The 88,562-nt window shown below is 31.8% G+C and carries 80 protein-coding genes and 2 pseudogenes; 63 read left to right on the plus strand and 19 right to left on the minus strand.

The annotated features are described in order from the left end of the window. Window positions 1–225 precede the first annotated feature (225 nt). Both Ctaglu_RS17110 and Ctaglu_RS17115 read right to left on the minus strand, forming a co-directional pair. Window positions 226–585, minus strand: a complete 360-nt coding sequence (locus Ctaglu_RS17110) for a hypothetical protein (RefSeq protein ID WP_125003920.1) — start codon at window positions 583–585, stop codon at window positions 226–228. A gap of 46 nt (window positions 586–631) precedes the next feature. Continuing rightward, window positions 632–2,110, minus strand: coding sequence for a nicotinate phosphoribosyltransferase (locus Ctaglu_RS17115; protein WP_125003922.1), 1,479 nt, complete (start codon window positions 2,108–2,110; stop codon window positions 632–634). Window positions 2,111–2,257: 147 nt separating this feature from the next. On the opposite strand from Ctaglu_RS17115, the gene Ctaglu_RS17120 reads away from it, so the two are divergent. From Ctaglu_RS17120 to Ctaglu_RS17145, 6 genes are all read left to right on the plus strand, one after another. Next, entirely contained in the window at window positions 2,258–4,288 is a 2,031-nt protein-coding gene (locus Ctaglu_RS17120; RefSeq protein ID WP_125003924.1) for an ATP-dependent helicase, read from the plus strand. 153 nt (window positions 4,289–4,441) lie between these two features. Then, window positions 4,442–4,741, plus strand: coding sequence for a hypothetical protein (locus Ctaglu_RS17125; RefSeq protein ID WP_125003926.1), 300 nt, complete (start codon window positions 4,442–4,444; stop codon window positions 4,739–4,741). 106 nt (window positions 4,742–4,847) lie between these two features. Next, the gene (locus Ctaglu_RS17130; protein WP_125003928.1) at window positions 4,848–6,953 is read left to right on the plus strand and encodes a cell division protein FtsA; all 2,106 of its coding nucleotides are present in this window, start codon (window positions 4,848–4,850) and stop codon (window positions 6,951–6,953) included. 63 nt (window positions 6,954–7,016) lie between these two features. After that, on the plus strand, window positions 7,017–8,189 hold the full coding sequence (locus Ctaglu_RS17135; RefSeq protein WP_125003930.1) for a M20 metallopeptidase family protein: 1,173 nt from the start codon (window positions 7,017–7,019) through the stop codon (window positions 8,187–8,189). Between the two features lie 135 nt (window positions 8,190–8,324). Further along, complete coding sequence (locus tag Ctaglu_RS17140; RefSeq protein ID WP_125003932.1) at window positions 8,325–9,278, plus strand: RluA family pseudouridine synthase; 954 nt, start codon at window positions 8,325–8,327, stop codon at window positions 9,276–9,278. A 41-nt stretch (window positions 9,279–9,319) separates the two neighbouring features. Then, window positions 9,320–10,948, plus strand: coding sequence for a putative polysaccharide biosynthesis protein (locus Ctaglu_RS17145; RefSeq protein ID WP_125003934.1), 1,629 nt, complete (start codon window positions 9,320–9,322; stop codon window positions 10,946–10,948). A 31-nt stretch (window positions 10,949–10,979) separates the two neighbouring features. Here the strand turns inward: Ctaglu_RS17145 and spoVB are convergent, their stop codons facing one another. After that, a complete protein-coding gene (gene spoVB, locus Ctaglu_RS17150) occupies window positions 10,980–12,485 on the minus strand; it encodes a stage V sporulation protein B (RefSeq protein WP_125003936.1) in 1,506 nt (501 codons plus the stop codon). A gap of 232 nt (window positions 12,486–12,717) precedes the next feature. Here spoVB and Ctaglu_RS17155 point away from each other — a divergent pair, with 232 nt between their 5' ends. The 20 genes from Ctaglu_RS17155 to Ctaglu_RS17245 all read left to right on the plus strand — a co-directional run bounded on the left by Ctaglu_RS17155 (window position 12,718) and on the right by Ctaglu_RS17245 (window position 31,184). Beyond that, entirely contained in the window at window positions 12,718–13,290 is a 573-nt protein-coding gene (locus Ctaglu_RS17155; protein ID WP_125003938.1) for a ferritin family protein, read from the plus strand. 63 nt (window positions 13,291–13,353) lie between these two features. Continuing rightward, window positions 13,354–14,652, plus strand: coding sequence for a PQQ-dependent sugar dehydrogenase family protein (locus Ctaglu_RS17160; protein WP_125003940.1), 1,299 nt, complete (start codon window positions 13,354–13,356; stop codon window positions 14,650–14,652). Window positions 14,653–14,735: 83 nt separating this feature from the next. Next, the gene (locus Ctaglu_RS17165; RefSeq protein WP_125003942.1) at window positions 14,736–15,437 is read left to right on the plus strand and encodes a zinc dependent phospholipase C family protein; all 702 of its coding nucleotides are present in this window, start codon (window positions 14,736–14,738) and stop codon (window positions 15,435–15,437) included. Window positions 15,438–15,528: 91 nt separating this feature from the next. Further along, window positions 15,529–16,068, plus strand: a complete 540-nt coding sequence (locus Ctaglu_RS17170; protein WP_125003944.1) for a methyltransferase domain-containing protein — start codon at window positions 15,529–15,531, stop codon at window positions 16,066–16,068. Then, window positions 16,043–17,728 carry a B12-binding domain-containing radical SAM protein gene (locus Ctaglu_RS17175; protein ID WP_125003945.1) on the plus strand — a complete coding sequence of 562 codons (1,686 nt, stop codon included), beginning with the start codon at window positions 16,043–16,045 and terminating at the stop codon, window positions 17,726–17,728. Before Ctaglu_RS17170 ends, Ctaglu_RS17175 begins: the two co-directional genes overlap by 26 nt. 335 nt (window positions 17,729–18,063) lie before the next feature. Next, the gene (locus Ctaglu_RS17180; RefSeq protein WP_125003946.1) at window positions 18,064–18,390 is read left to right on the plus strand and encodes an ATPase; all 327 of its coding nucleotides are present in this window, start codon (window positions 18,064–18,066) and stop codon (window positions 18,388–18,390) included. Continuing rightward, window positions 18,377–20,335, plus strand: a complete 1,959-nt coding sequence (locus Ctaglu_RS17185; RefSeq protein WP_125003947.1) for a V-type ATP synthase subunit I — start codon at window positions 18,377–18,379, stop codon at window positions 20,333–20,335. The genes Ctaglu_RS17180 and Ctaglu_RS17185 overlap by 14 nt, the downstream gene beginning before the upstream one ends. A gap of 13 nt (window positions 20,336–20,348) precedes the next feature. Continuing rightward, window positions 20,349–20,825 (plus strand): V-type ATP synthase subunit K, encoded by a 477-nt coding sequence (locus tag Ctaglu_RS17190; protein ID WP_125003948.1) that lies wholly within the window; start codon window positions 20,349–20,351, stop codon window positions 20,823–20,825. Window positions 20,826–20,858: 33 nt separating this feature from the next. Continuing rightward, the gene (locus Ctaglu_RS17195; protein WP_125003949.1) at window positions 20,859–21,458 is read left to right on the plus strand and encodes a V-type ATP synthase subunit E; all 600 of its coding nucleotides are present in this window, start codon (window positions 20,859–20,861) and stop codon (window positions 21,456–21,458) included. 66 nt (window positions 21,459–21,524) lie between these two features. Beyond that, window positions 21,525–22,526 carry a V-type ATP synthase subunit C gene (locus Ctaglu_RS17200; RefSeq protein WP_125003950.1) on the plus strand — a complete coding sequence of 334 codons (1,002 nt, stop codon included), beginning with the start codon at window positions 21,525–21,527 and terminating at the stop codon, window positions 22,524–22,526. Next, the gene (locus tag Ctaglu_RS17205) at window positions 22,519–22,827 is read left to right on the plus strand and encodes a V-type ATP synthase subunit F (RefSeq protein WP_125003951.1); all 309 of its coding nucleotides are present in this window, start codon (window positions 22,519–22,521) and stop codon (window positions 22,825–22,827) included. Before Ctaglu_RS17200 ends, Ctaglu_RS17205 begins: the two co-directional genes overlap by 8 nt. 17 nt (window positions 22,828–22,844) lie before the next feature. Then, window positions 22,845–24,617 (plus strand): V-type ATP synthase subunit A, encoded by a 1,773-nt coding sequence (locus Ctaglu_RS17210; RefSeq protein WP_125003952.1) that lies wholly within the window; start codon window positions 22,845–22,847, stop codon window positions 24,615–24,617. Then, window positions 24,610–25,992, plus strand: a complete 1,383-nt coding sequence (locus tag Ctaglu_RS17215) for a V-type ATP synthase subunit B (RefSeq protein WP_125003954.1) — start codon at window positions 24,610–24,612, stop codon at window positions 25,990–25,992. Before Ctaglu_RS17210 ends, Ctaglu_RS17215 begins: the two co-directional genes overlap by 8 nt. A 2-nt stretch (window positions 25,993–25,994) precedes the next feature. Then, window positions 25,995–26,666: a V-type ATP synthase subunit D gene (locus Ctaglu_RS17220; protein WP_125003956.1), complete on the plus strand. Its 672-nt coding sequence runs from the start codon at window positions 25,995–25,997 to the stop codon at window positions 26,664–26,666. A 154-nt stretch (window positions 26,667–26,820) separates the two neighbouring features. Further along, window positions 26,821–27,300 carry a peptide deformylase gene (gene def, locus Ctaglu_RS17225; protein WP_125003958.1) on the plus strand — a complete coding sequence of 160 codons (480 nt, stop codon included), beginning with the start codon at window positions 26,821–26,823 and terminating at the stop codon, window positions 27,298–27,300. Window positions 27,301–27,732: 432 nt separating this feature from the next. Next, on the plus strand, window positions 27,733–28,641 hold the full coding sequence (gene nadA, locus Ctaglu_RS17230) for a quinolinate synthase NadA (protein WP_125003960.1): 909 nt from the start codon (window positions 27,733–27,735) through the stop codon (window positions 28,639–28,641). 4 nt (window positions 28,642–28,645) lie between these two features. Continuing rightward, on the plus strand, window positions 28,646–29,947 hold the full coding sequence (locus tag Ctaglu_RS17235) for an L-aspartate oxidase (protein ID WP_125004059.1): 1,302 nt from the start codon (window positions 28,646–28,648) through the stop codon (window positions 29,945–29,947). Continuing rightward, window positions 29,928–30,764 (plus strand): carboxylating nicotinate-nucleotide diphosphorylase, encoded by an 837-nt coding sequence (nadC, locus tag Ctaglu_RS17240; RefSeq protein WP_125003962.1) that lies wholly within the window; start codon window positions 29,928–29,930, stop codon window positions 30,762–30,764. The genes Ctaglu_RS17235 and nadC overlap by 20 nt, the downstream gene beginning before the upstream one ends. Window positions 30,765–30,769: 5 nt before the next feature. Continuing rightward, a complete protein-coding gene (locus Ctaglu_RS25315) occupies window positions 30,770–30,916 on the plus strand; it encodes a hypothetical protein (RefSeq protein ID WP_185732778.1) in 147 nt (48 codons plus the stop codon). A 52-nt stretch (window positions 30,917–30,968) separates the two neighbouring features. Beyond that, complete coding sequence (locus Ctaglu_RS17245; protein WP_185732780.1) at window positions 30,969–31,184, plus strand: FtsX-like permease family protein; 216 nt, start codon at window positions 30,969–30,971, stop codon at window positions 31,182–31,184. A 110-nt stretch (window positions 31,185–31,294) separates the two neighbouring features. On the opposite strand, the gene Ctaglu_RS17250 is transcribed toward Ctaglu_RS17245, so the two are convergent. After that, entirely contained in the window at window positions 31,295–31,834 is a 540-nt protein-coding gene (locus Ctaglu_RS17250) for a nitroreductase family protein (RefSeq protein WP_125003967.1), read from the minus strand. Window positions 31,835–32,582: 748 nt separating this feature from the next. After that, window positions 32,583–33,413 (minus strand): SDR family oxidoreductase, encoded by an 831-nt coding sequence (locus Ctaglu_RS17255; protein ID WP_185732782.1) that lies wholly within the window; start codon window positions 33,411–33,413, stop codon window positions 32,583–32,585. A gap of 243 nt (window positions 33,414–33,656) precedes the next feature. On the opposite strand from Ctaglu_RS17255, the gene helD reads away from it, so the two are divergent. The 3 genes from helD to Ctaglu_RS17270 all read left to right on the plus strand — a co-directional run bounded on the left by helD (window position 33,657) and on the right by Ctaglu_RS17270 (window position 38,163). Continuing rightward, the gene (gene helD, locus Ctaglu_RS17260; RefSeq protein ID WP_125003971.1) at window positions 33,657–35,951 is read left to right on the plus strand and encodes an RNA polymerase recycling motor HelD; all 2,295 of its coding nucleotides are present in this window, start codon (window positions 33,657–33,659) and stop codon (window positions 35,949–35,951) included. Between the two features lie 271 nt (window positions 35,952–36,222). Beyond that, window positions 36,223–37,398, plus strand: a complete 1,176-nt coding sequence (locus Ctaglu_RS17265; RefSeq protein WP_125003973.1) for an FprA family A-type flavoprotein — start codon at window positions 36,223–36,225, stop codon at window positions 37,396–37,398. A gap of 366 nt (window positions 37,399–37,764) precedes the next feature. After that, window positions 37,765–38,163 carry a hypothetical protein gene (locus tag Ctaglu_RS17270; protein ID WP_125003975.1) on the plus strand — a complete coding sequence of 133 codons (399 nt, stop codon included), beginning with the start codon at window positions 37,765–37,767 and terminating at the stop codon, window positions 38,161–38,163. Window positions 38,164–38,190: 27 nt separating this feature from the next. Here Ctaglu_RS17270 and Ctaglu_RS17275 read toward each other — a convergent pair whose 3' ends face one another. Beyond that, the gene (locus tag Ctaglu_RS17275) at window positions 38,191–38,388 is read right to left on the minus strand and encodes an aspartyl-phosphate phosphatase Spo0E family protein (RefSeq protein WP_125003977.1); all 198 of its coding nucleotides are present in this window, start codon (window positions 38,386–38,388) and stop codon (window positions 38,191–38,193) included. 320 nt (window positions 38,389–38,708) lie between these two features. On the opposite strand from Ctaglu_RS17275, the gene Ctaglu_RS17280 reads away from it, so the two are divergent. The 3 genes from Ctaglu_RS17280 (at window position 38,709) to Ctaglu_RS17290 (ending at window position 41,495) form a co-directional block, all read left to right on the plus strand. Continuing rightward, entirely contained in the window at window positions 38,709–38,876 is a 168-nt protein-coding gene (locus tag Ctaglu_RS17280; RefSeq protein ID WP_125003979.1) for a DUF896 domain-containing protein, read from the plus strand. Window positions 38,877–38,928: 52 nt separating this feature from the next. Continuing rightward, the gene (hprK, locus tag Ctaglu_RS17285; protein WP_125003981.1) at window positions 38,929–39,849 is read left to right on the plus strand and encodes an HPr(Ser) kinase/phosphatase; all 921 of its coding nucleotides are present in this window, start codon (window positions 38,929–38,931) and stop codon (window positions 39,847–39,849) included. A gap of 239 nt (window positions 39,850–40,088) precedes the next feature. Beyond that, complete coding sequence (locus Ctaglu_RS17290; RefSeq protein ID WP_125003983.1) at window positions 40,089–41,495, plus strand: aminopeptidase; 1,407 nt, start codon at window positions 40,089–40,091, stop codon at window positions 41,493–41,495. Between the two features lie 236 nt (window positions 41,496–41,731). On the opposite strand, the gene Ctaglu_RS17295 is transcribed toward Ctaglu_RS17290, so the two are convergent. Next, complete coding sequence (locus Ctaglu_RS17295; protein ID WP_125003985.1) at window positions 41,732–42,565, minus strand: PHP domain-containing protein; 834 nt, start codon at window positions 42,563–42,565, stop codon at window positions 41,732–41,734. 298 nt (window positions 42,566–42,863) lie between these two features. Between Ctaglu_RS17295 and Ctaglu_RS17300 the strand changes: the two genes are divergently transcribed. From Ctaglu_RS17300 to folK, 6 genes are all read left to right on the plus strand, one after another. Beyond that, on the plus strand, window positions 42,864–43,457 hold the full coding sequence (locus Ctaglu_RS17300) for an anthranilate synthase component II (protein ID WP_125003987.1): 594 nt from the start codon (window positions 42,864–42,866) through the stop codon (window positions 43,455–43,457). Window positions 43,458–43,466: 9 nt separating this feature from the next. Further along, complete coding sequence (gene pabB, locus Ctaglu_RS17305) at window positions 43,467–44,816, plus strand: aminodeoxychorismate synthase component I (RefSeq protein ID WP_125003989.1); 1,350 nt, start codon at window positions 43,467–43,469, stop codon at window positions 44,814–44,816. Between the two features lie 35 nt (window positions 44,817–44,851). Next, window positions 44,852–45,625, plus strand: a complete 774-nt coding sequence (locus tag Ctaglu_RS17310; protein WP_125003991.1) for an aminotransferase class IV — start codon at window positions 44,852–44,854, stop codon at window positions 45,623–45,625. A gap of 70 nt (window positions 45,626–45,695) precedes the next feature. Further along, window positions 45,696–46,202, plus strand: coding sequence for an HD domain-containing protein (locus Ctaglu_RS17315; protein WP_233439844.1), 507 nt, complete (start codon window positions 45,696–45,698; stop codon window positions 46,200–46,202). A 24-nt stretch (window positions 46,203–46,226) separates the two neighbouring features. After that, on the plus strand, window positions 46,227–47,033 hold the full coding sequence (gene folP, locus Ctaglu_RS17320) for a dihydropteroate synthase (protein WP_125003993.1): 807 nt from the start codon (window positions 46,227–46,229) through the stop codon (window positions 47,031–47,033). 66 nt (window positions 47,034–47,099) lie between these two features. Beyond that, entirely contained in the window at window positions 47,100–47,918 is an 819-nt protein-coding gene (gene folK, locus Ctaglu_RS17325; protein WP_125003995.1) for a 2-amino-4-hydroxy-6-hydroxymethyldihydropteridine diphosphokinase, read from the plus strand. Window positions 47,919–47,972: 54 nt separating this feature from the next. Here folK and Ctaglu_RS17330 read toward each other — a convergent pair whose 3' ends face one another. From Ctaglu_RS17330 to Ctaglu_RS17345, 4 genes are all read right to left on the minus strand, one after another. Next, window positions 47,973–49,025 carry a flavodoxin family protein gene (locus Ctaglu_RS17330; protein WP_125003997.1) on the minus strand — a complete coding sequence of 351 codons (1,053 nt, stop codon included), beginning with the start codon at window positions 49,023–49,025 and terminating at the stop codon, window positions 47,973–47,975. A gap of 33 nt (window positions 49,026–49,058) precedes the next feature. Continuing rightward, window positions 49,059–50,303 carry a lactate/malate family dehydrogenase gene (locus Ctaglu_RS17335; RefSeq protein ID WP_125003999.1) on the minus strand — a complete coding sequence of 415 codons (1,245 nt, stop codon included), beginning with the start codon at window positions 50,301–50,303 and terminating at the stop codon, window positions 49,059–49,061. 19 nt (window positions 50,304–50,322) lie between these two features. Then, window positions 50,323–55,185, minus strand: a complete 4,863-nt coding sequence (locus Ctaglu_RS17340) for a nucleotidyl transferase family protein (protein ID WP_125004001.1) — start codon at window positions 55,183–55,185, stop codon at window positions 50,323–50,325. 137 nt (window positions 55,186–55,322) lie between these two features. Continuing rightward, window positions 55,323–55,808 carry a DUF4883 family protein gene (locus Ctaglu_RS17345; protein ID WP_125004003.1) on the minus strand — a complete coding sequence of 162 codons (486 nt, stop codon included), beginning with the start codon at window positions 55,806–55,808 and terminating at the stop codon, window positions 55,323–55,325. A gap of 141 nt (window positions 55,809–55,949) precedes the next feature. Between Ctaglu_RS17345 and Ctaglu_RS17350 the strand changes: the two genes are divergently transcribed. From Ctaglu_RS17350 to Ctaglu_RS17365, 4 genes are all read left to right on the plus strand, one after another. After that, window positions 55,950–56,888 (plus strand): N-acetylmuramoyl-L-alanine amidase, encoded by a 939-nt coding sequence (locus tag Ctaglu_RS17350; RefSeq protein WP_125004005.1) that lies wholly within the window; start codon window positions 55,950–55,952, stop codon window positions 56,886–56,888. 105 nt (window positions 56,889–56,993) lie between these two features. Beyond that, window positions 56,994–57,932 (plus strand): acyl-CoA dehydratase activase-related protein, encoded by a 939-nt coding sequence (locus Ctaglu_RS17355; RefSeq protein ID WP_125004007.1) that lies wholly within the window; start codon window positions 56,994–56,996, stop codon window positions 57,930–57,932. Further along, on the plus strand, window positions 57,886–58,983 hold the full coding sequence (locus Ctaglu_RS17360; protein ID WP_125004009.1) for an acyl-CoA dehydratase activase-related protein: 1,098 nt from the start codon (window positions 57,886–57,888) through the stop codon (window positions 58,981–58,983). Before Ctaglu_RS17355 ends, Ctaglu_RS17360 begins: the two co-directional genes overlap by 47 nt. Then, on the plus strand, window positions 58,964–59,920 hold the full coding sequence (locus tag Ctaglu_RS17365; RefSeq protein WP_125004011.1) for an acyl-CoA dehydratase activase: 957 nt from the start codon (window positions 58,964–58,966) through the stop codon (window positions 59,918–59,920). Before Ctaglu_RS17360 ends, Ctaglu_RS17365 begins: the two co-directional genes overlap by 20 nt. 94 nt (window positions 59,921–60,014) lie before the next feature. On the opposite strand, the gene Ctaglu_RS17370 is transcribed toward Ctaglu_RS17365, so the two are convergent. Beyond that, window positions 60,015–61,853 carry an APC family permease gene (locus Ctaglu_RS17370; protein ID WP_125004013.1) on the minus strand — a complete coding sequence of 613 codons (1,839 nt, stop codon included), beginning with the start codon at window positions 61,851–61,853 and terminating at the stop codon, window positions 60,015–60,017. 581 nt (window positions 61,854–62,434) lie between these two features. Between Ctaglu_RS17370 and Ctaglu_RS17375 the strand changes: the two genes are divergently transcribed. Continuing rightward, window positions 62,435–66,466, plus strand: coding sequence for a beta strand repeat-containing protein (locus tag Ctaglu_RS17375; RefSeq protein ID WP_125004015.1), 4,032 nt, complete (start codon window positions 62,435–62,437; stop codon window positions 66,464–66,466). Window positions 66,467–66,486: 20 nt separating this feature from the next. Here Ctaglu_RS17375 and Ctaglu_RS17380 read toward each other — a convergent pair whose 3' ends face one another. Further along, the gene (locus Ctaglu_RS17380; RefSeq protein ID WP_125004017.1) at window positions 66,487–66,960 is read right to left on the minus strand and encodes a cell wall-binding repeat-containing protein; all 474 of its coding nucleotides are present in this window, start codon (window positions 66,958–66,960) and stop codon (window positions 66,487–66,489) included. Window positions 66,961–67,327: 367 nt separating this feature from the next. Here Ctaglu_RS17380 and Ctaglu_RS25320 point away from each other — a divergent pair, with 367 nt between their 5' ends. The 13 genes and pseudogenes from Ctaglu_RS25320 (at window position 67,328) to Ctaglu_RS17440 (ending at window position 79,850) form a co-directional block, all read left to right on the plus strand. Continuing rightward, window positions 67,328–67,504: a hypothetical protein gene (locus Ctaglu_RS25320; protein ID WP_185732785.1), complete on the plus strand. Its 177-nt coding sequence runs from the start codon at window positions 67,328–67,330 to the stop codon at window positions 67,502–67,504. Between the two features lie 203 nt (window positions 67,505–67,707). Next, entirely contained in the window at window positions 67,708–67,971 is a 264-nt protein-coding gene (locus Ctaglu_RS17385) for a heavy metal transport/detoxification protein (protein WP_185732786.1), read from the plus strand. 268 nt (window positions 67,972–68,239) lie between these two features. Continuing rightward, window positions 68,240–69,376 carry a C40 family peptidase gene (locus tag Ctaglu_RS17390; protein ID WP_125004019.1) on the plus strand — a complete coding sequence of 379 codons (1,137 nt, stop codon included), beginning with the start codon at window positions 68,240–68,242 and terminating at the stop codon, window positions 69,374–69,376. Between the two features lie 407 nt (window positions 69,377–69,783). Then, window positions 69,784–70,464, plus strand: coding sequence for a response regulator transcription factor (locus Ctaglu_RS17395; protein WP_125004021.1), 681 nt, complete (start codon window positions 69,784–69,786; stop codon window positions 70,462–70,464). 3 nt (window positions 70,465–70,467) lie between these two features. Then, window positions 70,468–71,850 (plus strand): sensor histidine kinase, encoded by a 1,383-nt coding sequence (locus Ctaglu_RS17400; protein WP_125004023.1) that lies wholly within the window; start codon window positions 70,468–70,470, stop codon window positions 71,848–71,850. A 171-nt stretch (window positions 71,851–72,021) separates the two neighbouring features. Beyond that, window positions 72,022–72,309: a hypothetical protein gene (locus tag Ctaglu_RS17405; RefSeq protein WP_125004025.1), complete on the plus strand. Its 288-nt coding sequence runs from the start codon at window positions 72,022–72,024 to the stop codon at window positions 72,307–72,309. A 175-nt stretch (window positions 72,310–72,484) separates the two neighbouring features. Continuing rightward, a pseudogene (locus Ctaglu_RS17410) lies at window positions 72,485–73,879 on the plus strand (urease accessory protein UreH domain-containing protein); the annotation flags it as partial. A gap of 183 nt (window positions 73,880–74,062) precedes the next feature. Then, window positions 74,063–74,773: a hypothetical protein gene (locus Ctaglu_RS17415; protein ID WP_125004029.1), complete on the plus strand. Its 711-nt coding sequence runs from the start codon at window positions 74,063–74,065 to the stop codon at window positions 74,771–74,773. An 84-nt stretch (window positions 74,774–74,857) separates the two neighbouring features. Beyond that, complete coding sequence (locus Ctaglu_RS17420) at window positions 74,858–75,124, plus strand: metal-sensing transcriptional repressor (protein ID WP_125004031.1); 267 nt, start codon at window positions 74,858–74,860, stop codon at window positions 75,122–75,124. Between the two features lie 25 nt (window positions 75,125–75,149). Next, the gene (locus tag Ctaglu_RS17425) at window positions 75,150–77,603 is read left to right on the plus strand and encodes a heavy metal translocating P-type ATPase (RefSeq protein WP_125004033.1); all 2,454 of its coding nucleotides are present in this window, start codon (window positions 75,150–75,152) and stop codon (window positions 77,601–77,603) included. A 241-nt stretch (window positions 77,604–77,844) separates the two neighbouring features. Beyond that, window positions 77,845–78,171, plus strand: coding sequence for a hypothetical protein (locus Ctaglu_RS17430; protein ID WP_125004035.1), 327 nt, complete (start codon window positions 77,845–77,847; stop codon window positions 78,169–78,171). 225 nt (window positions 78,172–78,396) lie between these two features. Beyond that, window positions 78,397–78,888 carry a helix-turn-helix domain-containing protein gene (locus tag Ctaglu_RS17435; RefSeq protein WP_125004037.1) on the plus strand — a complete coding sequence of 164 codons (492 nt, stop codon included), beginning with the start codon at window positions 78,397–78,399 and terminating at the stop codon, window positions 78,886–78,888. 41 nt (window positions 78,889–78,929) lie between these two features. After that, window positions 78,930–79,850 carry an alpha/beta fold hydrolase gene (locus Ctaglu_RS17440; RefSeq protein ID WP_125004039.1) on the plus strand — a complete coding sequence of 307 codons (921 nt, stop codon included), beginning with the start codon at window positions 78,930–78,932 and terminating at the stop codon, window positions 79,848–79,850. 240 nt (window positions 79,851–80,090) lie between these two features. Here the strand turns inward: Ctaglu_RS17440 and rsmH are convergent, their stop codons facing one another. Further along, window positions 80,091–81,140, minus strand: coding sequence for a 16S rRNA (cytosine(1402)-N(4))-methyltransferase RsmH (rsmH, locus tag Ctaglu_RS17445; RefSeq protein ID WP_125004041.1), 1,050 nt, complete (start codon window positions 81,138–81,140; stop codon window positions 80,091–80,093). A 246-nt stretch (window positions 81,141–81,386) separates the two neighbouring features. On the opposite strand from rsmH, the gene Ctaglu_RS17450 reads away from it, so the two are divergent. Beyond that, window positions 81,387–82,274 (plus strand): fructose bisphosphate aldolase, encoded by an 888-nt coding sequence (locus Ctaglu_RS17450; RefSeq protein ID WP_125004063.1) that lies wholly within the window; start codon window positions 81,387–81,389, stop codon window positions 82,272–82,274. Window positions 82,275–82,362: 88 nt separating this feature from the next. On the opposite strand, the gene Ctaglu_RS17455 is transcribed toward Ctaglu_RS17450, so the two are convergent. Together Ctaglu_RS17455 and Ctaglu_RS17460 are read right to left on the minus strand one after the other, a co-directional pair. Next, a complete protein-coding gene (locus Ctaglu_RS17455) occupies window positions 82,363–82,563 on the minus strand; it encodes a hypothetical protein (protein ID WP_125004043.1) in 201 nt (66 codons plus the stop codon). A gap of 251 nt (window positions 82,564–82,814) precedes the next feature. Continuing rightward, on the minus strand, window positions 82,815–83,177 hold the full coding sequence (locus Ctaglu_RS17460; RefSeq protein WP_185732790.1) for a helix-turn-helix domain-containing protein: 363 nt from the start codon (window positions 83,175–83,177) through the stop codon (window positions 82,815–82,817). Between the two features lie 163 nt (window positions 83,178–83,340). Here Ctaglu_RS17460 and Ctaglu_RS17465 point away from each other — a divergent pair, with 163 nt between their 5' ends. From Ctaglu_RS17465 to Ctaglu_RS25990, 6 genes and pseudogenes are all read left to right on the plus strand, one after another. Beyond that, window positions 83,341–83,466: a helix-turn-helix domain-containing protein gene (locus Ctaglu_RS17465; RefSeq protein ID WP_233439846.1), complete on the plus strand. Its 126-nt coding sequence runs from the start codon at window positions 83,341–83,343 to the stop codon at window positions 83,464–83,466. A 172-nt stretch (window positions 83,467–83,638) separates the two neighbouring features. Next, the gene (locus Ctaglu_RS17470) at window positions 83,639–84,283 is read left to right on the plus strand and encodes an ORF6N domain-containing protein (protein WP_125004047.1); all 645 of its coding nucleotides are present in this window, start codon (window positions 83,639–83,641) and stop codon (window positions 84,281–84,283) included. 55 nt (window positions 84,284–84,338) lie between these two features. Next, window positions 84,339–85,385, plus strand: coding sequence for a DnaD domain-containing protein (locus Ctaglu_RS17475; protein WP_125004049.1), 1,047 nt, complete (start codon window positions 84,339–84,341; stop codon window positions 85,383–85,385). A 58-nt stretch (window positions 85,386–85,443) separates the two neighbouring features. Then, the gene (locus Ctaglu_RS17480; protein ID WP_185732792.1) at window positions 85,444–85,977 is read left to right on the plus strand and encodes a sigma-70 family RNA polymerase sigma factor; all 534 of its coding nucleotides are present in this window, start codon (window positions 85,444–85,446) and stop codon (window positions 85,975–85,977) included. A 64-nt stretch (window positions 85,978–86,041) separates the two neighbouring features. Beyond that, window positions 86,042–86,203, plus strand: a complete 162-nt coding sequence (locus Ctaglu_RS17485; RefSeq protein WP_125004051.1) for a YvrJ family protein — start codon at window positions 86,042–86,044, stop codon at window positions 86,201–86,203. Window positions 86,204–86,354: 151 nt separating this feature from the next. Continuing rightward, window positions 86,355–86,471 (plus strand): annotated as a pseudogene (locus Ctaglu_RS25990) (DUF2922 domain-containing protein); the annotation flags it as partial. A gap of 76 nt (window positions 86,472–86,547) precedes the next feature. Here Ctaglu_RS25990 and Ctaglu_RS17495 read toward each other — a convergent pair. The 3 genes from Ctaglu_RS17495 to Ctaglu_RS17505 all read right to left on the minus strand — a co-directional run bounded on the left by Ctaglu_RS17495 (window position 86,548) and on the right by Ctaglu_RS17505 (window position 87,936). Further along, window positions 86,548–87,096, minus strand: a complete 549-nt coding sequence (locus Ctaglu_RS17495; RefSeq protein ID WP_125004053.1) for a peptidoglycan-binding domain-containing protein — start codon at window positions 87,094–87,096, stop codon at window positions 86,548–86,550. Next, entirely contained in the window at window positions 87,086–87,412 is a 327-nt protein-coding gene (locus tag Ctaglu_RS17500; protein WP_125004055.1) for a glycoside hydrolase family 73 protein, read from the minus strand. The genes Ctaglu_RS17495 and Ctaglu_RS17500 overlap by 11 nt, the downstream gene beginning before the upstream one ends. A gap of 116 nt (window positions 87,413–87,528) precedes the next feature. Further along, window positions 87,529–87,936 (minus strand): helix-turn-helix domain-containing protein, encoded by a 408-nt coding sequence (locus tag Ctaglu_RS17505; protein ID WP_185732794.1) that lies wholly within the window; start codon window positions 87,934–87,936, stop codon window positions 87,529–87,531. Window positions 87,937–88,562: the final 626 nt, after the last annotated feature.

Genomic DNA, 88,562 nt, shown 5'->3' on the forward strand with positions numbered 1-88,562 from the left:
CATTGGAATTCGCAAACACAAGAAAAGGCTATTGGAGAATTTCCAACAGCCCAATTATGACTCGCTCATTAACAAATGATACTTTAAAGAGACGTAACTACATATTCTTTTCGGATTATTATAGCCACGTTAAACCGTAAACTAATGAAACGCCGTATACCGAACGGTACGTACGGTGTTGTGAAAGGGGCGAAACATTTTAATTGTTAGCCTCTATTCGATTCTCTAATGTGAACCACAATTTCCAGAGCAACCACTACAGGATGCACTATTAGACTTAGGACAATTTCTCTTGCTATCTTTTGTAGAAACTGTTTTAACCCAAAATCTAGAATCACTATAGGCTATTGTGAGTTCCATAATGCTATCCAAGAGAGTTTCATCATATAATATGGGCAAATCATCAATATTATTCTTTATGTCTCCTGTTTTAAAATTGTCTAAGTAAATGTCAACTTTTGCTGATTTACAGCAACCACTTACGTACATAAATCTTACGCTGGTATATTCATCCGTTTGCTTAAGCATTTCTATAAGCTTGCCGTGAGCATCTTTGGAAAGTTTGATTTTTAAAGTTTGATCCATAATACCTCCTTGTATTCCTTTAGGCTAGATAATAAATTTATTCATATTACTGCTCAAAGGTTTCGGAATAATAATTTAATAAGCCTTGCTTAAGGTTCCATAAATCCGAAGAAAGATCCACATAATAGGCATGAGGATTTTCAAATCTTAAAACTTCGCTCCATAATTTAGAAACTTCTTTAGCAGAAAATGCTTTTATATCCATAACAGACGGTGATTCATAAATCGGCTGTCCATTTTCGAAAATCTTAACCATAAGATCTTTTATATAGAAATTTTTAATTTTTTTCTTTTTCCAAGTATATATAGAATTAAATATTTCAAGGGGTTTAGTTTCATCGATTTCCTCATTGTGTAAGGTAATTAAATCTGCAATAGCCTTGTGGGATGTTTTATCGAAAATTCTATATAATTTTTTGAAAGCGGGATTGGTGATTTTTTCTTCATTTTCACTAATCTTAATTTTTGGTATTATTTCTCCGTCGTTTTCCACAGCAACAAGTTTATAAACACCGCCAAATACTGGTTCTGATCTTGCAGTAATAAGTCTTTCACCTACACCAAAGCTATCAATTTGTGCCCCACTTTCCAAAACCCCTCTTATAATATATTCATCAAGAGAATTGGAAATGGTGATTTTTACATCCTCATATCCAGCTTCATCTAACATTATTCTAACTTTTTTAGTTAGATAGGTAATATCACCGCTATCAATTCGAACTGCTTTAGGTCTTTTTCCCATAGGTTTAAGTACTTCATTAAATACCTTTATGGCATTAGGAACACCAGAGAGTAGTACATTATAAGTATCTATAAGTAGTACACAGTTATCAGGGTAAGTTTCAGACCATGCTTTAAAGGAATCGTATTCATTATCAAAAAGTTGTACCCAACTATGGGCCATAGTACCAAGGGCTGGAATACCAAACATTTCTTCAGCTATAGTGCAGGCAGTACCAACACAACCACCAATAACAGCAGCACGAGCTCCATATATAGCACCATCATAACCTTGGGCACGTCTAGAACCAAATTCCATAACAGGTCTGCCTTTTGCGGCTCTACATATTCTACTTGCTTTAGTAGCTATTAAGGTTTGATGATTAATTGTGAGGAGTATCATTGTCTCAACGAATTGAGCCTGCATAACAGGTCCTTTAACTATAACTAAGGGTTCACCAGGAAAAACAGGATAACCTTCTGGCACTGCCCATACATCACAGGAAAATTTGAAATCCTTTAGATAATCCATAAAATCATCTGAAAAAATATTTTTGCTTTTTAAATAGGATATATCATCATCTGAAAATTTTAAATTTGAAAGATATTCAATTAATTGTTGTACCCCTGCCATTATACAATAGCCACCACCGTCAGGTACTCGTCTAAAAAACATATCAAAGTAAGCAATCTTATCTTGAACATTATTATGAAGATAACCATTTCCCATAGTTAATTCATAAAAGTCTACGAGCATTGTTAAATTTCTTTCATTCTGCACATTAAAATCTTTTGAGTGTTTCATAATTTTTTCCCCTTTGAAATTTAATAAAAGTATATAATGGAATTATAACATATTTATATTTTAATGTTTAAATAGGATTAATACAATAGTATTTTGGGTATAAACATAATATATGACAATTGAATGAAGGTGGAGAACAAGCGTAATATGAATAATAAGGTGATTAAGAGTAAAATAAATTCAAATCTAAGTGAGCAACAAAGAGCAGCAGTTTTTTCAGATAATAGAAATTTACTAGTTACTGCAGGACCAGGATCCGGAAAAACCGTAGTTATAGTTAATAGAATTGTTCATTTAATAAATGAGCAAAATATTAAACCGAGTAATATTATCGTCATTACGTTTACAAGAGCTGCAGCTATTAATATGAAAAATAGATATATTGCTATCAATGGAAAAGAGAGAGTTCCGTTTTTTGGAACCTTTCATGGCTTGTTTTATAAGATCCTTAAAAATTATTATGGACAGATAAACATAATTAATACACTAGAGGTGTATAAGCTAATAAAAAATGTACTGATGTCCTATTTGGATGAGGTAAGCGATGAAAAAGTAAAGGAAGTCATAAATAATATTTCCGTATTTAAAACAAGTGGAAAAATAATTGATGATTTTAATTCAAGCATTGATAAAGGAATATTTGTAGCAGCTTATAATATTTATGAACAGTATAGGAAAGAAAGAAATTTATTTGATTTTGATGATCTCCAAATAGGATGTAGGGATTTATTTATAAAAAACTATACAATACTTAAGGGGTATAGAACTTTATTTAAGCATATTTTAGTTGATGAATTTCAAGATTGTGATTCTATGCAAGTAGATATACTAAAACTATTAAATGAAGACAGTTCTATTTTTGCAGTAGGAGATGAGGATCAATGTATTTATGGGTTCAGAGGCTCGAATCCTGAATGCATGGTGAAGTTTTCACAGCATTTTGAAGGGGGAGGCAAAGTTCCTCTTTCTACTAATTATAGATGTCCAAAGAACATAGTAGAAATATCTATGAATATTATAAAAAATAATAGCATGAGAAATGAAAAAACCATAGTAGCGTTTAAAGAGCAAGATGGTGGTATTGCAGTACTTAATAATATAAATGAAAACTCTCAGGCAGAGGAAATCAGCAGCATTATTCAAAGTCGCCATGAAACACTGGATAAAAATTATAAAAATAATGCCATATTGTACAGAACAAATGTGGAGTGTAGAAGTTTAATAGATGTTTTTATAAAGAAGAGAATACCTTTTATGCTTTTAGATAAGGAATATGATTTCTTTCAACATTTCATTTGTAAGGATATAATTGCATACTTAAAATTAAGTATTGATAAATCCGATAAAGAGAGCTTCCTTAGAATAATAAATAAACCTTTTAGATATGTAAGTAAATTAAATTTAGACAATTTAAGAAGAAATACTGTTAAAGAAGACTGTTTTGAAACTGTAAAGGATATTTCCGGCGTGCCAATCTTTCAAATGAAGATGCTAGATAAATTAAAAAAAAGTATTCACATTTTAAATAAAATTTCTCTAAGAAGCGCTATAGACAATATAGTTTTAAGTATCGGCTATCATGACTATATTAGAGAGTATTGTACTAAGTTTAAGATAGATTTAGGTGAGATGGAGGATGTCATTGAAGAGTTTAGGCAATCCATAGATGGGTATAACTCTATAATAGCTTTTCTAGCTCATGTAGACCAGGTTAAAGAAGAAATTAGTAAGGGCAAGAAAAATACAAATGAGGATGCGGTAATACTTAGTACAATTCATGGCGTGAAGGGTATGGAGTTTAAAAATGTATACCTTATTAATTGTAATGAGGAGAATATACCACATGTAAATAGTATGGACAATAACATAGAAGAAGAAAGAAGATTGTTTTATGTAGGAATCACAAGAGCCATAGATAATGTTTGGTTATGCATTTGTAAAAGTGTGAAAGGAAAAGCCAAGGAAACCTCACGATTTGTTGTGGAATGCAATATTATAGGGGGATTACCTACAGGGCTTCCTTTTAAGGAAGGGGACATTATACTACATAAAAATTTTGGCAAGGGAAAGGTAATTTCAATTACAAGTAAAGATTTAGATTTGAAATTTGAGGGTGGAATTACAAGAAAATTTGATGCGTCGGTATTGTATAATAACTCACTAATATCAAAAGTCTAGAAAAGAATTTGGGGTTAAATTATATGATTTATGTATTATATTATCTAGTTGCAAAGCAATTGAATAACACATATAATGTAATAGAGCGTAATATTTAACATGGAACATCAATATGTTATACTATAAAAGGTAGTCCTATTAAGGAGGAATATAATGGTTGCATTTAAGAAAATGTGGGAAGATGTACGATTAATTTTGTCAAATAAAGAATACTCAGAAGTAGAAATTTTGGAGAGATTTAACTGTGGGTTTACAGTTAAAGAGCGAGATAATATTATTTTTATTACAAGAGATGACTTTGTGGATTTTTGGTGCAAGCTATTGTATTATAATGAGTTATCATTGGAGCAGGTTTTAAAAGAGGATAAATCAAAACCAAAATATATTTACACTATTATAAAACAATTACCTTATATATCAGAAAACTCTGGAGTAATTAAGTTAATACAGTAGTTTTGTTGAAAGTTGCTATATAATGTTATATAATTTTAATAAGCTCATATTCTATGAATATGAGCTTATGTACATTAAAATAATTTTGTGAGGAAGAGGTATACAAATGGAAATCACAAATGTTAACGCAGAGGATATTATATTTGCTTTAGATATAGGAACAAGATCTATCATAGGGACAGTGGGGGTAATAGCTGAGAAAAAATTTCAAGTTATTGCTGAAAGTTACATAGAACATGAAGAAAGGGCTATGATTGATGGTCAAATTCATGATATTCAATTGGTAGCTAGTGGAGTAAAAAAAATAAAAAAAGAATTAGAGGGCAGTTTAAAGATTTCATTAACTAAGGTTGCTATTGCGGCTGCGGGAAGATTTTTAAGGACAACTGAAATAAAGTCTGAAATAGAAATTGAGGGCGATAATGAAATTGATAGAGAAGTCATTAGAAGTTTAGAGCTTACTGCAGTTAAAATGGCTGAGGATGAAGTTAATAAGTCCACACAAGGTAAACTTTATTGTGTAGGATATAGTGTGAAAAATTACTATTTAAATGGATACATAATCTCCAATCTAAACGCCCACAAAGGAGAGAAGATTGCAGTAGAAATAATTGCGACCTTCCTTCCACGCTCAGTGGTTGATAGTCTTTATGCTGTTATGAATAAAGCTGGACTTGAAGTTGTAAGTTTAACCTTAGAGCCAATAGCTGCTATGGAAGCTGCAGTGCCACAGAATTTAAGATTATTAAATTTAGCCTTAGTGGATATTGGAGCAGGTACCTCGGATATTGCGATTAGTAGCAAGGACAGCATAAGTGCTTATGGTATGGTGCCTATTGCAGGAGATGAGATAACTGAAATAATAGCGCAGGCTTATTTAGTTGATTTTAATACCGCTGAAATAATTAAAAAGCAGTGCAGTGGAAAAGACAAAATTCAATTTATAGATGTTTTAGGCTTTGAAAATGAAATAGAGCCAGAGGATGTATTGAAAATAATTAATCCTACAGTTACGAAGATTTCAGAAGAAATTGGGAATAAGATAATTGAATTAAATGGAGGAAAGGCTCCTAATGCAGTATTTCTAGTAGGTGGGGGAGCACATACACCTTTTATTAAAGAAAATATTGCTAAAATTTTAAATCTACCAATTCAAAGGGTTGCAATTAAAGGTCGGGATGCAGTAGTTGACTGTATATGTGATGGTAAGCTTGGAAGCATAGGAGTTACAGTTTTAGGCATTGCACTTATATCAATAAAGAAACTAGGTCATGATTTTGTTGACGTCACCATAAATGATAAGATTATAAGTCTATTTAATGCACATAAACATACGGTTATGGATGTAATGGTACAATCAGGCATAAACCCGAAAATATTGATTGGAAAAAATGGACGTAATATAAGATTTGTAGTTAATGAGATAAAACGAGTGGCCTTTGGAACTCTTGGCACGGGAGCAGAAATAAGGATAAACAGTATACCTAGTAATATTGATTCTGAGGTAAAAGAAGGCGATGTTATTGAAATTGATTTCTGTATTGATGGAAAAAATGCTGAGCCTAAAATTATAGATTTTGTGAAGAATATTCAAGCTGTGAGTTTTTATTTTGATGATATAATACAAAATATTGAGCCAGCAACATTTATTAATGGCGAAAGGTCGCGAATAAACGCTGTAATAAAAGAAGATGACGATGCTCGCATAGTGTTCCCTACTACAATACAGGAATACGCAAATTATTTCCCTGATATTGCATGTGGTTCAACTTTTATAATGAATAATAAAGAGCTACAAAAGGATTATATTATAAAAGAAGGGGACAGAATATATAGTGTAATTGAAAAGGATGAAAGTATTGTGGAAGATGTGGAAGAACAAGAGGTGAAACAAGCTGATATACCCTTCGAAATTCACAAGGAAATAGAAAATAAGGAGTCCATAGCTAATGAGAAGCAGGCTAACATAGAAATTGTACATACTAAATTAGAAAGCGGAGTGCCAAGTGTTATTGTTGAAGTTAATAAAAAAAACATTACCCTTAAAAATAAAGAAAAATACATATTTCTTGATATATTTGATTATGTAGAATTCGATTTATCTATTTCAAAGGGAAACTTAATACTGACACTCAATGGAAGCAAAGCTAGTTATTACGAGACGCTAAATAATGGAGATGTAATTCAAATGTATTGGGAAAAACAGCATTAGTACATCCTAAATAAAATAAATTACTTGTTTTGAAAGTGACTAACAATTAAAGAGGTGTAATTATTGAATTTTTTAGATAGGGCAAAAAGTATTGAAAGTGAGTTAATAGAAATAAGGCGTGATCTTCATGAAAACCCAGAACTAGGCTTTAATTTATTTAGAACATCTCAAAAGGTAAAAGACTTTTTATCAGTAGAGGGAATTGAATTTTATGAAGTAGCTGGAACAGGAATTTGTGCTATTATTCGCGGCAAGGGTGGAAAAACCATTGCGCTAAGGGCGGATATGGATGCACTTCCTCTAGAGGATAAGAAAATATGCAGTTACGCATCAAAAACTTTAGGTAAAATGCATGCTTGTGGGCATGATGCTCATACCACCATACTTTTAGGAACAGCAAAAATATTAAATAGCATGAAAGATGAAATCCGAGGCAATGTTAAATTGTTTTTTGAACCAGCAGAAGAAACTACTGGTGGTGCGCCTTTAATGATTAAAGAGGGAGTGCTAGAGCATCCTAGCGTAGATGCTGTTATTGGGCTTCATGTAGAAGAGTGGCTAGAAGCTGGGACTGTTGGTATAAAAAGAGGTGATGCCTATGCAGCATCAAATCCATTTACTATAAAAATAATAGGTAAAGGAGGACATGGTGCAAGTCCACATATGACTATTGATCCTATTGTAATAGCTAGCAATGTTATTATTTCTCTTCAAAATATTGTAAGTCGAGAAATTCCACCCACAGATGCAGCCGTTATAACTATAGGATCCATTCATGGAGGCACAGCTCAAAATATTATACCAGAAGAAGTGACAATATCAGGGATTATTAGAACTATGAAAAGTGAACATAGAGAATATATAAAAAAAAGATTAGTCCAGGTAGTAGAGGGCATTGTGCACTCTATGAGAGGCAAATGTGAAATTGATATAGAGGAAAGCTACCCTTGTCTTTATAATAACGATAAACTAGCGGAGATGTTTGAAAAAAAAGCAAGTGAATTAATTGGTGAGGACAATGTTTATAAATTAGATAAGCCTACTATGGGAGTGGAAAGTTTTGCTTATTTCTCAATGGAAAGACCATCACTATTTTATTTTCTAGGAAGTGGAAACGCAGAAAAAGGTATAGTAAATCCGGCTCATGGAAGTTTATTTGACATAGATGAGAGTTGTATAAAAGTAGGTGTAGCTATGCAATGTAAACTCGCTTACGAATTTTTATTGAATTCATAACCCATATTAGTATATAATTGATGCTTGATGTGTTTTTTAAAAAGTGTAAGTTGATTTATTACAAAATAAATTAGATTATCTGAGGATTCGTCATTATATAAAAGAACAAGAGATAGAAGAATTAGGAGGATATGGATGAGGATAGAAATTGGAGCAAATGAAGCAGGACAAAGAACAGATAAATTTATGAGAAAAGTACTTGGTGATGTACCACTTAGCAAAATATATAAAGCATTTAGAAAAGGTGATATTAGGGTCAATGGTAGCAAAATAAAGGAAAAACATTCACTAGTAGAAGGTGATATTGTTGAAACAAAATATATTACCAGTGAGTTTAAAAAGGAAGAGTTTAAAAGAATTGATAATAATTTGAAAATAACTTTTGAGGATTCAAATATATTAATGGTGGAAAAATGGCCAGGTGTTTTAGTTCATTCTGATAAAGTGGGCGGCGAAGCTACTTTAATAGATTATGTGCTTTCTTATTTATTTGATAAGGGAGATTACAGACCAGAAAATGAAATAACCTTTACCCCAGCACCATGTAATAGACTAGATAGAAATACTTCAGGTATAGTTATCTTTGGTAAGAATTTCAAATCTCTTAAACTTTTGAATGAAATGATAAGAGAGCGAAACGTTGAGAAATTTTATATGGCACTAGTAAGTAATAGGATTAAAGATGGAGTTTACGAAGGATATATACGTAAAGATGAAGATGCAAATATATCACAGGTATTTGACACTCAAATGCCAAATACAAAAAAAATAGCAATGGAAGTTAAAACTTTGCAAAGTTGTGGTACATTCTCTTTAATAGATATTAATCTTTTAACAGGAAGAAGCCATCAGCTTCGCGCACATTTAAGCCATTTAGGAAATGCAATTGTTGGTGATTCAAAATACGGAGATAAAAAAATGAATAGTTTTTTCAATAATAAATATGGTTTAGATTATCAATTTCTATATGCATATAAGGCAACATTTAAGAATTGCCCAGAAGAACTATCTTATATGGAGAACAAAACTATTGCAGAAAGTTTACCACCAGTATTAAAAAAGATTAAAAAAGACGTATTTAAATTTTAGAGGGTGTTTAGACACATTACAGCACCGAAGGTGATGATTTAATGAGTGAAAAAGCGAATTTAGAAAAACAATCTACCACAAAAGGCTTTGCCATATTATCTGCAGCAGGTTTTATGGTTAAGCTTTTATCCCTACTCTACGTACCTTTTTTAAACAATATATTAGGTAAGCAAGGCTATGGTGTATATTCTTCTGCTTACAGTATATTTGTATATATGTATATTTTAACAAATGCAGGTATTCCTGTGGCTATTTCCAAGATGGTTTCAGAGCTTATAGCTATTGAAAATTATAAAGATGCAGTAAAGACTTTTAAAATAGCTAGATTTTTACTTTTGATATTAGGCATGATTATGTCTATTTTAATGATTATTTTCGCAGCACCTCTAGCCAATAAAACAGCTAGTTCTTCTGCAAGACTGGCAATTATGTCATTGGCACCAACTATTTTAATATCATCTGTATTATCAGCTTATAGAGGGTATTTTCAAGGCCGAGGAAATATGACCCCTACTGCTGTATCTCAGGTATTAGAACAAATTGCTAATACTATATTTAGTTTAGCTTTTGCAGCTTATTTTATAAGATATGGTATAGCGGCAGGTGCGGCAGGTGGAACTATTGGAACATCTGTAGGCGCGCTAGTGGCAGTCTTATATATGATTTATTTTTATGAAAAAAATAAAGTTTTTAGAGTTCCAAAAGGATATAATAAATTAGCAATAAAAAGATTGACTACTAAAAAACTAATAAAAAAATTATTAAGCTATTCTGTACCAATGACAGTATGTTTAGGAATACAACAATCAGGGTTAATTATAGATTTATGGTTAGTTAAATCAAGAATGATAGCTGTTGGAATTGACAAAATACAGGTTGATGTTTTATGGGGTGTACTAAATAAATACACATCTTTAATAAGTGTGCCGATAGCTATTATATCATCACTTGCTATAACTATTTTACCATCTATATCTAGCTTAATGGTACTTAGGGATAAAAAAGCTGTAAGAGACAAAGTTAATTATGCCTTTAGGCTATGTTTTTTAGTGGCAGTCCCTTCGGCAGTTGGACTTGCGGTTTTAGCTAAACCTATAATAGGTTTACTTAAGTATGATTCTGATGTTTCAAGATTACTAATATATGGATCAGTGATAATAATACTTATGGCTGTGGTTGCTATTCAAACTTCAATTCTTCAAGGTCTTGGAAAACTTTACTTAGTTACCATTTATGCAGTGGTGGGATTAATAGGGAAAACAGTTACTAATTATATTTTTGTAGCAATACCAAGCATTAATATATTGGGTGCTGTTATGGCCAATGGAGTAAGTTTTGCCATACTTTTAATATTGAACTATAGTGCTATGAACAAAGTGCTAAGGGTTAAAATTAATCTATTTAGTCATGCAATTAAACCAATAATAGCCGCAGGTTTTATGGCCATTGTCGCAAAACTAATGTATGTTAATTTTAATTTTGTACTTAGTTTTGTTCGTGAAGGCTATTTTGCTAATGCTATTGCTATATTAATAGCTATGGTTTTTGCTATATTAACTTATTTCTTTACTTTAGTGATGATAGGTGGAATAACTAAAGAAGATTTAGGGGTATTACCTCACAAGATTACGAAACTTATACCTAAGTATATTTTAAATAAAATCAGGTAGAAATTTAAACAAATCTAATGCTTTTAAAGCGCTAGACTTGTTTACTTTTTTTTGTAAGGAAAAAAGAAAAGAATATTAGAGAGAAGCCAGTGGCAATAATTACTACGTTTTTAGTAATAAACATAGAATTTGGCAATGCATTATCTAGAATTTTCAATATAAAGTATAAGAATATGCTAAGACAAATATTGATTAATAATTCTGCCCCTGAAAACTCTAGATAGCAGCTCTTTTTGATGGCATTAATATTCAATATAAAACTTATTACAGAGGTTATAATGAGAGTTATGCCGTAGCCTAAAATGTTTATACTTGGGATACCTAATAATATATACAGCAATATAAGCTGGAGAATAGAGGTTATTACTGAATTTACTAAAAGAGATTTTTGTTTGCCAAGTCCATTCAAAATTCCAAAGGTGGAACCAGACATGTACATAAATGGTGCGCTTAATGCAGCAAGGCGTATGTAGGTGCCTAAGTCATATCTGTCAAAAAATAGTTTTCCTAAAGAGTCCCCAATGCATAAACATATTATCATAGTTGAAATACCTAGTAAAAATGAAATCTTTATAACTTCCATTATTCTATGCTCTAGTGCATTATAATCATTTTTACTAATGCTTTTAGAAATATCTGGAGTTAATATGGTTGCCATGGACATTACAATGATAAACGGAAAGAAGACGATGCTCATAGCCATACCTGAAAACTTACCTATTAGGGCGAGGCTGGCGGTATATTCAAGGCCTGCGCAAACTAGCCGCCTTGGTACAATCAAAGTGGATAGGGCGGAAATTATAGTGTTTAAAAAACCATTTAAGCTTAAGGGGAGTGAAACAACCAGAATGTTAAATAAAAGTTGAGCTCTTCCTTCGGCTTTTTTTCTGTAACCTCTAAATTTATTTTTGCTTTTTTCATAGAAGATAAATAATAGAATAAAACTTATTAATTCTCCAATGCTTAAGGAAATATAAGTAGCAGTCACAGTAGAAGTTACATTTTTTAATGCAAAATAATTTATTAGACCAAGTATTATAGCCATTCTTACGAATTTTTCAACTACGTCTATGATTGCAGGAACTTTAACATTTGAAATACCGTAGAAATAACCCTTGTATATAGATGAAAGAGCAACAAAGATTAGTGCGGGGCAAATAACCCAAAGGGAATATAGTGTCCTTGTGTCTTTTATTATATATGTACTAATGTAGGGTGAAAAAAGAAATACTAAAATCGTTATTAATATAGCCCATATAAAATCAAAAACTAAGGCAGTATGTATAGATTTGTTAAGATTACCATAATCATTTATTCCATAATAAGCTGAAGCTTCCTTTGAAATAGCGGTTACCATTCCACCACAAATAAGACAAGTGAATAAATCGTAAATAGGCATTACTAGGCTATATAGACCCATACCTTCTGCCCCTAATTTTTTTGAAAGTAGAATTGAAAACATAAATCTGAGTATTCCAGCAGTTAAATTTGATACCGTGAGAATTATTGAGTCTCTATAGAAATTATCTTTAATCATAAAAGCCCCCTCCCTTTTTTTTAGCATTGGTAGTTAACGGTTATTAATAATTATTATGTGAAGCTTTATGATTATATTCTAAAAGAACATGAAAATTATATAATGCAAATTGTAAGAATGGAGAGCTTTTTATGTTAAAATAATTGTATTAGTAATAAAAAAAGTAACAAGTCAAAATAGACTAGCACAGGACTTGATAATTAACTAAGTGTGAATTAAGGAGAGTAATAATATGAAATGTTTGATATGCGGGATGAATATAAATATAAACAATTTCAATGTGAATAACCAAGGATTATTAGAAACAAATGAAAGCGATCATATTAAATATTGTCCCTTTTGTGGTGTTAGTGCTACATATTTAAAACCTGAAGACGAAACAAATTTTAAAGAAGAAATCTATAAAGTCCCCACTGAAAGTTTAGATGAGAATACTTTAATAATACTAGAGCATGCAATGAAGCTTGAAATATTTAATTCGGATTTTTATAAGGCGGCAGCAAAACTTGCTCATAGCTTGGCTGTTAAAGAAACTTTTGTAGCACTCTCAAAGATTGAATATGTACATGCTATAGTGCATCAAAAGCTAGGAGGCTTCAAACAAATACCTACACTAGTTGATATAGACTATAGTAAACATAAAAGCGACAAAAGCTTAATGGAACTTGCAGAAAATAGAGAGATTCATGCTGCCAGATTTTATGAAAAACAGGGAAACAAAATAAACAATACAATTATTAAAGAAGTATTTCATGCTTTATGGTCAGTTGAGCGAGAGCATATACAAATTGCTAGAAATTATTAATACATATACTCTAATCTATGTAAATATATATAGATTAGAGTATTTTTAATTTGGGGGGAAAGTATGAAGAAGACCATTGGTTTTATAGTGATTTTAGCTATAATGGCTTTTGCACTGTTTTCATTAAAGAGTTCTTTAAGCGAATATAGGATCACCATGAAAGATGAAGCTATAAAACCACAGATACTGTTTAAGGGATTAAGTGGAGCAGTAGATTTTACGAGAGACAGTGATGGAAACTATTACGTAGCTTTCAAAGACCACGTGCAGTACATTGATAAAGCTGGTAGTGCATATAATTTGTTTACTAATAAGAAGCTAAGTATAACTAGTTTAGATTATAATAATAGTGTGCTGTATTACGCATCAGGTGCATTTATTTATTCTTATAATTTAAAATCAAAGAAAAATAGTGAAATAATTAAGAATATACCTAATTATGGGGATTATAATAATAGTTTGATTAGAGTTAATGGAGATTATCTATTTGTTACAATAGGGTCAGCTAGCAATTCTGGGGTAGTGGGTCTTGATAATTCGTGGATAGGTGATTATCCTCAAAATCATGATATTTCACCAAAAGATATAACTATAAAAGGGATTAATTTCGGAGAGGAAGAAACTGGATCATTTGTTTCATATAAAACTAAAAATATAAAGGGACAAATCATAACAGGACATATGATTGGAAATTCATCCATAATAATTTACAATTTAAAAACTGGAGCTCAGGGAAAGTTTGCTTGGGGTATTAGAAATATCAAAGGCATAGATTTTAACAGTGAGGGCAAAATAATAGCTTCTGTTGGAGGAATGGAGGATAGAGGGTTAAGACCTGTGATTGGAGATAGTGATTATATATACCAAATTAAAAAGAATGTATGGTATGGTTTTCCAGATTATGCTGGTGGAGATCCAATAAGCTCCCCTAAATTTAAAGGTACAAATAACAATACTATACCTTTTATTTTAGATCAGCACCCTACAACAAACCCACCTGCACCAATATATAAGCATAGTGCAGTAGATAGTTTGGTAGGTTTATCATTTGATAAAGAAGGAATCTTAGGTGATAAAGAATGTATATATTTTTATGAAAAGAAAGATAATAGTATATATAGTTTAAATAAGAATAATGTACTTAAAGAAAAGATTAACTTTGGAGGCGACACCTATATATCTAGTATTAAGTTTTTTAATAAATTAATTCTATTAGATTCTAAAAGTGGATATCTAATATCAATAGAAAAAAAACAAAGTGATGTTATAGGGAAGGGAACAGAAAGATTTTTTTACTATTTATTAGCAATTGTAGTAACTTTAATAGTTAGCATACTTGTAGGACTCGGCAAAAAGAACTAGAATAGAGTAAATACATATTGTTGCAAATTAATAATATGTTTTCAAAGTCAATTTAGTGTATACTAAATTAAGAGGTGAACAGTTTGAAGAAAAAAATTGAAGCTACTTATGGAAAAACTTTAAAAGCCTTAATGATAACAGTAAATCCAATCAAAAAAAAGATCATGAAAACTCACTGTATTGTTCATAAATTTATAAATATTCAAGCTATCGAAATATTAAAAAATCAGGGATATAGTGATGTTCATAGTTTTTACAAATCACATATAAAAGAATTAAACAATGGAGTTACGTGGGCAGATCAAGACTTTAAGAGCTCAAATCATTTTTATCATCACTTTAAGGGTACTGGCCTTTATGGATTTTCAAATGCATTAACTGAATTCCAGAAATATTATAAAAGCGCTTTGAAATTCGTGGAGGCAGGGGATATTAGGCAAGCAATGTTTTATTTTGGAGCAGCATGCCATTTAGTTCAAGATGCTACAGTTCCGCAGCATGTGAACAATAAACTCCTGAAAAATCACAGAAATTTTGAACTTTGGATTATAAGTAAATTAATGAGTGATTATTCTTTTCCTATTTTCAATGAAATAATAAAGCAAGATAAGGTAGAAGACTATATAAAAAACAATGCAGTATTTGCTAATAAGACTTATATTTCCTACGCAAATGTAAAAAGCAAAGAAGAAAAATACAATAAAATATCTGTACTTATAGTGCAGAGGGCACAAAAGACTACCGCAGGGTTAATGCTAAATTTTTATAATGAAATTAAGAAATAATTCCTTTGTTTTAGAGGAATTATTTTGTTTTTGAAGAATAATTTAAAAACAAGTAAACATATAAAATTATATTTGATGAGGGGGTCAATAATTGAAAAGGGAGGTTTTTATAAACTTAGAAAAAGAAATTTTCAAGGGAAATATATTAGACATAGGTTTTTCTAATTATGGGATTATATATAACATATGCAAACAATATATTGATGATAGCAATAGTGTAGAGTATATAGAAGGCAAAGGGGATAAGACAAAAATAGAGGAAGGTTCATATGACACCTGTGCACTGTTTTTTACACTAAGTGATATGAAATTCACAAAGAGCAAAGAAAAATTGATAGAAGATGTATATAAATTTTTGAAAAGGGATGGGTTATTATATATATGGGACATAGATAAGGGCTTTGGTAAAATTTTTAATTCAAGAATAAATATTGTGTTACCTGATAAAAATACAAAAAAAATAAATTTAAGAGACTTAAATTTATTTAAAAATAGTTCTAAAGAAAATACAATTCAAATTTTAAAGCCTTATTTTGAAATAACAACTTTGAAAAGTTCTGACAATATTTATTACATGATATGCAAAAGGAGAGGAAAATCAAAAGATGAAAGTATTATTAGTGGGAATTAATTCTAGATTTACACACAGTAACCTTGCAATTAGGTATTTAAAAGCATTTACTGAGGATTTAAATTATCAGTGCCTTATAAGAGAGTTTTCTATAAATGATAGAGTGGAGCGAATTGTTCAAGAAATTATAAGAGAAAAAGCCGATATAGTGGTTTTTTCTTGTTACATATGGAATAGAGATTATGTTAAACAGATATCTGATTTGCTAAAACTTATAGATAATAATATAAAATTGTTATATGGAGGTCCAGAAGTGTCTTTTGATAGTGAAAATTATTTAAAAGATAGCTTTGCTGATTACTTAATTGAGGGAGAAGGGGAAGAAACCTACAGAGAATTTATAGAATACATGATAGCAGGTAATGACCTTAAAGATATTAAAGGCTTGTACTATAAAGAAAATGATAAAATATTTTATGGCGGGAAAAGAAAACTTATGGATTTAAATAAGATTGTTTTCCCCTATAACATTGATGATGATTTAAATAACAAAATAGTATATTTCGAAGCTTCACGTGGATGTCCTTTTAACTGCAAATATTGTCTTTCTTCAACTATACGTGGAGTTAGGTTTATGGATTTAGAAAGGGTTAAAGTTGACTTAAAGTTTTTAATAGATAAAAATGTAAAACTTATAAAATTTGTTGATAGAACTTTTAATTGTAGTGATGAATTTGCTATGGGAATTTGGGAATATTTAATGAGTTTAGAGACAGAGACCACTTTTCATTTTGAAATCTCAGCAGATATATTAAATGATAAACAGCTTAAACTTTTAGAAAAGGCACCAAAGGGGAGATTTCAGTTTGAAGTAGGCGTTCAGACAACAAATAATGAAGTATTAAAAAATATAAATAGATTTGTAGTTTTCGAAGATATAAAAAAACAGGTTATGGAGCTAAAAAAATATGGCAATATAAAGCAACATCTAGATTTAATTGCAGGACTTCCAGGGGAAAACTTTGAATCCTTTAAAAAGTCTTTTAATGATTTATACGCCATAGAACCGGACGAAATACAACTTGGATTCCTTAAAATATTAAAAGGCGCACCTATGAAAGATGAAGCAGAACAGTGGGGGATTGTTCACTCAAACTATACTCCCTATGAGGTGCTGAAAACCAAGGACATAAGTTATGATGAAATCATTCTTCTAAAAAGAGTTGAAGAGATGGTGGATAAATACTATAATTCTCAAAAATTTAAAACTATATTAAAATATTTTACTCCTAAATTTGAATCTGCCTTTGATTTTTATTTGTGCTTAGGCACATTTTTTTATAATAAAGGGTATCTTAGTAGAAGTATATCTTCTGTAGATTACTATAAAATATTTATTGAATTTAATGAAGAAAAACTTAAAGGTGAAAATTTTGCTTTAAAAGAGATTGTTAAATATGATTATCTTAAATATAACAAAAAGAAATGGCTTCCCAATTTTCTACTTAGAGATGTAAACAAGGAAACAGAAAAAAAGATTAAAGAAAAGTTGCTGCAAAACGATAGTATAAACAATACTAACAATATTCATATTGAAAAATTTATGATTAATATTTTAGAATATATAGAGAATAATAATATTTGTGAGGAAGCTCATTATTTAATTTATGATATTAATGATGAGGAGAATATAAAAGATGTAACTTATATACTAGTTTAAAATATGAAAGAAGAACTTCGCGAAATTTCAAAAAAAACCCAAAAGCTACCTTAAAAATCGTAATAATCGCAGAAAAATGATTTAATATTACGAATATTTGTTAATTTTCAAAAAAATCAGTTGAAATTTATACTAATACTAAGTATAATTAAGTTGTATTCAATACTACATAAAGTATAATATCAAACACCATACTTGGTGTTTAATATTATACAAAAGTATTTAATAATTGAGCTATACTCATTATACCTATTTAGGTACAGAAAAATAAATAAATTAGAAACTTCATTTTTATTTATTTTAAGGTGCCTTCTTAGAAAAAAGGTGGTGATATTTTGGCACTAGAGGCAATAAAAAGTATAAAAAATGCAGAGGAGCAAGCAGCAGATAATATTAATAAGGCAATTGACCGTAGTAAGGATATATTAAAAAAATCGGAGATTGAAGCTGAAGGTCAGCACAAAAAGGTTTTGGATGCTGCTAGAGAAGAAACTAAAAAGATCATCGAAAATGCTAAAGAACAAGGTAGGATAAGTTCTGAACCTATTTTAGAAAAAGGTAAAATAGAGGTAGAGAGTATACTTAGTTTAGAAAGTGAAAAATTTAATAGAGCAGTAAGCATAGTGGTTGAGAGGATAGTGAAAAATAATGGCAATAGTTAAAATGAGTAAATTCACATTATTTGCCTTTGAATCACAAAAAGAAACTTTACTAGATAGCCTTCATAGATTTGAAAATGTTCAATTTATAAATCTACAAAAGCTTGAAGAAGAACATTTACAATCTCTCAAAAAAGACTCTGAAAATGAAAAAGTTTCTTATTTAGAAGGTGAACAGGCAAAAGTAAAATTTGCTATTGACCTATTACTAAAGCACATAGAAAAAGAAGGCGCTATAAAATCTTTAGTCAAGGGTAAAAGGTCTTTGAATTATGAAGAACTAGAAACATTAGCTAAAAAATCAAATTATAGTGAAAACTATAAAAAATTAAAAGAAAAAGACAATATACTTACAGAAATGAAGAATGAAAAAGCTAAAATCAATTCTGAAATAGAAGTATTGACACCTTGGATACCACTGGATTCAAATTTTAAGGATTTAAAAGCATTAAATTCCACCCTATTTATAATGGGGTCAATCCCAAAGGTTTCTAAAGATACTTTTAGAGAAAAATTTGACAATGAAATTCCATATTCTTATTTAGAAGTTATAAGTGAAGGGAAAAATGGAGTAAATGTAATTGCTTTAGTATATAAAGAGTATGAAGAGAAAGCTAAAGAAATTCTTAAGAACTACAGCTTTAATGCTATTAATTTAAAATATGATGGAATTCCAGCACAACTACTAAAGGAGTTTAAGGCAAGATTAGATGCTATAGCTAAAGAAGAAGAAATAATAAATAGTGAAATAAAAGAAGATTGTAAGTATTTAGAAGATTTTAAAGTTGTTTATGAATATTTATTAAATAAACATATAAAAGCATCAGCTTGTGAAAATTTCTTGAAAACAGAAAGCGTAGTTGCTATAGAGGGTTGGGTACCAACAGGATTAGCAAAGGATTTAGAAGAGGTAATAAAGGCTATAACTAAAGAAAATTTCTATTTAGAGGTAGAAGATGCCATTAAAGAAGATGATGAAGTTCCTATACTTTTGAAGAATAACTCATTAGTAGAACCTTTTGAGTTAATAACATCAATGTATAGTCTGCCTAAATATTCAGAGATAGATCCAACACCACTACATACACCTTTTTACATGGTGTTTTTTGGAATGATGCTAGCTGATTTAGGATATGGGATAGTAATGTTTATAGCTTGCGCACTTGCATTAAAGATGTTTAATTTAGATGAAGGTCAGAAAAAGTTTGCTAAGTTCTTCTTATTTCTAAGTATACCAACAGCAATAACAGGTGCCCTTTATGGAAGTTTCTTTGGAGATTTAATTGAATTTAAGGGTTTAATAAATCCTGGAGAAGATTTAATGAAGCTATTAGTTATATCTATAGTAATAGGTGCATTCCAAATTTATTTTGGTCTTGGAATTCGTGGCTACATGCTAATTCGAGATGGTAAGCCAATGGATGCTATTTATGATGTTTTAACATGGTATGCTGCATTAACTGGAGCATTTTTATTCCTAGGTGGAGCAACTGTAGGGCTCGCTCCAAATGTAATCAATATAGGTAAATGGGTTATGATAGTAGGAATGGTTGCATTAGTATTAACCCAAGGAAGACAAAATAAAGGTATAGGTGCAAAGCTTGGTGGAGGACTATATGGTTTATATGGTATATCAAGCTATATAGGAGATTTGGTTTCATACTCAAGACTTATGGCACTAGGACTTTCTGGCGGATTTATAGCAGTGTCCTTTAATATGCTTATTGGAATGATACCAGCTCCATTCAACATTATTTTTGGAGTATTTATATTTGTGGGTGCACAAACCTTTAATATGTTACTAAGTGCGTTAGGAGCATTTGTTCATAGTGCAAGACTTCAATATGTAGAGTATTTTAGTAAGTTTTATGAAGGTGGAGGAAAAGCGTTTATAGTATTTAAACCAAAAAATCAATATATTACTGTAATAAAAGGAAAGCAAATTTAAGGAGGAATTAATTATGACGTTCATGGAATTTATAACTAAAAATGGTGGATATGTTTTTGCAGCATTAGGAATGGCACTAGCGGTAATTTTACCGGGAATAGGATCAGCAAGAGGCGTAGGTATAGTTGGGGAAGCTGCTGCGGGACTCACAACTGAAGAACCAGAAAAATTTGGTAAAGCTCTTATTCTTCAATTATTGCCAGGTACACAAGGACTTTATGGTTTTGTTATAGGACTTATGGTGTTACCCAAATTAGCAACGGCTATGACTTTAGATAAGGGAATGTACTTATTTATGGCTTGCTTACCAATAGCATTTGTAGGCTTATACTCAGCAATATCTCAGGCTAAAACAGCTGCAGCTGGTATTGCAATAGTAGCTAAAAAACCAGAGCATAGCACAAAAGCTATTATACTTGCAGCAATGGTTGAAACTTATGCGATTTTAGCATTCGTTGTTTCAATAATACTCGTAAGTAAGACATTCTAATTTTAAAACTAAGAGTTTAGAGGATGTGGAGATATGTCAAATTTAGAAAATTTATCTTCTAAAATAGTAGAGGATGCGAGTATTAAAGCAGAGACTATATTGAAGGAAGCTAAAGATAACGGAGCTTTAATTATAGAAAACAAAGTAAAAGGTGCCAAGGAACTAGAGCGGCAGATGTTAGAAAAAGCTAAAATTGAAGCTATTACAGTTAAACAAAGAATTATATCAAATGCTAAGCTAACAGTTAGAAATGAAAAATTAGTAGCTATGCAAAAGATGATTGATAAGGTATTTGCGAAATCCCTAGAAAATCTTTTAGTAATGGGCGAGAATGAATATTTTGAACTTGTAAAAAAATATCTTTTATCAATGCCAATAACAGGGGATGAAGAAATAATACTTCCTGGGAAATATAAGAGCATTATAAGTGAAGATTATTTATCCCAAATAAATACAGGACTAAAAGCCGCTGGAAAAATAGGCGAGATAAAGTTAAGTGAACAGCCTAGGGACATAAATAGTGGATTTATAGTACTTAAAAATGGTATAGAAATTAATAATACTTTTGAAAGTCTAGTTAACTCTTTAAGAGCTGAGCTAGAACCGGAAATTGTTGAAGAATTATTCAAATAAATTTAAGTAAGATAACAATTAATAATTGTTATCTTATCTTAAGCAAAACAAGGAGGATAGCCATATATGGATAAAATGAATTTCACACAAGCTGTGGCTAGGCTAAGAGTATTAGAAACAAGACTCCTGAGTAATGTAAAGGTTGAGAGAATGATTGATAGTACCTCCGCGGAAGACGTGATTAAAATCTTGCAAGAAACTGAATATGCAAGTTTAATGGTAAATGTAAAAAGGCCAGAGGACTACAATATACTACTTAAGGAGGAATTAAATCGAGTATATTCCCTTATGTATAGTGTTTCTCCAGACCCTCTTATAGTAGATATTATGAGCTTAAAATATGATTACCACAATATCAAGGTAATGTTAAAAGGTAAAGCTTTAAATAAGGACTTTTCTCATATGCTAATTCCTGTAGGTACAGTGGATATAGAAAAACTTAAATTATATATGACAGCTGAAGATTATAGGGAATTAAATCCTAAGATGAGAGAAGCTATAATCCAGACAGAAAAAGTCTACAATGAACTTAAGGATCCTCAAAAGATAGATATTATAATAGATAAATATATGTATATAGATATGTTAGACCGGGCAAAAGAAACAAAAATTGATTTTATAATCCATTATGTTGTTACAAGTATAAATTTTTGTAATATAAAATCAATTATTAGATTAAAAAGGCAAGAGAAGAGTGTAGAATTTTTAAAAGAAGTTATGCTGACCGGTGGAGATATAGCTAATGATATTTTATTAAGAGCATTTGATGATACTATTGAAAATATGGCAGCTAAATTTTCTTCATTAAAATATGGTGACGTTATAAAATTGGGACTCGAAGAGTATATAAAAACTGGGAAACTCTCCACTCTTGAAAAGCTTTCAGAAAACTATATTATGAAAACTTTAAAAGTTGCTAAGTATATTACTTTTGGACCTGAACCAGTATTTGCTTATATCCTAGCCAAGGAAACAGAAATAAAAATAATAAGAATAATTATGGTTGGAAAATTAAATAATGTTGATACGACCGTTATAAGAGAAAGGGTGCGTGAGGTTTATGCATAAAGTAGGAGTAGTTGGAGATAAAGATTCAATACTTGCTTTTAAAGCTCTCGGAATTGACGTATACCCTGTTATTGAAATTGAAGAAGCTAGAAAAGCTATAGATAAAATGGCATTAGATAATTATGCGGTTATATTTGTTACAGAACAAATAGCTCAGCATTTAGATGAAACTATTAAAAGGTATAACAGACAGATGCTTCCGGCCGTTATATTAATACCAAGTAATCAGGGCTCGCTAAACATAGGAATGCAAAGAATTCGCGATAACGTGGAAAAAGCGGTGGGCGTAAATATTTTATAGAAGGGTAGGGAGATAACTTGAAAATCGGTAAAATTGTAAAAGTTTCTGGCCCATTAGTTGTTGCAAAAGACATGGACGAAGCTAATATATATGACGTAGTTAAGGTTGGAGAAAAAGGTCTTATTGGCGAAATTATCGAAATGAGAGGAGATAGAGCCTCCATTCAAGTATATGAGGAAACATCAGGCCTAGGACCAGGAGATCCAGTAGTGTCTACTGGAGAACCATTAAGTGTGGAACTTGGACCAGGACTTATGGAATCAATGTTTGACGGTATTCAAAGACCACTTGATGCAATAAGAGCTATAGCTGGTAATTATTTAACAAAAGGTGTAAATGTTTCGCCTTTAGATAGAAGTAGGAAATGGGAGTTTGTTCCTACGGCTGTGGTTGGTGATGAAGTTTCTTATGGTTACGTTATAGGTACAGTTAAGGAAACTACTGTTATAACTCAAAAAATAATGATACCCAAGGGGATTTCTGGAACTATAACTTCTATAACTCAAGGTGAGTATACTGTAGAAGATACAGTTGCGCAGGTGCAAACTTCAGAGGGTATTGTGCAAATTACCTTGATGCAAAAATGGCCAGTAAGACGTGGAAGACCTTATGCTACAAAATTAAATCCAGTAGAGCCACTAGTTACAGGTCAAAGAGTAATAGATACTTTCTTCCCAGTAACAAAAGGTGGTACTGCATGTGTTCCCGGTCCTTTCGGAAGTGGAAAAACTGTAGTTCAGCATCAATTTGCGAAATGGGCAGACGCTGAAATAGTAGTTTATATAGGTTGTGGTGAACGTGGAAATGAAATGACAGACGTTTTGAATGAGTTTCCAGAACTTAAAGATCCAAAAACAGGCGAATCATTAATGAAAAGAACAGTGTTAATTGCAAATACCTCTAACATGCCAGTTGCAGCTAGAGAAGCTTCTGTATATACAGGTATAACTATTGCAGAGTATTTTAGAGACATGGGTTTTTCTGTAGCATTAATGGCGGATTCTACGTCTAGATGGGCAGAGGCACTACGTGAAATGTCTGGAAGACTTGAAGAAATGCCAGGTGATGAGGGATATCCAGCATATCTTGGTTCACGTGTAGCTGATTTTTATGAAAGATCAGGAAAGATAGTTTGCGTTGGAGATGGTAAACGCGAAGGAGCAATTACAGTTATTGGTGCAGTATCACCTCCAGGTGGAGATTTATCTGAGCCAGTTACTCAAGCAACTCTTAGAATAGTTAAAGTGTTTTGGGGACTAGATGCCCAACTTGCTTATAGAAGACACTTTCCAGCAATAAATTGGTTGGATTCTTATTCATTATATTTAGATCAAACAGCTAAGTGGATGAATGATACCGTAGCAGAGGATTGGACTGAACTTAGAATTAAAGCCATGCTTCTTCTACAAGAAGAATCAAAGCTTGATGAAATAGTAAGACTTGTAGGTGTAGACGCTCTTTCTGAAAAAGATAGATTGAAATTAGAAGTTGCAAAGTCAATTAGAGAAGATTATCTACAACAAAATGCCTTCCATGAGGTTGATACATATTCATCTTTAGATAAACAATATAAAATGCTAAAGCTCGTTATAGCATTCCATGTTGAATCTGAAAAAGCTTTGACTGCAGGAGTTTATTTAGATAAGATATTAAAAATGGAAGCAAGAGATAAAATAGCAAGAGTAAAATATATTGCAGAAACTGAAATGTCAAAAATTGATGATGTATTTATAGCCTTGTCCGACGAAATAGAAAAATTAATAACGGAAGGAGGAGTTGCTCGTGATTAAAGAATACAGAACCATATCAGAAGTTGTAGGACCACTAATGGTTGTAGAGAAAGTTGAAGGCGTTAGATATGATGAACTAGTAGAAATAGAGCTACAAAATGGTGAAATTCGTAGCGGAAAAGTACTTGAAATAAATGAAGATAAAGCAATGGTTCAGTTATTTGAAAGTTCTGCAGGAATTAACTTAAAGGGTAGTAAAGCTAAATTTTTAGGAAGACCACTGGAACTTGGTGTTTCAGAAGATATGCTTGGAAGAGTCTTTGACGGTCTTGGAAGGCCTAAAGACGGCGGACCTAAAATTATTCCTGATAAGAGACTGGATATTAATGGAGAAGCACTAAACCCGGTGGCAAGAGATTATCCTTCAGAGTTTATTCAAACAGGTATTTCTGCTATTGATGGACTTAATACACTAGTTAGGGGACAGAAATTACCAGTATTTTCTGGATCAGGTCTTCCACACGCGCAACTTGCGGCTCAAATAGCAAGGCAAGCTAAGGTAGTAAATTCAGATTCGAAATTTGTTGTTGTATTTGCAGCCATAGGAATAACTTTTCAGGAAGCACAATTTTTCGTAGACGATTTTACAAATACTGGTGCTATTGATAGAACTGTATTGTTTATGAATCTTGCAAATGACCCGGCAATTGAGAGAATAGCTACACCTAGAATGGCGCTTACTACAGCTGAATATCTTGCTTATGAAAAAGGATATCATGTTCTTGTAATTATGACGGATATTACAAATTACTGTGAGGCTCTACGTGAAGTTTCAGCTGCAAGAAAAGAAGTTCCAGGTAGACGTGGATATCCAGGATATCTTTATACTGACCTTTCTACATTATATGAAAGAGCAGGAAGAATTAAAGGACTCGAAGGTTCAATAACTCAAATTCCTATACTTACAATGCCAGAAGATGATATAACTCATCCGATTCCAGATCTTACAGGATATATAACTGAAGGACAGATTATTTTAAGCAGAGAGCTTTATAAAAAAGGAATTATGCCTCCAATAGATGTTCTACCTTCACTATCAAGACTTAAAGATAAGGGTATAGGTAAAGGTAAAACACGCGAAGATCATGCTGATACAATGAATCAATTATTTGCTGCATATGCTCAAGGTAAGCAAGCAAAAGAGCTAGCAGTTATATTAGGAGAATCAGCTTTATCTGAGGCAGACAAAAAATATGCAATATTTGCAGATGCTTTTGAAAAGCAGTACGTAGCGCAAGGATTTGAAACTAATAGAACTATTGATGAAACAATAAATTTAGGATGGGAGCTTCTATCTATTCTACCAAGAAATGAACTTAAGAGAATTAGAGATGAATATGTAGAAAAATATTTACCTAAAAAAGAGGGTGAGTAAGCATGACAAGGTTAAATGTCAATCCCACTAGAATGGAGCTTACTAAACTTAAAAAAAGATTAGGTACAGCAACTCGTGGACATAAATTATTAAAAGATAAACAAGATGAGCTTATGAGAAGGTTTATTGATCTTATAAAACATAACAATGAACTTAGGAAAAAAGTTGAAGAAGAATTACAAAATTCTTATAAGGATTTTCTTATGGCAAGTGCATTAATGTCTTCAGAATTTCTAGAGGAGGCCATTGCCTACCCAAAAGAAAGTATTTCTGTAGAAGTTGCAACAAAAAATCTTATGAGTGTTAATGTTCCCATAATGAAATTTAAAAGAAAATTAGAAGATGATCCTGGTAGCATATATCCTTATGGATTTGCGAATACTTCTGGAGAGCTTGATGGAGCTATAGAAAAGTTATATTTAATTCTTCCAAAGCTTTTAGAACTTGCAGAAGTAGAAAAATCTTGTCAGCTAATGGCAGACGAAATTGAAAAAACCAGAAGAACAGTTAACGCCCTGGAATATATGATAATACCTCAACTTCAAGAAACCATAAAGTATATAAAAATGAAGCTTGGTGAAAATGAAAGAGGTGCTTTAACTAGACTTATGAAGGTTAAAAGCATGATGGAAGAAACCCAACGAATAGCAGAAGCAAAGAGAATCAGCGGGTAATCATGATGAAATTAAGGTGGTTTTGTGACACCTTAATTTTTTTTGATGAAAATATATATTGATGTATAGGGCTATTTATAATAGAATATAAAATATAATAAACTAAAATTTATTGCTTTGGAAAGCAATTAATATAAGGTAGAGGAGAATGCATATGGCAGTTAGAAAGATTTTACAATATGGGGACAAACGTCTTAATTCGATTTGTGACAAGGTTTTCAAGGTAGACGGTAAAATATTAAACTTAGTAGACGATATGATGGATACACTTTATGAGGGTAATGGTATAGGCCTTGCAGCTCCTCAAATAGGCGTTTTAAAAAGGGTTATCTTAATTGATTTAGGCAATGAAGAAGAAGAACCGATAATAGTTATAAATCCTAAAATAACAGCAAAGTCAGGAAATGAAAAGGATTATGAGGGTTGTTTAAGTTATTTGGGACATGAGGGTGAAGTCTTTAGACCTACAAATGTTACAGTGGAAGGAATGAATATTAAAGGAAAACCAGTAACTTATAAAGCTGAAGGGTTGCTTGCAAGAGCCTTCTGCCATGAGATTGATCATTTAGATGGAATACTATATATGTCTAAGGCTGAGGAAATGTACGAGCTAGCTGAAGAGGAAGAAGAGTAAAAATTATTCTTATATTATGCTTTAACTAAAAGTATATATTGCTAGGAATGCGTTCACATCGCCAAGTAATTCTAAACTAATTTTAGTAAAAGATACTAAAATTAGTTAAGAATTACTAAGGCTTGCTCATACGCATTCTACGCAATATATACTTTTGTTAGCATAATATAAGAATAATTTTACGAGTACTGTATTTCTCCTAGGATGCTAAAGAATTATTAAACACTTAGCATCTTAGAGGCTGGAACTTTACAATAATTATCAAAAAAAGAAATACTGTGAAAAAGAGTGTGCCCATGATTATTAATATCATAGGGGATGCTCTTTTTATTTTACCTACATATTGATATATTTCTACACAAATGCTATTATAGTATGGAATACAGGTGTATATACACTTGTATACATGTATATAAAGAGGTGTATAAATAAATGCAAGAGTTAAAAGAAAAGATTAATGAATTGAAAGTAGAAAAAAATGCTTTGATTCTAGCGCATTATTATGAGAATGATGATATTCAAGAGATAGCTGATTTCGTAGGAGATTCTTATTATCTTAGTAAAATAGCCAAAGAATGTAATGAAAATACAATAGTATTTTGTGGGGTAAAGTTCATGGCTGAGAGTGCAAAAATACTTTCACCAGAAAAAACAGTGCTTCTTCCCAATATAGAGGCGGGATGTACTATGGCAGATATGATTAATGGGGAAGATGTTAGGCAGCTTAAAAAGAAGCACCCAAAGGCAAAGGTTATCTGTTATATAAATTCAACAGCAGAAGTTAAAGCCGAAAGCGATATATGTTGTACTTCTTCCAATGCATTAAAAATAATTAATAGCTTAGATAAGGATGAAATAATTTTTATACCAGATAAAAATCTAGGTGAATATATAAATGAAAAAGCTCCCGATGTGGATATGATTTTATGGAATGGTTTTTGCTGTGTGCATGAATTTGTAAAGGCAGAAGAGATTATTGAAGTGAAAAATTCGGACAAAGATATAAAAATTTTAGTTCATCCTGAATGTAATAGTGAAATTAGGAAACTAGCTGACTTTATAGGAAGCACTGGAGATATAATTAAATTTGCCAGTGAAGACAGCGGCCAAAAGTACATGATTGTAACAGAGGAAGGTATACTTTATGAACTTAAAAATAAAAATCCTAATAAACAATTTATAACACCGAAGACACCTATGATTTGTAAAAGTATGAAGAAAACTACCTTAGATGATGTTTATAATAGTCTTCAAAGTAAACAATATGAAATAACCTTAGATGAAGATGTAAGACGCGCAGCACAGAAATGTCTAAATACAATGCATGAAATGGCAAGGTGATTTAATGGATATTTTTGTAGATGTGCTAATAGTTGGAACTGGTGCAGCGGGCTTATATGCTGCATTGAATTTAAGAGAAGACTTAAATATACTTCTAATAACTAAGGATGAAGTAAATAAATGTAACACATTTCTAGCTCAAGGTGGGATTTCAGTAGCTAGAGATCAAAGTGATTTTGATTTGTTTATACAAGATACACTAAAAGCAGGGAAGTTTAAAAATTCCATAAAAGCGGTACAAACTCTAGTATATGAATCCATAGATAATATAAATAAAGTAAAAGATCTTGGAGTAAGCTTTGACAGGGAAAATGGCGAATTTAAATATACAAAGGAAGGTGCCCATAGCATAAGTAGAATTGTCCATAAAAAGGATGAAACCGGAAAAGAACTTTTTTTATCTTTGCTAGAAGCATTAAGAAATAAAAAAAATGTGAGTATATTAGAAAATACTACCTTGGTTGATATTATTACTAAAAATAATATCTGCTGTGGAGGTATTGCAACTAAAGGTGAAAAAAGAATAAATATCTATTCTAAGGCAACTGTTTTAGCAACAGGTGGTATTGGAGGGCTCTTTAAAAATTCAACTAATAGAAGAAGCTTAACGGGGGATGGCATAGCTATTGCATTGAGACATAAGATTAAAACCTCTGATTTAGACTATGTTCAATTTCATCCAACTGCACTATATGATGATAATTTGAATTGTGAGAAATTCCTCATATCAGAATCACTAAGAGGTGAAGGCGCCAAACTTCTAAATGAATATGGTAGAAGATTTGTAGACGAACTACTACCAAGAGATGTAGTTGCTAAGGCAATTTATGGAGAAGAAAAAAAGAGTAGTCTGCCTTTTGTATTTTTAGATATTTCATTTAAAGGCAAAGATTATATAACTAATAGGTTCCCAGGTATTTATAATCATTGTTTGCAAAGGGGTATAGATATTACAAAAAACAAAATTCCAGTAACGCCAGTACAACACTATCACATGGGAGGAATTGCTGTTGACTTAAGTTCTAGAACATCTATGGAGAATTTATTTGCCTGTGGTGAGGTGAGCTGCACGGGAGTACATGGAGCAAATAGGCTAGCAAGTAATTCACTATTGGAGGCCTTAGTTTTTTCTAGAAGAGCTTCAGAGTTTATAAATAAGTCAATTGATAGTACTGACCTTTTAAACTATGAAGATTTAAATGATTTAAAGGGGATTAAGGATTATAGAGAAATTAATAAAACTATAGTTGTAGATAAATTTAAGAAAATGGGAGAGGGTATAAGGAATGAATTGGTTAATTATTGATGATATTCTTATAGAGGCAATAAAAGAAGATGTACCTCAAAATGATATTACAACAGAATTTATTATAAGTGATGAGTGTAATTGTAGTATTGATTTAATAGCTAAAGAAAATGGAATAATTGCTGGACTTCCTGTATTTGAGAGGGTCTTTAAAATACTGGAAGAGGTGAATATAGAGTTTTTTAAAAAAGATGGAGATGAAGTGTGTGAAGGGCAGTGTATTGCACAACTAAGTGGGAAAACAAAACATATATTGACAGGGGAGCGAACAGCATTAAATTTTCTTGGAAGAATGAGTGGAATTGCAACGTTAACTAAAACTTATGTAGATAAATTAAGAGGCAGTGGCGTGAAGATTTTGGATACAAGAAAAACTACGCCTAATATGAGGATATTTGAAAAATATGCTGTAAAAATGGGTGGAGGCTGTAACCATAGATACAATTTATCTGATAGTGTGCTAATAAAAGAAAATCATATAAGTGCTGCGGGTGGAATAAAAGCAGCAGTTAGTATTATACGCCAGAATGTTTCCTTTGTTAAAAAAATCGAAGTTGAAGTTGAAACTTTGCAGCAAATTAATGAGGCTTTAGAAGTTGGTGCCGATATTATAATGCTAGATAATATGGATTCTCTTACTATGAAAAAAGCCGTAGAGGTAATTAATAAAAAAGCTATAATTGAGGCATCTGGAAATGTAACATTAGATAATATTTTGGAAGTTGCGAGTTGTGGAGTTGACTATATTTCTGTAGGGGCATTGACTCACTCTTTTAGAGTTTTAGATTTAAGTATGAAGAATTTAGTTAATAGTTAAAAATAATGACAACAAAAGGTAATGAGCTTGCAATAACCGATACTACGGGTTATCATAAAGTATATATAAATATTGCTGAGAGAGTTTTTCAAGTTTTTAGGGCTGATGCACAAGGAAAATCCGAAGTAACTGCCCTTGGGTTTAAAATTTAGATCAAATATTTTTTTAAAAGGGGCTGTCTCAAAATAGAAATCACTTTCTATTTTGAGACAGCCCCTTCCTATTAATGATAATGATACTTCAATTACTAGTGTAACAACTGTAATTGTGGTATCAGCATTAATTTTTATTGTGTCTATAGTGAATATAATAGCAATGACACTGTTTTGGATATTAGATAAAAGAAAAGAAATTGCTGTTCGAAAAGTATTAGGATTTACCCTCGATGATGGTAGGATAATGAATTCTTTATGTGTGTAGGCCTATGTAAAATGTTTAATTTTGTGAATTCTTCGTATTCGTGCTTTTTTACAGTTGTGACGAAACTTAAGGAAGTTGCGAATTAACAGGTTTGATTCATATATTAAATTTTACCATTTTTCATAATGTGTTATTTCTTCGAATTTCTTTCGTGGACGAGCTATTGGTGTTTCATCTGAATAACCAATAGGAATAATACCAACCACATATTTATCTGAAGGAATATTTAATATTGGTCTAATTTCTTCTTGAGTAAACCAAGCGACCCAACAAGTACCTAAGCCTAAATTTTCAGCTTCAAGTACTAGGTGCTCTATTGCAATAGTTGTATCTCTAATTATAAGCTTAAGCTCTGGTTCTGGACTATTCTCATTTAGTGATATGTCTATGTCTTCATTTATTCTTACACGTATATCTGCAACGCATACGATATGTATAGGAGCAGCGTTCATCCATTTTTGATCATGAGATACTTTTGATATTTTTTGTTTTGTTTCCTCTGATTTGACTATAATAAAGTGCCATGGTTGTGTGTTGCTGCCGGATGGAGCAATTCTGGCACTTTCAAGCAACTGAAGAATCTTTTCATCTTCTACAGGCTTATTTTTGTATTTTCTTATACTTCTGCGTGTTTCAATTTCTTTAATCATACTATTATCCCCTTATTATTCTTAAATTTTATATTTTAATATAAATGAATTTGTATATTTGTTTTATACTAATTATAAATGTTAAACCTCATAAGTTTTATTTAAATATACCATTATTACCGTAAATTGTATATTGAAATAATGTTGTATGATTATGTATAATTTATACATTATTATTCCGTAAAATAAAATATTTTTCTTGGAGTATGCAACAAAAGTATATATTGCGTAAAATGCGTTCGAACAAGCCTTAGAATTACTTGGCGTCGTAAACGCATTTCTAGCGATATATACTTTTCGTTATAGCATAATCCAAGAAAAACTCTTGAACTATAGAATATTATAATCTAACGCCTTTTACTCCATATATGGAGCCGAAAAATGGGATTTTTAACTTCTGATATACGTGTATATCTTTATTTAGGATAAGGCTTTTATGAAGGTACACCTTCACGCCCTCATATTCCATTAAAATAAATTGTTCTGAAGGAGAAAAATTTTTCTGAGTCTCAATCCAGAGACTTCTTGTAGGTGTTCCTCCTCAACCACACGAATTTAGTACAGACTTAACCACTAAAACTGAATTCGATTTTCGTATAGCATTAATTGCTTTGTCATCTATAGTTAACATAGAACACCTCCATACCCATAGTGGGTATATCTATACTGATATTCTATTCCGAAAGTGTCTAAATGTCAATGAAGATAGAAAATTTAAGATTTCCATAGTAAACTGATTTAGTCTATTCTAAATTTGCTTATTAATATAGTCCTTAAGTCTATCATTCCAAGGCGGAATTTCAATATCAAGGGAGTTTTTTATAAGAGAACTATTAACACAGGTATACTTAGGTTCTTTGATGAGATTAAATAGAAGTTTATCTGAGTTTAAAACCAATGGAACATTAAGATTACCAAACTCTATTATACTATTTATTAGCTGTGATTTTGATAAACAACCTTCATTGGTATAGTTATATACTCCATATTTATCAGTGACTATAAGCCTCTGAATCACTGCGGTCAAATCTTCAATATTAGTTATGGAAAGAGTGGGATTTGAAAACAGATAAATTGCTGTATGTTTACCTTTTAGAAGTTTTGTAACAAAACAATCATTGCCACCAAATATATTTGAGCTGCGAATAATAAAATATTTGCTGCAAATAGTTTGGATTAATTCTTCTGCTCCGAGTTTACTCTTACTATATGCATTTATTGGAGTACATTCATCACTTTCAATGTAGGGTGAAGATTTAATATCACCATATACATCTGTGCTTGATAGATATAATATGGGAATGTTAAGGGAATTACAACAAGTAGCAATATTTAAAGTTCCTACAGTGTTTACGCCATAGGCTAAATCTTCATTGTATTCACAAATATATTTATTTGTTATGGCTGCAGTATGAATTACAGCATCAGGCTTTAATTCATTCAGAGTTTTCTCAGTAGTTATTTTATCCATTATGTTAAGCTGAGTTTTATCTAACCCATATATAGTATGTGATTTTGACAAGACGCTGCAAAGATATGTTCCAATATTACCTTTTGCACCAGTTATTAAAATATTCATAAATACCCCCTTAAATTTCATACTACTAAATTATATGATTTGGTATTTTTATTATTAAGGAATTCATAAATTTTCTTAAAGAAATTTTACTTACTTGTGATATATAGTATAGGGCATTTGAGATAAAGTAGAGTAGATCCTCATATTGTATAATTACTTTTTTAGGGTATGCAAGCACAAATTGACATTTAATGTGATAAATTATATAATTGTAAATCAAAGTATAGGAATGGGGGCGAGGTAATGGCAATAGATAAGAGTGAAATGGAATTAGAAAAGCGTAGACTAGAGGAAACTGTAGACTGGCTAAGTGAGCAAGTTAATTTAGCAGCTGAAAAACATGAAGAATTAGAAAAAAAAGTAGCTATGTTAAAGAAAAGTTCTGGTGGCACATATAATGAAGAGTTAGCTTTAACACAGCAGGTATATGAGTTTGCAAATAAAAATTTACAAAAGTACAGTGAAGCATCTCATAAACCATATTTTGCAAGGATTGATTTTAGTGAGGCTCGGAGAGATAAGGAAAGCTATTATATAGGCAAATTTGGTTTAAATGATAGCAGTGAGGGAGAAGAAAAAGTAATTGATTGGAGAGCGCCCATTGCAGAATTGTATTATAGTGGGCAGCAAGGTAAGGTTAGTTATAAGGCACCTATAGGTTTTGTTGACGGTGTGCTATCTCTAAAACGTAAATTTCTTATTGAAAATGAAAAATTAGAAAATGCTTTCGATGAAGGTATTAATGATATAATTTTAAGATCTTCAAGTGATGAAACTGAGGATAATGCACTAGTAGATGAATTTTTAAAGATAAATTTAGAACAAAGCATAGGAAGCAAGCTTAAAGATGTTGTAGCTACAATTCAAAAGGAACAGAATGAAATTATAAGGGCAAGTAAAAATACAGTAATGATAATACAGGGTTCTGCAGGTTCCGGAAAAACTACAGTTGCACTACATAGGCTAGCATACCTCATGTATAAATATAGTGAAAACTTAACTACCCATGAGATTTTAGTTATAGCGCCTAATAAGCTATTCTTAGATTATATTTCTGATATACTACCTAGTCTTGGGGTAAGTGGAGTTAAGCAAAGCACCTTTGAGGATATTGCTTGCAACATCTTAAAATATAGTGGCAAAATTCACACTAAGGATATGAAATTTTCCTTAGTTATGGAAGAGAGCAATAAGGAAAAAGTGAAATTTATAACTACTAGTAGCAAATTTAAAGGAAGTATGACATATAAAAGTATTATGGATAGATACTTAAAATATATAGAAAATAAAGATATTCAAATTGAGGATATTATGGTGGGGGAGTATATATTATTTACTTCAAATGAAATAAAAAGATTATACTCTAAGGATTTAATAAACTTCCCGTTAAATAAAAGAAAACAGGAGATTAAGAGATATTTTAACTTGAAATTAAAGGTTATAATTCCAGAAGTCTTCGAAAAGATAGATTATGCCTATGAGAGATCCATTCAAAGCGCTAAAAGAGATATTAAGGATGAAACTTCTAAAAGAAAAAAAATTATTGAACTTTATGATAAAAGGGATGAGGAAAAAAAGCATTTCAATGCTAATGCTAAAAAAGCCATGGATGAGTATTTTAAACAATGGTCCCAAAAGAGCATAATTGATTTATATTTTAATTTACTTATGGATGAAGAAGTTTTCACTGAACTTACAGAAGGCAAAATAGGCACAAAGTTATATGATTTTATTAAATCTGAAACTATTGCAAGCATCAGTGGTAGTATTATAGATAGCGATGATTTAGCAGCTTTACTTTATTTGAAGCTTAAGGTTGAAGGTTTAGATAAATTCAATTTTTCTCATATTGTAATAGATGAAGCGCAAGATTATAGTAATTTTCAATTATTGATGCTTAAAAGCATTGCAGTTAATGATTCTTTCACAATTGTAGGTGATATTGGGCAAGGTATCTACTATTATAAGGGCATTGAGAGTTGGCAAAAGCTTATTAGTGAGGTTTTTAAAGGACAAGCGAATTATATTCCACTGACTCAAAGCTATAGATCTACTATAGAAATAATAAATGTTGCAAATAGGGTACTTCAAAAGCAACAAAATTATATAACTCCAGCGAGGCCTGTACTAAGACATGGGAAAGAGCCAGACTTAATAAGTTACAGTGTTGAAAAAGAGTTTGTGGAGAAATTAGATGAAATAGTAAAAAGTGTAAAGATAAGTGGAAAGAAAAGTATTGCAGTTATTGGAAAAACCTTTAAGGAGTGCAAATATATAAAAACTCAACTTAAAAAGTACAGCGAAAATGATTGGGAGTTAATAAAAAATACTGATAAAAATTTTCAATCAGAAAGAATAATTATACCCTCCTATATGACTAAAGGCTTAGAGTTTGATTGTAGTATTGTTTATAATTGTGACGAAGAAAGTTATGGTGATAATGAGTTAGACAAGAAAATATTATATGTAGTTCTTACAAGGGCGCTACATATGGAATATATCTTTTATAAGGAAAAACCTTCAAGTTTATTAGAATAAGAACACTATTATATAATAACTTTATATTTACCGCTAAATTGTGATGGCTAAAAAAATAGAATATTTTAATATTTAAGTGGTAAACTATAAAGTAACAAAGTTACGCGAATTACTAAAAAACTACTAACGAATAATAATTATTAGTTGAACAGGTTTGCTAAATGTGGTAAAATATATTATATATAAGAGGATTAAAATCATATAAGTTTATAGGGGTAATAACAGTTGATGATTGTTATCTTGCCCAGAGAACTACAAGGAGGATTTTAGAATGAAAACAACAAAGTTAAAAGACAATATTTATTGGATTGGTGTAAACAACCCAGAGCTTAGGGTGTTTGATATTATAATGGAAACAAAAAAAGGAACTACTTATAATTCATATTTAATAGACGATGAAAAAGTTGCTATAATAGATTGTGTTAAAGATGGTTATTTTGAAGAGTTTTTAGGTAAAATAAAAGGCGTTATTGGAGAAAGAAAAGTTGATTACATAGTTGTTCAACATACAGAACTGGATCATAGTGGTTCTTTATCTAAGTTCTTAGAAGTTTATCCAGAGGCTGTTGTTGTTGCTTCAAAAGCTGCTATAAGCTATTTGAAAGAAATTACTAATAAGGAATTTAACAGTAAGCCAGCAATAGAAGAAATTTGTTTAGGTAAAAATACCTTACAATTTATATCAGCACCAAATTTACATTGGCCTGATACAATCTTTACATATATTAAGCAAGAAAAAATATTATTTACTTGTGATGTAATGGGCTGTCACTATTCACCAACTAATTGTATAACGGATGCTTGTTCAGGTGATTATTTTGATGAAATGAAATATTATTTTGATGTTATAATGGGACCTTTTAAAAAGTTTGTAAATATGGGTCTGGATAAAATCAAAGATTTAGAATTAGATATGATAGCACCAAGTCATGGACCTATACATATAGATGACATTAAAATGTATTTAGACCTTTATAGAGAATGGGCTAAAGTTTATGAAATAAAAGAAAAAAATGTTCAGATTTTTTATGTTTCAGCTTATGGTAATACTGAAACTGTTGGAAAATATTTAGCTAAGAAAATCAATGAAAATGGTATAAAAGCTGAGGCTCATGAAATTACATCCATGAATTTAAGCGATATTGTGGAATTAATTGAAAAAGCTAGTGGTATTATGATAGGTTCTCCAACTATTAATCAAGATGCTGTAAAACCTGCTTGGGACGTTTTATCTCTTGTGTGTGCAATAACCAATAGAGGCAAAGCAGCAGCAGCTTTTGGATCATACGGATGGAGTGGAGAAGGCATTCCTATGCTTACACAAAGGCTAAAATCTTTAAAATTTAACGTGGTAGAAGAGGGACTTAAATTTAAATTTGTTCCAAGTACTAAGGAATATGAAATGGCTGACAACTTTGTGGAAGCCTATTTAGAAATTTTAAAATAGTCAATCACAGTTTACCTCAAATAAATAATTAAAAAGGAAAATTTTACTTTAATGATATTTCAGAAGGAAAGTATCCTACTTATATAAGTGGGAGTTACATGCTGCAACAAAGAAAAAACTTAAGTGGGAATCTAAAGCTCCTTCTGAAGTCGTTAATTGCAGCTCCGCAGGAGATGATTTAATAGTGGAGTTTTCCTTTTTTTATAAAGAATTAAAAGCATTTCATATGTAAATAATATGATACATAAATATATTAATTGATATTATTTGAATTTGTTATAGAAAAAAAAAGCTATTTCTAGTATTATTTAAATAAGCATAAAGTACCAATGAATAATTTGCAAATATAGTATGGAGGGGATTTATATGAATAAACAATATATAATAAATTTTTTAAAAACAAATGATTTAAGTGATATAGCTGAAATTCAATATAAAAAGGGCACCATAGCTATAAAATTTAAATATTATTATGATGAAGTAGAAATAGAAGCAGCTAACTGTTATGCAAATGAAGAAGGCGATTTTAAAAAGGATAAAGAGGACTGGTACGAAGAATATTTTCTACCTTATTTAAGCGATATTGCGGCAGACAATGTGGAAGATATTATGGAGGAATGTGCGGAGCAAATGGAAATTGAGTACGAGTTTATTGGCTGTGATATATCACAAGATGCATATGAATTTAATGAATTCGCTGTAGTTTTTTATGGTGAAGATGCAGATATAGAAATTGATGATATTTTATTTGAACTAGATATATAAATTTCTTTTATAATAATAGGTGGACGGTTAAGCCACTTTTTTGCAAGTGGCTTTAACTTTTTCATACTTAACAATAACTTCATCTAATTGCTGACTGCAAGACACAACTATTTTATCTGTAGGCTTTTTAAAATTCAGTAGAAAATGCAATATCAGTCTTAATGATTCTAATTCTCTTTTTATAAGTTGTAATTTAATATTCATAAATTTATACCTCTTATTCATATACGTGTACTCCTTGTTGTTAATTTTGTTTTTGTAAAGCAAATATAGTATACCAAATTATTCAAATCATGTTAGGTTTTTTCTTAGTCAATAAAATATACAAAATTACAAAATAGACTATAAATGGGGGAAATAATTAAACACAATATGGTAAAATATACCAAATAAACCCACGCAAATGTTTGAGAAAGCTATTTTACATAATATGTAAATGACGAAAAAGGTCTTAAATTTCTTGTGCTATAATTATAAGAAATAGAACACGTTTAATTTTCAATAGTTACTAATAAAAAAGTTAAAAATAGTATAGGAGTGATATTATGGGTATAGATGAGTTAACCAATAGAATAAATTACCTTTACAAGAAAAGTAAAGAAGAGGGACTTACGGGTGAGGAGAAAGCAGAGCAGCAAGAATTAAGACAAAAGTATATTGATAATGTTAAAAGAAATTTTAGAGCGCAACTAGATACAATAAAAAAAGTATAATAGAAGGATTAAAAACAATAAATTTACTAATGAGTAGAGGTGGGGGAATTTAATGGATGTTACTATAGAGGAATTAATAGAGAATTTTAAGTTAGAGGTTTTAGTGCAAGGAGAAAAGGGTAAATTAATTAATGTTAGTGATATTAATAGACCAGGGCTTCAAATTGCAGGCTTTTATCAGTATTTTGATAATAAGAGGGTTCAATTAATAGGCATGGCAGAGTGGGGATTTCTGGACTGCATGGAAGTAGAACTTAGGAAGAAACGAATTAATAAATATTTTAAATTAGATCCGTTTTGTGTTATTTTTACTAGGGATTTGGAACCTCACACGGAAATTCTTAAGGCAGCGCAGGAAAATGGTACATGGATTTTAAGGACCAAATTAATTTCCACAAGATTTATTAGTAAGCTTACAAATTTCTTAGACACTAAGCTAGCCCCAGAAACTAGACTTCATGGAGTTCTAGTAGATGTTTATGGCATAGGAATATTACTTAGTGGTGAAAGTGGTATAGGTAAGAGTGAATGTGCCTTAGAATTAATCAAAAGGGGACATAGACTTATTGCAGATGACGCGGTAGACATTAAAGAAATTGATGGTGTGCTCCTAGGAAGTTGTCCATATATAACCTCAGGTATGCTGGAAGTGAGAGGTATGGGAATAATAGATATTCCAGCGATTTATGGTATGAGTTCTGTTCTAAACACTAAGACTATTAGTATATATATTTCACTTACTCTGTGGAATGAGAATGAAGAATATGATAGACTTGGTATAGATAATGAATTTATGGACATTTTAAATGTGCCTTTAAGAAAGATAACATTGCCAATTAGGCCGGGTAGAAATATAGCAGTGATTATAGAAGCTGCCGCAGCTAATTATAGATATAGTTTGAATTCTAAGATAACGCCTGTTGAGACCATAAATATGAGAATAGAGGAAGTAACTGCAGCTCGAAATAATTAAAAAATAATTAAAAAATAAATTATTTTAATAATATGCAATTTTCAGATAATAAAACTTCAAAAATATACAGTGAATACCATAAATATACTGTTTATTTGTAAAATTTGAAAGTTTTATTTGATTTAGGACCAACTAAACCCAAAAATGATTTTTTAAGACATTTTTGGCATTTGTAATTCAATAAAATATTTAGTAGAATAGTAAATATAAAAAGTATTTATATTAGGGGGTAAGTAAACATGTCTGATGTTAAAGATTTAGAAAAAAAATATGAATTAGCTTGGGACAAATACACTAAAAGTGATTTGGAAAAAGTATTCACATTATCTGATAATTATATAGATTTTATGTCAAAATGCAAAACTGAAAGAGAGTGCGTAACTGAATTTATTACTTTAGCTGAAACAAATGGTTACAAAAACATTGATACTTATATAAAAGATGGCACTGCATTAAAAGCCGGTGATAAAGTTTATGCAAACTGCATGGGAAAAACTTTAGCATTATTTTTAATTGGTTCTGAGCCTATTGAAAAGGGTTTTAAAATTTTAGGGGCTCATGTTGACTCGCCAAGACTTGATTTAAAACAAAATCCATTATATGAAGATTCTGATTTAGCATTAGTTAAAACACATTATTATGGTGGAGTTAAGAAATATCAATGGGTGACTATACCTTTAGCTATCCATGGTGTTGTGGTTAAGAAAGATGGCACTGTAGTAGATATAGTAATAGGAGAAGATGAAAAAGAACCAGTAGTGGGAATATCAGATCTTCTAATTCACTTATCTGCAGACCAAATGCAAAAAACTATGGCAAAGGGCATTGAAGGCGAAGATTTAAATGTGTTTATGGGAAGTATACCAGTAGAAGATAAGGAAGCTAAAAATAGAGTTAAGTTAAATGTATTAAGACTTTTAAATGATAAATATGACATAGATGAAGAAGATTTTGTATCTTCTGAACTAGAAGTAGTACCTGCAGGGCGTGCTAGAAGCTATGGACTAGATAGCAGTATGATTATGGCTTATGGACATGATGACAGAGTTTGTGCTTATACATCTTATGAAGCATTAATGAATATCAAAGAAACAGACAAAACTTGTATTGTTTTACTTGTGGACAAAGAAGAAGTAGGCAGTATTGGCGCAACAGGAATGCAATCTAGATTCTTTGAAAACACAGTAGCTGAAGTTGTTAATTTAATGGGAGAATATAGTGACTTAAAAGTAAGAAGAGCACTCGCGAGTTCTAAAATGTTATCTTCTGACGTAAGTGCGGCATATGACCCAAACTTTCCTTCAGTTATGGAAAAACGTAATTCTGCATATTTTGGTAAAGGTATAGTTTTTAACAAGTATACTGGAGCTCGCGGGAAAGGCGGATGCAACGATGCAAACCCAGAATTTATTGCAGAGCTTAGAACTATAATGGCTAAACATAAAATTTCATGGCAAACATCAGAGCTTGGCAAAGTAGATCAAGGCGGCGGTGGCACTATAGCTTATATACTAGCTGAGTATGGTATGCAGGTTATTGATTCAGGAGTTGCTCTTCATAACATGCATGCACCATGGGAAATTGCAAGTAAAGCAGATATTTATGAAGCCTTTAGAGCTTACGAAGCATTTTTAATAGAAATATAAAGAAAAAAAGTATATATTACTACAACTGCATCTCACTGCGCTAAGTAATTCTAAGATAATTTTATGAAAGATACTAAAAAGTACAAACTCGCTAGCGCTCAAACATGTACTTTTCTTCACGTATCTTTCATAAAATTATCTAAGAATTACTAAAGCTTGATCGAATGCAGTTTACGTAATATATACTTTTTTTACGCATTAAATGACATGATAAAAGGGATGTGAAAACATCCCTTTTATTTGTCTAATTCATTTACAAAGGCAGCTAGTTCATTATGACTTAGGAAAACTGAACCAATTACACCATGACTGGTATCTGAGGTTGTAATCCCATGGAAATCTGAACCAGCAGTAATAAACTTATTATACTCTCTAGCCTTTGCTTTTAGAAAGGCTTTTTGTTTTTTTGTATTTATTGGATAGACGGCTTCAATACCATCAAAATCGAAACACATCATTTCATCTATAGAAGACTTTTTAATTAGCACAGGGTGTGCAAGTACTACCAATGCATTAACTTTCTTTAACATATCTATACCATCGGCTGTTGAGATTTTCTTGGTTTGCACGTATGCAGGGCTATCGTTTGAAAGCAAATTATCAAATATATATTTCCAATCATATTTGTAACCAGCATTCATTATAGCTTTAGCTATATGAGGTCTAGCTATTACCCCTTTAGCATCATCTAAAATTTTCTGGTAATCTAATTTTATTTTGAAAAATGTATCTAAATTTTCCACTATTTTTTCAGCTCTTAATACTCTATAAATTTCCATTTCTTTTAAGTAATTTTGAAAAACACCATTTTTATAACTATCATCTTTAAAATAACCTAAAATATGAATACTTTCTTTATTGTGAATAGTAGAGAGCTCTATGGCAGGAACTACCCTTATATTTTCACGTGCACCTTCTATAATTCCTTCTTCAACATTTAAAGTAGTGTCATGATCTGTTATTGCAATAATATCTAAACCTCTTGTAGAAGCTATATAAATTAATTCCTTAGGACTTAGTTTTCCATCAGATGCATTTGTATGAAGATGGAAATCACCTCTGTTGTACATAAAATCACCTCGAATTTAAAGTTTATCATAAATAATATTAAAGTAACTAAAAAATAATTATGATATTTTATTTATATAATATCATTTTAACTAATAATGGTGAATATTAAAAGGGGTTTCTAACAAATAATAATTATTATTTGGAGAAATACCACAAATTCTAAACAGTTTTAGTAATATATACGTTTAATTTTAAAGAATATATGAATCACTTTTAGTGAACTCTTATCCTAATCCTAATGATTTTCTGCAAAATATTTGCTATAATAGGTAATTATAAGAGAATAGGAGATAGATTATGTTTTTGATGATAGACAACTATGATTCATTTGTATACAACCTAGTTAGATACTTTGAAGAATTAGGTGAGGAAATATTAATTTATAGAAACGATAAAATTACCTTTTCAGATATTGAGAGAATTAAACCAGAAGCCATAATAATTTCACCTGGTCCAAAATCTCCAGAATATGCAGGAATTTGCATGGAAATAGTGGAAACATTTAAAGAGAGTATACCTATTTTGGGAATATGCCTCGGTCATCAGATTATTGGTAAGGTGTTTGGTGGTAAAATTATTCAAGGAACCCAGCCAGTACATGGAAAAGTATTTGAAATTGTACATAGTGGAAAATATATGTTTAAGAATATTGTAAGTCCAATGAAGGTTACAAGATATCATTCCTTAATAATAGAGAGAGAATCACTACCAGATGTGCTAGAGATAACTAGTGAGACGGAGGATGGGGTTATAATGGGAATAAGACATAAGCAGTACCTGATTGAAGGGGTACAGTTTCACCCTGAAGCAGAGCTAACTGAGTATGGACACGAAATTCTTAAGAATTTTATTAATGAGGTCAGAACTAAAAATAAAGTTATAAAAAGCTAAGGAGAAAAAATGAAGCTACTAATTGAAAAATTCAACACAAAACTTGATGGATTTGAGATATATTCACTATTTAAAGAAGATTTAAATACAATGTTATTAGATAGTGCTAGAGATGCGGAAACTTTAGGAAGATACTCTTTTATAGGGGTTAACTGTTTTTTAACTTTTAAAAGTAAAGATGGTATATGCTACAAGGGAGAAGAAGTATATGCAGGGGATACCTTTGAAGAGTTAAATAAAATCATAAAAGAATATGCTATAGAAAACAATACTGAGCTTCCTTTTGTAGCTGGCGGAATGGGGTATTTTTCCTACGACCTTGCTAGGGAAGTTGAAGAGCTACCTAATATAGCAAATCAAGATATAGATATACCACATTGCATTTATAATTTTTATGACAACGTTATTATCTTAGATAATCTTGAAAGTAGTGTTTATATATCTGCACTAGGCATACTTAAACCACCAAAAGACAGTATTTTAGATATTGCAGAGCGGATACAAAAGGGCCATAAAATTGTATATGAAAAAGTAGGAAGCATAGTGAATAAATTTACTTCGGGTTTTGAAAAGAAGGATTATATCAATACTGTATCAAAGGTAAGAGCGTATATAAAAAGTGGGGATATATATATTACCAATTTAACTCAAAGATTTAGTTGTAACACCCGTAAAAGTGCATATAAAATATATAAAGACTTAAGACATATAAATCCAGCTCCTTTTGCTGCCTTTATGAACTTTGAAGATTTTAATATAATATGCTCCTCCCCAGAAAGATTTCTGTCAATTAAAAATAGAAGGGTAGAAACTAGGCCTATAAAGGGCACTATGCCAAGAGGAATAGATGAATCAGAAGATTTGAAAAATAAAAATATATTAATAAATAGCGAAAAAGATAAGGCTGAACTTTTGATGGTGGTGGATTTAGAGCGAAACGATTTAAGTAAAGTATGCAAACCCAGCTCTGTTAAAGTAACTGAACTTTTTAAATTAGAGGAGTATAGTACAGTATTTCATTTGGTATCTACAGTAGTAGGTGAACTAAAAGATGGGATAAGCCCTCTAAAATGCATTAAGGCTTGTTTTCCAGGAGGTTCTATAACAGGGACACCTAAAATACGTTCAATGGAAATTATTGAGGAATTAGAGCCAGTAGGTCGAAATGTGTATACAGGGGCACTTGGATATTTAGGCTTTGATGGAAATGTGGATTTAAATATAATTATTAGAACAATCTTAATAAAAGACAATAAGGCTTATTTTGGCGTAGGTGGCGGAATAACTTGGGATTCTAATGAAGAATGCGAATATGATGAAACCTTAGATAAAGCAAAGGCTCTGATGCGAGTATTATAGAGTAGTGCTACATGGGTGACACCTAAGGAGGTATTATGATACTTATAAATGGTAACTTAAGCGAAGACAAGATATCTCTTGATAGTGGCTTTTTCTTTGGAAGAGGAGTCTTTGAGACTATATTAGTTAAAGAAAAACCAATATTTCTTAGAGAGCATATAAAAAGGTTAAATAGTGGACTTAGCACACTAGGGGTAAATAAAGAAATTACAGAAGCTGAAATTTTTGCTGGCGTGGAAAAGCTTAGCCTTAAAAACTCTGTGCTTAAGATTATGGTATCTGAGAAAAATACTATAATTACTAAAAGAGAAATTCCATATATAGATAGTGACTACGCGCGAGGGTTTTCTTTAGGATTAAGTGAGACACGGCGAAATGCACATTCTAATTTAACTTATGTTAAATCCTTTAACTACGTAGAGAATATTATTGAAAGAGATAAGATTATAAAAAAAGGCTATAATGAAGCACTATTTTTAAATACAGAAGGATTTATAAGTGAGGGAGCTGTAAGTAATATATTTTTTGTGAAAAATGGGATTATATTTACGCCAAATATTAAATGTGGCTTACTACCGGGGATTATTCGAGATTTTATTATACAAAATTCATTGTCAATGGGATTTGAAATCCAAGAAGGTGAGTTTACATATGATGAATTAATAAAAGCAGAGGGCGTTTTTATAACTAATAGTATTATGGGTATAATGAAGATAAATAAAATCCAAGATAAAATTTTTAATGAAAGTTTGGTTGTTTCCCAAATAAAAAAGTATTATGATAGATGTGTAGAAAATTATAAGGAATAAGGCATAGAAAAATAGACTAGCAAATTGATTTGTTATTTGTTTGAAGTCGCCTAAATACTACTCCAAAGGGGTGGAAACAATAGATAAAAATTTAATAAATGATAAAATCAATATTATTATAGAAAACCGTAGTTTTCAGTATAATTTAAAAAAGATAGAAAATCTAGAAAAACAAAGAGAATTTTGCAAACATGATATGCCGCACTTTTTAGATGTGGCAAGACTTATGTACATAATAAGTTTAGAAAATACTTTAAATATACCCCAATATATGATTTATGCAACTGCACTTTTGCATGATATAGGTCGTGGAGAAGAATATGAGAATGGAACAGCTCATGATACCGCTAGTGTGAAAATTGCGAGTGAAATATTGAAGCAGTGTAGTTATGATATTGAAGAAATAGATGAAATTATAGAGGCTATAGGAAATCATAGAAATAATACTGAAAAATTAAATAGTCTAAGCTACATATTATACAAGTGTGACAAGCTTTCAAGAAATTGTGCTAACTGTAGGGCTATTTATGATTGCAAATGGCCTGTGGAGAAGAAAAACTTGAAGATAACATATTGAAAATTATTTTTTAGGAGGAAGTTTATGAAAATAGGAAACAAAGATTTTGAAATTGGTAAAAGGACGTACATAATGGGAATTTTAAATGTTACCCCTGATTCTTTTTCTGATGGGGGAAGATTTAATAATATGGAGGCAGCCATAAAGCATGCCAAAAAAATGGTCTCTGAGGGAGTAGATATTATCGATATTGGTGGTGAATCTACAAGACCAGGGCATAATTCTGTAAGTGAAGAAGAAGAGATTAAAAGAGTAGTGCCTATTATAGAGGCTTTAAAGAGGGAGATAGAGGTTCCTATTTCTGTGGATACATATAAAGGTAAGGTTGCAGAACTTGCCATAAAAGCAGGGGCAGCCATGATTAATGATGTATGGGGGTTTAAGAAGGACGATTACATTGCAAAAGTTGCAGCTAAGTATAATGTGCCTTGTTGTTTAATGCACAATAGAGATAATAGGCAGTATAACAATTTAATGGTGGATATATTAAAAGATTTAGAAGAAAGTATAGCAATAGCAATAAAGGCGGGAGTTAAAAGTGAAAATATAATCCTAGACCCTGGTATTGGTTTCGCAAAAAGTTATGAGGAAAATTTAAAAACTATGAATAACCTAGAAAAGCTAAATAGCTTAGGATATCCAGTACTGCTTGGAACCTCAAGAAAATCCATGATAGGATTTGCACTGGATTTACCTGCAAGCGAAAGGCTTTGTGGGACACTTGCAACTACTACTATAGGAATAATGAAGGGTTGTGAATTTATAAGAGTGCATGATATACTCGAGAATAAAAGGGTTTGCGTTATGACGGATGCTATATGCAGAAGTTAAAAGATGACAATGTAAATTTAAGAAATACTCTTAGTTACAAAGGAATATAGGGGGGACATAAATACTATGGACAAAATTTATATAAAAGACTTAGAAGTATACGCCCATCATGGTGTATTTAAAGAGGAAAAAAACTTAGGACAAAGATTTTTAATTTCACTAGAGCTTTTCCTTAGTTTAAGGGAAGCAGGCACAACTGACGACTTAACTAAAACAGTTCATTATGGTGAGCTTTGCCAATTTGTGGAGGAAGAGTTTAAGAAGGAAAGCTATGATTTAATAGAAAAAGCTACAGAGAAATTAGCGGAATTTATACTTTTAAAATATGATTTAGTCCAAAGAGTAGTAGTTAAAATTAAAAAACCTTGGGCACCTATTGGAAAGCCACTTAGGTATGTATCAGTAGAGGTAGATAGAAAATGGCATATTTCTTATATTGGTATAGGTGGAAATATGGGAGACAAAGAAAAAAATGTTAAGGGCGCACTAGAGCGTATAAATAATTCACCGCATACTAAAATAACAAAAACATCAAAATTTTATCAAACAAGTCCTGTAGGATATCTAGAACAAGAGGATTTCTTAAATTGTGCTATTGAGGTAAAAACACTTTTAAATCCAGTAGAGCTTGTACGATTCCTATTATCTATAGAAAAGGAGTTTAAAAGGGAAAGAGTTATAAGATGGGGTCCTAGAACTCTAGACTTGGATGTATTACTTTATGATAATATTATTAGCCCGCAAGAAGAAATAATATTGCCACACCCAAGAATGCAGGAAAGAATGTTTGTTTTAGAGCCATTATGTGATATAGCACCTTATGTTATTCATCCAATTCTAAATAAACCTATAATCCAAATCAAGGAATCTTTAAAAAATAACTAATAAGTAGAATAAGGTTTATTTTTAAAAGATACCTAAAAAGGAAATAAAAGCACATTAGGCTTTTATTTCCTTTTTAATATTCTCAGCAAAATTTTTAGCTGATTCATGAATTTGAGGAACTTTAAAAATTTCACCAGGGTCATTAGCAATAGCCATTATAGAAAAATATGGTGGCAATCTAAAGCCCTTATTTACATTTAGGGCTCCAATTAATTGTTTACTAATGGAATCACTTCCAGAACTACCGGATACCACCACTGCAAAAATATTCTTATCATAAAAGGATATTTTTCTATACAGCACTGTAAGCCTGTTTATTACAGCTGTTAAATTTGAAGCTATTGCATCATTATAGTTAGGACATAGCCATATTATTGCATCAGATTTTTCAATGGAGGGAAGAACATCATCTACCATTACTCCACCATAAAAGCATTTATTTTGAGTGCCGTAATGAGTACATAATTTATAAGAGCAACCTTTACAGTCTAAAACATCTCCATTTTCTATTTGTAGTTCTCTAATATCGTAAAGCGAGAGATGATCCGATGTCATATGCCATAAATCCAAAGTATTAGAAGTTTTATGTGGACTTGAGTATAGCACTAATACTTTAGGATTATTTATGGTAATTGGGTTATATTCTAATAATCGATTTCGAAGCCTAGAGCACAGGTTCAAACAAATTTCTTCTAAGGGCAAATTTAAAACCTTTTTCCAAGTGAGAAAATTTCTAAGGGTTGAAGTAGCTTCTACTACGCTGTGCCCTATGAATGAGCAACCTAAGTTGTTTGCAAGATATATAATATCTTGACTTGTACGTTTGGTACCATGTTCCGTACTACTATGAACAAGGACAGCAGCAGAAGAACCCAAAAGGCATTTATTGCCCTTTTCATATAATTTCGAAAAAAACTCCAGCATTGCAATATCACAATTAATATCTGTACTTTCAGAAGCAAAGAATATTTTCTTGTTTTGAAGGTCAGGAATATTGTAAGCATCCTCCACTAAAGTATAATGGGTGTAACGAGTAACCTCGCTTATCATTTCTGAAAGCATGGGAGATACATTTTTGCTTGGTACAATTACAAATAGATCCTTCATAAAAACCCCCTTTTTACAAACTTCTTTAATAAGTTATATAAAGTCACGAAGAAGTTTATAGGTTGAATTTAACTTACATAAGAGTACTTCATTTAGGTTCAAGGTTTCAAGCTCAGCTCCAGAAGGTATAAGTCTATTTCTAGAGCCCATAAAAGTACCCCCAATAAATGTTGCACTATAATGCCACTGTGAATTAATAGTGGCGAGTATTGACAAAGTTCCAGAAGAAAGAGCTGGAGCAATATATGGTTTAAAGCCTGTAGATCTAACTTCTAAATTTGCAGTCTTAGTGCTAAGAGTTAAAGAATCTGAAAGTGATTCATTATAATTTTCAATACTATCTGCTATGATGAGACCTTCACCATGTGGTCCAAAAGCTCTACCTTCATGTATATAATGTTTTGTAGCATCTTGCTGCATGGCATAATAACAAGCTCTAGCATTCATAACCCCCAGGCCATAACCTCTAATTTGTTCTGGAGCTAGGCCCTTAAAGTCCATATGCCCGGAACTATCTTTATTACTTTCAACAAATGCTACTTTGCAAAGCAAATCCACTGGATCTGATACTACTGCAAATACGCCAATAAATCCTTTTTCACGTGCAAGGGTAGCATAGTGGGAAATTACTTTAGAATTACCTTTAAACTGTGCGAGTCTAACATCTGTAGACTCTTTTCCAACCTCAGGTACGCCAACAGATACACAAAATACAAACATATCACAGTCAAAGACATCTTCCTCTTTTAAGGACACTATATTTATAGAATTTTCATTCATGTCTGGTGAAAGGATTTGACTAAGTTCATATTTGTAGCGTTCATTGCGATTTGTATCCCTATCGTAAAGTCCGAGACTTTGAATTTTTTGAGCGCCTAAGAGTTTTAAACCTGTAAGTAAAGTGCCGCCAACATCTCCAAGTCCTATTACATTTATTCTCCATTTGTTAGGCGAGCTGTATGTTAATACCTGCTTCCAGTTAGGATACATGGTATTCAAAGATGTAACGCGATTATTAATAATAGCTTCTTTTACCCACTGTGGCACTTTCACAGTGGATACTATAGGCCTTACAAGTAAATTTAAGTTTTCTTCTTTTAAAAAGAGAAAATTCTCATGGGAAACAGAGAAACTCCTTCGCCCATGTTCTGGGCTAATCTTACTAAGGGCAAAAATCATGCCCTTATATTTTGCGGCTTCACTTTCAGACATAATCTCAAGACTTGGATATTCTTCATTAGATATTAATAATTTTTCATGGCAAATATAGTAAAACATTTTAAGCACCTCTTTTTATTTATAATAAATTATCTAACCTACGTAATTGCTGTAAATCATTTTCTAGGTAGTGGGAGGGTGAAATATTTAAATCATAATGCATATCACGTCCAATATCAGGACAGCGTGGAACAGTAAATACTTCACCGAGTGAAGCTAAAGTTAAATTGCGAGTATATAAGATATGGTATTCATTTTCTAGAACTTTTAAAAGCTCTATAGAATTTTCAATACACACTCTTGATAATTCATAAAGATTTTTGGGTAGTACATTTTTTATGAAAACTGGGTAAGTATAGGGAAGTATTAAATTAATGGAGGGAAGTAAGTTTCTTTTTGGGTAAGTGCCTCTCCATAGCGCATCTCCACCAATAAATGGGTATAGTGTATTCTCATTAAACCAGATTTTAAGCTTTGGTATAAAGTAAACACTATCAACATCGCGATGCTGCATATCCATTAGATCCTTTCCTCGCCCAGATAGAATGCCAGCAATAATTTTTTTTACATTTATGGACTCCTTTTTTAAGAGAGGGTCTAGAGCTTTCATCCTATAACCTTTATGAAGTATATTATCTACTAGTATCACAGGTCTATTAAAAGACTTTATCATTTTAATTTGATGCTTAAGATTTAAGTAATAAGGGAATTCTCCAATATGAAATTCCTTAAGCTCAGGATTAAAAAACTTTTCTGTATGTAGTGATTTTGTAACAGTATTTGGAACTATATATCTGTCAAGAATATCTCCATAAGGTACACACATAGCTTCCCCATTTTGCTTTGTATGGCTTATTTTAATTGGGACATCATTTTCACTACAAACCTTTTTTATCATTTGCTGGTGAAGTACATCACTATCAAAGGATAATACGAGTTCTCCAGGATACAAATTAGATATAACCTGTTGCAAACGCTTTCTTGTACTGCAAATAACTTGCTTTACCCGTGCGCTGCTCCTAAAGGGTTCTTTAAGAATATTTTCTAAATCTAAGTTTAATACACAAGGACTATTCATATCCACCACAAGAGCAGTTAAACTAGGATCAGTGGTATCAACTTTTTTAAAACCATGTAAATATAGAAGTTCTATTAATGAAGGAGCATATAATTCTTGTAAAATTGGTTTGAAAATTGCATATTCATAATCTTTAGATAAGGCATAAGCTAAAGACTCTGTAATAAGTATTTGCTCTAGTATTTTATTCTTCTCTTTACTTTTTTCCTTATTGTTTATATAGACTAGATCAATAAGGATAATTCTACCAGATGCATTTTCACGAACATATCTTGATAATTTATCATCATATAATTCACTGTATAAAATATTGGAACGAATCCAATGCATTGATGCAAAACCTAGAATCTCATGACTTTGGATATTTTTAATTATAACAAGTTTTGGCGCTATTTTTTTCGATAGCTGGGTTAAAATTTGGAAAACAAGTTCTTTGTCACTACAGGAATTAGAGAGCTTTTTTATAAAGCTTTCAGTAAACTCTTCAGCAAACTCAATATCTATATGAGGATATGCCAGTGATAGCTTATCCTGTGGTTCTCTTTGATAAAAACCATTTTCATAAATATACTGTTGAACTAGCGGATCAATTAAGCTTGAAATATCACGGTTGTCATCAATATAATTTCTTATTTGACTAGAGCTAATACTGGCATAACTAGAGGGCAGATTTATTAATTTAATTTCTCCAAGGATTCTTTTCTTAGCCTCATCTAATTGTTTGTTTTTTCCACGCTCAAAAATTATATGTGGAAAAGTGTGTATAGAAAATTCAGTTACAGGCTTCTTATAGCAAGTAGCATTTAATATAACATCGCTGCCAGAAGCGAAATAAACCTGAGATTCACTAAAGTTTTCCTTTAATACTTTCAAATCCTCTGGATTAGAAATATTTGTTGGAAAGCTTTCTGGATAAATAAAAATATCTAATTCATCTGCAATGGACATACTTAGTAAATTTTTACGAAGTAAATTTGGTAAAGTTTTCTTTGACCAAGAAAACTCATCTACAGATAAATAAACTTCAAAACCCATATTTCTTATAGATTTTGCAATGTTTTTATGACTAAGGGAGAAGGGGTCAAAGGTGCCCGGGAAAAAAGCTGTTTTTGAAGGAATAGGTATATTAATTTCACCTATAAAGAAAGTGAAATCTGATATAAATCTATATATGTGATTTAGTGCTGCAGAATTTGTAAGGAAAAGTAACTGTTCTGCGCTATCCTCCGTAATTAGTGTAAGAATTTTTTTTGCAGTTAATTTAAATATAACAATTTTCTCCTCTAAAGACAGCAGTTTAGAACCAAAAACATCTTTGCCAAGGGTACTTATGGCGGACTGTTTAACTTTTGTTTTGTAATCAGCTAGACCATTTAAAAGTATACCAAGTATATTTAATAGGCGGTTATCATAATCCTCTGATTTTTCAATAAATCTACTTCTGTACTTAGGATAATTAGCTAAGCACACACCTAGAGTTTTAAGAATAAGAGGCTTTACATTTTCATTGGCTATTTTTATTTTGATTTTTAAATCATCAATAATTTCATTTAACTCCACAGGTTGTAACCAAAGAAGGATTTCACCGAAATATGGTGGAATATACTCAGTAAATCTATGGCCTTCTATCTCTAGTGCCCGAAGAAGTTCTACTGAAATTTCATTTCGTTCAGGTAATGTAAGTGTGGGCATAATTTTAAGTATGGCAATGCCGGCTCTACTGCGAACACTCTCAATAGCACTTACTTTAAGCAAATTACAAAAATGAATAGCTGTATGTAGTCCTGTGGCAGGGGCTTTATTTAAAGTGTAATTTAATAATAAATCGATTTGGTTTTTCTTTTTTATCCAATCAGTTGCTGTTTTTAAATTGCTTAAAAATATGTCGGGTATTTTTGCATAATCCTCTTCACAAAATTTTTGAAAAATAGGAATAGAAGTTTTAAGATTAAGCAGTGTGAAAATTCTAAGTTTAAGTAAATTTTCTGCAGGGAGTTTACTTTTAGTATAGTAACTGGAAAACTGTCCTATTAAATTTTCTTTTAAATAATTAGATTTTGGAAGCTTTATTATTAAGTCGTTTATAATTTCTAAGGCAGAAAGCCTTAAAATACTGCTTCTTTTGTTTGTCATTGAAATTACATATTTAAATAATACGGATAATTTCTCTTCATAAGGTTCCATGGGAATATATTTTGCAGTTACGAGTAAAAATAATTGAGTTTCCGTATTGCCAAAGTGTGCAGAATCATAATACTTAAGAATAATATTTCTGTAGGGGATGAGCATACTTTTTCTGCAATTTTCAAATAAGCTATTAACCATAATTCTAGTGCTATATCCCATCCAAGTTTTATGACTTGAAATCATTTTGTGGCTTGGATAAAGTAACAAATTCAAATATTCCGCAAATAAATCTGAGCTTGGTGTATTAGGGTTTTCTATATTAACATTTTTGGGAATTTCCTTGCTATAGTATTCGTCAAAGATAGCTATAAGCACTCCAATAAGCTGAGCACAAACACGTCTAATATCGTCTTCAGAATGAGTCAGATTATCATAGAGAAACTTAATAGTCTGTAGCTTTTGTTTTTGAGTTAAATATGTAGAATATTCTTCAAACACCATTATATATTGTCTTAAATTCTTCCAGTCTTTTTCGCTTCTAGCTTGTTCTAATACCTCATCTAAAGAAAATTCGTCACGCAAGGTATGCATTAAGTTAATATTATGATTTATAGAAAGATATTTAAGGTTTTGAACTATATCATTTCCTTGCATTAGTGAATAAATTGGAGATTTTGGAATTGCATGATTTTCATCTTTATCTAGACACGTATTAATGCCAATACTAATTAAATAATCTTCAAAATCTTTTAGTTTAGCATATACCCTTCTATATCTTTTTTCTTTTTTTTCATCAACATTTTCTAATTTATCGAGTATAACCTTAAAGGATTTATCTAAGGAGAAGATGTTCATAGTGGGGCCAAAACTTGTTTCGAGATTTTTAACTCTAAAGTCAGAATATATTAATATTAGTGATTCTAGTGATAGGTTTTCAAGCTCTAAATCCCAGGTAGAATGATTTATTGCAATATTTCTAATGTAGTTTATGTTATGTTTTTTAAACCATTGATCTGTGTAATAGTAATGTAAATGAGGAACTCTTTTAAGATCATCACCAAAGCAACCATATTTTCCAACATCATGCCCAGCTGCAGCTCCTGAAACTCTACCTAAATCTATTTTAACATTCTTGCGCTTAAGTTGCCTTGCAAGATATACCGAAAGAGAGTGCACTCCACAAATATGGTCAAGGGTATTATATTTAAAAACCTCACCATTAAGTTTCATCATCTCATATATATAGTCTTTTTTAAAAGCTTTAGTGAATTTTACATATTCATCGTCATTTTCTAAACTTTCTATTTCTTCCTGTAGTAAAAAGTTCATGGCGTATTCACTTTGCCAAGTGCTATCACTGTAACTTTTTTGAACATTGCATACAATTCTAAGAACTGTTAGATATAGTCTGCAAGCAGTTTCTAAATTACTATGAAGTGTAATAGTTACAGCCTCTGGAAAGGATTTATCTAATGCAAAATTATATAGGTATTTAAGCATGTCTTTGGGTAAATTATCTTTGCACAGCTCAGTCATCACAGGTTCACAAATTAAAAGAGTGCGTGTGCATGTAAAATCCATGCATTCTATCATAATTCTTAAGTTTTCTAAATAGCATGAGCTTGATAAAAAATCTTCTATAAGAGCTTTTGGAATATCATGTCTTTTCAAATATTTTGGACTTAATAATTTTTTGGATATTTTTTGATTAATCTCTTTAAAATCTATAGCTTGCATGAATACCTCCTCATAGTTATCTTGGACACACAACAATTATGGATTGCTATGTGCCTTATCTATATTAGAAATTATATACTTATAATGTGATTAATTATAGAGGAGAATGCAATTATCCTAGAAAAAAAATAAATACCTTATTTAGGTATAAGGTATTTGCATAGTCCATAAAGATTATAAGCTTTGTACATTTTACTTGTGTCAATGTAATCCATGCTGTATTCACCATCCCAGGGATATATGGAAATAGAATTCTGGCTATAGACATTTATAATATATTTATTTTTACTAAAGGTTAAAAATATTTTATATAAAGGTTTATTTGGTAAGTTAGCTGGCTTTTCTATGAAATTATCTTTATTTAATGAATTGAAAAATCCAGTGAATGAAGATAAATCCTCCACAGAAAAGTCCTTCTTCTTATAAAAATTCATATATAGAGCATAAAGCTCTGTTGGCTTTTCTAGAGATAAATCTTTCATTAATAAATTTGTGTAATAATAATTGTTCGGTTTATTTTTTGTAAAAACAGTTTTATTAAATGTATAATTGCATCCAGAGAGATTTAAAAAGAAAAAAATACATACTACTATTAAAATAGATTTCTTTATATTAATCTTCAAATAACCACATCCTTATACTGCCTTGTAAATAAAATATGTTGCAAAACTGTTTTTTATTACACAATATATGGATATTAGCATATTTTAATTGTGAGATAGAAAATTAACTTGGAATTAAAGTTTAAAGGGAGGAAAATTACTTTGAAATATGGGATTGATATTGGACACAACTGTCCACCAGTAGACACGGGAGCTGTGGGTATAAGAAAAGAAGATGAGTTAAATAAACAAGTTGGAGATCGCGTTATAGAAAAACTAAAAGCACTTAAGTATGAGGTAGTTGATTGCACTCCAAGTTTTGCATCTAATTTAGGAAACTCGCTTTATAAAAGAGTAAATAAAGCAAATGAAGAAAAGGTGGATGTCTATGTGTCTATTCATTTTAATTCAGGCGGTGGGCGTGGAACAGAAGTGTTTGCTATATCAAAAGAAGGAAAAGACATAGCAAAAAGAGTTGTGGATGCCATAGCAACCTTAGATTATGTTAATAGAGGGGTAAAGGATGGTAGCTGGTTATATGTACTAAAAAACACAAAAATGCCTGCTATACTTGTGGAAGGTGGATTTGTAGATTCTAAAGAGGATATGCAAAGATTTAATGCAGAAAAGACAGCAAATGCTATTGTAAAAGGGCTAACAGGAAGTACCGTTAATGAAAAAGACAGTGAAAATGGAGATGCAAAACCCTCAGTTGACATTGCATTGTTAAAAATGCAAAATGGATTGAATATATTAAATATATTAGATTATACTGGAAAAAAACTTAATGAGGATGGAATTATGGGCGAAAAAACTATATCTTCCGTTAAGAGATTCCAAGGCATAGTAGGCCTCGAAATAAATGGCATTAATGATTTGAAGACAAATGTAGCACTTGCAAATATTTTGAGTAAGCCTCTGCTTAAATTTGGCAATAATAATATTGTTGCTAACCGTTATATTCAGTGGAGATTAAATATAATTATAGATGGAATATTTGGTAATGATACTGAAAAAGCGGTATTAAAATATCAAACTATAAAAAAAATAAATGTTGATGGTATAGTGGGGATAATTACTTGGAATGGATTAATAGTGTAAAAAAATCTGGACTTAAGTCCAGGTTTTTTTATATTTAGGAATACTTTTTAGTTTAATAGTTCAGAATAAAGAAGTACTAATAGATTGGAAAACGAGGAGGAAAATATGAAAGTTGGTGTCCCAAAGGGCTTATTATATTATAAATACCATCCTTTTATAGAAAAGTTTTTAATTGAATTAGATGCAGAAGTAATTACATCTACAGATACAAATAAAGATATTTTAAACGCAGGAGTTAAATGTTGCGTTGACGAGGCTTGTTTGCCTATAAAGATATTTCATGGACATATAATAGATATAAAAGACAAATGTGATTTATTAATAGTACCTAGAATTATGAGGGTCAGGGAGCGAGAATTTATATGTCCTAAGTTTTGTGGACTTCCGGAAATGATATTATATAGCATACCAAATATGCCAAAGGTAATGACAGAACCTATATATGCTACCAGTGAGAAGGAGTTATATACTTGGTGTAAAAAACTTGGGAAGATGGTTACCGGAGATACTAGTAAAATAAAATCTGCATTTAACAGTGCATTAGAGGAGCAGAGAAACTTTAAATTTGGTATTAAAGATGAAGGATTTAAAATAACTATTGCACTAGTAGGTCATCCATATAATCTTTATGACACTTTTATTAATATGAATATAGTAAAAAAATTAAATAAAATGGGAGTGGGGGTTATAACAGAAGAATATGTAGAGGAGGAGCAAATTAACTTACAAGTAAAAACTCTTTTTAAAAGGCCATTTTGGACCTTTGCTACAAATTCTTACGGATTTACAACTGCTATAGCAAAACACAATGAGATTTCCGGGGCAATATATATATCATCCTTTGCTTGTGGAATAGACTCTGTGGTACTTGAACTTATTAAAGAAAAAATTGAGGATTTTCCACTATTAGTGTTAAAAGTTGATGAACATACTGGTGAAGGCGGTCTAGACACAAGGATTGAGGCTTTTATTGATATGATTGAAAGGAAAAAAAATAATGAAAATAACATTTCCACATTTAGGCAACACATATCTTGCAGCTAAAGCACTATTTGATGGACTGGGAATAGAATGTATAATTCCACCTTTTAGTAGTAAGGAGGCGCTAGAATTAGGTTCAAAATTTTCTCCAGAAGAAATGTGCTTACCGTACAAAATTATGATGGGTAATTATTTGCAGAGTATAGAAAAGGGCGCAGATACTATAATTATAGTTGGAAGCTGTGGACCTTGTAGATTTGGTGAGTACTGTGAATTACAGATTAATGCACTAAAGAAAATGGGACACGATTTGACTTTTATTGTAGTGGATAGCCCTTTTGATATAGGCAAAGAGGAATTTTTAAATCGTTTATCCAAGATCGCGGATAATAGTACAAAAAGTAGGGGTGAAAGATTTAGAGCACTAAAGATAGCCTATAATGTAATTGATTTAATAGAGAAAATTGAAAGTAAAGTACATTATTTAACAGGATTTGAAGTAAACAAAGGACAATTTAAGAAACTTTTAAAAGAATGCAAAAACAATGCTGTAAAAGCAAATACACCATCACAGATGGTGAATATCCTAAAAGAATATAAGAAGAAAATAAGTGAGATTTCTATTAATAAACATAAGTCACCAATAAAAATTGCAATTATTGGTGAAATTTATACGGTAATTGAACCATTTTCTAATCTTTATATAGAAGATAAACTTATGGATTACGGAGTATCCACTAAAAGAATGCTTACCCCTAGTTGGTGGATTAAAGACACGGCGCTTAGGTGCTTAAAGCTTAATTCAATTGATATAAGAATAGCCTCAAGGCAGTATCTTCCACATTATATTGGTGGGCACGCTAGAGAATGTATAGGTGAAGCATTACTTGCGCAGAAAGAGAGTTTAGATGGAGCAATTCAAATTTTCCCTATGGGATGTATGCCAGAAATTGTATCAAAAGCTATTTTGCCTGCAATTTCAAATGACAAGGATTTTCCAATAATGACCTTGGTAGTAGATGAAATGACTGGAGAGGCAGGATATATTACTAGAATAGAAGCATTTGTAGATATGTTAGAAAGGAAGAAAAACAATGTATTATATGGGAGTTGATGTAGGATCTGTAAGTACTAACATTGTACTATTAGATAATACTTTAAAGGTTATTCAAAAATTATATTTAAGAACAAAAGGTAAACCAATAAAGGCAATCCAAAATGGACTTAAAATTTTAAGTGAGCAATATGGTAGTGAGCAGATAGCTTCAGTAGGTACTACGGGTAGTGGAAGACAGATGGCGGCTTTTTTAATAGGAGCTGACATAATAAAAAATGAAATTACTGCTCATGCAGTGGCAGCCCTTGAAATTGACAAAGATGTAAGCACTATATTAGAAATTGGAGGCCAAGATTCAAAGATAATCTTACTGAAAAATGGCATAGTTACAGATTTTGCTATGAATACGGTATGTGCAGCAGGGACAGGGTCTTTTCTTGATAGGCAGGCAGAAAGGCTTGAGATACCTATCGAAAATTTCGGGCAGTACGCATTAAAGTCAAAATCACCCGTAAGAATAGCTGGTAGATGTGCTGTTTTTGCTGAATCTGACATGATACATAAGCAACAGCTTGGATATAATGAGGAAGACATAATAGGAGGTCTTTGTGAGGCCATGGTACGGAATTATTTAAGTAATGTAGGTAAAGGAAAAGATATTCGCTCAAAAATATTTTTTCAAGGTGGAGTGGCAGCAAATATTGGCATTAAAGCAGCTTTTGAAAAAGCACTAGGAACTGAGATTTACGTTCCAGAGCACTATGATGTAATGGGTGCTATAGGATCTGCAATACTTGCAAAAGAAGAACTTATGAAAAGTGGAAAAAGCAATTTCAAAGGTTTTGAAATAGCAACTAGTGATTTTGTACCTAGAAGTATTGAGTGTAATGGTTGTGGTAACAATTGTGAGGTAATTCAAATAAAAGATGGAGAAAAAACTGTAGGCTGCTTTGGAGATAGATGCGGTAAATGGAGCGGTAAGATGGTGATATAAAATTTAAAAAAGACAAATACAAAAAAACACCTAAGAAAAATTTTCTTAGGTGTTTTTTTAAATTTAATGGTGTAAGAGGGGAAAACATTCATTTCTACTCTTCTATTATATATGGTACAGTAAGCACTGCCACATTTCTGTTTTTATATAGCATACTCTTTATAAAATATCCTGTTTGGTTATGAAGTATATTATGCCACCACTTAGTAATAGAAAATTGTGTTACCACAACTGTTACAGTTTCACCATGTTTTGAAGCCCGTTCTTCAGATTCTATAAAACTCATTAATGGTCTCATTATATCCCTATAGGCAGAATGTTTTATTATTAATTGAATTCCGGGATTATACTCTTTCCATTTTCTTTCTAATTTTTCAGTAGCTTCTGAATCAGTGGATACATGAAAGGCAACTACATTTTGTGATAAGCATCTAGCGCAGTTTAATGACTTTAAAAATGATTTATTTAAGGCGCTTACAAGTATTATCACATGTTGTTGGTTATTCGTTGTCACCCCTTCATTAGGTCTTTGTTCTAAGGTTAATTTAAGTTGCTCTGCTACTTTGGTATAATGTTCCTTAACCTTCGCCATAAGATAAACAAGTATAGGTATTATAATACAAACTATCCAAGCACCATGGAAAAACTTTGTTATGCCTATGAGTATTACCGTAATAAAAGTTACAATAGCACCTAATCCATTTATAAATGCCTTATGTCTAAAGCCAGGTGTTCTACTTCTTACCCACTTTAAGAACATTCCAACCTGTGAAAGTGTAAAAGATAAAAATACACCTACTGCATATAAAGGAAGAAGCAAATGAGTATCAGCTTTAAAAACAATAATTAACATAGCTGCAGCTGCTCCCAGTACTATTATTCCATTTGAAAAACTTAGTCTCTTTCCTCTTTGAGAAAATTGTCTTGGAGCATATCCGTCTTTTGCCATCAAAGAAAGTAAAAGTGGTAAACCTGCATAGGCTGTATTTGCAGCCATTACCAAAATTAATGCAGTGGTAACTTGCATAGTGTAAAACATAATGTTTTTTCCGAAAACTTGCTGAGCAATTTGAGCGAAGACTGTTACATCTGGATGAGGTACTGGATGATAAATTGTTGCTAGGAAAGATAAACCACCAAAAATAAATAGAACTAAAAAAGCTAGTAAACCCAAAACAGCTTTTGCATTTTTTTGTGATGGTGCTTTAAAGTTAGGTATACCATTACTTACAGCTTCAACCCCTGATAATGCAGTACAGCCTGAAGCAAATGCGCGAAGAAACAGGAACAATGTAATGTCACCTATTGCTTGTGGCGCTGGATACAGTGGTGCTGGTGAATAGTTAAAAATAGAGTGCCGTACAATACCAGTAACAATAAGCACTACGCAAGAAAAGATAAATAAGTATGTTGGAACTCCAAAAAGCTTAGATGATTCCTTAACTCCTCTTAAGTTACCTAATGTTATGATGAATAACATTGTAAGAGCTATGGCTACTTTATGAGGAAGCAAGGATGGCATAGCTGAAGTTATTGCAGCAGTTCCAGCACATATACTAACAGCAACTGTCAGTATATAATCTATAGTAAGTGCCGCTCCAGCAGTAAGCCCTGGGACTATACCAAGATTATCCTTTGCAACTATATATGAGCCTCCACCACATGGGTAGCTATCAATAGTCTGCCTGTAAGACATAACAAGTAAAAATAATAGCACAACAATACACAATGCGGCATAAAACATATATATATATGACATAAGACCTATAACGCCAATTAATACAATTAAAATTTCTTCCCCTGCATATGCAACAGAGGAAACAGCATCACTAGATAAAATGGGCAGTCCCCAAAAAACATTTAATTTTTCTCCCTCTAATTCTTCTGTTTTTAGTGTCTTGCCTATTAGTAATTCTCTTAACTTTGAAAACATAAATACACCTCTATAATAGAATTTATCATTACAATATTTCCTATTATATAGTATTGATTCAGGAACTTCAATTCATAATTCGTTCAAATAAGCTAAAATTCGACTAAATTAGTGGGTTTATTCACAAAAAAATATATGTTGTCTCTCATGCTTTTATATACTTACTGTAGATTCGTTTTAGAGGGCATTTGAATTGTTATAATATTACATCTTTTAGGCGGCATAAAAATTTCAAGGTGGTAATTCATATCAAACTCCATTTAAGTGACAATGAAGATCTGGCATCTGTTTCTTTAAGTTTTTAATGGATCATCGAATGTTACCAAATATATCACAACTATACTTTATGGGAAATGTTGACTTTACCCCTAAAGAAAAGACGATTTATTACGATAATTTATTTAAAGAGTATTTATGCAAGGATGCAAATTTATGCAAGGATGCAAATTAATAATTTGGAGGTACACATGAAAATTTGCTTTTATTGTTATTATAATTTAAGTTAGATAAAGAACACTCTATAAAATTTATCTAATTGTAAATAGTTGATATGCATCTTATTATTGAAAGGAGTTATTACAATGAAAAAGTCACTTTTAGGAATTTTGTCTATACTAATGATCGTATTTTTTGTTTTTCAACCATATACGGCCTATGCACTAAGCGCATCAGCTGCACCGAGTTCAGATGAGGTTACAATTACCAACAATGTAATAGGAACAGCGGATTCTATATATATCACTGGTGTAATGACTGGTGATATAGTTAATGTATATAATGCTGCTACAGGTGGAAAAATAATATGCAAAGCAACTGTAGGTGCAAATAAAACAGATTTAACTATAAAAATAGCGCAGATTGGAGCTTTAAAAGGAAGCGTGTATATATCTGTTATGTCTAAAGGTATGACGGAGAGCAGTAGAACTAAAATGGACTATGATTCGGAGCCTGTCTCCAATACTCCATTGTCATCTGGCATAACGGTTACAAACAATTCAGGTAAAGCCGATACAATATATGTTTCGGGACTTATTCCTGGAGATGCAATAAAAATATATAATAAGGCAACTGGAGGAGGCTTACTTGGAACTGCAACTGTGGGGGCCAATACTACAGATGTAACTAAATCCTTCACTCAGCTTGGTGTTGCTGGTGGAAGTGTATATATTTCAGTTAAGAGTAAAGGGATGCTTGAAAGTGATAGAGTAGGAGCTGATTTTTCAGCCGAAAATTACTCAAGCGCACCCAGCGATAGTAACATAACAATTACAAATAATTCAGGTAAACCCGATACAGTAAATCTTTCCGGGCTAAATCCTGGCGATATAGTAAAAATATACACTGTAGCAGTTAGTGGAAATTTATTTGGAGTTGCCACAGTACCTTCTAATACCACAGAGGTAACCAAGTCTTTTACTCAGCTTGGAATTACAAGTGGAACTCTCTATATTTCAGTCACAAGCCTAGGAATGCATGAAAGTACTAGAACGCCTATAGTTTTTTCGGCTGAAAATCAATCCAATTTAGTGCTTGTGAAAAATGTAACAATAACAAACAATACGGGAAAAGTTGATACAATATATGTAGATGGACTTTCTCCTAAAGATAAAGTTAATGTATATACGGTAGCATCTGGAGGAACTACAGTAGCAACAGGAACTGTTGCAGCATCTGGATTTGATGTTACTATTAATGTATCTCAATTGGGCAAGACCTCAGGAACTGTTTATCTTTCAGTTACAAGTTCAGGAACGCTTGAAAGTGATAGAACTGGCGTAACCTATAATGGAGAATTGCAATCAACTTTAGTTGATTCTAGTAATATATTAATCACTAATAATGTAGGGACGGCTGATACAGTTACTGTATCCGATTTTGCTGCGGGAGATGTGATTAAGGTATATGATGCTTTAACTGGAGGTAATTTATTAGGAACTGCAACAGTGGCAGCTATGAATACCGCTGCAACAGCTAGCATATCACGACTTGGAACTTCTGCGGGGACTGTATATGTTTCCGTTACAAGTACAAACAAGATAGAAAGTAGCAGAATTGCAACATCTTATGCTGCTGAAGGACAATCTAATACCATAGGTGTGAATAATATAATTGTAAGTAATAATTCAGGTAAAGCGGATACAGTATATGCTGCTACATTAGCTGCTGGTGATGTAGTAAATGTATATGATAACGCGAGTGGTGGGACTTTATTAGGGACTGCTACAGTAGCTGCTGGTAGTACAAGTGCTACGGTATCTATAGCTCAGCTTGGAACTGGTTCTGGAAGCGTATATGTTTCTATAACTAGTACAAATAAAATAAAAAGCTCAAGAACACAATCTACTTACGCCGCAGAAGGTAGTTCTACTATTGTAGATATTAGTAATATAGTAGTTACTAATAATGCAGGACAACCTGATACAGTACAAGTTGGTAGACTTTCAGATAATGAAATCATCAATGTGTATGATGCAGCACGGGGTGGAAATTTGATAGGAACTGCAACAGTGGCAAAATACAGTTCTGAAGCAACAATAACAATTGCTCAGATTGGAAGCCAAGCAGGCGATATTTATGTTTCTAGAACAAGTACAAATAAAATAGAAAGTGCTAGGGTAGACGTTAAATATGCTGCTGAAGGTCAATCTAGCTTGGTAGATGCTATAAATGTATCAATTACCAATAACTCAGGTATGGAAGATACTGTGAAAGTAACAGGACTTTCTGCTAATGATATTGTAAATATATATGATTTGGCTAAGGGTGGAAACTTACTTGGCACTGCCACAGTAGCTTCTGGCGGTACTGATGCAATTATTTCTATACCGCAACTTGGAACTACGGCAGGAAGTGTTTATGTATTAGTAACAAGTACAAACAAATCTCAAAGTGATAGAGCAAAAGTAGATTATTCTGCAGAGCCAACTTCCAATACTCCAGCAGCTAGTAGTATTGTTGTTGCTAACAATGCAGGAATTACAGATACTGTAAAAGTAACGGGACTTTCCGCTACTGATATAGTGAATGTATATGATTCTGCTACTGGCGGAACATTACTTGGAACTGAAACTATAGCAAGTTATGCAACAAGTGCAACAGTTTCAATTAATCAGATTGGAACTGGATCAGGAAGTGTATATGTTTCTGTAATAAGTACAAGCAAACTTGAAAGTGGTAGAACTCAAGTAGGATTTATCGCAGAATCTAAATCTCATTCACCTGTAGCTAAAAACGTAGTTATTGTAAATAATGCGGGAATAGCTGGTACAGTAACAGTTAGCGGAATAAGCGGTGGCGATATTATAAATGTTTATAATGCCGCTGTAGGAGGAACTTTGCTTGGTACAGCAACAGTTGGAACTTATGATACAGAAGCAACGATTTCTGTTACTCAGCTAGGATCTGTAGCTGGAGATGTATATGTGTCAACTACAAGCACAGGAAAGCTAGAAAGCGATAGAACAGTGGTTAGTTACGCTGCAAAACTAGTTAGTAGTGCTCCAGACGTTGCAAATATAACAGTAGTAAACAATGCAACAATACCTGGTACAGTTGCATTGATAGGTCTACAACCTAATGATGTAGTTAATATATACAGCAGTGCTACTGGAACTTTGTTAGCAACAGCAACGGTGCCTGCTGGTAGCAGAGCAGTAACACTTACACTAACACAACTTGGAATTAGTGGTGGAAACATATATGTTTCTGTGAAAAGTACTGGTAAAGCAGAGAGTGCTAGAATCCCAGTAACATATAATGCTGAATCAAAATCAGATGCTCTGGCTAAAGGTGATATAACCCTAGTAAATAATTCAGGAAAATCTGATACCATTAATGTAACAGGTTTATCATCTAAGGATATAGTTAAAGCTTATAGTTCGGCTACTGGTGGAACTTTACTTGGAACCGCAACTGTAGCAAGTGGTGATTCTGACGTTACTATAAGTATTTCGCAACTTGGAACCATTGCTGGAAGTGTTTATTTATCTGTAATAAGATATGGTGATACGGAGAGTGCTAGGACGCAAGCTGATTATGTTTCAGAGTCTATATCTCTTCTTGTAGGAAATGTATCTATTGTAAATAATGCTGTATTAGCTGATACAGTAACTGTAAACGGCGTAACAGCTAATGATATTGTTAATGTTTATGACGCTGCAGGTAATGGTAATTTGCTTGGTTCGGCTGTGGTGTCAAACAATAACAATTCAGTTATTGTTACCATACCACAATTAAATACTAACGCGGGAAGTGCATATATTTCTGTTGCAAATTTCGGAAAAGGCGAAAGTAGCAGAATAAAAGTAAATTATACTGCGGAGCAAGACTCAACAGCTGTATTTGCAGGGAATGTAAGCATAGTTAATAGCAAAGTAAATACACCTGATACAATTACAGTGAATAATTTGATACCTAGTTCTCTTGTAAAAGTTTATGATGCTTCTACTGGTGGAAATTTGATTGGTATAGCAACAGCATCATCCAATGGTACACAAATAACTATTACTATATCTCAACTTAATTTAGCGTCAGGAAGCGTATATATTAGTGTTACAATTCCTGGTAAGAATGAAAGCAGCAGAACCAAAGCTGACTATGTTGCTGAAAATTAGAATAGTTTACCCATAAAAAATTATATTAAAAAAACCCTTGTAAACAAAATAAAATGTTTACAAGGGTTTTTTTTCTGCGCCCAGAATGTGCGCAATCTAATTTTATTGAGAACATGATCTGAAATTGTTTGTTCACTACTAATAACTAATATATTTTTATCATTATATTTAATTAATTTTTGTTTTGTAATTTCTGGTAAATTATCTCTATAAGTAAAAAGCATAGGTACTCCCATATGTGCAGAATAATATGCGGCAGGTATACATTCAGTATACTCATCAGCAGAGACTATCATAATGGTTTCTTTACCTTCCATAGAATCCGGTGAAATTTTATATCTAAATTCCATTGCTTCACATGCAGCATGAATAGGGTCATTTCCCGCAATTCTTATAGTTGACAATCCTGTATTTAATAATTGCAACTCTATCATTGATGATATTGGTCCAACTATAAGTACCTTTGCAGGTAAATTTTTACCAGTTGGAGACAATCTAATAATTTCATTATAGGTTTCTTGTGCAAGATGATTTGCATTTGTGAAGATTAGCGGTGCATTTATGGGAAAATGTATTAATGGTGATGCAAGTAATCCATAATTAATTACTCATAATATAATATGATATTGTTTTATTTAAAATATGTTCAATTTCAATAGGGAGTATCACTAATATTAATTTAGAATAATTTTTACTAATTGCATAGGACATTTTAGCAGTTTTAATATAACTTATCAGGAAGTGTATAAAGGATATAAAGCTTAGATTTAGTTTTAATATTTCTTTAGATAGTGCGCTTCTACATAGAATCTTTATAAGTATTTTGTATGATGTTTTTATGAGAAAAAAGGAGAGGTGAATATGGAAACAATAATAACAATACTAATATTTATAGGTGGAATGTTTGCTATGTCTAAATTAGGTTTAGGATGTTGCAAAGGACATGGGAATCGTTCAGACCATGAAGGAAATAATAGCAATAAAAGCTGCTGTAGTTCTCAGAAACAAAAGGTCTCTAAGGATACTTTTGAAAAATAGTTTTAGCAAATGCGAGTAATATTTTATAAAAATTGTATATCTTTATAATCTCTTTATATTATTTTGTAATAATAATGGTAGATAGAGTTAAATTATTTACGGAAGGGAGTTTTAGTTCAGTTTCCGGATTTAACAAATGTACTACGAATAAAGGGCTTTAAGCCATTACGATAATATTCAAATTTGAAGGGAGATATATATAAATGAAAAAGAAGATATTAGTAAAAAGTATGACCTTGGGACATGATCTAAATCATGTTGTCCAAGTGCTAATGGAAATTGGGGCACAAGACGTGGACATTAAAAAGCTTGTTGTTACTGCTGAAATAAGCAAGAATATTACTGATGAAATTATTAAGGCAGCTATTGAAGAGGCAGGATATGATGTTGTAAAAATAGAAGCCACTGCTTTTAAATATACAAAAATTTCAAGTGTTATACGAAAATATGATGAGAAGATAGCATAGAGATAATTCTTTAGATCTTTTAAATGAATGTTAGTCATATCAAAGGAGTAGTGAAATCTTCCATTTTGATATGACTTTTTAATTAGTGATAAAGATATGAATAAAGTAGGTATGGTTACTGCAGTATTTTAAGAAGCGTGTCTATGCCCTCTATACTATTTTTAAATGCATAACCATAAATGTGGACAATCTTCATAAGAACTTCATAAGTTTATGATAAATTCACTCTGTACATTATAAAACTTAAAAGAGTGAAGGAGATGTAATAATGAAGAATGCCCTGAGGAGTATCGCAGTTGTAATTACCTTGATTTTCACTTCAAATGTAACAGCACTCGCGATTCCAACAAATGAGAGGTTACAACAGCAGAAGGATTCACTAACGAAAATTCAAGATGAGAGGGGAGCAATTGAAACTAGACTAGAAGAGTTTGATAATCAAATTGAAGAAATCATGACCAAGACAGAAGAAAATAAAGTAAAAATACTCCAAACTAAAAAGGCGATTGAGAGTGCCGCTGCGAAGGCTAAGCAGGTTGAAAAGGAAAACCAAAAGGAAGAAGAATTATTTAATAGTAGAATGAGAATCTTGTACATAAATGGATTTGATGGGTATATGAGTGTAATACTTGAGTCGGAGAGCTTTGGAGATTTTGTATCTAGAGTAGAAAACATAAAAACCATTATTGAATTTGATGAAAAAGTAGTGGCGGAGTTTAAAGTCGCTCAAAAAGAATTAATTGAAAAGCAGCAGAGTTTAAATAATACAAAGGAAGTATTGCTGAATTTACAAGTAGAAAATAAGCAGAAGCTTGATAAGATAAATGTTACTAAAGAATCACAAAATAAATTGATAGCTGAACTAAAGAGTAAGGAAATTGTATCTAAAGAGTTACATAATAAATTGATAACAGAACTAAAAAACAGTAAGGAAAAGGTTCTTGTAGCACAAATAAGTGAACCAGAGGCGTCAGCAAGTAAAAGTATAACAAAGATAAATGAAATAAGAAATTCAGCACCTAAATATACACCCTCAAGAGGATCAGCTACTATATCAGATAATGCTATAATAGCCTACGCTTCTAACTTCCTTGGCACACCATATTTATGGGGTGGAACATCTCCTTCGGGATTTGATTGCTCAGGATTTACCCAATACGTATACGCGCATTTTGGAATATCAGTAGGGAGAACCACCTTTGATCAGATAAATGATGGTGTACAAGTATCAAGAGAGAATCTTCAACCTGGAGATTTGATATTCTTTGGAACATTTGCTAATCCTCACCACATGGGCATGTACGTTGGTGATAATAATTATATCCATGCTCCTCATACAGGAGATGTGATTAAAATTTCACCAGTAGGAAGAAATGATTATGTAACTGCCAGAAGAGTAAAATAAAAAATACATATATTGTGCAAAGTACAGTTTGAAGTTTTTTTAATGAACTTTGCATAATATATATTCTTTATTATCGTATTGATGAAATTATATTTTTGATAAATATCATATTATATAAATATTTTTCATCCCTATCAACTAATACTTTTTTATCCAACAGGGTTATAGGATTAATAATACATTTATAGTGTTTTGAAGACATTTTTTTGTAGATATAATTATATTATGAGGAAGCTATCATAGAAATGAGAAAATCTTTCCATTGATTTTTCAACGGGAGTTTACTTTCACATTATTAACTCCTTAAATAACATATTTTTATATATTATGCTAAATATTAGAGAATCATAATAATGAGCAGAATTCAAATATGTCAACTATTAAATTTAAAAAGGGGTTAATTAAACGTGAATAATATATTGATTATTGAAGACGAAGAAAAGATTTCAGAAATATTAAAAGCATATCTTGAAAAAGAAGGCTATATTGTTTATTGTGCTACAAAAGGTATGGAAGGTATAAAACTTTTCGAAAAAATTGAATTCGGTTTAGTTATATTAGACCTAATGCTGCCTGACATATCTGGTGAAGAGGTTTGTAGTGTACTAAGGAAAATTTCTGAGGTGCATATATTTATGCTTACAGCAAAGAGCACTTTGGAGAATAGAATAGAAGGATTAAATCTAGGAGCAGATGAGTATCTAGTTAAGCCGTTCAGCCCACGAGAACTAACTGCAAGAGTAAGGTCTTTATTTAGAAGGCTGAATGTAAATGAGTGTGAAACAAAAACTTATAGTAATGGTGATTTAGAAATTAATTATGAGAAAAGAATGGTTAAAGCGCGTGGCGAAGAAATATATCTTACACCAAATGAATTTGACATAGTACATATTCTTTCATCTAATGAGGGAAAAATATTTACAAGAGAAAAACTGATTGAAAGAATTATGGGAATAGATTTTCAAGGTTTTGATAGAACAATAGATGTACACATTAAAAATATACGTAAAAAGATAGAAGAGGACACCAGAAATCCTAAATATATATTAACTGTAACTAAAATTGGTTACAAATTTGGTGGTGATTAATTTATGCAAAGCATAAGAAGAAGATTAAGTATTATTTTGGTATGTACGGCTATATTAGCACTTTTATTATCTACGCTTTTTGTAAATATAACAATATCAAGAACCTTTGACAATTACTTAGTTGAGATACAAAATAAGAGGAATATAAGAATAGTTAAATATTTAGAGGAGGTATATAAAAAAAGTGGTAAGTGGAGTGAAAATTCAGGAATAGAAATTATGCATGAAGCCTATATGAGTAACTATTGTCTTACTCTTAAGGAGGAAAATAAAAAAATCATTTGGGGAATGAACCCGAGTGACATGATTCACAATCCTAACGTTCATATGCACATTAAAAATGAAGGGGTTTATACTACAAGCACCTTTGAAATAAGATCTAATAACAAAATTGTAGGATATGTAGAAATAGGACAATATGCTCCAGTGCTATTATCCAAAGAAGATGTAAATTTCAAAATTTCAATAAATGAGAGTATTATTCTAAGTGTTGTACTTTCAATCTTAATAACAATATTAATAAGTATATTTATTTCAAAGCAATTTTCCACCCCTCTTAGTCAAATTTCAAAGATTTCAGTTTATCTTTCAAACGGAAATTATGGAGAAAGGTCACATAATAAGAGTAATATTTTAGAGCTTGAAGATTTAAGAAATAGCATAAATACGCTTGGAGAAAAGCTTCAGCATCAGGATGTGCTTAGAAAAAGATTAATATCAGATATATCCCATGAAATTAGAACACCTCTTAATATTCTTCAAAATAATTTTGAAGCTATGATTGATGGTATTTTTCCAGTAGATAATGAAAGATTAACTTACCTTAATGAAGAGGTTATTAGATTTGGAAAGCTTTTAGACAATTTAAATACCTTAAAAGAGGTTGAGGCGGAGGAAATAGTGCTAAGCATGGAAAAAATTGATTTGAGGGATATTCTTTCTTCAGTGGTAAATGATTTTGAAGTAATAGCGGAAAATAAGAATCTTAACATATCCTTAGAATGTAGCACTAGTAACCCATGTAACATTTTAGGAGACCGTGATAAGATAAAACAGGTAATTATTAATTTACTTTCTAATGCAGTCAAATTTACAGAAGGGTTAGGGGAAATTAATATTACTTTGAAAGAAACTGATGAAAAGGTAATATTAAAAATAAAAGATACAGGCATTGGAATTAATAAGGAGGATTTACCTTATATATTTGAGAGGCTATATAGGGGAGACAAAAGTAGACATGAAATAGAAGGCACAGGAATAGGACTCACCATTGTAAAGAATATATTGACACTTCATAAGGCAAGCATAGATGTGAAGAGTAAAGAGGGAAAGGGATGCGTTGTTACCGTGTATTTTAGTAGAATGTTGGGATCATCTCATAAATAATATACGCGCAGGAAGATATAAGGAATAAGTACCTATGGTAAAAACATAAATTATTTTTCTAATTGGAAAAAACAATAAAGTATGCTTTTAGTTTCTTCACATGCCTAGCATATAATGTAATTAAATTATGAGTGTTTTCTAAATTATAGAAAGCATATTGGAGGGTTAATAATGAATTTCAATGAAGATAAAAAAGTTAAGCAAAGTAATGGTAAGCATAGTCCACTAAAACATATGGCTCACATGGTAATTTGTTGTGGCTTACCTATAGTTATTCTGTTTTCTTTGCCGATTATAACAAAGATTAGTCCAAGTACTGGTAGAGTAGTTCTGAAGATGTTGCCATTTTTATGTCCAGTAATGATGATTTTAATGATTCCAATGATGAGGGGTGGCAATAAAAAAGAAAGTTGCTTTGACAATACCAATGAGGATAAGAAAACACTTGAGATTAAATAATATACTTTACTAATGTTAATTAAGTTTTTCATTGAAATTTCTTACATTTCTTTATAAAATCTACACATCTTTTTTGTATAATTAAAATTAAGATTTATATTCATAGGATTAAAGGTACAGCTTAATATTCATGAACCTTGCAAGATAAAGATCCATTTAATTAGGAGGTAAAAAAGTGAGCGTTAAAAAAGAAAAAATCAAAGTCTTTGACATGACATGTACATCCTGCGAGTCAAGAGTGGAAAGAGCAGTTAGAAAATTAGATGGTGTAAAAACCGCTAAAGCTAGTTTCAGCGACCAATCTTTAACTATAGAGTATGACACAGATTTCTGCAACAACGAAAAGATTAAAACTACTATAAAAGCAGCTGGTTATAGTACAGAGAATTCAAATAACTATAGAATAGTGGGTATATTTATAATTGTAGCAGCAATTATATTAATTGGAAATTCAACAGGTGGAATTGATATGACCTCAAAGCTAAACGGTGCTACATATTTTGTTCTATTCATTGTTGGAGCCATTACATCAATCCATTGTGTAGGTATGTGTGGGGGAATAATGCTATCACAAAGTATAAATAAAGATAGTAAAAGTAAATTTGATTCCATGAAACCTGCCATTCTATACAACGCAGGTAGAGTTGTTTCCTACACTATTCTTGGTGGGATAGTTGGTTCTCTAGGTTCTGTTCTTTCACTTTCACTCCCCGTGAAGGCTGGACTTCAAATATTTGCTGGTTTGTTTATGATAATGATGGGACTTAATATGAGTGGCTATAGCTTATTTAGAAAGTTTAATATAAAGCTCCCATGGTCTGCTTGCAAGGTTAAGAAAAAACCAAAAACTCCTTTTTTAGTTGGCGCTTTTAATGGACTTATGCCCTGTGGACCACTTCAGACAATGCAATTATATGCCTTAGGAACTGGAAGTGCTTACAAGGGTGCCTTAGCTATGCTAATATTTTCTCTAGGTACAGTACCATTAATGCTTACCTTTGGCGCAGTATCAGGTCTCATAAGTAAAGGATATACAAAGACTCTTTTAAAATTTAGTGGAATACTAGTTGTAGTTTTGGGTATGGTAATGGGAACTAGAGGACTAGCCCTGGCTGGTGTTAATGTGCCTTCTACAGCTTCACTAGCTGCTACTTTATCTGGTAATAAAACATCGGCATCAGCAACGCCCGCTGCTAAACCCATTATAGAGAATGGGGTTCAGATAGTTCGGATGACGGCAGATGGTGCTGGTTATACCCCAAATGGTCTATATATACAGAAAAATATGCCTGTAAAATGGATAATTGATGGTAAGGCATTAAACTCCTGTAACAGCCAAATTATAATTCCTTCTTTAAATATTGAGAAGAATTTAGAGCCAGGCGAGAATGTTATTGAATTTACACCAAAGGATCAAGATATAAACTTCAGCTGTGGAATGGGCATGATTAGGGGTGTATTTAAGGTGGTTGATAACGTGAAAGCTGTGGACACCTCAAAGCCAGATGCTTCAATACCAGCTCCATCAAGTGGAATGCCTGGTTGCAACATGGGTGGAGGAGATTCCACAGCACCTTAAAAACCAAGTTTGTAGGGTCTATGGTTATTGTAGATGATTTGAAAAATGTAGATTTAGAGCAAATAAGAAAAGAGTATTTAGGAGCATAGGTGAATAATAATATGTTTCTTCATTTAATCTTCATAATAATTGGATATTATATAACTATAAATATTAGAAGGAGTTGTTTTAAATATGAAAAATAATAAAAAAATTATGATATTGTTAACTTCAGCTATTCTTACTCTATCATTTGTGGGTTGTAGTAGTAAATCTCAAACTGTAAGTAAAGACTCTGATGGTGCGCTTAAAGCTTTTAATGCTATTGTAAAGGCAAATCCTAAGAGCAAGGGCTATCATAGTGCTCTTAAGCATTGGGGATTTAAGCTTCCTGCAAATGATAAGTTCGAATGGACTAAAGATACCTCTGCAAATAAAATAGACTTTGCTATGGTAATAGATGCAGATCCATTAATTAAAGCTGGTTTGGACGTTAAAAAGTTAGACCCAAATAAGTGGGTATATAAACCTGCTGAGATAGAAGGCGGAGTTCAGCTATCAAATAGAATAATTTTTCCTTTTAACGTAAGTGATAAAAAAGAAACTTCAAATGGCTCAGAGGATGCTTTTAGAAGGATCTTAGAGCAGGATCCAAAGCTAATTAAATATATGGAAGATGAAAAACATTATGCTTTAATGCTTGGAGAGGGTAATTCAGTGCACTTTACAGAGAACTTAGGGGCATCTGATGAGGACATGGAATTTGTATTTAAGGCAGAGCCACTAATTAAAGCAGGTTTAGATGTTACAAAACTTCAGGGTACTGGATTTAAATTAGAAGTAGCTGGTAAAGATAATATGGACAGTAAAGATGATCAATTAGTTAAGGGTTATAAATTAAAATAAATTAGTCAGTTATAAATATACTATGCATTTGAGGTGTATAGTATATTTTGTAGGCACCCCTCGCAGGGGGAAGGAGATACTTAAATGAATCAAGAAAAAATCAAGGCATTGCAATCCTTAAAAACTTCAAAAGGACAAGTAGAAGGAATTATAAAGATGATAGAAGAGGGAAGATATTGTCTAGATGTATCTAATCAGATAATTGCAGCGCAATCTCTTTTAAAGAAAGCTAACTTGTTAATATTAAAACAGCATCTAAGTCATTGTGTTAAGGACGCGGTACTTAGTGATAATGGTGAAGAGAAGATTGATGAGATAATTGGATTGCTATCAAAGATTATGGATAAATAATAAGGTATTAAGGAGGCAATATAAGGTGGAAACAAAATCATTAAAAATAGAAGGAATGACCTGCGCTGCTTGTGCAAAAAGTGTTGAAAGGATTTCAAAGAAGTTACCAGGCGTTACGGAAGCAAATGTGAATTTTGCTACTGAAAAATTAAATATATCTTATGATGAAACAAAGGTTAAGTTATTAGACATACAAAATGCTGTAGAAAAAGGTGGTTATAAAGCTTTAGTTGAAACCAGTAATAAAACCTTGAAAATAGAGGGAATGACCTGTGCTGCATGCGCAAAGACCATCGAGAGGGTTATAAAAAAACTCCCTGGAGTAGTTGAAACAAATGTAAATTTTGCTACTGAAAAATTGAATATAAGCTTTGAACCCACCAGGGTAAGAACTTCTGACATAAAGAAAGCAATCGAAAAAGCAGGATACAAAGCCTGCGAAGATGAAAGTAACGTGGACATTGATCGAGAAAAAAAAGAAAAAGAAATAAAAGCCTTATGGAATAGATTTATAATATCAGCAGTATTTGCAGTGCCATTACTTCTAATTGCAATGGTGCCAATGATTGCAGAAAAGTTAAACTATCAGCTTCCTTTAGCTATTGATCCTATGCTACATCCAGTAGCTTACGCCATTATACAATTGATACTTGTGATTCCAGTTATGACTTCTGGTAAAAAGTATTTTATTGTCGGATTTAAATCTTTAGTACGGTTAAGTCCTAATATGGATTCGCTTATATCCATTGGAACATCTGCGGCATTTTTGTATAGTTTATTTGCTGTATATGAAATAACCTTTCTGGGAAATGTTGATTATGTAATGTACTTTGAATCAGCAGGAGTTATTTTGACACTTATTACTTTAGGAAAGTATTTAGAATCAGTTACAAAAGGAAAGACTTCCGAAGCAATTAAAAAGCTTATGGGCCTAGCACCTAAAACAGCTATTATCATAAGAGATAATATGGAAATTGAAATTTCAATTGATGAAGTTGAAGTGGGTGATATAGTAGTTGTGAGGCCTGGTGAAAAAATGCCAGTAGATGGTGAGGTTGTGGAAGGAACAACACTCGTAGATGAGTCAATGCTAACTGGTGAAAGTATGCCAGTAGAAAAAGCTATTGGACATAAGATAATTGGTGCAAGTATAAATAAGAATGGATCAATTAAATATAAAGCAACTAGAGTGGGTAAAGATACGGCACTGGCACAAATTATAACTTTGGTTGAAAATGCCCAGGGCTCAAAAGCTCCTATAGCTAAGATGGCAGATATTATATCAAGTTATTTTGTTCCGGTGGTTATAGGACTCGCATTAATTTCTTCATTAGCTTGGCTTATATCTGGCGAGACCATAGTGTTTTCATTAACTATATTCATATCAGTGCTTGTAATAGCTTGCCCTTGTGCTCTTGGCCTTGCAACTCCTACAGCAATAATGGTTGGAACAGGAAAAGGTGCAGAATATGGTGTACTTATAAAAAGCGGTGTAGCATTGGAGACTGCACATAAGATTCAAACTATAGTATTTGATAAGACTGGAACACTTACGGAGGGAAAACCAAAGGTAACAGATATTGTTACTGTAGAGGGTACTTCCCAGACATACTTACTTCAAATAGCAGCCTCTGCTGAAAAAGGATCTGAACATCCATTAGGTGAGGCTATAGTTAAAGGTGCACAGGAAAGATCTTTAGAACTTAAAAAGGTAGACAAATTTGAAGCTATACCTGGTTATGGAATAGAAGTTAGTATAGAAGGTAATAAAGTTCTACTTGGAAATATGAAACTTATGGTAGAAAGTAAAATTTCCTTAGAGAAGTTAGAGGATATTTCAAACAAGCTTGCGGAAGAAGGCAAAACTCCAATGTATATCGCTATAGATAACAAGATAAGTGGAATCATTGCAGTTGCAGATACCGTTAAGGAAAATAGTAAAAAAGCCATAGAAAGACTTCATTCTATGGGAATAGAAGTTGCCATGATAACTGGTGATAATAAAAGAACTGCAGCGGCTATTGCAGCGCAAGTTGGTATAGATAGAATATACGCCGAGGTTCTTCCTGAGGATAAAGCAAAGGTCGTTAAAAAGCTTCAAGCAGAAGGTAAAAAAGTTGCTATGGTTGGGGATGGAATTAATGATGCGCCTGCACTTGCCCAAGCTGATATTGGTATAGCTATAGGGTCAGGTACTGATGTAGCTATGGAATCCGCAGACATAGTACTTATGAGAAGTGATTTAATGGATGTACCTACTGCGTTACAGTTAAGTAAGAAAACAATAACAAATATAAAACAAAACCTGTTTTGGGCTTTTGGTTACAATATACTAGGAATACCAGTTGCAATGGGAATACTGCATCTATTTGGAGGCCCGCTTCTAAATCCTATTATTGCAGCACTAGCAATGAGTTTTAGTTCGGTTTCTGTATTAACAAATGCTTTAAGGTTAAAAGGATTTAAGCCATTAACATAAAATTTGAAAGGAGAAATAAAAAAAAATTTTTTATGTAGTTTCTAAGGCTTTTATTTAAAAATTATAAGTAAAGTTTAATATTAATTGTAAATCACAAATAAATGATGTAAAATTCTTACTAAGGGGTTCACTATATATGCTCCTAAAATTTATTTTTTTTGACATGAAAATGGGCATAATTATGCTAGTAGCTAAGATGTCATAAATAATAAAAGAAAGGTTAAATGAGGTGTAAAATTAAATGTCAGTTAAATATAGTTTAAAAAAGAAATATACATGTAGTACAGAGATGGTATTTAGGGTATGGATAAAGGCGGTATATGGGGAATCTCAAATCATGGGTACATACAATGAGTATACCAGGGATGAATTTGAGAATAACATAATAAATGAGTTGCAAGAATTAGTAAGTGACGAAAAATACAAGTGTGGATATTTAGAAGAACTGAAGCATGAATATTTAAATATACCGGAATGTAAAGAAGGGTACTGTCATTCATTACTAACTTTAGATGTTGTAGCTGTAGGCAGAACTGGTATTTTGTATGACGTAATAATAAAAAAATAGATAATGATAGATTTGTGTAATAACTTTAGAAGTCTATATCTAACTAGAAATTGGTATGGGAATTTACTCCTGTACTAATTTTTTTATTTTTTTTTGGGGTGTTTATGAGTGTATGTAAAGATTCAAACATTGTTTAATGTTTTGCTTGATTAATTCCATTTTTGGTATTATAATTATAAATGGAACCAATGGAGGTGTAGTATTACGAAAGAGATAAATGAGGTTATGTTAAATCCTGCCCGAATGAGAATCATACAAGAGCTTTCCACAAGACGAAGCATTACTGCCACAGAGCTTTGTGAAAAAATCAGTGATGTTCCGAGGACCACCATGTACCGTCATATTAATATTTTATTAGACAATAACATTTTGTCTGTTGTATCCGAAAAAAAGATTCGAGGGAGCCTTGAAAGAACTCTTGCCTTGAATATAGGGGAAATATCAAAGAATAACACCCTTAAAAATGCTTCTCAGAATGCATTGGGTTTTTTGATGAACAGATATGCAAGGTTTCACAACTACTTCAGCGGAGAAAATCCGGACCCCGCTAAAGATAAAATTTTTTTGAACAATTCAGTACTTATGATGGATGATAATGAGTTCGACCAATTTTTATCGGAGCTACGAGGGCTTATTATAAAATACAACTTTGAAGTTGCAAACGGAAGAAAAGCCAGAGATATTTCTGTGATATCTGCACCCACAGAGAGTGAGTGAGAAAAATGTATAAAATCAAATAGAAAAGAGGTTAAAAGGTAATGACTGTTTTTGCAATTATCTTAGGAGTCATTGTTTGTCTCAATATAATCGGATTTGCAATCAACAAAATATTTTTTTCAAATGAGCTTGAAGCTGTATCACCTTATGGACAGATGGTAGAAATAAAGGAGCAAAAGATGCATGTGTATTCTATGGGTGATGGCGAGAAAACCTTTGTGTTGTTACCGGGTTTTGGGGTGTCTTTACCAAGTGCGGACTTTGGCCCACTGATGAGAGAGCTTTCTAAAGAATATACTGTTGTCTGCATTGAATATTTCGGTATTGGTTTCAGCGACCAGACAGATACACCACGAACAAATGAAAACTATACGGAAGAAATCAGAACTGCATTGTCTTTGGCTGGCTTTAAGGCGCCTTATGTCTTAATGCCTCACTCCGCGTCTGGCATTTACAGTGAATATTATGCCGCAAAATATCCTGATGAGGTGTCTGCGATTATTATGCTGGACACAACATCAACTGCAAAAACAGGAACTGGAAATCCGCCCAAATTCTTATTCGGAATTGCCAAGTTGCAGCAAGCTTGTGGATTAACACGCATTAATGGATTGATGCATCCTTCTCAAAAATCCGAAAATGGATACAATGAAAAAGAAATCAGTGACTATAAATTGTTTGCTTATTATGTTCTCAACGATACTATAATCAATCAGTCGTATCGCATGCTTGAAAACATCAAGGAGGTAAATGCAATAGGTTTCCCCCAAGAAATACCGGTATTGAAACTCATATCCTCACAAACGGAGAAAAAAGCAGGAGCAGAATATCAAATAAATCACTTAAATAGACTGGGAGCAAAAGCTGAATCAAGAATTATTGATTGCTCCCATTTCATTTATCAAACTAATGTTACAGATATTTGTGATGCAGTAAGTACTTTCCTCGAAAAAATCAACTGATAATGTTTATATATAGGTAGATAACCAATAAAATGTTTTACTTAAATATTAAAGTATCTTTTGTTGTATTATAATGAAAGTGAATAATTTTGAGGTAAGAGAAGTCTATCTTTTTTTAGTAATAGCCTATTATAATCAAGAAGATTGATTATAATAGGCTATTTTGATAAAGTCATTTAGAATTATTAAAAAGACTAGATTGCTGTATTTTTAGGCAAATAAAGTGCCGAAAATTAAAAATTATGCTTTTATAGCCCAACGTAATTTAGCACAGCGAGCACGACCATTGGTATTACATTCTTGTGATGATGGTCGAATAGCATCGGGAGCTATTTCACGATAGATGCCTTCACGAAAAAAGCGTTGAAAAGATTTTTTAACGAGACGATCTTCTCCTGAATGAAATGAAAGTATAGCAACGCGCCCACCCTCAGCAAGGGTAGAAGGAAGCTTTTCCAAAAATTCATATAACACTTCAAATTCATTATTCACATCAATTCGCAATGCTTGAAAGCATCGTTGACAGGTTTTTTTAATCGCATCATTCTTATCATTTCCTGGAATAAATTTCAGAGCATCTTTGATAATTTGTTGAAGCTGCGTTGTTGTTGATATATCTATTCCTTTTTTAATTTGGGAAATAATAGCTCGAGCGATTGCTGCAGCATTAGGCTCGTCGGCGTTTTCTATAAGCATTCCTTCTAATTCATCTAGCGAAACAGTTTTTAAACGAGCTGCAGCAGATATACCTTTTTTAGGGTTTAGACGTAAGTCGAGTGGTCCTTCACTCTTAAATGAAAATCCTCTTTCAGGATTGTCTATTTGCATTGAAGAGACACCCAAATCTGCCAATACAAAATTCAATGGCCCTGATTCTAAAGCAATTTGATCTATATGGGAAAAGTTCATTTGTTTGATTGTTAAAATTTCGGAGCCATAACCTAAGCTCTCTAAGCGCTCTTGGGTGCGAGGTAACTCAATAGAATCTACATCCATTGCATACAAGTGACCCTTTGAATTTAAGCATTTAAGCATCTCTAAAGTATGACCACCATAACCTAGTGTTACATCTAGTCCTGTTTGCCCAGGAGTAATTTGTAAGAATTCTAATATTTCTTTAACACAAATTGAACGATGCATACCAGCAGGAGTACTACCCTTTTGAATAACTTTTGCTATGGTATCAGCATATTTCTCTGGTTGCAGTTCCTTATATTTTTCTTTATAAGATTTAGGGTTAGTGCCTTTATATCGAACACGTCGCTGATGTTTTTGCTCTTGATTATCCATTGTTACTCCACCTTTTTTTATAGCTTATTATAATGTTGCTACAAACCATATGATACCAAATACAATTCATAAAAGCAAACTCACAAAGAAGAAAATCTGTTAGAAAAATTCCTGTTCTGAATTAAAATGAACTTTGAAAAAAATAGATTAATTTATGGTTTTATAAAAATGGAAAGCATACGTAGGAAGTGCTATAATAAAATTAAAGATATTATTCAGTTAATAAAAATGAAAGGGGATAATTATATGAATAAGGAACAAATGGATCGAATCCATACTGGAAAAGGTTTTATAGCTGCATTGGACCAGAGTGGGGGCAGTACTCCCACTGCACTTCTACAGTATGGAATTTCGAAAGACAGTTATTCAAATGACGAGGAAATGTTCAATTTGGTACACGAAATGAGAACTCGTATTATCACGAACCCTGCATTCAATTCGGATCACATTTTGGGTGCCATTTTATTTGAAAACACTATGGATCGTAAAATTGGTGATCAATTTACCGCGGATTTTCTTTGGAAGAACAAAAACGTTGTGCCTTTTTTAAAGATCGATAAAGGGCTGGCTGGACTTGAAAACGGCGTTCAACTCATGAAACCAATTCCCAATTTAAATGAACTCTTAAAACGGGCAGTTGAAAAAAACATTTTCGGGACAAAAATGCGTTCAGTCATTAAAGAAGCCAATTCAGAAGGAATTCGAAAATTAGTTGAGCAACAGTTCGATATTGGCAAGAAAATAGCTCAGGCGGGACTTATTCCAATTATCGAACCTGAGGTTGATATCCACAGCAAGGATAAGGAAAAATCAGAAGAACTATTAAAATCTGAAATTTCCAATCAATTATCTGCCCTTGACAAGGACGTCAAAGTCATGCTTAAACTTTCAATACCAACAGTAGATAACTTCTATCACGATTTAATGGATAATCCGCATGTTTTACGGATTGTGGCTTTATCAGGAGGATACACTCAAAGCGAAGCAAATGAAAAACTTGCGCATAATCACGAACTGATAGCTAGCTTTTCACGCGCCTTATCGCAAGGATTGACTGCCCAGCAAACAGACAAAGAATTCAATTTGATGTTATCCAATTCAATTTGTACAATTTATGAGGCATCAATAAAATAATGTAGATATTTATTCTGAAAGTTACTCGGTTCTCAAACTTTCTTATATTGAGCAATTAAGACTGTACTTAAAATAGTGCAGTCTTTTGTTATTTATAAATAACATTATTCAGCCTATCCGTTGCATCTTCCTCCTGCATTTGTATATAAGTATAGTCTATATCATTACCACTAGCTTTTGGGCTAGTAATTTCATTTTTGCTTAGTACACCGATATGATTGTAATTATTATTGCAGTATATAACCTTACTGTTAATCTCTACCTTAATTATTCCTTCTAGTTTATACATTTTCATCTCCCCCAAACTATATAATAATTGTCATGAAATGAACATGTGTTCTAATTAATTATAAACGGATTTAGTAAAATTTTCAAGAATTAAATTAAAATTGTAAAAAACAATAAAAACAATACACTATTTAATACAAATTAGTTAATTATGGGGAAAATTACATATAAACCAAAATAGCGCCACATGTTTTTTTAACATATGGCGCTAAATTTATTAAATAAAATTTTGTGAAATAAAGTACTGTAGTTCTATTTATCCTTAGATTCCCATTTAAAACCAGCTTTTTTTAGATTTTCTAATATTTCTATTACTTGTTCATGAGTAAGACCATCAGGGTAAATACTTTTATCTATTTCAATTTTAATGTCATTATTATCCACATTATCCTGTACTAATATTCCTAATCTATTATCTGTTCTGCCCAGGAGGTAATCTGTAGAGCATTGTAAATAATCAGCTATTTGCTTAACAAAATCAACTTTAGGTTCTCGTAAACAATTTTCATAACGGCTTAAAGTTGCCTTTGTAGTTTTCAAATCTTCAGCCATTGTTTCCAATGTAATATGTATTCTGTTTCTTTCTGTCTTTAATCTATCACCGAATGTTACCAAATGAATCACCTCCATAGTAAATATTATACAAGAGATAGAAGATATTAAAATAATAGTTACCAATAATATAAAACCTATTGAATGGTTTATTGACTTGTTATCCAAATGGTAATATAATGAAGTTACCGAATAGATAAATATTTTTTTGTAAGGTGGTGAGTTAATGACAGTTTATTATGAATTAAAAGCTTTGAGATCTAAGAACAATATAAACCAAAAGAAAATGGCTAATCTATTAAACATTACTGTGTCCACATATAATAGAAAAGAAAATGGATTAAGAAGCTAGAGAAATAGCAAACTTTTTCAATAAAGGCATTGATGAAATTTTTTTACCAACTAAGTTACCAAAATAATAACGATACCCTGGTATTATTTTGTGAATAAAAAATATAAAGATACTGGTAACTTAAGGATTATAGAAGTAATTCAATAATTCTAGTGATAAGGGGGAATATTAAGTGAATTTATTAAAAGTAGAACACAAAAATCAAAGGGTACTGACTACGGAACAATTAGCTTTAGGATATGGTGCTAGCGAAAGAAATATTAATGATAATTTTAATAATCATAAAGACAGATTTATTGAAGGTAAACACTATTTTTTATTGCAGGGAAATAAACTTAGATGCTTTAAGAACTATCCAGATAATATCGGTGTAGCTTGTAACCGTGCTCCGTCACTGTATCTTTGGACAGAAAGAGGAGCATTAAGACATGCAAAAATACTTGATACAGATAAGGCATGGGAAGTTTATGAGATGCTAGAAGAAACATATTATAGAGAAGTAATTGAAATTAACCCAGGGGCAGAGTGGAGGAAGAAAACTAACTTAATAATATCTAAGATATGCAAAGGGCTGAATAATTATAGAACTCCTAAAGACGATATATACAATGCACTTGAGGAAAGGGCTAAATGCAAGCTTAAAACAAGACTTAATAATCTGAAAGTAAGAGCATTAAGTCAAGGAATGCATCAATGCAAGGTAAATCAACTTAATAATTTAGATGTAATTGATAATGATCCAAAGCTCAAAGAAATTTATATCGCTATAGTTAAAGAAAAGGCTATTAAACATGGAATAAGACTTAATGATTATTAAAGCTTCAAGAAAACCTAGGGAAGCAGACTGCTTTCAAAAGAGGGAGGGTTAAACAATGGCTAAATATAGACAGCTATATACTGAGTTCTGGAGTGATGGGTTTGTAATGGATTTGACGCCTGAAGAAAAGTTTTTCTATCTTTATTTAATGACTAATTCTAAAACCAGTCAGTGTGGTATTTATGAACTTCCAAAGCAAATCATAGTTACTGAAACTGGATATAATAGAGAAACTATAGACAAGCTCCTTACTAGGTTCTGTGAGTACGAAAAGATAATTTATTGTGATGAAACAAAAGAAATTATGATTTTAAACTGGATAAAATATAATGAGCCGAACAACATCAATGCAATTAAATGCGTAAATAAAGAATTAAGTAAAGTTAAAAAATCTAAGTTCATAGAGATACTTTATCAGCAGTGCGAGGCATATGAGTTAGAGGTGGAGAAAATATTTGAGGGGCTTTATAGGGATGTGCAAGGGGCTACTACGGATACTCCAAATAGTAAATCAGTATGTGATAAAATATCATGTGATAATCAGAAATATGAGGAAAATCAATCCTTTTCACCCTTGCATAGCAGTGAGGAAAGGAGCTATGAAGGGGCTTATAAGGGACTTCCAAGTAATAAAGTAATAAGTAATAAAGAAGAAATAATAAGTAATAAGCAAAAAGAAATAAATAAAAAAGAAGAAGTAGTAAGTGCTAAAAAAAATTTTATACCTGACATTAAAAGTGTAATTAAGGTTTTTGAAAATAATATTCACCCAATGACACCCCTAGAACATAAAAAGTTAATGGATTTTACACGTGATGTAAACTGCGAAGTTATTATTATGGCGATTGAAGAGGCAGTAAAGTATAACGCTAGAACTATTAAGTATATAACTAAGATATTGGACTGTTGGATAAGCAGAGGCATTAAAACTGCAGATGGTGTACGCGCTTACCAAAGGGAATGGGATAATAAAAATAAGCCATCTTCAAATAGAAATATAAAAAAGGGTACTTTCTGTGATTATGACCAAAGGCAATATGACTTTGATGAGCTTGAAAGGAAGCTACTAGGCTGGAGTCTGCCGGAGCAGGAAGGTGATTAGCTAATTTAATTATTATCATAAAAAGTAAATTTACTGGATAGAAAGGGTGGTGTATATTATGGAAGAGTTAGTTAGAAAAGCAAAAACTGGAGATGAAGAAGCTGTAGTTGAGGTTATAAACAAGTATAAATACTTGATTTTAAAACAAGCTTCAAAATACCGAATACCAAGCTATGAGTTTGAGGATCTTGTGCAGCAGGGGTATCTTTCAGTTATAAAAGCCATTGGTATGTACAAGCTAGGTAGCAATAGTTTTAATGGGTACTGCATAAATTCTATTAAAACTAATTTCAAAGCTCTTTTAAAGGGAAAGGTAAAACACTATAGAGAGGTTCCGAATGCGGAGCCTATAAGCATAAATGCAACTGCAAACTATAGTTTTACAGTAGAGGATGAAGTGATGGCTTATGATGAAGTTAAGAGGCTCTATGATGCCTTAGAAAAATTAGATCCAGTGGAAAGGGACGTTGTGGAGAGATTCTACCTTCTTTCGGATAGCCTTGGCGAAATAGCCTGCGCGGGTGATAATAGTTATTCTCACTATAGAAAGATTAAAGATAAGGCTTTAAAAAAGCTTAAAAAATATATTTGAAAAATTCTAGAAAACAATTGGATAAGCATATATATTATTCATAGCTGTGAGGGAGGTATGCGTCATGTATGATGCATTTGTTAAGCTGGTTAATACAGTTGGCTTCCCTATAGGTGCGAGTATATATTTGCTGGTTAGGTTTGAGAAGAAAATTGAAGACCTCAATAAATCTATCGTGGGTTTAACTGCAGTTATATCCACTGTTATAGGAAAATCTCAAAAATAAGGGTTAAATAATTTAAAGGAGGAAAAGTGATATGCATAAATTAGTTATGAGATTTTTAACATCTATAGAAGGTAAGTATTTTACTTTATCAGTAGATGACATTAAAGCTGATGAAAATGGAGTTCCAACTGTGACATAAGCGCAGGTAAATGCGCTTATGGATTTAGTCATTGCAAAAAACATTTTTGCATCAGCCAATGGTAACTTAGTTGGTAAGAAAGATGCTAAAATAGTTACTACTGATAGTAGCACAGTTGATGTAGCATAGTAAAATATTCCACCAAGGATTAATCCTTGGTGGAATATTTTTTTGTTAAAAAAATTAAAGCATAGAAGGTGATGATTCACGAGAGCAAGCATTGCCAGGTAGCATTACCTACAATTCCATCCGCAATTAATTTATTGTTTTTCTGATATTCCTTAACATGGATTACAGTTTCATCTTCATAAATACCATCAATAACTGCGTAAGTTCTCCATTGGATGTATCTTATAGCTGTTTTGTAGACCGTAGACTTAAGGCTACATAGGGGCTTTTCCATAATGCTTTTTATTTCAGATAATACCACCGGTCCACATATGCCATAGGTAGAAAGGTTAAGAATTTGCTGAAGCTTTTTAATTGCACTTAGGGTTAATGGTCCAATGGCTCCATCTATAATTAAAGCATTATTATTAACATCTCTTATTTTCATAAGGTTTAAGCATTTCTGTACATATTTAATATCCTCAGTAGAAACGTTTTTAGAGATTTTAGATATAGGAGCAGCATCATAAACATAAAGCTTATTTTCTTCAATTATGGCTATTAGTTTTTCAGGGTACTCATGGTCAGTGCAGTAACCGGATTTGTAAACGTTAAGGCAAGCTTCCTTGTAATTTTTAGAGGTCATTACAGTTTTTGTACCTACTAAAGCTTAAAAGCTTTCCATGGTCTAGTAAGCTATCTTCTAACGAGTCATATTTTCTAAATTTGCACACCATGGGAGTTTTAACTCCATTTATAAATTCATGAGTTTTAAGCTCTTGAACTTCATAGCCACAGTCTTTTGTCCATTTGATTCCGAATATGTTATTACCTTTAACATGCTGAAGCCAACCTGTTTCTAGTATGGCTTGGGCTATGGTTAATGAGGGAAGGATGTTGTATTTGTTATAGGATAGTAGAGCACCTGGGATCAGGTCTTTTATTATTTGGGTTTTGTTCATGTGGTGATTCCTCCTTTGGGGTTTTATCTTATATATATGGAGGAAGGGGGAGGGTTATGGAAATAATTAGATTTAAATTATTTGTAACGTTGAATTTGAATTGTTTAGTAGAAAAGCTACTCATAGTTCTTATTTTTACTGTACTTCTCCTTGTTTTTCTTTTTGGCATCAAAATAAAGCTCTGAAATCATTCTGAAAAGCTCATCTTTATCATCTTCCATGAGTTCCACGCCAGCGAACAGCATTTCTACACTCTTTAGTACTCCTTGTGCTTGGTTGTGACCTATAGCACTATATTTTTCGTCAGTATCTTTAAAAAATGACCCATCTGTACCAAGCAAATAATCAACAGAAACGTTGAATACCTGGGCAAACTTTGCAATGACCTCTTGTTTTCTAGGGAACCTTTCATTGGCCTCATAGTAGCCTAAAACTCTATCGGATACTCCGATTAATTTACCGAGTTCAACTTGGGTTAATCCAGAACTGTCTCTAAGTTGTTTAATTCTATCACCAAATAACATAAGATCCACCTCCATTTTCTAATTTTATCATATCAAATTGTTCGATTGGCATCAATATGTCAAAAACATTATTTAAAAAAACTTTTTCTAGATTTACATTGAATAGTTAATTCGATGTAATTTATCTACGCACTAAATAAATATGAGAAGTAAAGAAATTATTTACTTTTATTTAAAAAACTCCACATGTTTTACATATAGGGCCTCGCTTCGCTCGGGTGAAAAATGGACAGGTTTCTCACCTCAGCCTGGCAGAACAGTTACTTTTGTTCTGAGAATTTAGAGTTTCAAAAAAATAAGTTTATAGTAGAGGTCAGAAACTCGTCCATTTTTCACGGCAAATGGACAGGCCAATCAACCACTTCGTCCCTCAGTAGCTGAGCTCGTCCATTTGCCAGCAGCTTACAAGTTTTTAGAGCTTTTTTAATCTTAGTAATTTCCTTTCTCGACTTAATATTATTAATGATTTTAATGAAATATCATTATAATAATTATTTTATGTGCGCCCGGCATGGACGCAATCTAATGGGTGAAAGTCCCTAGCACGGGTTAATAGTGCCAAGTGCATAGCTTAAGACAAGGGTGTCCATGGTGACGTGGAATCTGAAGGAAGTCGGCGGCAAAAC

The sequence above is a fragment of the Clostridium tagluense genome (assembly GCF_003865095.1).
In the GTDB taxonomy this organism is placed as follows: domain Bacteria; phylum Bacillota; class Clostridia; order Clostridiales; family Clostridiaceae; genus Clostridium_AD; species Clostridium_AD tagluense.

Bases quoted from the DNA above. Each gene is read 5' to 3' on its own strand.
- Ctaglu_RS17335 (WP_125003999.1), bottom strand. From the start codon at position 50,303: ATGTTTTACTATATTTGCCATGAAAAATTATTAATATCTAATGAAGAA.
- Ctaglu_RS17200 (WP_125003950.1), top strand. From the start codon at position 21,525: ATGGATAAAATGAATTTCACACAAGCTGTGGCTAGGCTAAGAGTATTA.
- Ctaglu_RS17375 (WP_125004015.1), top strand. From the start codon at position 62,435: ATGAAAAAGTCACTTTTAGGAATTTTGTCTATACTAATGATCGTATTT.
- nadA (WP_125003960.1), top strand. From the start codon at position 27,733: ATGCAAGAGTTAAAAGAAAAGATTAATGAATTGAAAGTAGAAAAAAAT.
- Ctaglu_RS25315 (WP_185732778.1), top strand. From the start codon at position 30,770: ATGACAACAAAAGGTAATGAGCTTGCAATAACCGATACTACGGGTTAT.
- Ctaglu_RS17265 (WP_125003973.1), top strand. From the start codon at position 36,223: ATGAAAACAACAAAGTTAAAAGACAATATTTATTGGATTGGTGTAAAC.
- Ctaglu_RS17450 (WP_125004063.1), top strand. From the start codon at position 81,387: ATGAATAAGGAACAAATGGATCGAATCCATACTGGAAAAGGTTTTATA.
- Ctaglu_RS17365 (WP_125004011.1), top strand. From the start codon at position 58,964: ATGTATTATATGGGAGTTGATGTAGGATCTGTAAGTACTAACATTGTA.
- Ctaglu_RS17355 (WP_125004007.1), top strand. From the start codon at position 56,994: ATGAAAGTTGGTGTCCCAAAGGGCTTATTATATTATAAATACCATCCT.
- Ctaglu_RS17220 (WP_125003956.1), top strand. From the start codon at position 25,995: ATGACAAGGTTAAATGTCAATCCCACTAGAATGGAGCTTACTAAACTT.
- folK (WP_125003995.1), top strand. From the start codon at position 47,100: ATGGACAAAATTTATATAAAAGACTTAGAAGTATACGCCCATCATGGT.
- Ctaglu_RS17275 (WP_125003977.1), bottom strand. From the start codon at position 38,388: ATGAATAAGAGGTATAAATTTATGAATATTAAATTACAACTTATAAAA.
- Ctaglu_RS17255 (WP_185732782.1), bottom strand. From the start codon at position 33,413: ATGAATATTTTAATAACTGGTGCAAAAGGTAATATTGGAACATATCTT.
- Ctaglu_RS17360 (WP_125004009.1), top strand. From the start codon at position 57,886: ATGAAAATAACATTTCCACATTTAGGCAACACATATCTTGCAGCTAAA.
- def (WP_125003958.1), top strand. From the start codon at position 26,821: ATGGCAGTTAGAAAGATTTTACAATATGGGGACAAACGTCTTAATTCG.
- folP (WP_125003993.1), top strand. From the start codon at position 46,227: ATGAAAATAGGAAACAAAGATTTTGAAATTGGTAAAAGGACGTACATA.
- Ctaglu_RS17115 (WP_125003922.1), bottom strand. From the start codon at position 2,110: ATGAAACACTCAAAAGATTTTAATGTGCAGAATGAAAGAAATTTAACA.
- Ctaglu_RS17435 (WP_125004037.1), top strand. From the start codon at position 78,397: ATGTTAAATCCTGCCCGAATGAGAATCATACAAGAGCTTTCCACAAGA.
- Ctaglu_RS17440 (WP_125004039.1), top strand. From the start codon at position 78,930: ATGACTGTTTTTGCAATTATCTTAGGAGTCATTGTTTGTCTCAATATA.
- Ctaglu_RS17370 (WP_125004013.1), bottom strand. From the start codon at position 61,853: ATGTTTTCAAAGTTAAGAGAATTACTAATAGGCAAGACACTAAAAACA.
- Ctaglu_RS17390 (WP_125004019.1), top strand. From the start codon at position 68,240: ATGAAGAATGCCCTGAGGAGTATCGCAGTTGTAATTACCTTGATTTTC.
- Ctaglu_RS17120 (WP_125003924.1), top strand. From the start codon at position 2,258: ATGAATAATAAGGTGATTAAGAGTAAAATAAATTCAAATCTAAGTGAG.
- Ctaglu_RS17190 (WP_125003948.1), top strand. From the start codon at position 20,349: ATGACGTTCATGGAATTTATAACTAAAAATGGTGGATATGTTTTTGCA.
- rsmH (WP_125004041.1), bottom strand. From the start codon at position 81,140: ATGGATAATCAAGAGCAAAAACATCAGCGACGTGTTCGATATAAAGGC.
- Ctaglu_RS17110 (WP_125003920.1), bottom strand. From the start codon at position 585: ATGGATCAAACTTTAAAAATCAAACTTTCCAAAGATGCTCACGGCAAG.
- Ctaglu_RS17400 (WP_125004023.1), top strand. From the start codon at position 70,468: ATGCAAAGCATAAGAAGAAGATTAAGTATTATTTTGGTATGTACGGCT.
- Ctaglu_RS17330 (WP_125003997.1), bottom strand. From the start codon at position 49,025: ATGAAGGATCTATTTGTAATTGTACCAAGCAAAAATGTATCTCCCATG.
- Ctaglu_RS17465 (WP_233439846.1), top strand. From the start codon at position 83,341: ATGACAGTTTATTATGAATTAAAAGCTTTGAGATCTAAGAACAATATA.
- Ctaglu_RS17205 (WP_125003951.1), top strand. From the start codon at position 22,519: ATGCATAAAGTAGGAGTAGTTGGAGATAAAGATTCAATACTTGCTTTT.
- Ctaglu_RS17185 (WP_125003947.1), top strand. From the start codon at position 18,377: ATGGCAATAGTTAAAATGAGTAAATTCACATTATTTGCCTTTGAATCA.
- Ctaglu_RS17160 (WP_125003940.1), top strand. From the start codon at position 13,354: ATGAAGAAGACCATTGGTTTTATAGTGATTTTAGCTATAATGGCTTTT.
- Ctaglu_RS17130 (WP_125003928.1), top strand. From the start codon at position 4,848: ATGGAAATCACAAATGTTAACGCAGAGGATATTATATTTGCTTTAGAT.
- Ctaglu_RS17300 (WP_125003987.1), top strand. From the start codon at position 42,864: ATGTTTTTGATGATAGACAACTATGATTCATTTGTATACAACCTAGTT.
- helD (WP_125003971.1), top strand. From the start codon at position 33,657: ATGGCAATAGATAAGAGTGAAATGGAATTAGAAAAGCGTAGACTAGAG.
- Ctaglu_RS17155 (WP_125003938.1), top strand. From the start codon at position 12,718: ATGAAATGTTTGATATGCGGGATGAATATAAATATAAACAATTTCAAT.
- Ctaglu_RS17295 (WP_125003985.1), bottom strand. From the start codon at position 42,565: ATGTACAACAGAGGTGATTTCCATCTTCATACAAATGCATCTGATGGA.
- Ctaglu_RS17475 (WP_125004049.1), top strand. From the start codon at position 84,339: ATGGCTAAATATAGACAGCTATATACTGAGTTCTGGAGTGATGGGTTT.
- hprK (WP_125003981.1), top strand. From the start codon at position 38,929: ATGGATGTTACTATAGAGGAATTAATAGAGAATTTTAAGTTAGAGGTT.
- Ctaglu_RS17175 (WP_125003945.1), top strand. From the start codon at position 16,043: ATGAAAGTATTATTAGTGGGAATTAATTCTAGATTTACACACAGTAAC.
- nadC (WP_125003962.1), top strand. From the start codon at position 29,928: ATGAATTGGTTAATTATTGATGATATTCTTATAGAGGCAATAAAAGAA.
- Ctaglu_RS17145 (WP_125003934.1), top strand. From the start codon at position 9,320: ATGAGTGAAAAAGCGAATTTAGAAAAACAATCTACCACAAAAGGCTTT.
- Ctaglu_RS17280 (WP_125003979.1), top strand. From the start codon at position 38,709: ATGGGTATAGATGAGTTAACCAATAGAATAAATTACCTTTACAAGAAA.
- Ctaglu_RS17340 (WP_125004001.1), bottom strand. From the start codon at position 55,185: ATGCAAGCTATAGATTTTAAAGAGATTAATCAAAAAATATCCAAAAAA.
- Ctaglu_RS17250 (WP_125003967.1), bottom strand. From the start codon at position 31,834: ATGATTAAAGAAATTGAAACACGCAGAAGTATAAGAAAATACAAAAAT.
- Ctaglu_RS17485 (WP_125004051.1), top strand. From the start codon at position 86,042: ATGTATGATGCATTTGTTAAGCTGGTTAATACAGTTGGCTTCCCTATA.
- spoVB (WP_125003936.1), bottom strand. From the start codon at position 12,485: ATGATTAAAGATAATTTCTATAGAGACTCAATAATTCTCACGGTATCA.
- Ctaglu_RS17430 (WP_125004035.1), top strand. From the start codon at position 77,845: ATGTCAGTTAAATATAGTTTAAAAAAGAAATATACATGTAGTACAGAG.
- Ctaglu_RS17140 (WP_125003932.1), top strand. From the start codon at position 8,325: ATGAGGATAGAAATTGGAGCAAATGAAGCAGGACAAAGAACAGATAAA.
- Ctaglu_RS17195 (WP_125003949.1), top strand. From the start codon at position 20,859: ATGTCAAATTTAGAAAATTTATCTTCTAAAATAGTAGAGGATGCGAGT.
- Ctaglu_RS17405 (WP_125004025.1), top strand. From the start codon at position 72,022: ATGAATTTCAATGAAGATAAAAAAGTTAAGCAAAGTAATGGTAAGCAT.
- Ctaglu_RS17495 (WP_125004053.1), bottom strand. From the start codon at position 87,096: ATGACCTCTAAAAATTACAAGGAAGCTTGCCTTAACGTTTACAAATCC.
- Ctaglu_RS17270 (WP_125003975.1), top strand. From the start codon at position 37,765: ATGAATAAACAATATATAATAAATTTTTTAAAAACAAATGATTTAAGT.
- Ctaglu_RS17455 (WP_125004043.1), bottom strand. From the start codon at position 82,563: ATGTATAAACTAGAAGGAATAATTAAGGTAGAGATTAACAGTAAGGTT.
- Ctaglu_RS17125 (WP_125003926.1), top strand. From the start codon at position 4,442: ATGGTTGCATTTAAGAAAATGTGGGAAGATGTACGATTAATTTTGTCA.
- Ctaglu_RS17385 (WP_185732786.1), top strand. From the start codon at position 67,708: ATGAAAAAGAAGATATTAGTAAAAAGTATGACCTTGGGACATGATCTA.
- Ctaglu_RS17505 (WP_185732794.1), bottom strand. From the start codon at position 87,936: ATGTTATTTGGTGATAGAATTAAACAACTTAGAGACAGTTCTGGATTA.
- Ctaglu_RS17480 (WP_185732792.1), top strand. From the start codon at position 85,444: ATGGAAGAGTTAGTTAGAAAAGCAAAAACTGGAGATGAAGAAGCTGTA.
- Ctaglu_RS17415 (WP_125004029.1), top strand. From the start codon at position 74,063: ATGAAAAATAATAAAAAAATTATGATATTGTTAACTTCAGCTATTCTT.
- Ctaglu_RS17500 (WP_125004055.1), bottom strand. From the start codon at position 87,412: ATGAACAAAACCCAAATAATAAAAGACCTGATCCCAGGTGCTCTACTA.
- Ctaglu_RS17290 (WP_125003983.1), top strand. From the start codon at position 40,089: ATGTCTGATGTTAAAGATTTAGAAAAAAAATATGAATTAGCTTGGGAC.
- Ctaglu_RS17310 (WP_125003991.1), top strand. From the start codon at position 44,852: ATGATACTTATAAATGGTAACTTAAGCGAAGACAAGATATCTCTTGAT.
- pabB (WP_125003989.1), top strand. From the start codon at position 43,467: ATGAAGCTACTAATTGAAAAATTCAACACAAAACTTGATGGATTTGAG.
- Ctaglu_RS17235 (WP_125004059.1), top strand. From the start codon at position 28,646: ATGGATATTTTTGTAGATGTGCTAATAGTTGGAACTGGTGCAGCGGGC.
- Ctaglu_RS17420 (WP_125004031.1), top strand. From the start codon at position 74,858: ATGAATCAAGAAAAAATCAAGGCATTGCAATCCTTAAAAACTTCAAAA.
- Ctaglu_RS25320 (WP_185732785.1), top strand. From the start codon at position 67,328: ATGGAAACAATAATAACAATACTAATATTTATAGGTGGAATGTTTGCT.